This window comes from Terasakiella sp. SH-1 (assembly GCF_004564135.1).
Taxonomy (GTDB): domain Bacteria; phylum Pseudomonadota; class Alphaproteobacteria; order Rhodospirillales; family Terasakiellaceae; genus Terasakiella.
In genome coordinates, this window is record NZ_CP038255.1 from 2,364,187 (window position 1) to 2,479,529 (window position 115,343).

108 protein-coding genes, 1 tRNA gene, 2 pseudogenes and 1 riboswitch (2 of these 112 only partly in view) are annotated in these 115,343 nt (G+C 47.3%); of the genes and pseudogenes, 45 read left to right on the forward strand and 66 right to left on the reverse strand.

Annotated features, from left to right (window positions below; genetic code table 11):
* The 5 genes and pseudogenes from E4K71_RS10915 to rpmE all read right to left on the reverse strand — a co-directional run.
* Positions 1-63 carry the 5' portion of a hypothetical protein gene (locus E4K71_RS10915; RefSeq protein ID WP_135079482.1) on the reverse strand. The gene continues 207 nt to the left of window position 1, outside the view, so the window shows 63 of its 270 coding nt (coding positions 1-63); its start codon is at positions 61-63; its stop codon lies off the left edge, out of view.
* Positions 64-427: 364 nt separating this feature from the next.
* Positions 428-535: pseudogene (locus E4K71_RS18460) on the reverse strand (IS1595 family transposase); the annotation flags it as partial.
* A gap of 146 nt (positions 536-681) precedes the next feature.
* Positions 682-1,143 (reverse strand): Hsp20 family protein, encoded by a 462-nt coding sequence (locus E4K71_RS10925; protein WP_135079484.1) that lies wholly within the window; start codon positions 1,141-1,143, stop codon positions 682-684.
* A 181-nt stretch (positions 1,144-1,324) separates the two neighbouring features.
* Positions 1,325-2,581 carry a DUF2336 domain-containing protein gene (locus E4K71_RS10930; RefSeq protein WP_135079486.1) on the reverse strand — a complete coding sequence of 419 codons (1,257 nt, stop codon included), beginning with the start codon at positions 2,579-2,581 and terminating at the stop codon, positions 1,325-1,327.
* A 191-nt stretch (positions 2,582-2,772) separates the two neighbouring features.
* A complete protein-coding gene (rpmE, locus tag E4K71_RS10935; protein WP_135079488.1) occupies positions 2,773-2,994 on the reverse strand; it encodes a 50S ribosomal protein L31 in 222 nt (73 codons plus the stop codon).
* Positions 2,995-3,176: 182 nt separating this feature from the next.
* Here rpmE and cyaY point away from each other — a divergent pair, with 182 nt between their 5' ends.
* Together cyaY and E4K71_RS10945 are read left to right on the forward strand one after the other, a co-directional pair.
* Positions 3,177-3,485: an iron donor protein CyaY gene (gene cyaY / locus E4K71_RS10940; protein ID WP_135079490.1), complete on the forward strand. Its 309-nt coding sequence runs from the start codon at positions 3,177-3,179 to the stop codon at positions 3,483-3,485.
* Complete coding sequence (locus tag E4K71_RS10945) at positions 3,482-4,483, forward strand: asparaginase (RefSeq protein ID WP_206201899.1); 1,002 nt, start codon at positions 3,482-3,484, stop codon at positions 4,481-4,483. Before cyaY ends, E4K71_RS10945 begins: the two co-directional genes overlap by 4 nt.
* 1 nt (position 4,484) lies before the next feature.
* On the opposite strand, the gene E4K71_RS10950 is transcribed toward E4K71_RS10945, so the two are convergent.
* From E4K71_RS10950 to E4K71_RS10990, 9 genes are all read right to left on the reverse strand, one after another.
* On the reverse strand, positions 4,485-5,681 hold the full coding sequence (locus E4K71_RS10950; protein ID WP_135079494.1) for an MFS transporter: 1,197 nt from the start codon (positions 5,679-5,681) through the stop codon (positions 4,485-4,487).
* A 104-nt stretch (positions 5,682-5,785) separates the two neighbouring features.
* The gene (locus tag E4K71_RS10955) at positions 5,786-6,958 is read right to left on the reverse strand and encodes a peptidoglycan -binding protein (RefSeq protein ID WP_135079496.1); all 1,173 of its coding nucleotides are present in this window, start codon (positions 6,956-6,958) and stop codon (positions 5,786-5,788) included.
* 1 nt (position 6,959) lies between these two features.
* Positions 6,960-8,099 (reverse strand): flagellar motor protein MotA, encoded by a 1,140-nt coding sequence (locus E4K71_RS10960; RefSeq protein WP_135079498.1) that lies wholly within the window; start codon positions 8,097-8,099, stop codon positions 6,960-6,962.
* A gap of 125 nt (positions 8,100-8,224) precedes the next feature.
* The gene (locus E4K71_RS10965) at positions 8,225-9,346 is read right to left on the reverse strand and encodes an OmpA family protein (RefSeq protein WP_135079499.1); all 1,122 of its coding nucleotides are present in this window, start codon (positions 9,344-9,346) and stop codon (positions 8,225-8,227) included.
* A 156-nt stretch (positions 9,347-9,502) separates the two neighbouring features.
* Positions 9,503-10,306: an inositol monophosphatase family protein gene (locus E4K71_RS10970; protein WP_135079501.1), complete on the reverse strand. Its 804-nt coding sequence runs from the start codon at positions 10,304-10,306 to the stop codon at positions 9,503-9,505.
* A 115-nt stretch (positions 10,307-10,421) separates the two neighbouring features.
* Positions 10,422-11,513 carry a methyl-accepting chemotaxis protein gene (locus tag E4K71_RS10975; RefSeq protein ID WP_135079503.1) on the reverse strand — a complete coding sequence of 364 codons (1,092 nt, stop codon included), beginning with the start codon at positions 11,511-11,513 and terminating at the stop codon, positions 10,422-10,424.
* Positions 11,514-11,930: 417 nt separating this feature from the next.
* Positions 11,931-12,386 carry an 8-oxo-dGTP diphosphatase MutT gene (gene mutT, locus E4K71_RS10980; protein ID WP_240796795.1) on the reverse strand — a complete coding sequence of 152 codons (456 nt, stop codon included), beginning with the start codon at positions 12,384-12,386 and terminating at the stop codon, positions 11,931-11,933.
* Positions 12,383-13,618 (reverse strand): bifunctional glutamate N-acetyltransferase/amino-acid acetyltransferase ArgJ, encoded by a 1,236-nt coding sequence (argJ, locus tag E4K71_RS10985; protein WP_135079505.1) that lies wholly within the window; start codon positions 13,616-13,618, stop codon positions 12,383-12,385. The genes mutT and argJ overlap by 4 nt, the downstream gene beginning before the upstream one ends.
* Before the next feature lie 66 nt (positions 13,619-13,684).
* Positions 13,685-14,524, reverse strand: coding sequence for a peptidylprolyl isomerase (locus E4K71_RS10990; RefSeq protein WP_167730462.1), 840 nt, complete (start codon positions 14,522-14,524; stop codon positions 13,685-13,687).
* Between the two features lie 197 nt (positions 14,525-14,721).
* Between E4K71_RS10990 and secA the strand changes: the two genes are divergently transcribed.
* Both secA and E4K71_RS11000 read left to right on the forward strand, forming a co-directional pair.
* Positions 14,722-17,430, forward strand: a complete 2,709-nt coding sequence (gene secA, locus E4K71_RS10995) for a preprotein translocase subunit SecA (RefSeq protein WP_135079509.1) — start codon at positions 14,722-14,724, stop codon at positions 17,428-17,430.
* Positions 17,423-17,779, forward strand: coding sequence for a cytochrome c (locus E4K71_RS11000; RefSeq protein ID WP_167730464.1), 357 nt, complete (start codon positions 17,423-17,425; stop codon positions 17,777-17,779). Before secA ends, E4K71_RS11000 begins: the two co-directional genes overlap by 8 nt.
* 140 nt (positions 17,780-17,919) lie before the next feature.
* Here the strand turns inward: E4K71_RS11000 and E4K71_RS11005 are convergent, their stop codons facing one another.
* Positions 17,920-18,933, reverse strand: a complete 1,014-nt coding sequence (locus E4K71_RS11005) for an amino acid ABC transporter substrate-binding protein (protein WP_167730466.1) — start codon at positions 18,931-18,933, stop codon at positions 17,920-17,922.
* Between the two features lie 132 nt (positions 18,934-19,065).
* Here E4K71_RS11005 and E4K71_RS11010 point away from each other — a divergent pair, with 132 nt between their 5' ends.
* The gene (locus E4K71_RS11010; RefSeq protein ID WP_167730469.1) at positions 19,066-19,362 is read left to right on the forward strand and encodes a DUF1330 domain-containing protein; all 297 of its coding nucleotides are present in this window, start codon (positions 19,066-19,068) and stop codon (positions 19,360-19,362) included.
* Between the two features lie 38 nt (positions 19,363-19,400).
* On the opposite strand, the gene E4K71_RS11015 is transcribed toward E4K71_RS11010, so the two are convergent.
* Positions 19,401-19,475, reverse strand: a tRNA-Thr gene (locus E4K71_RS11015).
* A gap of 115 nt (positions 19,476-19,590) precedes the next feature.
* On the opposite strand from E4K71_RS11015, the gene E4K71_RS18260 reads away from it, so the two are divergent.
* From E4K71_RS18260 to E4K71_RS11040, 6 genes are all read left to right on the forward strand, one after another.
* Positions 19,591-19,734, forward strand: a complete 144-nt coding sequence (locus E4K71_RS18260; protein ID WP_167730471.1) for a hypothetical protein — start codon at positions 19,591-19,593, stop codon at positions 19,732-19,734.
* Positions 19,735-19,826: 92 nt separating this feature from the next.
* Entirely contained in the window at positions 19,827-21,122 is a 1,296-nt protein-coding gene (murA, locus tag E4K71_RS11020; RefSeq protein ID WP_135079517.1) for a UDP-N-acetylglucosamine 1-carboxyvinyltransferase, read from the forward strand.
* A gap of 17 nt (positions 21,123-21,139) precedes the next feature.
* A complete protein-coding gene (gene hisG / locus E4K71_RS11025; RefSeq protein WP_135079519.1) occupies positions 21,140-21,808 on the forward strand; it encodes an ATP phosphoribosyltransferase in 669 nt (222 codons plus the stop codon).
* A complete protein-coding gene (gene hisD / locus E4K71_RS11030) occupies positions 21,792-23,090 on the forward strand; it encodes a histidinol dehydrogenase (protein WP_135079521.1) in 1,299 nt (432 codons plus the stop codon). Before hisG ends, hisD begins: the two co-directional genes overlap by 17 nt.
* Positions 23,091-23,258: 168 nt before the next feature.
* On the forward strand, positions 23,259-23,738 hold the full coding sequence (locus tag E4K71_RS11035) for a UPF0262 family protein (RefSeq protein ID WP_135079523.1): 480 nt from the start codon (positions 23,259-23,261) through the stop codon (positions 23,736-23,738).
* Between the two features lie 4 nt (positions 23,739-23,742).
* Positions 23,743-24,192: a low molecular weight phosphatase family protein gene (locus tag E4K71_RS11040; RefSeq protein WP_135082049.1), complete on the forward strand. Its 450-nt coding sequence runs from the start codon at positions 23,743-23,745 to the stop codon at positions 24,190-24,192.
* A 102-nt stretch (positions 24,193-24,294) separates the two neighbouring features.
* On the opposite strand, the gene E4K71_RS11045 is transcribed toward E4K71_RS11040, so the two are convergent.
* Complete coding sequence (locus tag E4K71_RS11045; protein WP_135079525.1) at positions 24,295-24,501, reverse strand: hypothetical protein; 207 nt, start codon at positions 24,499-24,501, stop codon at positions 24,295-24,297.
* 216 nt (positions 24,502-24,717) lie between these two features.
* Here E4K71_RS11045 and infA point away from each other — a divergent pair, with 216 nt between their 5' ends.
* The 4 genes from infA to yacG are packed head-to-tail and all read left to right on the forward strand — an operon-like array spanning position 24,718 to position 27,045.
* Positions 24,718-24,936, forward strand: a complete 219-nt coding sequence (gene infA / locus E4K71_RS11050) for a translation initiation factor IF-1 (protein ID WP_135079527.1) — start codon at positions 24,718-24,720, stop codon at positions 24,934-24,936.
* A 24-nt stretch (positions 24,937-24,960) separates the two neighbouring features.
* Positions 24,961-25,530, forward strand: a complete 570-nt coding sequence (locus E4K71_RS11055) for a nucleoside triphosphate pyrophosphatase (protein ID WP_135079529.1) — start codon at positions 24,961-24,963, stop codon at positions 25,528-25,530.
* Positions 25,531-25,535: 5 nt separating this feature from the next.
* Positions 25,536-26,882: a ribonuclease E/G gene (locus E4K71_RS11060; protein ID WP_135079531.1), complete on the forward strand. Its 1,347-nt coding sequence runs from the start codon at positions 25,536-25,538 to the stop codon at positions 26,880-26,882.
* A gap of 1 nt (position 26,883) precedes the next feature.
* Positions 26,884-27,045, forward strand: a complete 162-nt coding sequence (gene yacG, locus E4K71_RS11065; RefSeq protein WP_135079533.1) for a DNA gyrase inhibitor YacG — start codon at positions 26,884-26,886, stop codon at positions 27,043-27,045.
* 39 nt (positions 27,046-27,084) lie between these two features.
* Here the strand turns inward: yacG and E4K71_RS11070 are convergent.
* The 26 genes and pseudogenes from E4K71_RS11070 to E4K71_RS11190 form a co-directional block, all read right to left on the reverse strand.
* Positions 27,085-28,209: pseudogene (locus E4K71_RS11070) on the reverse strand (IS3 family transposase).
* Positions 28,210-28,328: 119 nt separating this feature from the next.
* A complete protein-coding gene (locus E4K71_RS11075; RefSeq protein ID WP_135079535.1) occupies positions 28,329-28,508 on the reverse strand; it encodes a hypothetical protein in 180 nt (59 codons plus the stop codon).
* 43 nt (positions 28,509-28,551) lie between these two features.
* Positions 28,552-28,689 carry a hypothetical protein gene (locus tag E4K71_RS18265; protein WP_167730475.1) on the reverse strand — a complete coding sequence of 46 codons (138 nt, stop codon included), beginning with the start codon at positions 28,687-28,689 and terminating at the stop codon, positions 28,552-28,554.
* Complete coding sequence (locus tag E4K71_RS11080) at positions 28,676-29,467, reverse strand: acyl-homoserine-lactone synthase (protein WP_135079537.1); 792 nt, start codon at positions 29,465-29,467, stop codon at positions 28,676-28,678. The genes E4K71_RS18265 and E4K71_RS11080 overlap by 14 nt, the downstream gene beginning before the upstream one ends.
* An 80-nt stretch (positions 29,468-29,547) precedes the next feature.
* Positions 29,548-30,261, reverse strand: a complete 714-nt coding sequence (locus E4K71_RS11085) for a LuxR family transcriptional regulator (RefSeq protein WP_135079539.1) — start codon at positions 30,259-30,261, stop codon at positions 29,548-29,550.
* Between the two features lie 133 nt (positions 30,262-30,394).
* A complete protein-coding gene (locus E4K71_RS11090) occupies positions 30,395-33,502 on the reverse strand; it encodes a phospholipase D-like domain-containing protein (protein ID WP_135079542.1) in 3,108 nt (1,035 codons plus the stop codon).
* Positions 33,502-34,089, reverse strand: a complete 588-nt coding sequence (locus tag E4K71_RS11095) for a streptomycin biosynthesis enzyme StrG (RefSeq protein WP_206201900.1) — start codon at positions 34,087-34,089, stop codon at positions 33,502-33,504. The genes E4K71_RS11090 and E4K71_RS11095 overlap by 1 nt, the downstream gene beginning before the upstream one ends.
* A gap of 175 nt (positions 34,090-34,264) precedes the next feature.
* The gene (locus E4K71_RS11100) at positions 34,265-36,493 is read right to left on the reverse strand and encodes an SAM-dependent methyltransferase (protein WP_135079546.1); all 2,229 of its coding nucleotides are present in this window, start codon (positions 36,491-36,493) and stop codon (positions 34,265-34,267) included.
* 19 nt (positions 36,494-36,512) lie between these two features.
* Positions 36,513-38,339: a hypothetical protein gene (locus E4K71_RS11105; protein WP_135079548.1), complete on the reverse strand. Its 1,827-nt coding sequence runs from the start codon at positions 38,337-38,339 to the stop codon at positions 36,513-36,515.
* Positions 38,340-38,388: 49 nt separating this feature from the next.
* A complete protein-coding gene (locus tag E4K71_RS11110; protein WP_135079550.1) occupies positions 38,389-40,146 on the reverse strand; it encodes a hypothetical protein in 1,758 nt (585 codons plus the stop codon).
* Positions 40,147-40,639: 493 nt separating this feature from the next.
* On the reverse strand, positions 40,640-41,062 hold the full coding sequence (locus tag E4K71_RS11115) for a CBS domain-containing protein (protein ID WP_135079552.1): 423 nt from the start codon (positions 41,060-41,062) through the stop codon (positions 40,640-40,642).
* A gap of 90 nt (positions 41,063-41,152) precedes the next feature.
* Positions 41,153-42,496: a polysaccharide biosynthesis C-terminal domain-containing protein gene (locus E4K71_RS11120; RefSeq protein ID WP_135079554.1), complete on the reverse strand. Its 1,344-nt coding sequence runs from the start codon at positions 42,494-42,496 to the stop codon at positions 41,153-41,155.
* 107 nt (positions 42,497-42,603) lie between these two features.
* The gene (gene nqrF / locus E4K71_RS11125) at positions 42,604-43,821 is read right to left on the reverse strand and encodes an NADH:ubiquinone reductase (Na(+)-transporting) subunit F (protein WP_135079556.1); all 1,218 of its coding nucleotides are present in this window, start codon (positions 43,819-43,821) and stop codon (positions 42,604-42,606) included.
* A gap of 27 nt (positions 43,822-43,848) precedes the next feature.
* Positions 43,849-44,457 (reverse strand): NADH:ubiquinone reductase (Na(+)-transporting) subunit E, encoded by a 609-nt coding sequence (nqrE, locus tag E4K71_RS11130; protein WP_135079558.1) that lies wholly within the window; start codon positions 44,455-44,457, stop codon positions 43,849-43,851.
* Positions 44,458-44,460: 3 nt separating this feature from the next.
* Positions 44,461-45,108, reverse strand: a complete 648-nt coding sequence (locus tag E4K71_RS11135; RefSeq protein WP_135079560.1) for an NADH:ubiquinone reductase (Na(+)-transporting) subunit D — start codon at positions 45,106-45,108, stop codon at positions 44,461-44,463.
* Positions 45,109-45,118: 10 nt separating this feature from the next.
* Entirely contained in the window at positions 45,119-45,892 is a 774-nt protein-coding gene (locus E4K71_RS11140; protein WP_135079562.1) for a Na(+)-translocating NADH-quinone reductase subunit C, read from the reverse strand.
* Entirely contained in the window at positions 45,885-47,093 is a 1,209-nt protein-coding gene (locus E4K71_RS11145; RefSeq protein ID WP_135079564.1) for an NADH:ubiquinone reductase (Na(+)-transporting) subunit B, read from the reverse strand. Before E4K71_RS11145 ends, E4K71_RS11140 begins: the two co-directional genes overlap by 8 nt.
* A 3-nt stretch (positions 47,094-47,096) precedes the next feature.
* Positions 47,097-48,440 carry a Na(+)-translocating NADH-quinone reductase subunit A gene (locus E4K71_RS11150; protein ID WP_135079566.1) on the reverse strand — a complete coding sequence of 448 codons (1,344 nt, stop codon included), beginning with the start codon at positions 48,438-48,440 and terminating at the stop codon, positions 47,097-47,099.
* 383 nt (positions 48,441-48,823) lie between these two features.
* Positions 48,824-49,030 (reverse strand): (Na+)-NQR maturation NqrM, encoded by a 207-nt coding sequence (gene nqrM, locus E4K71_RS11155; RefSeq protein WP_206201901.1) that lies wholly within the window; start codon positions 49,028-49,030, stop codon positions 48,824-48,826.
* A gap of 47 nt (positions 49,031-49,077) precedes the next feature.
* Complete coding sequence (locus tag E4K71_RS11160) at positions 49,078-50,100, reverse strand: FAD:protein FMN transferase (RefSeq protein WP_135079569.1); 1,023 nt, start codon at positions 50,098-50,100, stop codon at positions 49,078-49,080.
* Between the two features lie 132 nt (positions 50,101-50,232).
* Complete coding sequence (locus tag E4K71_RS11165; protein WP_135079571.1) at positions 50,233-51,495, reverse strand: TonB-dependent receptor; 1,263 nt, start codon at positions 51,493-51,495, stop codon at positions 50,233-50,235.
* Positions 51,496-51,691: 196 nt separating this feature from the next.
* Positions 51,692-52,090: a hemerythrin family protein gene (locus E4K71_RS11170; protein WP_135079573.1), complete on the reverse strand. Its 399-nt coding sequence runs from the start codon at positions 52,088-52,090 to the stop codon at positions 51,692-51,694.
* 37 nt (positions 52,091-52,127) lie between these two features.
* Positions 52,128-53,351, reverse strand: coding sequence for an EAL domain-containing protein (locus E4K71_RS11175; RefSeq protein WP_135079575.1), 1,224 nt, complete (start codon positions 53,349-53,351; stop codon positions 52,128-52,130).
* A gap of 3 nt (positions 53,352-53,354) precedes the next feature.
* A complete protein-coding gene (locus E4K71_RS11180) occupies positions 53,355-54,581 on the reverse strand; it encodes a hypothetical protein (RefSeq protein WP_135079577.1) in 1,227 nt (408 codons plus the stop codon).
* A gap of 16 nt (positions 54,582-54,597) precedes the next feature.
* The gene (locus tag E4K71_RS11185; protein ID WP_135079579.1) at positions 54,598-54,963 is read right to left on the reverse strand and encodes a response regulator; all 366 of its coding nucleotides are present in this window, start codon (positions 54,961-54,963) and stop codon (positions 54,598-54,600) included.
* Positions 54,964-55,052: 89 nt separating this feature from the next.
* Positions 55,053-58,103 (reverse strand): PAS domain S-box protein, encoded by a 3,051-nt coding sequence (locus E4K71_RS11190; RefSeq protein ID WP_135079581.1) that lies wholly within the window; start codon positions 58,101-58,103, stop codon positions 55,053-55,055.
* 195 nt (positions 58,104-58,298) lie between these two features.
* Here E4K71_RS11190 and E4K71_RS11195 point away from each other — a divergent pair, with 195 nt between their 5' ends.
* The 3 genes from E4K71_RS11195 (at position 58,299) to E4K71_RS11205 (ending at position 65,255) form a co-directional block, all read left to right on the forward strand.
* Complete coding sequence (locus E4K71_RS11195) at positions 58,299-61,133, forward strand: PAS-domain containing protein (RefSeq protein WP_135079583.1); 2,835 nt, start codon at positions 58,299-58,301, stop codon at positions 61,131-61,133.
* Between the two features lie 157 nt (positions 61,134-61,290).
* A complete protein-coding gene (locus tag E4K71_RS11200) occupies positions 61,291-62,730 on the forward strand; it encodes a glyceraldehyde-3-phosphate dehydrogenase (RefSeq protein ID WP_135079585.1) in 1,440 nt (479 codons plus the stop codon).
* Positions 62,731-63,002: 272 nt separating this feature from the next.
* Positions 63,003-65,255: an ATP-binding protein gene (locus E4K71_RS11205; protein WP_135079587.1), complete on the forward strand. Its 2,253-nt coding sequence runs from the start codon at positions 63,003-63,005 to the stop codon at positions 65,253-65,255.
* A gap of 6 nt (positions 65,256-65,261) precedes the next feature.
* On the opposite strand, the gene E4K71_RS11210 is transcribed toward E4K71_RS11205, so the two are convergent.
* Entirely contained in the window at positions 65,262-68,006 is a 2,745-nt protein-coding gene (locus tag E4K71_RS11210) for a GGDEF domain-containing phosphodiesterase (RefSeq protein ID WP_135079589.1), read from the reverse strand.
* 91 nt (positions 68,007-68,097) lie between these two features.
* On the reverse strand, positions 68,098-69,003 hold the full coding sequence (locus E4K71_RS11215; protein ID WP_135079591.1) for a hypothetical protein: 906 nt from the start codon (positions 69,001-69,003) through the stop codon (positions 68,098-68,100).
* Between the two features lie 198 nt (positions 69,004-69,201).
* Between E4K71_RS11215 and asd the strand changes: the two genes are divergently transcribed.
* Together asd and E4K71_RS11225 are read left to right on the forward strand one after the other, a co-directional pair.
* Positions 69,202-70,113, forward strand: coding sequence for an archaetidylserine decarboxylase (gene asd, locus E4K71_RS11220; protein ID WP_135079593.1), 912 nt, complete (start codon positions 69,202-69,204; stop codon positions 70,111-70,113).
* A gap of 182 nt (positions 70,114-70,295) precedes the next feature.
* The gene (locus tag E4K71_RS11225; RefSeq protein WP_135079595.1) at positions 70,296-70,487 is read left to right on the forward strand and encodes a hypothetical protein; all 192 of its coding nucleotides are present in this window, start codon (positions 70,296-70,298) and stop codon (positions 70,485-70,487) included.
* 12 nt (positions 70,488-70,499) lie between these two features.
* Here the strand turns inward: E4K71_RS11225 and E4K71_RS11230 are convergent, their stop codons facing one another.
* The 3 genes from E4K71_RS11230 to E4K71_RS11240 all read right to left on the reverse strand — a co-directional run bounded on the left by E4K71_RS11230 (position 70,500) and on the right by E4K71_RS11240 (position 72,957).
* Positions 70,500-71,507: a response regulator gene (locus E4K71_RS11230; protein ID WP_135079597.1), complete on the reverse strand. Its 1,008-nt coding sequence runs from the start codon at positions 71,505-71,507 to the stop codon at positions 70,500-70,502.
* A complete protein-coding gene (locus tag E4K71_RS11235) occupies positions 71,504-71,920 on the reverse strand; it encodes a bacteriohemerythrin (RefSeq protein ID WP_135079599.1) in 417 nt (138 codons plus the stop codon). Before E4K71_RS11235 ends, E4K71_RS11230 begins: the two co-directional genes overlap by 4 nt.
* 263 nt (positions 71,921-72,183) lie before the next feature.
* Positions 72,184-72,957 (reverse strand): hypothetical protein, encoded by a 774-nt coding sequence (locus E4K71_RS11240; RefSeq protein WP_135079601.1) that lies wholly within the window; start codon positions 72,955-72,957, stop codon positions 72,184-72,186.
* Positions 72,958-73,211: 254 nt separating this feature from the next.
* Between E4K71_RS11240 and E4K71_RS11245 the strand changes: the two genes are divergently transcribed.
* Positions 73,212-73,622 (forward strand): hypothetical protein, encoded by a 411-nt coding sequence (locus E4K71_RS11245; RefSeq protein ID WP_135079603.1) that lies wholly within the window; start codon positions 73,212-73,214, stop codon positions 73,620-73,622.
* Between the two features lie 21 nt (positions 73,623-73,643).
* Here E4K71_RS11245 and E4K71_RS11250 read toward each other — a convergent pair whose 3' ends face one another.
* The 3 genes from E4K71_RS11250 to E4K71_RS11260 are packed head-to-tail and all read right to left on the reverse strand — an operon-like array spanning position 73,644 to position 76,752.
* A complete protein-coding gene (locus tag E4K71_RS11250) occupies positions 73,644-74,018 on the reverse strand; it encodes a response regulator (protein ID WP_135079605.1) in 375 nt (124 codons plus the stop codon).
* On the reverse strand, positions 74,015-74,575 hold the full coding sequence (locus E4K71_RS11255) for a chemotaxis protein CheX (protein ID WP_135079607.1): 561 nt from the start codon (positions 74,573-74,575) through the stop codon (positions 74,015-74,017). The genes E4K71_RS11250 and E4K71_RS11255 overlap by 4 nt, the downstream gene beginning before the upstream one ends.
* Positions 74,572-76,752 carry an ATP-binding protein gene (locus E4K71_RS11260; RefSeq protein ID WP_135079609.1) on the reverse strand — a complete coding sequence of 727 codons (2,181 nt, stop codon included), beginning with the start codon at positions 76,750-76,752 and terminating at the stop codon, positions 74,572-74,574. The genes E4K71_RS11255 and E4K71_RS11260 overlap by 4 nt, the downstream gene beginning before the upstream one ends.
* A 323-nt stretch (positions 76,753-77,075) precedes the next feature.
* On the opposite strand from E4K71_RS11260, the gene E4K71_RS11265 reads away from it, so the two are divergent.
* The 4 genes from E4K71_RS11265 (at position 77,076) to E4K71_RS11280 (ending at position 80,199) form a co-directional block, all read left to right on the forward strand.
* Positions 77,076-77,633 carry a chemotaxis protein CheX gene (locus E4K71_RS11265; protein ID WP_135079611.1) on the forward strand — a complete coding sequence of 186 codons (558 nt, stop codon included), beginning with the start codon at positions 77,076-77,078 and terminating at the stop codon, positions 77,631-77,633.
* Positions 77,633-78,007 (forward strand): response regulator, encoded by a 375-nt coding sequence (locus tag E4K71_RS11270; protein ID WP_135079613.1) that lies wholly within the window; start codon positions 77,633-77,635, stop codon positions 78,005-78,007. Before E4K71_RS11265 ends, E4K71_RS11270 begins: the two co-directional genes overlap by 1 nt.
* 69 nt (positions 78,008-78,076) lie before the next feature.
* Positions 78,077-79,726 (forward strand): EAL domain-containing protein, encoded by a 1,650-nt coding sequence (locus tag E4K71_RS11275; RefSeq protein WP_135079615.1) that lies wholly within the window; start codon positions 78,077-78,079, stop codon positions 79,724-79,726.
* A 32-nt stretch (positions 79,727-79,758) separates the two neighbouring features.
* Entirely contained in the window at positions 79,759-80,199 is a 441-nt protein-coding gene (locus E4K71_RS11280) for a cyclic nucleotide-binding domain-containing protein (RefSeq protein WP_135079617.1), read from the forward strand.
* On the opposite strand, the gene E4K71_RS11285 is transcribed toward E4K71_RS11280, so the two are convergent.
* Entirely contained in the window at positions 80,200-80,715 is a 516-nt protein-coding gene (locus E4K71_RS11285; protein WP_135079619.1) for a hypothetical protein, read from the reverse strand.
* 250 nt (positions 80,716-80,965) lie between these two features.
* Between E4K71_RS11285 and E4K71_RS11290 the strand changes: the two genes are divergently transcribed.
* Complete coding sequence (locus tag E4K71_RS11290) at positions 80,966-82,285, forward strand: rhodanese-like domain-containing protein (protein WP_206201902.1); 1,320 nt, start codon at positions 80,966-80,968, stop codon at positions 82,283-82,285.
* A gap of 6 nt (positions 82,286-82,291) precedes the next feature.
* Here E4K71_RS11290 and E4K71_RS11295 read toward each other — a convergent pair whose 3' ends face one another.
* The 4 genes from E4K71_RS11295 to E4K71_RS11310 form a co-directional block, all read right to left on the reverse strand.
* A complete protein-coding gene (locus E4K71_RS11295) occupies positions 82,292-83,935 on the reverse strand; it encodes a hypothetical protein (protein WP_135079621.1) in 1,644 nt (547 codons plus the stop codon).
* Between the two features lie 92 nt (positions 83,936-84,027).
* Positions 84,028-85,209 carry a diguanylate cyclase gene (locus E4K71_RS11300; RefSeq protein ID WP_167730477.1) on the reverse strand — a complete coding sequence of 394 codons (1,182 nt, stop codon included), beginning with the start codon at positions 85,207-85,209 and terminating at the stop codon, positions 84,028-84,030.
* A 101-nt stretch (positions 85,210-85,310) separates the two neighbouring features.
* Positions 85,311-87,257, reverse strand: a complete 1,947-nt coding sequence (locus tag E4K71_RS11305) for an alkaline phosphatase family protein (protein ID WP_135079625.1) — start codon at positions 87,255-87,257, stop codon at positions 85,311-85,313.
* A gap of 6 nt (positions 87,258-87,263) precedes the next feature.
* Positions 87,264-88,250, reverse strand: a complete 987-nt coding sequence (locus E4K71_RS11310; protein ID WP_135079627.1) for a response regulator — start codon at positions 88,248-88,250, stop codon at positions 87,264-87,266.
* 218 nt (positions 88,251-88,468) lie between these two features.
* On the opposite strand from E4K71_RS11310, the gene E4K71_RS11315 reads away from it, so the two are divergent.
* Complete coding sequence (locus E4K71_RS11315; protein WP_167730479.1) at positions 88,469-89,968, forward strand: ATP-binding protein; 1,500 nt, start codon at positions 88,469-88,471, stop codon at positions 89,966-89,968.
* Positions 89,969-89,999: 31 nt separating this feature from the next.
* On the opposite strand, the gene E4K71_RS11320 is transcribed toward E4K71_RS11315, so the two are convergent.
* A complete protein-coding gene (locus E4K71_RS11320; RefSeq protein WP_240796796.1) occupies positions 90,000-90,956 on the reverse strand; it encodes a sensor domain-containing diguanylate cyclase in 957 nt (318 codons plus the stop codon).
* A gap of 113 nt (positions 90,957-91,069) precedes the next feature.
* On the opposite strand from E4K71_RS11320, the gene E4K71_RS11325 reads away from it, so the two are divergent.
* Genes E4K71_RS11325 through E4K71_RS11335 form a run of 3 tightly spaced genes read left to right on the forward strand, consistent with a single transcriptional unit; the run spans position 91,070 to position 93,155 of the window.
* Positions 91,070-91,432 (forward strand): DUF2249 domain-containing protein, encoded by a 363-nt coding sequence (locus E4K71_RS11325; RefSeq protein ID WP_135079633.1) that lies wholly within the window; start codon positions 91,070-91,072, stop codon positions 91,430-91,432.
* On the forward strand, positions 91,426-92,685 hold the full coding sequence (locus E4K71_RS11330) for a hypothetical protein (protein ID WP_135079635.1): 1,260 nt from the start codon (positions 91,426-91,428) through the stop codon (positions 92,683-92,685). Before E4K71_RS11325 ends, E4K71_RS11330 begins: the two co-directional genes overlap by 7 nt.
* Positions 92,682-93,155 carry a hemerythrin domain-containing protein gene (locus tag E4K71_RS11335; RefSeq protein WP_167730481.1) on the forward strand — a complete coding sequence of 158 codons (474 nt, stop codon included), beginning with the start codon at positions 92,682-92,684 and terminating at the stop codon, positions 93,153-93,155. Before E4K71_RS11330 ends, E4K71_RS11335 begins: the two co-directional genes overlap by 4 nt.
* Positions 93,156-93,200: 45 nt before the next feature.
* Here E4K71_RS11335 and E4K71_RS11340 read toward each other — a convergent pair whose 3' ends face one another.
* The 3 genes from E4K71_RS11340 to E4K71_RS11350 form a co-directional block, all read right to left on the reverse strand.
* Positions 93,201-94,130, reverse strand: coding sequence for an exopolyphosphatase (locus E4K71_RS11340; protein WP_135079639.1), 930 nt, complete (start codon positions 94,128-94,130; stop codon positions 93,201-93,203).
* 101 nt (positions 94,131-94,231) lie between these two features.
* Positions 94,232-95,929, reverse strand: a complete 1,698-nt coding sequence (locus tag E4K71_RS11345) for a hypothetical protein (RefSeq protein ID WP_135079641.1) — start codon at positions 95,927-95,929, stop codon at positions 94,232-94,234.
* A 119-nt stretch (positions 95,930-96,048) separates the two neighbouring features.
* On the reverse strand, positions 96,049-96,663 hold the full coding sequence (locus E4K71_RS11350) for a hypothetical protein (protein ID WP_135079643.1): 615 nt from the start codon (positions 96,661-96,663) through the stop codon (positions 96,049-96,051).
* A gap of 105 nt (positions 96,664-96,768) precedes the next feature.
* A riboswitch (cobalamin riboswitch) is annotated at positions 96,769-96,979 on the forward strand.
* 99 nt (positions 96,980-97,078) lie between these two features.
* On the opposite strand from E4K71_RS11350, the gene E4K71_RS11355 reads away from it, so the two are divergent.
* From E4K71_RS11355 to E4K71_RS11390, 8 genes are all read left to right on the forward strand, one after another.
* Entirely contained in the window at positions 97,079-97,873 is a 795-nt protein-coding gene (locus E4K71_RS11355) for a DUF4198 domain-containing protein (RefSeq protein WP_135079645.1), read from the forward strand.
* A 2-nt stretch (positions 97,874-97,875) separates the two neighbouring features.
* The gene (cbiM, locus tag E4K71_RS11360) at positions 97,876-98,505 is read left to right on the forward strand and encodes a cobalt transporter CbiM (RefSeq protein ID WP_135079647.1); all 630 of its coding nucleotides are present in this window, start codon (positions 97,876-97,878) and stop codon (positions 98,503-98,505) included.
* Positions 98,498-99,061 carry a cobalt ABC transporter permease gene (locus E4K71_RS11365; protein ID WP_135079649.1) on the forward strand — a complete coding sequence of 188 codons (564 nt, stop codon included), beginning with the start codon at positions 98,498-98,500 and terminating at the stop codon, positions 99,059-99,061. Before cbiM ends, E4K71_RS11365 begins: the two co-directional genes overlap by 8 nt.
* Positions 99,058-99,807, forward strand: coding sequence for a cobalt ECF transporter T component CbiQ (cbiQ, locus tag E4K71_RS11370; protein ID WP_135079651.1), 750 nt, complete (start codon positions 99,058-99,060; stop codon positions 99,805-99,807). Before E4K71_RS11365 ends, cbiQ begins: the two co-directional genes overlap by 4 nt.
* Positions 99,800-100,477 (forward strand): ABC transporter ATP-binding protein, encoded by a 678-nt coding sequence (locus E4K71_RS11375; RefSeq protein ID WP_135079653.1) that lies wholly within the window; start codon positions 99,800-99,802, stop codon positions 100,475-100,477. Before cbiQ ends, E4K71_RS11375 begins: the two co-directional genes overlap by 8 nt.
* 144 nt (positions 100,478-100,621) lie before the next feature.
* The gene (locus tag E4K71_RS11380; RefSeq protein WP_135079655.1) at positions 100,622-102,301 is read left to right on the forward strand and encodes a hypothetical protein; all 1,680 of its coding nucleotides are present in this window, start codon (positions 100,622-100,624) and stop codon (positions 102,299-102,301) included.
* 12 nt (positions 102,302-102,313) lie between these two features.
* A complete protein-coding gene (locus E4K71_RS11385; protein ID WP_135079657.1) occupies positions 102,314-103,060 on the forward strand; it encodes a molybdopterin-binding protein in 747 nt (248 codons plus the stop codon).
* On the forward strand, positions 103,057-103,347 hold the full coding sequence (locus E4K71_RS11390) for a hypothetical protein (protein WP_135079659.1): 291 nt from the start codon (positions 103,057-103,059) through the stop codon (positions 103,345-103,347). Before E4K71_RS11385 ends, E4K71_RS11390 begins: the two co-directional genes overlap by 4 nt.
* On the opposite strand, the gene bluB is transcribed toward E4K71_RS11390, so the two are convergent.
* Together bluB and E4K71_RS11400 are read right to left on the reverse strand one after the other, a co-directional pair.
* A complete protein-coding gene (gene bluB / locus E4K71_RS11395; protein WP_135079661.1) occupies positions 103,344-103,988 on the reverse strand; it encodes a 5,6-dimethylbenzimidazole synthase in 645 nt (214 codons plus the stop codon). The genes E4K71_RS11390 and bluB overlap by 4 nt on opposite strands.
* 60 nt (positions 103,989-104,048) lie before the next feature.
* Complete coding sequence (locus tag E4K71_RS11400; RefSeq protein ID WP_135079663.1) at positions 104,049-106,505, reverse strand: EAL domain-containing protein; 2,457 nt, start codon at positions 106,503-106,505, stop codon at positions 104,049-104,051.
* A 162-nt stretch (positions 106,506-106,667) separates the two neighbouring features.
* On the opposite strand from E4K71_RS11400, the gene E4K71_RS18270 reads away from it, so the two are divergent.
* Positions 106,668-106,844 carry a hypothetical protein gene (locus E4K71_RS18270; protein ID WP_167730483.1) on the forward strand — a complete coding sequence of 59 codons (177 nt, stop codon included), beginning with the start codon at positions 106,668-106,670 and terminating at the stop codon, positions 106,842-106,844.
* Between the two features lie 3 nt (positions 106,845-106,847).
* Here E4K71_RS18270 and E4K71_RS11405 read toward each other — a convergent pair whose 3' ends face one another.
* The gene (locus E4K71_RS11405; RefSeq protein ID WP_135079665.1) at positions 106,848-107,318 is read right to left on the reverse strand and encodes a MarR family transcriptional regulator; all 471 of its coding nucleotides are present in this window, start codon (positions 107,316-107,318) and stop codon (positions 106,848-106,850) included.
* Between the two features lie 162 nt (positions 107,319-107,480).
* Here E4K71_RS11405 and E4K71_RS11410 point away from each other — a divergent pair, with 162 nt between their 5' ends.
* Both E4K71_RS11410 and maiA read left to right on the forward strand, forming a co-directional pair.
* On the forward strand, positions 107,481-108,491 hold the full coding sequence (locus E4K71_RS11410) for a fumarylacetoacetate hydrolase family protein (RefSeq protein ID WP_135079667.1): 1,011 nt from the start codon (positions 107,481-107,483) through the stop codon (positions 108,489-108,491).
* Entirely contained in the window at positions 108,491-109,126 is a 636-nt protein-coding gene (gene maiA / locus E4K71_RS11415; RefSeq protein WP_135079669.1) for a maleylacetoacetate isomerase, read from the forward strand. Before E4K71_RS11410 ends, maiA begins: the two co-directional genes overlap by 1 nt.
* A gap of 73 nt (positions 109,127-109,199) precedes the next feature.
* Here the strand turns inward: maiA and E4K71_RS11420 are convergent, their stop codons facing one another.
* The 3 genes from E4K71_RS11420 to E4K71_RS11430 all read right to left on the reverse strand — a co-directional run bounded on the left by E4K71_RS11420 (position 109,200) and on the right by E4K71_RS11430 (position 112,096).
* Positions 109,200-109,811 (reverse strand): phenylacetic acid degradation protein PaaY, encoded by a 612-nt coding sequence (locus E4K71_RS11420; RefSeq protein WP_240796797.1) that lies wholly within the window; start codon positions 109,809-109,811, stop codon positions 109,200-109,202.
* A gap of 76 nt (positions 109,812-109,887) precedes the next feature.
* A complete protein-coding gene (paaN, locus tag E4K71_RS11425; protein ID WP_135079671.1) occupies positions 109,888-111,546 on the reverse strand; it encodes a phenylacetic acid degradation protein PaaN in 1,659 nt (552 codons plus the stop codon).
* Positions 111,547-111,646: 100 nt separating this feature from the next.
* Positions 111,647-112,096, reverse strand: coding sequence for a flavodoxin domain-containing protein (locus E4K71_RS11430; protein WP_135079673.1), 450 nt, complete (start codon positions 112,094-112,096; stop codon positions 111,647-111,649).
* A gap of 233 nt (positions 112,097-112,329) precedes the next feature.
* On the opposite strand from E4K71_RS11430, the gene E4K71_RS11435 reads away from it, so the two are divergent.
* From E4K71_RS11435 to E4K71_RS11450, 4 genes are all read left to right on the forward strand, one after another.
* Positions 112,330-113,097 carry a Phenylacetic acid catabolic protein gene (locus E4K71_RS11435; RefSeq protein WP_135079675.1) on the forward strand — a complete coding sequence of 256 codons (768 nt, stop codon included), beginning with the start codon at positions 112,330-112,332 and terminating at the stop codon, positions 113,095-113,097.
* A gap of 67 nt (positions 113,098-113,164) precedes the next feature.
* The gene (locus E4K71_RS11440; protein ID WP_206201903.1) at positions 113,165-113,968 is read left to right on the forward strand and encodes an enoyl-CoA hydratase-related protein; all 804 of its coding nucleotides are present in this window, start codon (positions 113,165-113,167) and stop codon (positions 113,966-113,968) included.
* A gap of 4 nt (positions 113,969-113,972) precedes the next feature.
* The gene (paaG, locus tag E4K71_RS11445; protein ID WP_135079677.1) at positions 113,973-114,764 is read left to right on the forward strand and encodes a 2-(1,2-epoxy-1,2-dihydrophenyl)acetyl-CoA isomerase PaaG; all 792 of its coding nucleotides are present in this window, start codon (positions 113,973-113,975) and stop codon (positions 114,762-114,764) included.
* 1 nt (position 114,765) lies between these two features.
* Positions 114,766-115,343: the beginning of a 3-hydroxyacyl-CoA dehydrogenase gene (locus E4K71_RS11450; protein WP_135079679.1), read on the forward strand. Its footprint extends 964 nt past the window's final position; only the first 578 of its 1,542 coding nucleotides appear in the window; it begins with the start codon at positions 114,766-114,768; its stop codon lies off the right edge, out of view.

The following is a 115,343-nucleotide window of genomic DNA, read 5'->3' on the forward strand; positions in this document are numbered from 1 at the left end:
AACTTGATCGTTTTCACCATTCCACTCAATGAAAGTGGGAAATGGGTCGTCTTCATTTTCCATAACCATACTTTTTTAGCTTTCGTAGTTTGCGTAAAAGACGCAAGCGCCATTCTGGATCGGTCAAGTTATCGGAGAGAAAAGGTGTGCTACAGCGCCATCTCTCCATTTCCTCTGTTGGTCGTGTGATGATCCTAGCAATTTCATCATCACTGAGCGAAAGAATGCTTTTCCAAGCAGCAACGTATAGAGGTTGCGGTTCAATAGAATTTTCCCATTCACTTACTTTTTGCCGAGCACGCTCCAGTACATCAGACCCCTGCCTAATTTGTCATTCGATACGAAAACCAATCTGATGTATCTGATATCGTCTCAAAAATGGTTGAGCCGGGAACGGTTCTCTATGCAGATGAAAACACCGCCTATGATGCACGCCAACAATCTCAGCAGTCGCTCGGGCAGTGCTGCCGGCGACAAAATGCTCAATAAGCTTGCTTTGCTGACGTGATGTCAGGCGACTTTTTCGAGTGTACATCGTAGCCATTATAGAACCTCTTTCAGTTCTTAGCTACTTCAGCCCCTTAAAAATTTAGTTAGTTGATTGTTTTCACATCATTTTTAAATCGCTGTGCTGAAAACGTTTGACCATGTGAATCCAGCGGATATTAATTGATACGGCGTTTAGGCCGCATCTTGGGCTTCCAGTGTTTTCGCATGTGAAGTTGAAATTTCAATTTTTCGCGGTTTCAGGCTTTGGGGTAATTCACGCACCAAATCCACATTCAACAAGCCATTTTCAAGACTGGCCCCAACGACCTTAACATGATCTGCCAGTTCAAAGCGGCGTTCAAAGGCACGTCGGGCAATCCCACGATGGAGATATTCTTTCAGTTCCCCTTCCTGCTTCTGGGCGGATGCCTCAATCAACAAGCTGTTCTCATTGGCTGTAATTTCAATATCTTCTTCACGAAAGCCTGCAACAGCCAATGAAATACGATAGGAATCTTCACCAGAGACTTCAATATCATAAGGCGGATAGGCATTCGCTGCATTATCCAGACGCGATGCTGTTTCCAGTGCACGCTGCATACGGTCAAAACCAACAGAAGAACGCAATAAGGGGGATAAATCAAAAGTACGCATGTCCATATTCTCCATTGAGCAACATGGTTAAAATAAAAACCTTCTCTTCATGAGCAAGGCCGGTTCATTGCGTAAGTCAATAAGGGTTGTAAGACCCGCTTGGCGGCATCCATTTCTCATTGCTTACAAATGAGAATTAGGCAGGTCCATATTTCAGCGCAAGGGGGCCTTTTGATCTTTTTTAATAACCGTCGCTAAACAGTTCCAGATGCCAGTTCATTTCATCTTCTGTCAGGGAAAACTCCCCATCCGGTGTGGCCTTTCGAATATTCTTAATCGGTATTTTAGCCAATTTAAATTGCAAGCTTTCCGCCAGTGTTGCCTCCAGTCCGGCTTTCCACACCAATGACATGATCCCCTTTGCACTTTGGGCGGTGACAATTTTTTTCACGGAATGGCGGCTGACTTCTGCCATAACGGCTAAGGCCGAAGACACATAATCCCACTGCCCTTCATCCATCCAGTCCATGACTTTATCTTCATTTAATTGACCAGATACGTGAAGCTTCATCACTTCATCAAAGGGATCAACTTTTTGTTCCTCAGCCTCTAAACCCAGCTGTTCCTCATCATCAATACGTTTTTTGACTTCCCCTTTGATCATGTCAATCACGTCTTCGGGTAAATCTTTACGTTTTTCCAATACAGCCAACAGGTTATCAGCCAAATAATAGGCCATCCGCTTTGCCGCATTGGCACTTAATTGCGGACGATGGACCAAAGGAGCATGCCAGGCAGCCACATCCTTTGCCCGATCAGCCAACAGGTCCAGCGCATCTTCACGGATTTGGGCACTGTCATTACCCAGCAGGTCCCCGATGGCCGTTACCTCATTTGTTGCAATCACCGCATCAGAGATCGCTTCGGATACAAAATTACGCTTGGAAATCGCACTTAACGCCCCATCGGCATAGGAAGACGAAATAATTTCCAGAAGGTCTTCATCACTTAAAACCGGGGAAAACTGCAAAACCGGACCGGCCACAACCAGTTCAATATCTTTTGCCAGTTGCTTGATCAGTCCCTTTGGTGCATCAGCAACATCTTTTAAAGTTTCCGAGAGAATCTGGCGGACCAATGTGGCCTGATCACGTGAAAGCACCATCAGGGCATCATAGGTTAAAGACTTAATCTTATCACGTTCAGCATCGGAAATATCCGGTGCCAGCTTGGCAATCTTTTCCGTCAGGCCAACACGAACCTTTTCTTCACAATCGCGTGCCAACAACAAATCAGCCTGACGCGGAGTCGTCGGGTTCACAGCGATACAACGACGAACCTCAATTTCCTTATCTTCCGCCAAAAAATAAAGAATTTCCGGGCGCAGGTCCCGGCGTTCAGCCAATTGACAGCGCACACGTACATCCGGATGGGCAGCTAACTGCTGCATTTCCTCATAAGATAGGTTTTCCTTATGGACGAGCTTACGATCAATCACGGTTATTTCTCGGTTTGTTATCTCTATTTAAGCACCTTACCTTATGATTTTGCGCAAGTTTCTCCCAATCTTCAACAAAAAACAAAAAGCGATGGACCAATTGATCCATCGCTTTTTTAATTTTGCGTACACTGACGACAGTGTCGCGGCGTTCCCGACAAAAGAGGGTCGCAGGATAAGTTGCGCGCGCCTTATTTGATGCCGAAGCCAGAGAAACGCTTGTTGAATTTCGCCAGCTGGCCCCCGGAGTCGAGCAGACGGTGTACACCAGTCCAGGCCGGGTGAGATTTCGGGTCGATGTCCAGTTTCATAACGTCACCTTCTTTGCCCCAAGTAGAGCGAGTTTCGAAAGTAGAACCGTCAGTCATTTGAACTGTAATTGTGTGGTAATCAGGATGAATATCTTTTTGCATTTTTCGTCTCAATTTTGTTGCCATGCCAAGCAGGGCAAGGTTGTCGGGAAAACGAGGCGCCTATATAACCACAATGTTAAAACTGTGCAAGGCATTCTTTGCATTTTTATGCAAATCAGCTTGTGACAGACAGGCATGGTTGCTATATCGTGCCTAAATCGTAAGCTTTATGGGGATTTACCATGTCACTGGACGAAAGCCAATACCATAAACTGGCAGATGAACTGCTGGAAATGCTCTTTGACGGGCTGGATGAAGCCATTGGCGATGAAGCCGATGTCGACCTGCAAGACGGGATTCTCAATATCGAATTTGATGCCGGTGGTGTCTATATCATCAACAAAAACGCTCCCAATAAAGAAATCTGGCTGGCGTCCCCTAAAAGCGGGGCAAGCCATTATGCCTATAAAGAAGGCGCATGGATGGGCACACGTGCCGACGTCAACCTGCTTGAATTGCTTAATGACGAGCTGAAAGTCTCTTTATCATGAACCCGGTTCTGGTCGAAGTCACCCGTGGTGATACGGTTGAAAGCCGCCATAGCGGCGCATTTTGTGTCTCAAACGGTGCAGGTGATATCCTGCTGTCCCAAGGTGACATTGACCAGCCTGTTTTCCCTCGCTCCAGCATCAAGGCCATTCAGGCCCTTGCCATGATGGAAAGCGGGGCTGCTGACGCCTTTGGCTTTAGCGATGAAGAACTTGCCCTCGCCTGTGCCTCCCACGGTGGTGAGGTTGCCCATACCGGGGTGGCACAGTCCATGCTCAACAAAATGGGGCTTACAAAAGAGCTTTTGCAATGCGGGTCACACTGGCCGATGAATGAAGAGGCTGGGCGGGCCTTGGCGATGGAAGGGGAAACACCCAATCCCTTGCACAATAACTGTTCGGGCAAACATTCCGGCTTTCTGGCCTACCTGAAACATATGAAAGTCACCCCCAGGGGTTACACGCAGATAGACCACCCTTTGCAACAAGCTATCAAGAAAGCTCTGGAAGAGGTTTGTGAAACGGACCTGAGCAATGCCCCTGTCGGCATTGATGGTTGTGATATCCCCACATGGGCCATCCCCCTTAAAAACCTTGCTCTTGGTTTTGCAAAATATAGTGATCCGGTAACATATTTCACGCCAGAACGTGCCAAAGCCGTCACACGTCTCAATAAAGCCATCTTCACCTACCCTTATATGGTCGCAGGTAAAGACCGTTATGACACCAGCCTTATGGAAGCCTTCCCCAGTCAGGTTTTTGCCAAAGTCGGAGCAGAAGGTGTCTTTACAGCTTTTATCCCCAAACGTGATATCGGGATTGCCGTCAAATGTGATGACGGGGCCTTTCGTGGGGCAGAACATATCCTGACAGCTGTGTTGGAAGACCTGAAAATTTTCAGTAAAGATGACTTTGACAAAGCTGGTATCGCCCATCTTTATGCAACACCGCTGCTCAACCGCAATGGTAAGGTCGTTGGCGAAGTCCGCCGCGCTTTTTAATTTACTCTGTGGCTTCCACAGCCTTTGGGGCACGGCTTGATCCCAGCTTGGCAAAAGCAATCACTGTGATCACCAGCATAATCCCCATACCCGCAAAGTAAGGCATATCGCGCCCCATTTGGGCAAACAGAACACCCGCTGAAATAGGGCCGAGCACACGAGCCAAAGTGACCGCAGATCGCGTTGCCCCCATCACCGCGCCCCGTTCGGTTTCTGCAGCCTCCAATGAGATCAGACTATTGAGAGACGGCGTTGATAAGGCAAAACCAATCGCCAAAATCATGGTGGCCCCGGCCAACATCACCGTTGTTTCACAAAATGGGATCAAGCCTAAACCAAGCCCAAGACACAACGTCCCAAAGACCACCAGCTTGCCTTCACCAAATTTCTTGGACAAGCGCCCAATCAAGCCCCCTTGGATAACAGCACTGATCACCCCAAGAAAGGCAAAAAGATAGCCATTTTGTTCCGGCCCCCAATTAAATTCGCGTCGTGTCCACATGGCAAAGGTGGTTTCCATTCCGGCAAAAACAAAAATACAACCAAAAGACAGCATGACCAGCAAACCCAAGCGCGGGCGCGTCAGGGTTTCAAAGAAAGATTTCCAATGATTGCGTGGGCCTAAAGCCGCAATTTTTTCACGAATTTCATCAGAAAGGGATTCTTTCAACTTTACCAAAGCAATCACAAAAGCAATAGCTGACAAAACAGCTGCACACAAAGCCGGAAGCTGGAAGTTTGCATTAGCTGGATCACTACCGGCCAAGATCCCACCAATGGCAGGCCCCATAATAAAGCCAAGCCCAAAGGCTGCACCAATCACCCCCATGCCCTTTGCCCGGTTTTCAGGGGTGGTAATATCGGTAATATAGGCAAAGGCTGTGGCGATATTCCCCGCCATAAAGCCATTAAAGGCACGCGCAATAAACAACATCATCAGGCTTTCAGCAAAACCAAGCCAGACGTAGCTCACGATGGAGCCCAACAAAGACAACAGCAATACAGGACGGCGACCATAGCGATCACTTAAGCGCCCAAGAATAGGGGCTGAAATCAACTGCGTGATGGAATAGGTCGCCAGCAACAAAGTCACCACATCAGGGCTTGCCTGAAAATGTTCACCAAAAAACGGCAATAGAGGAATGACAATGCCAAAACCAACAAGGTCGATAAACACGACAAGAAATAAAACAAACATGTTGGGGCGTCCCTCTTATTAGAAACTTCTTTTATCCGAATGGGGCCTTATGCATAACAAATTTGGCTGAATAAGGGCAATGCTAATTTAGAAAGCTTATAAAGTTAACGTTGCGTCAGCTTCAACTCAATCCGGCGGTTACGACGTCGGGCAATTTCATCGGCGCGATCATCTAGTGGCTGAAATTCCCCAAAGCCTGTTGCCGCTAACCGATTTGCCGGTATCCCCTGCTTAATCAGTTCTTTCACCACAGAAATGGCACGTTGCGTAGACAGCTCCCAGTTAGAGGGGAACTTGCTGGTTGCAATCGGAATATTATCCGTATGTCCATCCACACGTAAAATCCAGTCGATCTTGCCCGGAATGCGGGACGCAATATCTTTTAAAGTCCTTGCCAATTGCTGAAGCTGGAACTGTCCGGCAGGTTCCAGCGTGGCTTCACCTGAATTAAACAGCACTTCGGACTGGAACACAAAACGATCGCCCACAATGCGAATGCCTGACTGATTACCCAAAAGCTGGCGCAGCTCCCCAAAAAACTCTGAACGATATTTTGATAATTCCTGCACCTTGGTCGCAAGGGCTGCATTCAACCGTTTCCCCAAGGAACGGATTTGTGCTTTCTGATTTTTATTCAAGGTTTCTGAGGCTTGCAGGGCTTCCTGAATGGCAGCTAACTGTTCGCGCAGGCTTGCCAATTGCTTGTTCATCAAAGCTTGCTGGGCTTGTGCGCTGTCAGCCAGTTTGCGTTCTTCAACAATCTCACCATCTTTTCTCTCAAGCTTGGCGGCCTGTTCCTTGACCTGTTTGGTCAATTCATCGCGCAAAGCTTCAAGGGCCGCTGCATCTTGTTGCAACTTGGCAATTTCCGCCAATTTCAATTCGATGGTTTCTTTATCGGCCTCAATAATCTGGAAAGCATCTTCCAGCTGGGTTGTTATGCGAGCATTATCTTCTTGCAGGGATTTGACCTTCACAGTGAATTCATCACGCATCTTCACCGATGCCTGTAATTCAGATGACAGGCTGGCCATATTGGCACGCAGGTCTTTATTGGCCTTACGTTCCAGATTCAACAGCTCGCTCAGCTCTCCCATATCAGTGCTAAGCTTTTCCAGTGTATTTTCACGCCCAGACAGGGTCTCACTGAGGAAAATCTGGGCAAGGACAAAGATCATCAGCAAAAAGATAATGACCATCAACAAGGTTGCCAAAGCATCAACAAAGCCCGGCCAGATATTATCCTGTTGAATTCGTCTGCGTCGCCCCAGCGCCATATTATGTATCCTTGGCTGCGATGGTACGAGCCAACAGGCGGATTTCCTGGCGCACCTGAGAAATCATTTCTTCACGTCCGGCTGACATATCTTCCACCAGCCGCTGGGTATAAATATCAATATTGCGCAGATGGCTCTTACTGGTATCATCCAGACCACCGCCTGTACCACTGGTCCCATTGACCATTTTGTCCAACAAGGCTTTTTGCGCCAATTGACCTTCCGCCAGCTTCGCCATCAGGGCCTGTTCAGTGCGCATGGTATCACTGAGCGTGCCAAGCTTGGAAGTCAGTTCCATGAACTGGGCATTGGCTGCGGCCTTGTTTTCTTCCCCCTTGGTCATGGTGCGTTGCAATTTTTCCAGGCTATCAGCCGTTTGTTCCAACAATGCCTGCACATAGGCAGGAACAGACTGATCACCGCCCGCATCAGAAAGTGCCCCGCTGGATAAGCGCGTCTGACTTGCCAGCCAGTCTTCAAGGTCTGTGTAAAAACGATTTTGCGACTGCCCCATTTGCAGATCAAGGAAGCCAAGCACCAGCGATCCTGCCAAACCAAATAGGGAAGAACTAAAGGCCGTGCCCATCCCTTCAATCGGAGCTTCCAACCCGCGTTTCAAATCATTAAAGACAGCGCCCAAATCCCCGCCTGTGCCAATGGTCAAATTACTGATGACATCACCAACAGACCCAACCGTACTTAACAAACCCCAAAATGTCCCCAGCAGGCCAAGGAAAATCAACAGGCCGATATTATAACGTGACAGGTCGCGCTGTTCTTCCAAACGGGTGGCAATCCCATCAAGCAAAGAACGCGTCGAAAGGGCTGATAAGGTAAACTGACCGCCCTCACGTTCCCCCAGCATGGTTGCCATCGGGGCCAGCAAATGAGGCTGGGCACTTGAACTCGCCGTCGGACGGTCTGATTTAAATTCTTCGATCCAGCGCACTTCAGGATTGAGCATCAAGACCTGACGAAAGCTGTTCATGATGCCAATCAGCAAAACACCCAGAATCAAGCCATTCAATGCCGGATTGGCAAAAAAGGCTTCTTGCAGCTGCCCATAAAGCAGAAAGGCCGCTGCGCCCACTGCAACGAGAAAGAATATCATCCGAATAAGATATCGTTGGGGGCGGGTCATCTGTCGGCTCCTGACCTGTTATATAGCTACATCAATTGATTAAGCTAGAATTCTTTGACTTTACACAAATACATCATCGTAATTTTTAATCAAAATTACTTGAAGTTTGCTATATTTGATTAGGCTTAACGTGGCGCAATTTGAACATCCACACGATCAAACGGTTCTTGTGTGGTCTTGTTACCCAACGCACGTACATCAATGCGTGTACTGCGCACACCTTTGTTAATCAGATAAGAACGTACTGCCAAAGCACGAGACAGGGACAAGCGACGCGCCTTGCTCGCAGACAGGTCTTCCCCACCCGCATACGCCAGAAGCTGAACACGGTTATCCGGATTGTTATTCAATGTGCTTGCCAGTTCATTCAGGTTTTTCTGCGCACTGGCTGGCATTTTGCTTTGCCCACCATCAAAGGCAATACGAATGGAAGCTTCTGACTTTGAAGGCAGGGCAGCCGTTGCTGTTGGCTTGCTCTTTTTCTCAGTCGTTGCCATCTTCGACGCAACTTTTTTCGGTTCAATCGCCGTTACCGGTGGCGGTGGAGGTGCTGCAGCCATCACAGCCTCAGGTGCTGGAACCGACGATGCCGGAGCCGGGGCAACAGCAGCAGGCTGCGGGGCCGGAGCTGGGGCTTCAACCTTTTTTACCATTTCCTTAGGCGCAACAGGAGCTTCCTTCACCACCTCAACCGTTTTTACAGGAGCTGGGGCTGGCGCAGGAGCCGGAGCGGGCATTTCTGTGGCAACAGGTTCAGGCTGCACCTGGGGCGCAGGCTTGACCATAGGCTTTGGTTCAGCCTTGGCAACTTCAACTTTTTTCACAACAGGCTTGGGCGCAGGTGCCGGTTTTGTCAGCACAATGGACTGACTTTTCTGGCTGGGCAGCATTGGTTTTTGAACAGGTTTCTGAGCCGTTGGCTGGCGCAAAACAATGCGAGATTGCGGCTGACCTGTCGGGGCTACAGTCTGACGCGCCAATTGCCCCTGAGCGGGACGTATCCCTTGAGGAATACCATGCAACATAGAACGCGGCATGGCTGCTGGTGGCATTTTCGCCTGAGAAAACGGTGTAGAAACAACAGGACGTGTCTGATTGAAACCGTTGTCATTTAGCACACTAAGATCGACCACAACATTATTGTCATATGTCATCGTCATTTGTGCCTGTGCAGATGCGGTGCAAATCAGGCCCACAGCCAGTGATGTGCTTAGAAGAACTTTACGAAAAGCAAACATCTTTCCCATTAAACAATTCCCCCTAAAAACAGGGGTGCTCCCATTACCTGTAGATTCAATTAGCAAACAAGATAACCAAGCTTTGCCTTTCAAACAACCATGAAGACAAAAAAAAGACCCTCAATCACAATGATCAGGGTCTTTTCTCTTCAATTTGAAAAGGACTTAGGCGCGTTTGCGCGCATCGCGGAACACTTTTAACAACAGGTTATGTTGGAATTCATTCCCGCAAACAACGTCACCGGATTGCAGCATCTTCTGACGGGCATCAAATTCAGAAACAAAACCACCCGCTTCTTTCACCAACAAAATACCCGCTGCAATATCCCATGCAGCCAAGCCTGTTTCCCAAAAACCGTCATAACGCCCCGCTGCAACGAAAGCCAAATCCAGAGAAGCCGCCCCAAAACGGCGCACACCGGCTGACACCTTCATGATGGCTTCCAACTCGTTTAGGAAACGGCCATGATCGCCGCGACCACGAAACGGAATACCTGTAGCATAGACGGCATCTTCCATATTGCGTCGTCCCGCCACACGCAGGCGACGACCATTCAAAAAGGCACCCTGGCCTTTTTCTGCCCAGAAGTTCTCATCTGTGATCGGGTTATAAACCATGCCGGCTATAATTTCGCCGCGCTCTTCCAACGCAATGGAAATGGCGAAATGCGGAATACCGTGAAGGAAGTTTGTTGTGCCATCCAGCGGGTCGATGATCCAGCGTTTGGTTTCATCTTCGCCTTTGATCTCCCCGCCCTCTTCCAGCAGGAAACCAATTTCCGGACGTGCCTTGGTCAGTTCCTTGATCAGAATTTTTTCTGTACGGGTGTCAGCGGTACTAACAAAATCAGCCGGACCTTTTTTAGAAACCTGGAGGTTTTCCAATTCACCGAAATCGCGAACCAGACCGCGACCAGCAGCTTCAACAGCTTTCGCCATCACATTGATATTGGCAGAACGAACAGCCATGACATCACCGTATATATAAGTTCAAGGAGCAGGTTAATCCCAAGCCAAGCATCTTGCGGCTCAAGGAAGGGCGCAGATGTACTCTTTTACGTTTCTCAATGCAAGAAGTTAATTCTCAAAACAGTTCGACCTCTTCTTCATTGCCCTGTTCGCTTTGGGTTTCAGCAGCATTGACGTCCGCCACATAGTCCTCGTAACGCCCCTGATAAGCAGCTTCGACAAAACCTTTGCGACGGGGGCCAATATTCAGGCTATCGGCAATTTTCCCGACCATTTCGACACCTTCCTGCCCATTCACCATACCTTTCAGGGCATGATGACATTCTTGCTGATATTCATTGATCAAACGCACCATCACATCCATTGCCGCTAAAACCCCGGTCATGGATTGGGTTGCACGGTCCTGAAACTGCATATCTGTAATGACCTGGTTGATATTTTCCGCAAATTGGTGGGTTTCCTGCGCCGACACATTCAACAAACGTTCCGTACTTCTGTTCTTTTCAAGCAGTCCATGGGAAATCTGCTCCAAGCGATCTTTAACCATCAGGTTTTCCGACATATCCATAGTGGTCAGTGCCTCCATGGAAGACTGGCTTTTCGTCACACTGTCAAAAATCTGGTTCATCTTGGCATTGATGTTGGTCGAAATCTTGTCGATAGATTGGGAAAGCAGGCGAACCTCATTTGCCACTACATTAAAACCTTTGCCTGCCGCCCCGGCCCGTTGGGCCTCAATTTTGGCATTGATCGCTAAAAAATTTGTCTGCTTGGTCACGCCTTGAATTTCACTCATCAACGCATGGACTTCATCCACATAAGTACCCAAATCCTGTAGCGTATAGGACATCTGTATCCCATGTTGGGACAATTGAAGGATCTTTTCCACAACAATGGAAAGATTCTGTTCCAACGTGGCAAACGCATCTGCAATGGAAATTTCTTCGTCATCAATGGTAATTTTAGAAGAGGCATGGGCAAATTCATCCATGCGACGCGATTGGTTTTCTGCCAGACTTGCCATTTCAAGAAACTTAGCCGTCATGCCCTGAATGCTGGATTCAGAAAGTTCAGAAAGCTGTTGCAGCTCCTGCACCATCGCCAGAAGCGCCTTTTTTTGCGTCTCCCCCAAACCGTACCAATGGGTGAGCAGCTCCTGCGCATCTGCATCATGGGTAATATCAAGTGTATCGTTTTTTGTCAGCATTACTCAATTCGCGGCAAAGTTACATGTGTTTCTTAGAGCCTGCCCCGAAAGTATTTGTTTCTTTTCATAGCCTTATGTTTGTTCGTCAGTAGAAAAGATTTGTGCGGTGATGCTGGAGGCATCATAAGCAAATCTTGACGCCCTGATGGGCGAACATAAGGCTACCCTTCGGGTCAACGTCTCAAGGGCAACTGTCGTGTCAACACGTTTAACCGATGCCCCGCATCGCTTTGCACATGTTTCCTAACTTTTGCCCTTGAGTAAGTTGATGAAAAGCAACAAATACTTTCGGGTCAGGCTCTTATTATTTAAGAGCACTTTACCACGAAACAAATACACCTCGAAAGGGCAGTTTTAAATTTTCATAAAATTTTATTGATTATCCATCAACCCTGACGTCTCATTCCAGACAAGGCATTACGACAAGAAATCACGCAACATTGCGATCAAGGGGACATCTGCCCCCGGCATAGGCAATTCACTCATCTTATGCGGATAGACCCATTTCAGCTTTTGACCTTCCTTGCCATGGGGCTCTCCTTTCCATACGCGGCAAAGATACAGTGGCATAAACAGGTGAAAGTCATCATAGGAATGTGAGGCAAAGGTAAAAGGGGCCAAGCAGCTTTCCGTAATATCAATGCCGAGTTCTTCATGAAGTTCTCGCACCAGGGTGGCTTCCGGGGTTTCGCCTTCTTCCACCTTGCCACCGGGGAATTCCCATAAGCCCGCCATAGATTTACCTTCCGGGCGTTGTGCCATCAACACACGCCCATCCATATCGACCATGGCAACAGCAGACACATAAACAGTTTTAAGGCCAGATTTCGTTACCTGCTGGCCGTAGCATCCCATTTCATCCCCATCCATCATGAGCGATAATCCGCATTAATCGTGATATAGCCATGGGTCAAATCACAGGTCCAAACCGTGGCCTGACCGGAAGCAATCCCGACATTGACCCGCACATCAATATTATCACCCTTCATATGGGCGGCAACCGGGCCTTCGTCATACCCTTCAACGGCCTCGCCCTCACCGGCAATCAACACCCCACCGATGGAAATTTCCAACTTGTCGCGATCTGCCTTTTCACCAGCCTTGCCCACGGCCATAACAATACGGCCCCAGTTGGCATCTTCCCCGGCAATGGCCGTTTTCACCAATGGGGAATTGGCAATTGCCATAGCAATGCGCTTGGCTGCTCCATCGGTTTCAGCCCCGTCCACTGTAATGGAAACAAACTTGCTTGCCCCTTCCCCATCGCGCACGATCTGCTGGGCGAGATCAATCATGACCTCCTCAAACGCTTGCTTGAATTCCTTTAATAGAGGATCGTTCAGGCTGGTGATTTCCCCATGCCCCGCCTTGCCTGTTGCGGCCAATAAAACCGTATCACTGGTTGAAGTATCACTATCCACCGTAATGGCGTTAAAGGATTTATCGGTCGTTTCTTTTAACAGCCCTTGCAGCACATCCGGGGCAATAGCTGCATCGGTAAAGACAAAAGACAACATCGTCGCCATATCCGGCGCAATCATGCCAGAACCTTTCGCCACACCTGAAATCGTCACGTCGACATCGCCAATCTTGACGCTTTTGGACGCCCCTTTCGGGTAGGTATCGGTCGTCATGATGGCTTTGGCCACATCTTCAAAAGAAGCTTGGCCCAATTCCGCCTTCATCTCCTCAAGAGCACCGGTAATTTTCGCATCCGGTAGTTCTTCGCCAATCACCCCGGTGGAAGCGGTGAAAATTTCGTGTTCACCACAGTCAAAAGATTTGGCTGCTGCGGCAACAATCCGTTCAACCGAGGCCGATCCCTTTTTCCCGGTAAAGGCATTGGCATTGCCGGAATTCACAATAATCAGACGCCCCTTACCCTTCCCTTCTTGTAAGGCAACCCGACAGGCATCCACAGGGGCAGAACAAGTCAGCGACTTGGTAAAAACACCTGCGATATTGCTACCATCATCAAGGGTGGCGACCATCAAATCTGTGCGGCCTTCATATTTCACACCAACGCCGCGCGTTGCAAAATGCACCCCCTCAACCGGGGCAACATCGGGGAATTTTTCAGGAGCCAATGGGGAAATGTCTGTCATTGTTCTACACCATAAAAAAAACGTCATCCGCACATCAAATGCACAGATGACGCCTTACACTACACTTTATTTGTCTTGTTTAATTTCTTTACCGTCTGCATCAAACAGCTTGATTTCCGCTTTTTTGCGCAAGCTATCCACATAAGTCTTCACAGCTTCATTGGCAATTTTACCCTTGATCTGCTCTTCAGACTCTTCCAGGCTCGGTGCTTTGGACTGACGTGTCTCTTCAACCTTGATCACGTGGAAGCCAAACTGGGTTTTCACCGCTTCTTTGGTGAATTCCCCTTTTTTCAGAGAAAAGGCTGCTGCTTCAAATTCCGGCACCATCATGCCTTTGCCAAAGAACCCAAGATCACCACCATTGGGGCCAGACGGGCCTGTGGATTTCGTCTTTGCCAGCTCAACAAAGTCTGCACCGCCTTTAAGCTCTTTGATCACCGCATCGGCTTCTTCTTTTTTCTCAACCAAAATGTGACGGGCATGGACTTCCATTTGCGGGGTGAAGTCTTTGACCATTTTATCATATTCCGCCTTAACAGCCTTATCCGTCATCTTGGCTTCGGCAAATTTGGTCAGATGTTCACGCTGGAGTACATGTTCTTCGATGCTCATCATGCGCTTTTTGAAATCTTCTGTTTTATGCACGCCGTTCATACGCGCAGCAGCAGCCACCAGTTTACGATCAGCAATGGAATTGATCAGCATGCTTTGGATCATTTCAAGCGGCATGGCCTGAGCCTGACCACCCATAGCTTTTTGCGCTTCGATCAGCTCTGAATAAAAGATGTTCGCCCCGTTCACAGTGGCAACCACACGGTCTTTTTGATGGTCATCAGCCAAAGCCGGAAGTGAAAGTGCCAGTGCGCCAGCCAATGCCAAACCACGGAATGTTGTTTTCAACATAGAAATGATCCCTAAAACAGGTGTTATGAAAAATCGTTTAAAAGCATAATGCACATCTATTTTCAGACGTCCAGATTTTATCAGTAACCCGATTGTAACAGGTATGTGTAATTGACAGACGGGCCGAACCATTCTATCTCTGTCCGGTTCGTAATTTTTATACGATCCACAACTATCTTTTTACTCAGGGGATTTCCATGTTTGGCGCTATTGCCCGTAAGCTTTTCGGCACTGCTAACGAACGCTATATTAAAGGTCTGCAAAAATACGTTGATGGCATCAACGCACTTGAAAGCGAACTTGAACCTTTAAGCGATGACGATCTGCGTGCGCGCACAGACTGGCTGCGCACACGTGTAGCTGATGGTGAAACCCTTGATGACGTTCTGGTCGATGCCTTCGCCACTGTACGCGAAGCCGCCAAGCGCGCCATTGGCCTGCGCCATTATGATGTGCAGCTGCTTGGTGGTATTGTGCTTCATCGCGGCCAGATCGCTGAAATGGCAACGGGTGAAGGTAAAACACTGGTTGCCACACTGGCCGCTTACCTCAACGCCCTTGAAGGCAAAGGTGTGCATGTGGTCACCGTCAACGACTATCTCGCCAAACGTGACAGCGACTGGATGGGCAAGGTTTATAACTTCCTGGGCATGAGCACATCCTGCATCCTCAATTCCATGGATGATGTGCAGCGCCAGGAAGCCTACGCCTGTGACATTACCTATGCCACCAACAACGAACTGGGCTTTGACTATCTGCGTGATAATATGAAATTCACGCTGGAAACCATGGTTCAGCGCCCGTTCAACTTCGCCATCGTCGATGAAGTCGACTCCATTTTGATTGACGAAGCGCGGACACCGCTGATTATTTCCGGCCCCTCTGATGACAGTTCCGAACTGTATGGTGCGGTGGACAGCATTATCCCGCATCTGAGTGAAGATGATTATGAAAAGGACGAAAAGGTTAAATCCGTCGCCTTGTCTGAAAAAGGTGTGGAAACAGCCGAAGAACTGCTGCGCCAAGCCGGCCTGCTGGAAAGCGGTGGCCTCTATGATCTGGGTAATGTGTCCTTGCTGCACCATGTAAACTCTGCCCTTCGTGCGCACCACATCTTCACCAACGGGGTGGATTATCTGGTGAAAGATGGCAAAGTCATGATCGTTGATGAATTCACTGGCCGTGTTATGGATGGGCGTCGTTATTCCGATGGTCTGCACCAGGCACTGGAAGCCAAAGAAAACGTAACAGTTCAACAGGAAAATCAGACACTGGCGTCTGTGACCTTCCAGAATTATTTCCGCCTTTATCCGAAACTGTCCGGCATGACCGGTACAGCCATGACCGAGGCAGGCGAATTTGCCGAGATTTACAAGCTGGAAGTGGTCGACATGCCGACCAACCGCGTGATCTCGCGGAAAGATTTCGATGATGAAGTCTATCGCACACGTGGCGAAAAGATTAACGCCATCGTCCAACAAATTGAAGATTGTGTGAAACGCAAACAACCAATCCTTGTCGGTACGGTTTCGATTGAACAATCCGAAGAACTGGCCCGTGCGCTGAAAAAGAAAAAAATCAAGCACGAAGTCCTCAACGCCAAACAGCATGAGCGCGAAGCCTATATTGTTGCTCAGGCTGGTGTACCGGGTGCGGTCACGATCGCTACCAACATGGCAGGCCGTGGGACGGATATTCAGCTGGGTGGTAACTTGGACATGCGGGTCAGCACGGAACTGGGTGAAAACCCGACTGATGATCAAATCGAAAAAATCCGTGAAGAAATCGCAACTGACAAGCAAGTCGCACTGGATGCGGGTGGTCTTTATGTTCTGGGTACAGAACGTCACGAAAGCCGCCGTATTGATAACCAGCTGCGTGGCCGTTCTGGTCGTCAGGGTGATGTGGGTGCGTCTAAATTCTACCTGTCACTTGAAGATGACCTGATGCGCATCTTTGGCTCAGAACGTATGGACAGCATGTTGACCAAGCTGGGTCTTGAAGAAGGCGAAGCCATCGTTCACCCTTGGATCAATAAAGCCCTGGAAAAAGCCCAGCAGAAAGTGGAAGCGCGTAACTTTGATATGCGTAAGCAGCTGCTGAAATTTGACGATGTGATGAATGACCAGCGTAAGGTGATCTTTGAACAGCGCCGTGAAATGATGTCCACAGATGATGTGTCTGAGACCATTTCCGACATGCGCTATGAAGTGATCGACACCATCGTTGATAAATGTATCCCGGAAAAAGCGTACGCAGAACAATGGGATACCGATAGTTTACATGAAGAAGTCTTACGCGTCTTTAACCTTGACCTGCCATTACAGGATTGGGCGAAAGAAGAAGGCGTGGCCGATGAAGAAATTCGCAAACGCATCATTGACGAAGTTGACCGTAAAATGGCCGCCAAGGTTGCCAATTATGGGGAAGAAGTCTGGCGTTCTGTTGAAAAATCCGTTCTGCTGCAACTGCTCGACACCATCTGGAAAGAACACCTGCTGGCACTGGACCATCTGCGCCAAGGCATTGGCCTGCGTGCCTATGCCCAGCGTGATCCGCTGAACGAATATAAAGCTGAAGCGTTCAACCTGTTTGAAGAAATGATCTCCATCCTGCGTGATCGTGTCATTACTCTTCTGGCCCATGTGGAACTGCAAGTCGGTTCTGCCGAAGAAGAGTTGGAAGCTTACAACCAGCATGATGATCAGGTCATGTCTGAAAGCCGTACAGACCCAGCAATGGCAGGTCAACAAGATGACACGCCGGAATATGGTTCTGCCACACCGCGCAGCAACAAGCCGGCTGATCACATTGATCCCAACGATCCCAGCACATGGGGCAAAGTCTCACGTAATGCCCCCTGCCCGTGTGGCTCTGGCAAAAAATTCAAACATTGCCATGGCTAAGAAAACCGCTCTTTTCTGTCTTTTAAGCGCTTTACTCTGTAGCCCCCTGCAAAGTAAAGCGCATGAGCATGAAGAAACGGGTGAGGCCCTCTATCTCAAATATTGCGCACCCTGTCATGGAACGGATGGGTCAGGAAATGGAAAAGAGGGTATCCGGCTTTCACCGCCACCTGCGGACTTACGCCTTGCCATGGGCGAACAGATTATTTCAGATGAATATCTGATGTGGACCATCCGTGAAGGTGGGCAAAACATCCACACCGACATGCCCTCTTTCGAAGAAAGCAGCGCACTTACCCAGCGCGAAGCTTACAAGATTATTCGTTATCTTTGGGATGCGTTTAAGTAATTCAAGTCGTTCCCACAAAAGTGGGAACCTCCATCCATCATTCAAGAGATCCCCGCATTCGCGAGGATGGCCGTTCTCCGACTCAGGGTCAGGAGCTATTAATTTACTGAGTTTGGCGGCGCTAAAAATAGGTCCTGGCCCTAACGGATTGGCATGGCATACATCATGCCGCCATCTTTCCACAAGGCATTAAGGCCGCGTTCCATTTTCAAACTGCTGCCCTGACCAAGATTGCGTTCAAAGAACTCTCCATAATTCCCCAATGTCTTGATGGTATCAAGTAACCAGCTTTCACGCAGGCGCAACGGCTTGCCAATGCCTTCATCCACCCCCAGCATAAAACGTACAACCTGGCTATTTTTCTTTTGCATATCTTCCACGTTGGCTTTTGTAATGCCACGCTCTTCAGCCTCAATCAGGCCATAAACCAGCCATTTGACGATATCATACCATTCACCGTCATCATCACGTACCACAGGCCCCAACGGCTCTTTGGACAAGGATGTCTTGAGAAATACATAATCTTTAGGGTTGGGAGCACTGGTTGCCACAATCGCGGTTAAAGCCGACTGGTCGGCGGCATAGAGATCACACTGGCCTGAAAAGAAAAAGTTGTTTAATCCTTCGCGAGAATTAAACATTTTAATGGTGATATCCTTGCCACTGACTTCGCCATATTCACGTACCGTTTCCAATGTTGTCGTGCCCGCCGCAACACACAGCGAGCCCTGTTTCACCTCATCAAGAGAGGAAACACCAATAGATTTATGGGCGAGAATTCCCAGTTGATCATAAAATGTCACACCGGGGTAATCAATGCCATAAGAGCTATCACGAGTGAAAGTCCAGGTGGTGGAACGCAACAAAATATCAATCTGCCTGCGTTGCAAGGCTGTAAAACGTGTTTGGGCATTAAGGGGAATAAACTGCGCCTTGCTTGGATCATTGAAAATCGTGACAGCCAAGGCACGGCAAAAATCCACTTCAAACCCTTGCCAGGTTCCCAATTCATTTAAAAAAGCAAAACCAAAATGCTGTTCATCCACCCCACAAGTCACATGGCCGCGTTCCAGCACATCATCCAGCGTCGCCGCTTCTGCTTTTAAAACTGAAAAAGACAGAAAAACAAATAATCCCGCAACCAAGAACCGCATCAAGCTCACCCTTTTTGCATTGAAAACACCCAACCATATCTTGTTTTCAAGCTTTAGGCAAAACTCTATATTATTTGCGGTATGACTAGGCCCTCCCGAGGGCCTTCTCAATCTATACAGGGAGTTCCAGCAATGCCTGCTGCAAAAGTATATTCTATCGTCGATGTTGAAATTCTTGATCCGGCTCTTTTTCAAAAATACGTCGATGGACATCAAAAAACACTTGAACCATTTGGTGGACGTTTTCTGGTTGCTGGTGGTAATTTTGATGTCATTGAAGGCGACTGGACCCCAAAAACAGTTGTCATTCATGAATGGCCAAACCGTGAGGCTTTTCAAAAATGGTATAATTCTGACGACTATACCCCCTGGAAACAAATCCGCCACCAGGCCGCAAAGGCAAATGTCATAGTGGTTGATGGCCTGTAAAAACAAAGCCCCAAGGGATAACCTCAGGGCTTTGATAATGGTGCTGATGAGTAGGATTGAACTACCGACCTCTCCCTTACCAAGGGAGTGCTCTACCACTGAGCTACATCAGCATACATGCGTTTGTGGGCTCGGCTTATCGCATAGGCCATAAAAACGTTCAAGTGCTTTTTTACAAAAATCGTACTTTTACTTGACCGTTTTCAGCCAATCAGGCACCTATAGGTCATGAGTGACAAGAAACCACATATCACCTCAGAAAAGCAGGATGAAAAAAAGGCCAAGGAAGCCCGTTTGGCCGAAGCCCTGAGGGCAAATTTACGCCGTCGCAAAGCCCAGACCAAAGCCCGTAAAACAGACGATAAGGCTTAGGCGATTTCTTTGCTTGAGACTCTGCCAGCTTTGCTTTAAAAGGCTGCTTGAAATTTCATCTCTCAGATTGCTGAACATAAGGAATACCATTAATGGACAGAATCCACATTCGCGGCGGACAGAGCCTGCGAGGGTCCATTCACATTGGCGGCGCGAAAAACGCAGCCCTGCCCCTGATGGCCGCCAGCCTGCTGTCTGAAGAAACACTGACCCTTTCCAACCTGCCCCATCTGGTGGATATCACCACCATGACTCACCTGTTGGCAGAACTGGGTGTGGAAGTCGGCATGAACGGCCATAACCCCAATGGCGGGCATATTGGTCGTGTCTTTGAACTCACCGCCCATGATGTGGGACGCACGGTTGCCCCTTATGATGTGGTGCGCCGCATGCGTGCTTCTGTCCTCGTGCTTGGTCCATTGCTCGCGCGCTATGGCAAAGGTAAAGTCTCCCTGCCCGGTGGTTGCGCTATTGGTACACGCCCGGTGGATATTCACCTGTCTGCACTGGAACAAATGGGTGCACAGATTGAACTGAAAGAAGGTTACATTGTGGCCGAGGCCCCCAAAGGCTTGCAGAGTGCCCATATCACCTTCCCTATGGTGTCCGTTGGTGCCACAGAAAACCTGTTGATGGCGGCAACACTGGCCAAGGGTGAAACCGTACTATCCAATTCCGCGCGCGAACCTGAAATTACCGATCTTGCCAATTGCTTGGTCGCCATGGGCGCACAGATTGAAGGCATCGGCAGCGATACATTGCGCATTCAAGGGGTGGAAAAACTCCATGGTGCGGAATATTCCGTTCTGCCAGATCGCATTGAAACCGGTTCTTACGCTGTCGCAGCCGCAGTGACCCAGGGTGATTTAACCCTGCTTGGCACCCGTATGGAGCTGATTGAGTCCGTTGCCGAAGTCATGGCGAAATGCGGTGTAAACTTTGAAGAAGTTGAAAACGGCATTCGTGTCTGGACAGACGGTCCGATCAAGGGTGTGGATGTGATGACCGAACCATTCCCCGCCTTCCCAACAGATATGCAAGCACAATTCATGGTGATGATGGCCGTGTCCAACGGGGCCTCCATGATCACAGAATCGATTTTTGAAAACCGTTTCATGCATGTGCCTGAACTGAACCGTATGGGCGCAGATATTAACGTCCATGGTCGTTCTGCCATCGTGCGCGGCGTTGAAAGGCTGTCTGGTGCGCCTGTTATGGCGACAGATTTACGTGCCTCCATGTCATTGGTCTTGGCAGGGCTTGCAGCCGAAGGTGAAACCATAGTAAACCGCGTCTATCATTTGGACCGCGGTTATGAAGCCTTGGAACAAAAATTATCAGCCTGTGGGGCGATCATTGAGCGCGAAAAAGGCGCCCCTGCAGAATAAAACCGGAGCACAAGAACGTGTCTGAGCAAGAAAAACTGGTCATTGCCCTTCCAAAAGGGCGCATCCTTGACGAAGTGATGCCATTGGTGAAAGCCTGCGGGATTGAACCCGAAGCTGCTTTTTTCGATTCCAAATCCCGTGCGTTGAAATTTGCCACCAACCATGACCATATCGAAATTGTCCGTGTACGCAGTTTTGATGTTGCCACCTTCGTTGCTTTTGGTGCCGCCCAGATCGGTGTGTGTGGTGGTGATGTACTGCTGGAATTTGATTATCCTGAAATTTATGCCCCGCTGGATCTGGATATCGGTTATTGCCGCATTTGTGTGGCCGAACCGAAAGACTTATCCAAAGACGATGACCCAAGCCGTTGGTCCCACGTACGTGTGGCAACAAAATACCCCAACATCACCAGCAAATATTTTGCCCAACGTGGTGTTCAGGCTGAATGTATCAAACTGAACGGTGCCATGGAACTGGCCCCAAACATGGGCCTGTGTTCGCGCATTGTTGATCTGGTTTCTACAGGATCGACACTGAAAGCCAATGGGCTGGTTGAGGTTGAACAGATTTGCGAGATCACATCGCGTTTGGCGGTGAACCGTACTGCGTTGAAAACACGCCCAGAAGAAATCAAAGACCTGATTGAAAAATTCCGCGAGGCCGTCAATGACGTTTCGTCTTGAAACCACACAAGCTGATTTTGAAGACCAGTTTAGCGCCCTTCTCTCTGCCAAACGCGAAGAATCCCCGGATGTAAATAAGGTTGTTGAAGACATCCTTGCCGATGTGCGTGCCCGTGGCGATGAAGCTGTTGTTGAATATACCAACAAATTCGACCGTATGGACATTGCCATTGATGGGCTTGCCATTACAGCCGAAGAAATGGACCGCGAAATCGCCAAGGTTTCAGATGACGCCATGGCAGCCCTTAAGGTCGCTTCTGATCGCATCAAGGCATTTCACGCCAAACAATTACCAGAAGACCTCGATTATACCGATGATGCAGGTGTGCGTTTGGGCTATCGCTGGAAAGCGGTTCAGGCTGCGGGCCTCTATGTTCCTGGCGGCACAGCAGCCTATCCGTCATCTGTCTTGATGAATGCCATTCCGGCCAAGGTGGCTGGCGTTGATCGTCTGGTCATGGTCGTGCCGACACCGGATGGGGTGATTAACCCCTTGGTGATGGCAGCGGCCCGTCTGTCCGGTGTAGATGAAATTTACCGTATCGGTGGCGCACAAGCTGTTGGCGCCTTGGCGTACGGGACAGAAACCATCAAACCCGTTGATATTATCGTCGGCCCAGGCAATGCCTTTGTCGCAGCCGCCAAACGTCAGGTGTTCGGCACAGTCGGCATTGATATGATTGCTGGCCCCAGTGAAATTCTGGTCATTGCCGATAATAAAAACGATCCGGCCTGGATGGCGGCAGACCTACTATCCCAAGCAGAACATGATACCGCCGCCCAATCCATCCTCATCACCGATGATGCCAATTATGCCCGCGCGGTTGAAGATGCCATTGAAACCCATCTGGAAACCCTGCCGCGTGCAGATATTGCGTCTGAAAGCTGGGAAGAACACGGCGCACTCGTCGTGGTGCAAAACTGGGATGAAGCCATCACCTTATGTGACCGCATTGCACCGGAACACCTGGAACTTGCGATTGATAACCCGGATGAGTTGGAACGTAAAATCCGCAACGCGGGCGCTGTCTTCATGGGGCGTTATACACCGGAAGCCATTGGCGACTATGTGGCAGGTCCAAACCATGTACTGCCCACAGCACGCAGCGCACGCTTTTCTTCCGGCCTTGGTGTGCTCAATTTCATGAAGCGCAACAGCTTGATCCAGTGTGATGCCCCCAGTCTGAATAATATCGGCCCGGCAGCTGTGACCTTGGCAAGAGAAGAAGGACTGGATGCCCACGGCCTGTCTGTCGCCATCCGTTTGAATGTGGAGCGCTAAACTCTTCTCGTCATCCCCGTGAAAACGGGGATCCAGAGTGCTTGAAACACGCCAGATTCCCAATCAAGTTGGGAATGACGCTGAGCTGTACGATTTCAGCCTTCCCCATTTTCTTTCTTTATGCTTTTATGCAGCCTATGACCTTGCACATCAAAAGGACAACAGCCCGTGCATCATTTGCAGAAAATTGCCAATATTCATATTGAAGAATTGGACGGCATCCGCCTGAAGCCCGAAGTCGAACATGAACGCAAAGTTGCGATTTTCGACCTGTTGGAAGAAAACTATTTCGCCCCTGTCGGCGATCAAACCGGGCCTTATGATGTGCATCTTTCCATTGAAGATGGCAAACGCCTTGTTCTGGATGTGGCGATGGAAGGGGAAACGGATTTTTTCACCCAGATCAAAGTTCCCCTGATGCCTGTGCGCAAGATTGTCAAAGACTATTTCATGGTTTGTGACAGCTACTTTAAAGCCATTAAGACCGCCTCCCCTGCCCAAATCGAAGCCATTGATATGGGGCGACGTGGCTTACACAATGAAGGGTCTGTGATCTTGCGCGAAAGACTGGAAGAAAAAGTGCGCATCGACCACGATACAGCACGACGCCTCTTTACGCTTGTCTGCGTTCTCCACATTCGCCAGTGAGGCTGTGGTGAGCGAACTTCCTTCCGCCATTTTATTTTGCTGTACAATGAATGCCATTCGCTCGCCCATGGCCGAAGGTATCATGCGCCTCATTCATGGGCGACGGATTTATGTGAATTCCTGCGGTGTACGTTTGGGTCAGGAGACGGATGGATTCGCCATTGAAGTCATGGATGAAATTGGCATTGACCTCATCCAGCACACCCCCAAAACCTTCGATCAACTCGAAGACAGTTTTTATGACCAGATCATCAGCCTGTCCCCAGAAGCCCATCACCATGCCTTGGAAATGGCTGCTTATATGGATTGTGAAGTCACCCTGTGGAATACTTTTGACCCCAGCCTGACATCAGGAAGCCGGGACCAACGTCTGGATGCCTATCGCATGGTACGTGATCAATTGATGATGAAAATCAAACAGACCTTCCCGCGTCATCGCATTGGCGATGTATAATCCAGACAAAAAAACACGCCAACTTCGAGGGTATATAGAGGGCACTGAGATGAAGCTGGCGTGCTAAGGGGGTATATGGAGAATTCTTTATAAGATCGTAGTTTAGAAGAACTTTTTCGTGCGTTTCGCAGGCATGGCAAATTCACCTTTGCCTTTTTTCGCCGGACGATCAAGCATTGTCGCCGCCCACATGGCAACTGGAATTACACTGGCAACCGGTGCAACAGCTGCGGCCAAGACACAACCACCACCCATTGCAAGAGTACCCATATTTACGACTGAAGGCTTTGGCTTGTGAGGACGTGACATGATTTAGCTCCTTTGAATAACTCGTTACAGATATTAATAATCATTCTCATTTGCATGTCAACAGCTTTTTTATGGTTTTTCTCAAAACATAAAATCATCCTGTTTTAAGCTCCCTTCCTTTCCTCCTGCTAAAAATACAAAAAATGCTTGACCTGAAAGGGATTCACGAGCATTTTCCCCACCAAACAAGCTTGACTTAAGATAAAGGATATATCCGTGGCCAAAGAGGACATGATTGAATTTCAGGGCGTCGTAACTGAACTTCTCCCTAACGCAATGTTTCGTGTAAAACTGGAAAATGATCACGAGATTCTCGCACATACATCCGGCAAGATGCGCAAAAACCGTATCCGCGTACTGGCTGGTGATAAGGTCACTGTAGAGATGACACCCTACGACCTGACCAAAGGTCGTATCACGTTCCGTTTCAAATAAGCCTGAAAAGAGAGTTCCTTTCCAATGGCTCTCGTTCTGGCATCAGCCTCTCCACGTCGTGTGGATTTGTTGGATCAAATCGGCATTACGCCCGATGTGGTTGCGCCTGCCCATATTGATGAAATGCCCTTAAAAAATGAACTTCCGCGTCAGTTGGCTGCCAGATTGGCCAAAGGGAAAGCCTTGGCTATTGCCCAAGAACATCCCGGCGATCTTATTTTAGGGGCCGATACAGTTGTGGGTGTGGGACGACGCTGCCTGCCCAAAGCAGCTGATCGTGATGAAGCCCGACGTTATCTTGAACTCCTGTCTGGACGTAAACATCATGTCTATGGCGGGCTCTGCATTGTCGCCAAAGACGGTACCCCTCATAATCGGCTCATAGATACCACCGTTAAGTTCAAACGCCTTTCCTCCCAAGAGATTGATGACTATATCCAATCCCGAGAATGGGAAGGCAAGGCTGGTGCCTATGCCATTCAAGGATTAGGTGGTGCCTTTGTTGAAAAGATCATAGGCTCTTATTCCAATGTGGTTGGTTTATCCCTGTGTGAGACCAAAAACCTCCTGCTTGGGTTAGGATATGCAAGGTAAGCGATATGAGACGCTTGCTTATTGACCATATCCCCGGCGAAACCCGCATTGCCCTGCTTGAAAATGACCGCCTTGTGCGCCTTGAAATTGACCGTGCCACCATGCCCGGTCACAGTCCCTGCCATGAAGGCAATATCTATTGGGGCCGTGTCGTTAATATTGTTCCCTCCTTGCAAGCTGCTTTTGTCGATATTGGTACAGGCATAAACGGGTTTCTGCCCGTTAACGGAACCTTTGGGGAAGAGATCAACAAGGCTGTCCATGAAGGTCAAGCCCTGCTCGTTCAGGTTCGCAAAGCCCCGCAAGGCGACAAAGGCCCCCTTCTAACCTGCAAGCTGGACCTCAATAGCCCTGACTGTGTTCTAACCATTGGTCGCCCCGGTGTGAATGTCTCACGTAAAATCGCAGACCAAAAAAAACGCACCCAATTTAAAAGCTATTTCACCGACATGATAGCCCCCCCGTTAGGACTCATCATTCGTACAAGTGCCCAGTCTTTCTCCCTTGAAAAGCTGGAACAACAGATCCACCCTCTTTTGGAAAAATGGTCCTCTATCAACACCGTGCCTGAGAAAATTCCTGCTCTTGCAGAAACCTCTGAGCATTTTATCGAAAACCTGTGGCATGAGTTTGAAACTTATGACTTTGACGAAATATTGGTCGAAGGCTTGGAAGCCTATCAAATTCTTCACCGCCTTAGCCCAAAGGCCACTCTCTATAGCGCCCCTCTCCCCCTTTTTCAACAGGAAGGGGTTAACGAAGAAATTGAACAAGCTAACCAAAAAGTGCTGCCCCTCCCCAGTGGTGGAACTCTTGTGATTGAACCCACGACTGCCTTGATTGCAATTGATATCAATATGGGCAATCGCACAGATGGCCGGGATGCCCAAACCAATAGACTTACGACTAACCTAGAAGCTCTGGAGATTTTATCCAGAGAGATCACCTTGCGAAACCTGTCCGGTCAAATTGTCATTGATTTCATTAACCTGAAACAAAAAACGGCCAGAGACAAACTGCTTGCTGCCTGTAAAACACACCTTGAAGATGATCGAACAACAGTGCATGGCTTTACTCGCTTGGGTCTAATGGAAATATCGCGCCAACGCCAGGGCTACCGCCTTGACGAACTCCTCAACACTCCGGAAAATGCTTTTTACGATTTAATCAAAGCCCTATCTAGAACACCACAACTCAAAGCTCTCCTGCTCAGCCCCAACCTTTATCAGCATTGGCATATGACCAAATATGCTCCCACTTTAAACTGGCTGTTTGACCGCCTTGGTTATGTGATCAAACCAACAGAAAGTAACAGCCTGCCTGCTTTCACTTATCAAATTCAAGAAAACTGACATGAACACCCAATGCCCAACCTGTAACAAACCAACAACCAAACAATACCGCCCCTTTTGCTCAAAACGATGCGCCGACCTTGATTTGGGACAATGGCTCAACGAAGGCTATAAGATTGAATCAGAAGAAGAAAGTAACCTGGACGAATATGAACCCGGCTAAGTGGATCCGTTCCCTAAAACTGGAGAGTACCTTCTCCGTTTAAGCGGCCTTCAACTCATATTGCATTGGACTGATATTGCCCAAGTATGAAGGACGACGTTTCGGATTATAAAAACGATTGATATATCCGAACAAGGCTTTTTCCGCCTGTTCTCTTGTTTGCATTTTCCTTCTCCAGATCAATTCGGCTTTCAGGGATTTGAAAAAGGTTTCCACGACGGCGTTGTCATAGCAATTACCCTTGCCAAACATGGAAGCCTTGAAGCCGTGTTTTCCGAGCAGTTTCTGATAATCATGTGAGCAATATTGGCTGCCACGATCTGAATGGAATATCACGCCTTCCGGTGGTTGCCGCAGAGCAATGGCCTGTTGCAAAGCATCAATCACCAATTTGCGTTTCAGTCGCTTGCTTGTTGCCCAGCCAATGACACGGCGGGAAGAAAGATCAATCACAATTGCCAGATACAACCAACCTTCCGCTGTTTTGATATAACTGATGTGGCGTTCCGCCAGCTTCGCAAACACCCGCCCATTTCTGGTTTGGCCCCGTGGTCGTAAAATCACCATCCAACAGGTTAGGTGCCACATTGAAGTTATGGTCGCTGTCTGTTGTCTTCTTGAAGATATGTGTGCGTATCACTCTGATATTGTTATCTTTCATCAAACGAGTGACCCGTTTTTCACTGACCCTAAAGCCCAGGTCACGCAATTCACCTGTCATGCGTTCACGTCCATAAGATTGACAATTTTCTTTATGAATGGTGCGAATATTGGTCAGCAAAACCAGATCATCTCGCTGGCGTTGAGACATGGGGCGTTTACGCCAATCATAATAACCACTGGGGCTGACGTTGAAAGCTTTGCACAACAGATGAAGGGGGGGAGATCGGCCTTCTTCGCATCAATGAACTTGAACCTCATCGCTTTTGGCTCGCAAAGACCCCAGCAAAAGCCGGGACGATGAGGCCGTTGCCTTTTTTAATATCTCGCGTTCCTCCTTGAGAATGCGGTTCTCTTTACGAAGACGGGCAAGTTCCTTGTACAGATCATCATGCGGACCTGACATCAAGTCATCATGTTTATGCTGCCCCCCCACTTGTTCAAGGTGGATAGGCCAATGCCAAGATTGGCAGCAACTTGTTTGCGTGACAGTCCGCTTGTCAGTGCAAGTTGGACAGCTTCATGTCTAAATTCATCAGATTTTTTTAAGACTCATTTATTCCTCCTGTAAATCTCAGTTTAACAGAAGGTGCTCTCCAGTTTTAGGGAACGGGTCCAAAAAGTCAGCGGCGCTTTTCACTCAATCTAATAACATTTTCTGTTTCAGCAGCTTCTAAACGTTCTGTCATATCTATTGTCTTTTGGGCAACTTCAATAAAATCCGCTACCCGCTTTGTGAGAGACGCATTATCAATTGCCCTAAGCTTTTCAATAATGCGTTTCTCGTCTGCCGTTAATTTCATAAATGCCCCCTACAACTAGAAGGCATGATAATCAAAAATACAATTACTGTTGAGTCTTTTCTTTATCTTTCACGGCCTCAAGTAAAGCAAACAGTATCTCCCCAGCTTCAATGAGAATACCTTCAGCATCAGGATACTTTCTGAGTTCAGCAACGACCTCTTCAATTCTAGGCGCGTCCATGTTCCAGTACCTCCTTAGTGATTGCTTTTTCGATAGAACCAATCTGATTCGCAATATCAGACATGCCAACACTTTTTGCTTGTCCCCGTAGGTATTCCAAAGATGCATAAATACCGCGAATTTGTTCATCTACAGAACTTTCGGTCATAACGTTATGCGCTCCCACAGGACGAGTCCACAACACAGGTTCGTGAATATTGTTTTTCTTACGTATCGAATGTAAATATTCAGTACTGATTGGTAAACGCACGGCAACAGCCCGTGAGTTTCCAATTTTATGTTCGTCCCCAATTCTTTCAGAATCCCATCCTGCATGTTTGAAAAGGCGCTCAATAAAAACGTCTGTTACAGTGATTAATTCCGTTTTTCCATGCGCCAGTCCATATTCGATACCCCCAAGAAACAATTCGACACAGCCGCGCGACAAAAGGCGTGTTACTTTCTCATCTCCCTCAGTCTCAACCGCAAATCGGCTTGATTCGAAATATATTGAGGATTCGGGGCAAATAGCACCATCTAAAAGCTGAGGAAAAGTGTCACGAAGCATGTTCGGCCCAGTCATCGGCAAAAAACGAACCGAGCCTCTTAACATACCGTCTGGACTGTAATAAAGCATATAAGTTGGGTTAAAAGCATCATATTGGTCACGCTCTCGACCATTATCAATCGTGACATCCCAACCCAAACGGCCATTAAAAACTCTCGCTCTTTGCCGGAACATTTGATCTAATCGTTCCATAAAAACATGATGATCTGATGGTTCAATGAGAATAAGCATTTTCGCCCCCGTTTAATAAAACTAAAAGGCAATGTGCTGGATTTTACGTATTACACATATCGGGGTTTACCCTGATATACTTATGGTGAGATCAATCCCATTGTCAGCCCACGTACAACCGCTTGCGTACGTGAGTAAACGCCAAACTTATTAAAAACATTCGTAAAATGGCTTTCGACTGTCTTTGTTGATATTCTCATTATGTCAGAAATTTCACTATTGGACTTACCGTCTTTCGCCCATTTTAAACATTCCAACTCTCTGGCAGTCAAAGGACCACTGCTATTTTCAGGTAAGGTTAAGTCTGCAAAATAAGCATCAAAATGAAGTGCTAACAAATGAAGATCAGCTGCATTGTGGGTTAAGGCTTGTTTAAATGCTCGATCAGCTTCATCACTGGCTACAGAAATAAAGGAGGACTTAAAACCAACCGATCTATTAGGAATAGTCAAACCATTACCAAGGCCACACTCCTTGGCTTCCCCCATCATTTGTTGCTGGCGTGCCGTCATACCTGTACTGTCATTACAACTCCACGCAAAGGGTAATTTGGCTGTCGTACCATGTTCAAATACAGGGTCGATCTCCCCATAGGACTCATTAAGGTATCTTTCTTCCCAAATGGAACCATAATTATGGCGATGGGCAACCCAATCCCCCTCAGGTACGCCAAAATTGAAATAGGCAAATGTAGAAAAACCTAAAGAGTTAATTTGTACCGAAAACAAATCCGCCAAAATATCTGGTGTTTTAGCCTCTGATAATTCACCAATAAAACTTTGCAACCGATTCATGTGTCTAATGAGTAATCACTACCTAGACCATATTAGAAAGACTATTAGGCATAGAGTCTAGTCATTTTTATAATCTAACGAAGATTGACCCCACAAGATACAAGGGAGCTTAGGGCTCCCTTGCTTTTATTGCCTACTCTTCTTCAAATTCAAAAGGTTCCCCTTTTGCCCGATCTTCTTCGAAGCTTTTAATTGTTTTGCCCACTTCAACAGAAACCTGACGTTTTTCCTGAATCAGTTTCGTGGTCTCGCTTGAGAAAAGCTCCTCTTCAGAATCGGATAATTCATTCAGGCTTTCCTGAATATTATAAGTATTCTTCATCTGGGTCTGGACAACACTTGCCATCTCATTTGCCGGCGGATCAAAAAGGTCTGTTTGCGCCTTACCAATTTTATTGGCAGATTCAGACAAGCTTTGACGTCCTGCCCTGCTCATTTGCTGTTCATAAGGCACCATCTCTTCAACCGTTTCAAGCTGGGCAGTGGTTCGTCTTTGCAATTGAGCACGAGAAAGCTCGGCCAATTCAATTTCGCGATCAGGTGAAGTCACCGTTGTTGGGTTTTCTTCCCCATAACGCCCAACAGCATCATCGTCTTTTTTGAGACGGCCATATTCAGCCCGCTGTCTTTGCTGGGCAACCTTTTTCCAGATAAAGCAGCCAAGAGCCAAAAGAAGCGCCCCAAGAGCAATAGCCCCAAAAACCCAAACCACTGTGGGCCAACCTTTGGTATCCGGGTTCGGATTTGGCCCCGGAGGGGTCTGTGGCGAGCGGCCATAAATACTATAGACCCCTTTGAAATCACCACTGCTATCTTGCGGATAGGTAATCGTCCCAAAAAATTCCATGCCAGTGAAACCTTCATTCAACGTCGCACGGGAAACCTGACCGAAGAATAAGTTGGCAGACGTCTCGTTTTCCCCCATTTCCCACGTCAGGCTGTTATTATTATAGACTGGATTAACGATAACTGTGTCACCCAGCTTAACCGTTCCGTCACTGGTTACTGTAAGGCTATCGGTAATTTGTGGGAAAGGCTGCTCTTCAGTCTCAGTAAACGGCTGTTGGGTTAACAAGCGAGCTGAATTTTCCGGCAGTGTATAAGACTTCCCACCATCATCTGTAACCCATGTTTTGTAGGTCCCTTGCCAATATTCCAGAACCTTTAAACGCATTTGATTGAAGGCACTCAAAATCTCCAATGCATTACAGTGATAGCCATTATCTTTCAGGAACTTGTTAATATTGGCGTTGGCTTCTTCCACAGTATCTGTTTTCTGATCCACCACTTTAGAGAAACCTGCCATAAGAACGGTTGAATCCATCACATTCGCAACAAAACGCAAGGCTTCCGGTGTGGCCTCTGTCGGCGGTGGATTTTCACTAAAGAATGGGTTCTTCAACGCCTCCAGCACAAAGGTTGCCTGTGTCTGAAAACCGCTATTGGAAATATGTTCGTTCATTCTGGCTTGAACAATATTTTTCTGCGCGGGGTCTTGCGTTTCGTCCCATTGCTTTTTCAGTTCCCCCCAAATTACCCTGGATAAGGTATTGGATTGCAGGTCTGCGATAAAAAGCATCGCCTCTAATTGTTCGCTGGTTTCTAAGTCTTCATCCATCGCATTTGTGCACGTTGTTGAGGAAAAATTCCATAATGGTGTCCAGTAGTTTTGTAAGTAGCTGGTAACGACCTGTTCATCCTGAACCATATAGCCAAATTCATTCAAATTGGCCGGATAAAGATTTTGCGACCCAATATAGAACAATGCATCATCCACCATAAACGTCTTGGCATGGTTCGGGATCGGAGCATCACCCGGATATGTTTTTTGGGCAGAATAACGGAAAGATGCCACACGGAACTTACTCTTAATCAGGTCTGTGGCTGCAGCGTCCGTCATCCAAAGCGTCTCAGTCAGGACGATTTTCATTTTCGCATTCACAGTATCAGGATTATCACCATAATAAGGCGCGACAGTTGCACTCAATCCACCAGCAACCGCATTGGGGTTGGACAGCACAATTTTCATCTCTACGCCCCGCTGCAAGGCTTCCCCCATCTTCTTGAAGAGGTTTTCATTCCAAATCAAAGAACAATAGCGTAGTCCGGGAATGTCATTTGGAATTAAACGGAAAGCCTGTAAAGACATACGGATGGACTTTTTCGCCAATGAAACAGCCTTCAAAATGGCTTCGTCGCTGGGCTCTGTAAAAGAGAATAAAAAGCTGGAAAGCGTCGGCAGCGCATAATAACGTCTTGTATCCGCCCCTCGCCCGATCGCAAGAACCGAACTTCCCGTTTTTGATGGTTGGGGAGGAAAACGTTTCTTACAATCTTCATAAAGAGAAGCTGGTGGATAGGCCCAATATTTGCTGACGCATTTCTTCTGCTTTTCATCGTAGGTATAAGAGGCATGCAATTTGACTTCTTGCTCAGGTGCCAAAGGGGCAAAGGAATTGCTACGTGCCAATTCAAAGGCCCAGAGACTATTGGCATATTCATGTGCATCAAGAGCAGCTTCTCCTTCCAGCATCATGGAAACATCAAAAACCGGATTTTTCCCCAGATATTGCTCCCCCCAGACATTATGCCCACCGGTTAAAGCTTTTTTCCCATCTGCTGCCACAATCTTTGAATGGTTCCATGATGAAAAACTGGAACTCATCACAGTGACATAAATGGTCATCTTTTTACTCGGGTCCAATTGCTTGGTAATCTCCGATAAAAAGGGCTCAGCCGTTAAAGGTGGAATATTGGGCAAGGGATTGGAATAAAGAATACGAATAACCGGTCGCTGGTCTTCCGGTAAATTGCTCAAATATGTAATCGCATTTTGAAATGCTGTTAAAAACTTTCCGGTCGGGACCGTCAATGTCGTGAAATCAAGAAGAACCCGTGCTGATGTCATCACATCATAGATGGCATCATAGATACGATAGGAATGCCCCACCAATAAATTGGCAGGTTCTGCCCCCGGTTCCGTCACCGTTGCTGAAACAGCTTTACACTGTTGTGTCGGCCCTTCTGCCGTCGTGCAGGCTTGCAGATGGAAATCTGTACTATCGCCCGCAACCGCCTGCTTAAACTGGTCATAAGGCAGCCCCCACACATTTGTCGGTGTGGCATAAAGCCAGTCTGGGGCAAAGCTATTGTTATCTGAATACCCCCAATGGGCTGTGTCTTTAGGGAATTTTTCGTTTAAAAACTGCTTTATCTGGTCAATATATGTTGGATCGCTCATCAGTGATAACCTTCTGCTACGTTTTTATCGGTGGGAATTAAAGTTTGTATGGGTCTGTCTGCTAATACGTCACACCAGGGACTGGGGGTATGTTCCAGGTCCAGAGGTTTAAAGCGAAAATCACAACTGACCCGCGTTGTTGGGGTATCATTAAAACGGGTGCCATGACGCAAACGCCCCCCGTCCCAAATCAGGGCCTGACCATATTTCAGGTTAATCGCCTCATAGTCGCCCTTGCCATATCCCGTTTCAACAAACAGGCTGCAACCGTCATAAACATCGGTGAAAGGCAGATAACAATTGATCTGCTCTTCACGCTTGGTCACATCGGCATCTTCATGAAAAGCGCTGACACAACCGGTTTGGGCAAGATGAACCCGCATTTTGGGATGAGCCGAATAGCTGATCTGATTATTATAATGCGGTGCAATGTGATCCTTGATCCACTTATGATAGACCTTGTAAAACAAGGCATCATCAGGCAGACGCTGCATCAGTTTGCGCAAGCGCATATTATCATTATAGCTCAGCGCCTCACGCCCGGTTTGGCGCAACCATGACAAATGCAGAATATTCAGTTTGCGCACCCTGAACACTTCCCTTGAGAGTGTATATGCAAAAGGATAATCCCTTACATTGTAATCAATCACAATAAAGCGCCTGTTCATCCTTCCCCTCCCCTTTTAGTTATAGGTTTTACGCAAATACATGATCGCAAGCCTAAGAGCCTGTCTCAAAACAGCTCAAGACTTGCGACACATGCTACACAATGGAAGAAATCAGGTTCGCAACCGTCAAGTTGGTCAAGTCCGCTTTTTCCCATTTGTTCCACAGCATCAATCCACCTTTCGACAAATTATCTTGCGAAATTTTCATCAAGGAAGATTGCGCCCATTCAGGTAAAGCCGGTCCACCATACTCACCTGCGAGAAAAGACGTACGGGAACCATAACATTTCAGCTGCGTCTCTTCTTCTTCTTTGGCACGACATTGCCCATAAAGTTCAACCGAGCCAATGATCGGGTCCAAAATGAAAGAGATTTCTCCACTGTAAAAATCACGCGTACCGCCCGACCATTTCAAGACATTGCCCGTAATCTTAAACCAATCCACATCCTGACCATCAATCTGCATGTGTTCAGGACTGATGGAGGCTGCTGTCAATGTATTAGCAAAACGCCCATTGGAACGCAGAACATACTCCCCACTGATTTGGTCAAGCTGTGTTGAACCGATAAAATCAAGTAAGCGCGGCAGGACATCCTTGCGCTGCGGATTAACCTGACTGGCATAAAACGGCGGGATATCACCCTGTTCTTCATCTTCTGTCCAGATTTTACCGACCAAACGGCGTGTTCCATCACCTTGCAAATCAAGACGTAAGTAACCGTTGAAATCCACATCCCTTTGGGTGTTCCAAACGATTGAACCGTTTTTCAGTGAAAACTTTCTGATCGGCGTATCATTGATATAAAGAATGCTTTTCTGGCGGTGTTTGCGATTACCGATCAATGTGATGATAATCTGTTGATCTTCATCAACCATATAAAGCCCCGTCCAGGGATAAAGGCTGTTGCGATAAATGAAATCAACCGAACTGTGGAACTGTGACCAGTCTGGTTGATAATTCTTATCACTGACCCAACCATTAAAGGCTGCACGGGCTGTGGGGACGGGTTTGGATTTGATCAACTGAATAATATCAGCACAATCTTTTTTCGAATTGAGCAAATCATCAATCAAGCGTTCATTTTCACTTGACCGTTTAAAGGCCCCTTTGGCCGCAATTTGAATGGCACCGGAATCCCGACTGGTCAACAAGGCCCTTTCACGTTCTGACAAATTATCAAAACGACTATCTTCCAAGGCTTCAACAGGGGCATAACGGTATTCGTCCTGTAAATCCATATCAAAGCGCAGCTCAATCAAAAAATTACTGGCGGCTGTTTCTTCCTGCCATTTATAGGATTTAGGAATGGCAAATTTCTTAAACGCATCAAAGGCTTTCATCTCACGCGGGCCATATTCCCCGATCTCGCGCAATGGCGATTTCGGCGTAATCAGTTCCTGACCTTTTTTAACGACACCCAACTGTAAAGCCATATCCCTGTTGGTTGCCACCACATCACGCGGCGCAATATAAAAGGTCGAAATTCCTGTTATTTTTTCCTGCACTTCTGGGTTATGCAGCTCATGTAAGGGGTACACCTCAATCATCGGATCAATGGTTGGATAACGCGATCCGATATAATGGGTAATTTCATAATCCGGCCCATAAATATCAATCAGCCAATTCACAAAAATAGAAAAGCCATTATTCAAATAGCCTTGCCGGCGATAGCCCAGTTCCCCAATCAAGCCCACTTGCCACAAGATCACATGCAGGGTCGGATCAATATGGCGCTGGCGGATCAAACAATCCGTTGCCTCATGAGTTTGCATACCGGGGTGACACGGGTCGACCCCCAAATCCGCACATAAGGTGTCCAATGCGCAAACACCTGCCTTCATAATGGCGCGGTGTCCTTCACGTCGGGCCAGTAAAATGGCACGATGGGTGGATAAAACAAAAACACCGGGATGACCATAAAACACAACCACAACCTTGAGCCCTTGGCGAACCCAATAAAGCTGCGCCTCTGTCATTTGCATATAGGTTGTGTAGCGAATTTTATTTTCGCCATAAAGTACATACAAATCCAGTGCATCCGGCCTTGCCCGCTTTAACCAAACCACTGTTGCCGGGTCCGCCACACAATAGAGGACCTTATCTGCACTTCTAATCAGTTCCTCATCTCCCATGGAAAACCCAAGGGTTTCAATGCCGGATCCGATAATCGTCAGGCTCCCCTTGGGTTGAGCGGAGGTTTCCCCCCGCTCTGCCAAGGACTGAACATCGTCTTTTAAAGAGGCAATACCGTTTGCCAGTTCTTCCCATGCTTTTTGATGGTCTTCATAGCTTGGGTATTGCTCGTTTGTCGTTGTTGTCATTGTCACGAACCTTCACCTCTTACAGAATCTTGACAATGAATTTCTGAGCAACACCGGCCCCGACTTTCACAGGCAATTCTTTACCATTGTAGGTATAATTCGCCAATGTGGTGTAGGCTTTCGGCCAGTCTTTCTGATCACTATATTGGCACATGGCATCCACGGCCTTTTGTTCATCATCCTGACTCCAACGCCAATTGGACAAGGCATCGTCTTCTTGCTGGTTTTTCAGGGATAGAATGCCACTGACCACCATGTTCTGTTCATCCGGGGTTGCCCCTTCTGCCACATAGAACGAGAATGTCGTCCAGCGTTCTTCAATCGAATTGGCCGGATTTTCCATATAGTTCATCAACAGCCCGACAGGAGAGGCAGAAGACGGCTGTTCCCCTGCATAACTGACGGCGGCCTTCTTATACCAGACCTCCAGCAGTTTCTGGGCTGCGATCATACCGCCCATAACGGCTGCATTTTTCAAAACAAATTTAAAGATCGCGCCCTTATTCTTCCAAAGCGCACTGCCCAGTCGGCTGGCAAGTCCTTTAACCGCATTGGCATCCACATCAATATCCGTGTCTATATCCGTATCCACATCAGTGACGTTATCAACCACATTGTCGGTGTCCGTGTCGGTATCAATATCAATGTCGATATCCACATCCACAACGACCAGTGCATCAATATCCACATCAATATCAACGTCCACATCAACATCAACATCCACGTCAATATCGACGTCCACATCGACATCAACATCCACGTCCACATCGACATCAACATTGACCAGATCACCGTTTTCCGCACCCGCCTCATTAAAGACCTTGGACAGGGAGTCTGCCAGTTTATTAGCCCCTTGTTTGACCGCATTGATAATGGCCTTGCCCCCTGTCTGCAGGGCTTTAAACAAGGTCGGGACAACTTTTGCCAAATCAATGACCGTATTGACGATCATCACAAGGTTCAGGGCCGTAAAGGCCACATTAGACAGGTTATAAGCTGCCATCCACCAGGCGATTTTCGGTACTTCATAAGGCTGGGCAATTAAATCATCGCCATCTTTTTTACCTTGTAAAAACGGCTCATAAGTCCCGGCATCCCCATCATGCAACACCATATCCTGAATGATCAGTTGCAGGCTAATGCCTTTGCTTTCTGTTGCCCCCTTGCTGCATAAGGCGCGCTTGCTGTAAGTCAGGTCAACCGCGTCCCCGCCATCAGTCGGTGTATATGTCGCAGTTCCATCACTGCTCAGTTCAATTTTACCATTGAGTTCACGCGGCAGCACCAATGGGATGATGGGCTTGGGTGGTTCTGGAGCATAGACATAAAATGTCTTGCCCTCGCTCCCTGCCCAGGCCCGAATATCATTATCGGCCCAATAGGTCACGGCACTGAAAAGACCGTAGTCAAACTTCATCCCGTTTTCTTTAAACCATTTATTCAAATCGTCCTGTTGCTTGGTCAGGTCCGTCTGGGTCAAAACGATATCATTGAATTGCAGGCTTTGTGGGCTATAGGGACTTCCAAGATAATCCTGATAAAACTCAAATGCTGATTGTGCAATGCCCGGATCATCTTTGGTAATGGTGATATCCGTATCAGACAGTAACTGCGTCACGGTTTCTGCGACAGGCATCCCGGTTTTAGGATTAACGAAAGAAAGCTTTTCCAGCGGTTCACTCGGCGTATATGTGGATTTTTTATCCGCAGCAACCGATCCCACCTTAGAATAAGCCGGATACATTGTGCTGGGATCATCGGCCGTCGCCCCACTTGGGACTGTGAACGTATAGATATCAAGATCTATGTCGAGCTGGTTATCGACATTAACAACATGAGAAGACATGAAACATTCCTTTAGGAAAAGTAAAAATCAAAGGCGATAAGAAACCGTGTTACAGCTCCGGTTCAATCGGCTCATCTTTCGGGTCGAATTCTTCTTTGACCCTTTCCTGCTCTTCATTTGCCGTTTTGATTTCCTCACTCACCCGTTCCACATTTTCAGTATTTTCGGCGATATTAGCTTTTGTTGCCTCACTGATCTTCTCTCCCATACTCTCGGAAAATTCAGTCATTTTACCCGAGAAGTCCTTCATTTGCGTATCCAGGTCTTTCATCGTTTTATTCAAGTCTCTGGTTGTTGCACTATCGAGAGTATCTTGCATTTTGTTCAGCTCGTTGCCCATTTCTTCCAGCTGCCCTTTTTGCTCCATAGTCATCGCTTCTTCATACTGCGCCAGATCTTCCAGCGATTTCGCCATACTATCAAGGGACCCCTCGAATTTATCGGCATTGGCGATATCGGTCATTTCGCCTCTTTTCTCCACCAACTGCTGAAGCGCATCTTTTGGATTACGTGGGCCTGGGTTCTCACCATTACTGATCCGTTCGGCAATACGGTTGCTTTGAGCGTCCAATTTATCGCTCAATTCTTTTTGCATCTTGTCAAACAGCTCTTTGGTCGTTGGCTCTTTTTTGCCAAAGATTTTTTTACCGATCCCCCACAAGAGAGAGCCAAAGAAATGCAACATCATCAGGGCACCACCCCACATCATGATGCATTGGAAAATTTGCGCTGCCCCCTTAGGGTGGAAAACCAAATTCCAGAAATCAGAATTATCGGGATCATCTTTCTTCTGCGGCTGGTTAAAGCCTGTACAAATCAAGCCGTTCACTGTCCCCGTCAACAACGGAATAATATCCGTATCGTTCGGGTTTTGCGTCAGTGTAGACTTAACCTGAAACGTTCCCTTAATCGCCAATCCCGGGTTATCCGGATCATCCTTATATACAAACAGACTATCCGTATACAGTAACTCTTTCGCCTTGGACGTATCCACTGCCAATGTTGACGTATCAGACGGGTCTGTGGAAGGGGTAAACACACATTTATAACCGCCATTGGGCTGGGTTAAATCAATTGTTTCCGGCTTGGTTAGGCTAATTGTTCCCAAAAAGCTCGTCGACTTTCCATCACTGCTGTAAAGATAAAACGTGCTGCTGCCATAACCTGCCCAAGCAAAAGGGAAGTCTTGATAATAGCTTTGCATGGAGACAAAATCACCAAGCGTCACATCCTGATAGCTTTGCGTGCTTTTAAAGAATTTATTGACGTTATCGGTAATCGAATTCCCAATATTCTTGTTGGAATCTGCAGAACCGTCTGCCTGATTACCCGCCGCTGTCGTCGCACTCGACATCGCAGCCTGAAAGTCCGTCGAGAGTTTTGATGTCGGATAAGCGCTGATCGTTTGATAGAAATTCGCCGCCTGCTTCATGGCGTCGTAATTCTTTTTGGTAATCGTTTGGGGCATAAACTTATGCAAAAGCTGCATCACACCAATATTTGCTACAGGCATATACCAGTCACTTGTTTGCCCTAAAATATTATAAACTGTGGAATATTCCTGCTGATGGGTATCTGAATCCTCATAATACTGTTCCAGCAAATAGTTTTTATTTGAATCGTTGGATAAAACGCTTCCACCATCGGTATCTTTTAAAATGACCAGATCCTGATCATAGACAACAATACCATTGGGAACTTTTGACGGGTCCTCAACAGTCGGTGTCAGGATAGAAATATCCGTCCCACTGTTGTTTGTAATGTTGATAATTTTGCTTTGGTCGTCTGTAGTTGATGTTGTGGACATTTTACCCTCACAAGCCTTACATTTACACGTTAAGATTTACTTGTAAAAAATAAAACACCACAAACAACCTATGCACAAGTTGTTTTATTATAAAAAAACCACTTTCAATTGAAACAAAACACCCTAAAAGGCGTACTCATGCCCAATTTAAACCAAATACAGCGTAAAATATAATATTTATATCGCAAAAAGAGAAACACTTAAAGATGGTGCATCTAGCTGAAAAAATACACTTTAAGGAGCATTGCAGTGCAGCGACTCTATTCAAGAGAGAGTAAGGGAGGGAGGAAAGCCGCCGCTACAGCCCTTTTCTCTAAAACTGATCCGGGATCAGATCAAAGGCAAGGACGATAAAGGTGCCTATAGACACCGCAAGATAAATAGCACATCGGGCCCGCCATCCCTCAGGCTTTGCTTTAAAAGTCCTGAGAAACAGCCGACCCGATAAAATAAAGATAATGAGCCCCGCAATTGCAGGCAAATTCATCATGGCTTAGCCAGGTTGCTCATTATTGAAACGTTCGAAGAAGTTTTCCGTCGCCTTGAGACAACGCCGGCGTGTCACAATACCAACCAGACGACCATGATCGACAACGGGATAGAGACGGTATGTTTTCTCTTTAAACAAGGCAGCCGTATCCAACAGGGTGGCATCCACATCAACGGTGTCCATCTCTGTCGTCATATATTCTTCCACCTTGCCTGGTGGGCGCTCGTTATAAGATGCATCCAAAACGACTCTCACGCAGTCTGTTTCAGATAAGACACCGACCAACTTATCGCGCTTATCAAGAACAACTGCTGCCGGAACTTCTTTGTGAACCAGAACCTGGACGGCGTGATACATGTCATCTTCAGGACGAAGCGTGACAAAATCCGTGACCATAAAGTCTTTAACGCGAACTGTGTGTAACATTTTATCCTCCTCGTAACTCTATGAATATTATGCTGTTTATTTTAAAATGGAAATGATTTTATAAGGATTTTTAGATTGATTTCAATTTTATCAGTCTTCAACCTTATGTAAAAGCCCCAGCGGACGCAAGCCTAGACGATGCCAACACTGGGTTGTCAACCAAATGGACAAGCCACACAAAGTTGCCCCCATGGACCAACAGGCCCCGGCAAAACCATATTCAGGGATCAACAGGGCAAAGAGAATGACCTCAACAACCAAGGCCACAGCAATCGACCAGACGACAATCCGGCGATGCCCGGAAAACTGCAAAAACGGAACAGAAAAGCCTGCAATAAAATTCAGATAATAGGCCCCCATCAACACCAGCAAACCGGGATAGCCCACAGCATATTCCGGCCCGAAAGCCTCCAGAATATCTTCCCCCTTGATGATGAAAACAACCAGGGGCAACAAGCCCCCCCACATCACCAGATGCATGCTGGTTCCATATAAACGCTGTAATTCTTTGCGATCCCCACGGCGCAAAGCGGGGCTGATAAAGGGAATGACACTCAGGTTCACCGCCATGAAAATAATCAGCAGAAAACGGGCATGCTTGAGCAAGACAGCATAGATGGCAACATCTTCCTCGCCAGCCAGAAACTCACACATGTAAATGCCCATCTGTTCCATTGCCAAAAATAAAACAGCGGCCACCATCAAAGAAAGTGAAGTGCTTGCCCATTCACGCGTTTCATACTGTGCCTGTGCCCGTCCTATAGGACCCACGACATGGCGACCAACAACCACCATCTGGACCAGCAAGAGCAAAAGAAAACTCATCCCAAAAACCGCAACCAGATCCCAGTCCGTCACCCTGCCCTGCAAGCTTAGATAATAGCCCCCCGCCATAATCAGCAGGGGCAGAACCACCCCTGTTGGGGCCGTCGCCATCACAATATGACGAAACCCCCGAAGGGTTTTTGAACTCAGCAATGTCAAGGATACCAATGGTAAAATGGCAAAAGCCAATAAAGAAGGATGGCTTGTCCAATCTTCTGGCCCGAGAAAGGCCCCGCCCAAAGCCAGCCCGCTCCCCATCAAGCTGGTCACAAGCACCACACTGAAACTAAAGGTCAGAAGACCTTTTACACGGTTCCAGTCTGTATCTTCCAAATATTGCGGGAGAAATTGCATCAAGGTCTGATCGGTGCCCAACAAGGCAAACATGCCGCCAAAAACGGCAATGGAAACCGCAACCGAATAATCACCCAAATCAGCCGGGTTGAGCCATTGAGACAATGCAAGGTTGAGCAAGTAATCCAGAGCAAACCCTGTACAGGCAATAACGATTGCCAACCAGCTGCCTGAAAGAACAGCCCGGTCAAAACGTTCCAATCTGCGACGAAAGGGAGAGAACAAATCGTTTGCCTTACTTTCAACTCTTTTCACTTAAGGGTTTTCCAACCAAACCCTTAACAAAAAAGACTCTAAAAACAGTCTGACCACGATTACCCGAAGATAACCGTGGCCATGACCAATACATACTGTGGTTCTGATTAACCGAAGTCGTCGAGCAAAATATTTTCGCGTTCAACGCCAAGGTCAAGCAGCATCTGAATCACAGAGGAGTTCATGATGGGTGGGCCACAGAGATAGTATTCACAATCTTCTGGTGCCGGGTGATCTTTCAGATATTCGTCATACAGAACGTTGTGAATGAAGCCTGTGTAACCTTCCCAGTTATCTTCCGGTTGCGGTTCAGACAGGGCACAGTGCCACTGGAAGTTCTCATTCTCTTCTTGCAGACCGTCGAAATCTTCAACGAAGAACATTTCTTTCACGGAACGTGCACCGTACCAGAAGGAAATCTTACGTTTGGATTTCAGACGCTTGAGCTGGTCGAAGATGTGAGAGCGCATCGGCGCCATACCGGCACCACCACCAACGAAGACCATTTCGTTGTCAGTTTCACGTGCAAAGAACTCACCATACGGACCAGAAATTGTCACTTTGTCACCCGGCTTCAGGTTCCAGATGTAAGTGGACATGATCCCTGGAGGAATGCCTTCAGAACCCGGAGGAGGCGTAGCGATACGCACGTTGAGCATGATCTGCCCTTTTTCTTCCGGATAGTTCGCCATGGAATAAGCACGCAGGCAATCTTCTTCCTGTTTGTGGCTTGTTTCCCAAAGGTTGAAGTGATCCCAATCAGCGCGATACTCTTCTTCAACGTCAAAGTCTTTGAACGAAATATCATACGGAGGACATTCGATCTGAATGTAACCACCGGCGCGGAACGGTACGTCTTCACCTTCCGGCAATTTAAAGATCGGGCATTTAATGAAGGTCGCAACGTTTTCGTTAGAGACAACTTCACATTCCCATTTCTTCACACCGAAGACTTCTTCCGGCACGTCGATTTTCATGTCTTGCTTTACAGCAACCTGACAAGAAAGACGACAGCCTTCACGTGCTTCACGCTTGTTAATATGTGATTCCTCAGTCGGCAGAAGAGAGCCGCCACCTTCATGTACGTTAACCGTACACTGGCCGCAAGACCCACCGCCACCACAAGCTGATGGAATGAACAGGCCGTTATCGGCCAATGTGGTCAGAAGTTTCCCGCCCGGGGCCACTTCAATTGTTTTTTCGTCGTTGATCAGGATCGACACGTTACCAGACGGGACGAGCAACTTTCTGAAGAACAGAATGATGACGACCAACGCCAGAACGATGGCTGTGAATACAACGACACCTGCTGTAAATTCTTGCATGGTTATAACCTCGTTTCTTCTTCAGCCTTACAGCTTCACGCCTGAGAACGCCATGAAACCCATGGACATCAGACCCGCTGTAATGAATGTGATCCCAAGGCCACGAAGACCTTCCGGAACGTCGCTGTATTTCAGTTTCTCACGAACACCGGCCATGGCTGTAATTGCCAATGCCCAACCGATACCGGAACCGATACCGTATGTGACGGATTCACCAAAACCATAATCACGTTCTACCATGAAGAGCGCACCACCGAGGATCGCACAGTTCACTGTGATCAACGGCAGGAAGACACCCAACGCGTGGTAAAGTGGTGGGAAGAATTTATCCAGAACCATTTCCAAAATCTGTACCATCGCCGCAATAACACCGATGTAACAGATCAGACCGAGGAAACGCAGGTCCAGATCAGGCATGCCCAACCAGGCCAGTGCCCCTTCGTTCAGGAAAGTGGACAGGATGAGGTTGTTGGCCGGAACCGTAATGGATTGTACCACGACAACCGCGATACCCAGACCAAGTGCTGTTTCAATTTTCTTCGATACCGCAAGGAACGTACACATCCCCAAGAAGAAGGAAAGTGCAAGGTTCTCAATGAAAATCGATTTTACAAATAAGCTAAGATAGACTTCCATGATTTAGTGCCCCGCTGGGAAGGAGATTTTGAAATCAAGCGCTTCGACTTGCTTCGGCTTATAAGAGCGAACCGCCCAAATCAGCAGACCAATTACGAAAAACGCGCTTGGCGGCAGCAGCAGCAAACCGTTAGGCACATACCAGCCACCGTCATTGACAGTCGGCAGGATTGTAATACCCATCAGTTTACCGGAACCGAACAGCTCACGAATAACCGCAACAGAAATCAGTACGATGGAATAACCCAAACCATTACCAATACCGTCAAGGAAGCTTTTCCCCGGAGGGTTAGACATCGCATAAGCTTCTGCACGGCCCATAACGATACAGTTTGTAATAATCAAACCAACGAATACGGACAGTGTTTTGCTGATGTCATAGGCATAAGCTTTCAGGATCTGGTCAACCACGATAACCAGCGATGCAATGATAACCATCTGTGCGATGATTCGAATGCTGCTGGGGATCTGGTTGCGGATACAACTGATCAGGAAGTTTGAAGACGCAACAACCGATGTCAAGGCCACACACATGATCAAAGACACTGTCAGTGATGATGTTACCGCCAATGCAGAACAGATACCCAGTACCTGCAGCATAATCGGGTTGTTATCAATTAATGGGTCCGTCAGGACGTTATCTTTCGCCATCTCTTACCCCCTATTGTTTCATGTTACGCAAGAAAGGACCAAAGCCTTTCTCACCGACCCAGAACTGAACCAGGTTATGTACACCAACAGATGTCAGTGTCGCCCCCGCAATCGAGTCAATTTGGTGATCACCGGAAGCCACACCCTTCACAACGGAAATTTTCACGTCGCCAGAGGTATCATACAGCTTCTTGTCAGCCCACAGGCCACGCCATTTCGGGTTATCAACTTCACCACCCAGACCCGGTGTTTCTGCATGTTCGTAGAACTGCAAACCGGACACTGTGTTCAGGTCAGGTTTCAAAGCCACGAAACCGTACAGAGTTGACCACAGACCATAACCGTGAACCGGCAGGATCATCTTTTTCAGCTCGTCACCTTCTTTAACCAGATAGACGCTTGCCAGGTTGGCTTGACGCTTGATGCTTGCAATATCATCAGCACCGGAAAGAGCCTTGCTTTGTGCCGGGTCTTTGGATGCTTTGCGTTGGTCATAAGCCCCCGCATCTTTGGCATCGCTATATTGACCTGTTGCCAGATCAACCAGACGCGGCTCAATTTTGCTTTGGAAAGCCGTCTCAACGTCTGCACCTTCTTCGTAAAGGCCGGCAACTTGAAGAATGATTTTCTTCTTCGCCAGGCTTTTATTCAGTTCTTGCGTCGGCTTCAACATAACGGCTGCCGCAGATACGGCGATAGAAGCGATAAGGCTCAGCGTGACCGCAACGATAATTGTGCGCAACGGTGTTTCAGCAGGAGCTGCGTTTTGTTCGTTATCAGACATTGCGACTCAGCCTCCGTTTGATATTCGCTTTAACAACAAAGTGGTCGATCAGCGGTGCAAAGATGTTACCGAACAGGATCGCCAGCATCATACCTTCCGGGAAGGCCGGGTTCACAACGCGGATCAGAACAACCATCACACCGATCAATGCACCATAGACCCAGCGGCCTTTGTTGGTCATTGCACCGGAAACAGGTTCTGTCACCATGAAGATCAAACCAAAGGCATAGCCACCGATAACCAGATGCCAGTACCAAGGCATGGCAAACATCGGGTTGGTGTCGCTACCGATTGTATTGAACAGCAAGCTTGTGCCGATCATACCGAGCAAACAACCCGCAATCAGGCGGTAGTTGGCAATCTTTGCAAAGATCAGGAATGCGCCACCCATGAAGGCAGCCAAAGCAGATGTTTCACCCAGAGAACCCGGAATAAAGCCGAGGAATGCGTCCATCCAAGTGATGCCCGCTTCCGGCAGTGCTGCAAAGCCTTTTTCGTTGGCAATGCTCAGTGCTGTCGCACCGGAATACCCATCAACCGGAACCCAAACAGAATCACCAGACTGGCTGGCCGGATAAGCAAAGTACAGGAACGCACGACCAACAAGGGCCGGGTTCAAGAAGTTCTTACCTGTACCACCGAACACTTCCTTACCGATGACAACACCGAAAGAAATACCCAGGGCAACCTGCCAAAGTGGCGTGGTTGGCGGCAAGATCAATGTGTAAAGCATGGAAGTGACGAGGAAACCTTCGTTTACTTCGTGACCACGTACCATGGCAAACAGAACTTCCCAAAGCCCCCCAACAACCAGTGTCACCACATAGATCGGGAGAAAATAGAGGAAGCCGTGGAACATGTTGGCAATAAAGCTGTTCGGGTCGAACCCGATACCAAACATGTTAAGAATAAAGCCCTGAACCGTATCCGGGTTTGCTTGTCCCACAGTTTGCAACGCCATGTTGGTTTGCAGACCTGTGTTATACATCGCAAATAAAATACAGGGGATGGCAGCAACAACCACATAACTCATCAGACGCTTAAGGTCCAAGTGATCACGTGCGTGCGGCGCTTTGTATGTCACATCTTTCGGCGAATACAGGAATGTGTCAACCATCTCGTAAAGAGCATAGTATTTTTCATATTTCCCGCCGACATCGAAATGATGGTGCATGCTGTCGAAGAAATTACGGAGTCCCAACGATCAGCCCTCCTTCTCGATCTTTGTGAGGTTCTCACGTAGCGCTTCACCATAGTTATATTTACTATGACAAACGAAGCTACACAGCGAGAGGTCTTCCTCGTCTAATTCCAATGCGCCGAGTTGTTGCGCGCTGTCAGTATCCAGAACCAACAAAGAACGCAGCAATTGGGTCGGCAAAATATCCAGCGGCACAACTTCTTCATAAAGCCCGACCGGCACCATGGCACGGTAGCTACCGTTACGGTTTGTTGTCAGGTTGAAGAGTTTGCTCGGTGTCAACGCAGACAGGTTCACACGTGCAAAGGAGTATTTATCGAATTTCGGGATCAGCCAGCCCAAAAGATCGCGCTGACGACCTTCATGCATCACAGTGACCTGTGAGTGATAGCGCCCCAGATACGCAAATGTATCTTCGGCGGTGTCACCAGAAAGCAGTGAGCCGGAAATCACACGACAATCGTCGTAGTTACATTCGTCTTTTGTCAGCTCATTCAGGTTGGCACCGATACGTGTGCGTACCAGACGAGGCTTTTTAACACCCGGACCAGCCAATGACACAACGCGATCTGGAGAACGTTCACCTGTTGTGAACAGTTTACCGATAGCAATCACATCTTGATAGCTGATGGTCCAGACTGTTTTTGTCGCGCTTACCGGATCCAGATAGTGGATATGAGTCCCTGCGTTACCAGCAGGGTGCGGACCTTCAAAGTCTTCAAAACGAACGCCTGCAATGTCAGCACCCGGAATGTTGCCACCCGGATATTTACAAACAAATGTCGGACCTTCGGTCAGTTTTGAAATCAGCGTCAGACCGTTGTAGAAGTCTTCCTTGGCATCTTCAATAATCACATTGGCGTCAGCGGCCAACGGATTACTGTCCATTGCTGTTACAAAAATGGAGCGCGGCGTATCTTGCGAATGCGGCACCTTGCTGTACGGGCGTGTGCGGAAACAAGTCCACCCACCGGAAGTCGTCAGCTGTTCGCGAATCTTTTCAACCGGAATGTCAGCGAGACTATCCGGTGCAAATTTCTCAAACTGTACGGCCTGTTCGTCTTTATCAAGCTCGATAACAACCGACTCCAGAACACGACGATGACCGCGGTTAATCGCAATCACTTTACCGCCGCCCGGAGACGCATATGTGATATCGGGACATTGCTTGTCGACGAACAATGCCTGACCTCGTTTGACGTGGTCACCCACGGCGACTTTCATAGATGGCTTAATCCAGCTAAAGTTAGGCCCGATTAGGGCAACTGTATTGACGGGATTACCATCGTAAATCTGCTGCTCCGGTGCTCCGGTAATCGGAACATCCAAGCCCTTTTTAATTCTCATCCCCAAACTCTATCCCTCTTCTAGCTTCGCAACGCATGCGAAGGGACAAACTCTCGACCGCCTAGCAAAAAACAATAGGCAACTAGGCGAAAAACGTACACCGAGTAACACAGAACAACGCCCTATGCAATTGTCATATTTACTTTTATTGGTAAGACCTTTGGCCCAGTTTTCCGCGAGGTTGAACGCCCTTTTTCGAAGGGTTTTAATCACCAATTGAGGATTACATTTATTAGCTTTTGCTTGATTAAATTGCTATCAGCGCAACTGCCACGCTTATATGAAAACACAAGCATGGTCATCCGCCTGCTGTACAAAGACGCAATGCGGGTATTTCAGCAATGGGAAATAAGGAATTATGCCTATTAAAGCATAATGGAAAGCTAGCTTAAACGCTTCCTCAGGTTCTTCTGATAGCAGCTATTGGGGTCATGAGGGCGTTTACAGACCACACAATGGTCAGAGTCGTCAATCGCATTCAATCCGCCACAACTGCCTTGAATGGGCTTGCGCTTAAACATCACGCCAATTGCCATTCCTGCAATCACAAGAATAACAACACCGAAACTTAATAAAAAGAGATCCATCATCTTTTATTCTCCTTTTCCAGCCCCCAGACAGTACACGACAATAACAGCTATTTTACCTGATTTTCATAGACATCGAAATGAGAAGAGCGTTTTTCAACAAAACCTTCTCCTTCTCTAATCAGGAAAAAGGCGGCAATCCCGTTTTCTTCTGCCAGCTTGGGTCCTGCGATCTCTCCCATGGCAAGAAGAGCCGTTGCCAAACCATCTGCTGTCATTGCAGTCTGACTTAAGACTGTCACGGAAGCGAGCCTATGTGTAACTGGTTGTCCTGTGCGCGGGTCAATAATATGGGTAAACCGCTTCCCGTCCTTTTCAAAAAAGTTCCGGTAATCCCCCGAGGTCGCCATCCCTGCCCCATGAACCGCAACAATGCGATGAACAGAGCGGCTGGTGACATCCGGTTTTTCAATCGCGATCCGCCATGGCTCGCGACGTGCGTTGGTGCCTTTTACCCGTAAATCCCCCCCAATTTCAACCATGTAATTTTCAATACCCTGACTTTCCAGATAATCCGACAGGACATCAATGCCAAAACCCTTTGCAATTGCAGAAAGATTGACCGTTACCTCCGGGTTAGACTTTTGTAAAGCTGGCGGCTCTTGACGAAGGGAGACCTTCTCATACCCCACCTGTTTCAGTGCAGCTTCCAGCGCCGACTCGTCCGGTGTTTCCCGTGTCATGGATTTGGTGGAAAACCCCCATAATTTGATCAAGGGCTCAATCGTGACATCAAATAGTCCGTCCGTCATGGCGCTAATGCGTTGAGCTTCTGCTGCAACTCGAAAAAGGTCAAGGGAAACCTCCACCCACTCCGTTGAGTTGGATGTATTGAAACGTACCAGCTCGGAGTCTTTGACCCAAAGGGACATTTTATCATTCACCCCTTTTAGCAACTCACTTAAACGCGCCTGAACCTCATCAGCGGGAAGTGTCTTGGGTAAGTCGATGACTTTAACCGTGAATGTCGTCCCCATGGTTGAACCGGAAAAAGAAGTCTCCGTTCCCAACTCCACCTCATCAGCGCAAGCACTGAGTATAAACAAAAGCGTAATGGCAAAGAAGGCACGCATGGTCTTGACCCTTTTTTGATGAATGAGCCGGGAATATATGTGAATTCCCCCACAGGGTAAAGACCTCGCCAATCCCCATAAAAAAAAGCGCCGGAAAACCGACGCCTTTTTTTCTTTATGCAAGTACAGAACTTAAAAGTCCTTCACCAGCTCAATCTGGCCATTATCATGTAGATAAGACACCAGTGGACGCATGGAGTCTGAAACCGGGAGACTGCTGATTCTCAACTGGCTTTTGTTATCCACCGGGTAAATATAGGCAATGGTTTTATCCGTAAAGGTCTGGCCCAACCCTTCCAGCACACCACCGGCCAAGCCTTCGTAGTTTTCTTCCTGGAAAATATCTTTCACCCCACGTGCACCACTGACCAGTGCCACTTCTTCAGCTGTATAGCGCGCCAGGAACTGACGTACCCGGAAATAGCGATACAGTTCGGAAATCAACACGTGATAGCCCGCTTCACACAACTGGTTCACACGTGACAGGAAGGTGTTCACATCAACGCCTTCTTCGTTGGCCAAAGAGGACATGGACATTTCAGCCAGACTGATAATTCCTTTGGAAATACCGGGGTCACGCTTTTCAAAACGGGCCTTGGCATGGGTAAAGCGATCAATATCGCGCTGTTCCACCGTTTCAAACTTACCGCGCATAGCCAAAATACGATGTTTGTACAATGCATCTGAGGGGATCACCACCTTGCCATCCGGGCTAAACAGAACCGCACGCACCAAACTGGCATGGACAAGCTCCAGCGCCATCAGGCTATTATCAATATGATCAAAGTTCGGACCGTTAAATTCGATCAGATCAATTTCAATGCGGCCCCATTTGATGTTGTCTTTCAGATGGTTAATCAGTTTTTTTGGATCATCGGCATAATTATAGGCCCCATGAATCAAGTTCACGCCCAAAATACCGATGGCTTCTTGCTGTTCCAGATTGGTATCGTCCAGCATGCGTACGTGTAAAATAATTTCATCGGGTGCAGACTGGGGTTTTGTTTGCAGCTTAATCCCTAACCAGCCATGACATTCAGAACGCTTGTTATAGCTTTGTGCCGCAACCGTATTGGCAAAGGCAAAATAGCGGGAATCTTCTGAACGGTGGTCAGCCACCCGTTCTACCGTCAGCTCGTATTCACGCTCCAGCATCCGTTCCAGACGGCTGCGTGATACATAGCGTTTATCCGGGCTCGCCCCATAAATTTCATCACTGAAGACCATATCATAAGCAGACATGGATTTGGCAATCGTTCCCGCAGCCGCACCGGCCTGGAAGAACCAGCGTGCAACTTCTTGACCTGCCCCGATTTCAACGATCGTGCCATAATGCAGCGGGTCAAGGTTGATGGACAATGCTTTTTCAATGGTGCTTACAACTGGTTCGCTCATAATTGCTGCTCCCTCTCATACAGCGAGTTACATACTACCGATACGTGATCGTTCCTTGAATCTTGGATGAGTACATGCCTCAATGACACCGTTGCCTGCTCGCATGTCCGCATAACATACAAGGACTTACACGAAAGTCCATCCTTCAATGCACAATTTGAACGCTAAATATATTATTTCACTCATCCAAATCGCTTTATTGGCCCTTTGAAGAATACACTTCCTGATCTTCAATCATCATATGGGGGAGCAAACGCTCTTCCACCCAGTTCAAAAGCAAACGTCCGGGTTCTTCCTGAAACCCCAGTTTTTCTGCATCCCAGGTCTTTTGTAATTCTTTGGCAAGCACGTTATGTTCCTCGCAATGCTGCGCCAGACCCGAGGTTTTCAAGCGTTCAAAGTATGCTTCTTCCTCGTTGAAATGCTTTTGCGTATAGTTCAACAACTCAGCAAAACAACTTTCCAGATGATCCTCGTCTCTGCGCGCCAAAACGGCATTAAATAGTTTCTCTGCGATTTTGAGCAGGTTCTTATGTTGTGCGTCAATCATACCTTCATCAATGCGATACGCATCTTGCCAGTCAAAGATAGACATCCAAGCTTCTCCTTCATATTCGTATCCCGAAAAGCCCTTATTTATGTTTTAAAAACTGCTTATATAAGTCGACTGGTTTGATAAGAAAATCATCAAGTCCCCAGCCTTCCAGTTCCTGATCAATCGGTTGACAGCCAATAAAATCAAACCCGGCACAGATTGCCCCAACACTTAAACTGACGGTTTTAAGCCCCAAAGCATGGGCGTGCAGATTTTCATATTGACTCACCTTGGCAATAAACACCTCCATATCTGATAATATTTCCGCTTCATCACGGTTGTCATGGCTTAGATCAACCCCAAACGATACAATGCCATCAACCCCGTAATCTCCAATCTTGTCAAAACCAAATGGCACCTGCAAATACAGGCCATAACAATAAGAACGCAAACGATGTAAGGCCCGTTTGATATCGTCAGAACCGGCATTTTCAGGAATGGATTTCAATTCCATCGACACCCGGTTACGCCACGCGGGAAGCAACGTGCCATAGGTTTGCAAGAACATCTCAAACCCCGCGTCTTCCATGACTGTATCAAAATGGATTGGGACAAGAATGGAAGCCATGTTGTTATGCTCAATAACCTTCACCACCTGATCAACGGCATGAAAAACGGTTTGCGCATCCAGCGCATATTCCATTTCATGCTTCTGAAAATGCTGGGAAAGGTCATTTTCATCCAGAATGGTTCCATCATCCTGATGCCAGCGGGGAATACATTCAAAACACATGACGAAATTGCGCCGCACATGCCAAATCGGCAAATAATCAAACGACGCCTTTCCTAACAATTTCGCAGACTCATCCAAATCAGGTATTTTCTGTTGCTGACCGGTTACCTCTGGAACACGTGTTTTTTCAATCACAATCGCATTTTGCGCCGTGCCCACCACGACAGAACAAGAAACCGTCACACGAGCCCAAGGACCTGAAAGATGTGGCCCCAGGGCTTTCATCAGCTTTTGCGCCAACTCCAAAGACGTTTGCTCATACGCCTGGTCCGCAATCAGTAAAAAGGATGTTTCATCAAAAGAAACAATTAGATCACCAGTTCTGAGGACCTGCTTTGCTTCCCCTTTCACAATTCCTGTCAATCTGGGAGCCGCCTCGCCGCCTCCCCCCAGTCCCTCAAAGCGCAAAAGGACCACACCATTGGGATTGTTGTGAACGGCCTCTTTGAGCATTGTCTCCAACAATGCCCAATAGTCTTGCCCGAGAAGCTGATCCTGCGCACCACGATATGTTACAGTTTCTGTCATCCGCTATTCCTTTGAAGCGGCATATTTAGAGACATAGGGCATTCTGATCGAATAATACTGGACGTCGCGCGCGCCTTCCTGAACATCTGTAATGGCATAGCCATCCACATAATCAATCCCGGCGCAGATCGCTGCCGTTGTCAGGCTGATGGAACGCACCCCGTGCATATAAGTATGAAGGCCAAATTTGGCGGCACTGGCGGCAAATTGTTCCATATCATTCATAATGTTCAGTTCTGAGCGGCGGTCATCATATAAATCCACCCCGACAGCATGCAAACCGATATGTTTAAAGCCGGAAAAATCGCGATGCATAGAATCAAAACGTGCCATCACAGCCCGCGAAAATGGTTTGAGAGCCTGAATTAAATCCTGCAAACGCGACTGGGGAATCCCATCGGGTAAATGGGTAAGTTCAATCACAATACGCCCCTGATGCGGGGCCAAATTACGTTTACATTGTTCCAGTAAAATGGAACGTCGCCCGGTTGACGCCAGAGATTCAAAATGCACAGGCACTGTCAACAAGGCCGGGTTCTTCATTTTTTCCAGTTTCAAGGCTTCACGGTGGATACGTTTCATGGTCATCAAGTCCAGTGCCTCCAGCGCAGCCGGATCGAGATGATCATCCAACACGTTGTAACTGGATAAAAAACGCCCAGGCCCCTGTGGGCGCACCGGAATACAGAAATAAGACGAAATGATTTTATTTTTCACAAACCACAAGGGCCTGAAAATAAAATCCACATCTTCTTTGACCAGAGCATGGGTCCGTACATCCTGACTGGCCCGAATGGGAGCGGCTTCCTCATCGTCTTCGACAATCAATTGAGAAGGGTCCGCCCCTTGCTGCCAGAAAAATCGGCCGTTTTCATCAGCAGAGGCCATGGTCACAGTAATGGCTTTTTTAGGATCAGGTGATCCCAGCAATCGTTGGGTGATTTCCTGTGCAATCAGATTGATTTTAATCCGTGCGCGCGCCTGATCCAACATGCCAAAAGCAATCAGATATTTCTTTTCATCCCAGCGGCAATAGACATCATCATCATGCAGGCGATGCTTGATCACATCTTCTGTGGTTGCATAAATCTGTTCTCGCAAACGATCCCAGCGTTCCCCGACATGTTCGGCAACAGGGGCCAGCTCCAGTACAAACACCCGTCCTTTGCTGGTTGCGCTTCTGTCATTGAAAAAACTTTCAAACCTTTTCTTATCGTCTTCTTCATTCATAGCCACCCCCTTTAAATTAGGTGAGGCATGCATTGACTGCGCTTATGAGATCAGCAGATGAAAACGGTTTGGACAAAACCTTGTCTGCCCCAAACTCATTTGCCAGCTGAAGAAAGTCCAAATTGCGAGTTCGCCCACCACCGGATATAGCAATAATCTTTAGATTGGGGTCTTCGCGCTTCAATTCAATGATCATCTCGACACCTTCTTTTTCCGGCATAATAATGTCGGTGATAATCAAGTCGATGTCATTGTTGTGGAATTGCTCAATTCCTTCATTTCCATTTTTGGCTTCAATAATGGAATGATCAAAACCTTCAAGAATTTCACGAACGGTGTAGCGTGCAAGTTCTTCATCATCAATTACTAAAACATGTGCCACGACTTCCTCAACACTCTTAGCTTATTGTAGTTATATTTTCGTATAGGTTAGCACATAAACCCATTGAAATGGAACTATTTCCGACAAACTCACCCTTTTTTCGGCAAGAGTATGTCAAATGTCGTTCCAAAGCCAATCCGGCTATTCGCCTTAATCCGCCCTTGATGCTTTTCGACAATACTTCTCGCCATGGCGAGCCCCATCCCGGTTCCCTCTCCCACAGCCTTGGTTGTAAAGAATGGATCAAAGATCCGATTGAGCGTGCTTTCTGACATCCCCGGCCCATTGTCCTTGAGGCGTATATGGAAATATTGATCGGCCACAATCTCAAAATCAGGATCAGATTCCAGTTCCGTTTTCCCGACAAGATCACATTGAATATCAAAGCTCCCGGTGCGACCATGCAAGGCATCGGCTGCATTTTTCGCAATATTAATCAAAACGGACTGCAGTTGACCAAAGCTGCCTTCAATCATACAGCTCTGGCAATTGTTCACCTTATCTGAACATCCTGCCTCAAAAGAAATCTGCATGGAAGACGGCATGGTCTGTTCCAATAATTCCACGGTTGTTTCCAGCAGATCGACCACTTCGATTTCATCAAAGCTGACTTCTTCTTCACGGGCAAAGATCATCAGACTTTTCACCAGTTCTTGTGCCTTTTCCCCTGCATCCTTGATTTTAACCATTCTTTTTTGCAAGGGACTTTCTTCTTCGAGCTGGTTTGCAGTCAAATCAGCCAGTGCAATCACAGGCAAAAGCATATTGTTAAAGTCATGGGCAATCCCGGCCGCCATATTACCCAAAGCTTCGGATTTTTGTGATTGCCAAAGCAAGCGTTCGACTTCCTTGCGGTCCGTAATATCCAGGCAGACCCCTTCAAAATGGGTAATCTCCCCTTTTCTGTTGCGCCGCACCCAGGTGCGATCATCAATCCAGCGCAAGGTGCCATCCGGCATTTTTATGCGATATTCCTGAACAAAGGAGGCATCATTATTGTCAATATGGCGACGGACCTCCCCACCAACCCGTTCCAGATCAGATGGCTCCACAATATCGGCAAACATAATCTCCCGGCTTTCAAACTGTTCTTTGCGATAGCCCCATTCAGACACATTGCTGGACACATATTCCACAGGCCAGCCTTCTTCATTTTTCCATAAAAAGGCAACCGCTGGACTGCGGTCCACAATGGTTTGCAATTCGGTCAAAGCATCTTTTTGCTGGTTCAATCTTTCTTTGGTCAAAACAGTTTCGGTCACATCCAAAATGGAAACCGGAATATTTTTATAATCATCTGGCTGGGTCGGAATGGGCACATAGATCATGACATAAAGAATGCTGCCATCCAGCTTACGCTGGGTCGCGGTTGAAACAAAACCAGATTCCTGACGCCAGATCGCATCAATCTCATCAATAAAGATATCAATGGCATCACCGGAAAATGTCTCTGAAATTGAACTGTAAAACTGTTGTTTTGATTTTGCCCCATACATGAGCAGGGTTTCTTCATTCACATCATTGATTTTAATTTTCTGGGCCAGCTCAAACGCCTTATCAAGATTGGCATGCAGATAGACCTTAATGTCGCGCACACCAGAAGAGCGGATTTCTTCCAGCGTTTTATAAACTTCGGTAAAATCTTCATCCCAGATTGATATTTTTGCATTATCAAACAATGATTTATACTTTGATGCACTTTCAGCCAGCGCATCATAAACGCGATGCAAGGCATGTTCGGCTTCTTTCTTGGAAGAAATATCGCGAAAAATAGCAAGTGCGCTCCAGCGATCATCTTTTTTCAGCGCAGCCAAAGACAATTCGATATCAATGATGCCCCCATCCTTACAACGCGCCTTAAGTTCCAGCACCTCGCCTTCGGTATGTAAGAAACCGCTTTCAACAAAACTGGACAACCCCTCACGGGCTTTTTCACGATCAGAATCACAGGTCAGGAAATCATGGGGGGATTTTCCTGTCACCTCTTCTCTTGAATATCCCAGGATTTTTGTTGCCGCCTTGTTCCAAACAACAATATGCCCCAGATTATCCAGTAAAATAATTCCATCGGCCGCATTATTCACAATTGCATCTGTCAGCGCCTTATTTTCAGCAAACAGACGGTTTTTCTCGAAGCTTTCGGTCACATTTCGCGCAATGCAAACCGTCCCGGTCTGAATATCGTCATCCGTTTTAATCGCTGATTGCTGGGTGTGGTAAATATTATTTTTGCCATTCACAGCAAGTTCACTGACAAAGAAATTACTTTTTCCCGTTTCGGCCAATTCCTGATCTGAAATCAAAAGTTTATCCAGAACCACCTGCGGCAAGAATTGGCAAATATTCTGCCCGACAATGGCCCGTCCCTCAGCCTGAAAAAGGTCTTCCCCAGCCCGATTAATAAAAGTGATTTTCCCCCTGAGGTCTTTAGAAACGACAATATCATCCGTGCCGTTCATCACTTGACTGAGCAATTCCTCATTGCGTTCAATCACCCGGATCAGCGGCGCACTCGTTCGTTGAAAAAAGAAAGCACCTGCAAAAATGATCACAATGGCAATCAAGGCAATGCGAAAGCCCGCCTGAACAAAGGGATCATGGATTTCAGCCCAATCGACCTTGGCGACAATCCCCATATTCAGAATTTTCACATGTTCATATGCCGCCAGAACTTCGCTCCCACGATAATCCAGCCCGGTCATAATCCCGCTTTTCCCATTTAAAGCAGCCAGCATCGGTTCTGCAATTTTATCATTGATCCGTATCACTTGTTCCGGATTCATCTGCGTTTCATGGCGATGGCGTAACAAGAAGATAATTTTGTCATCTTCCTTCTTGGCAAGGGTAAATTCCCCAGTCTCGCCAAACCCTTTAAAGTTCAAATGAGCTTCGCGCACCTGCAACAGGGTATTGGCATCGGATTGTGCCTCTGGCCTTTGCAGGCGCTGCCCTTCCATCCGATCATATTTGGCAATGGATTCAATCATGCGGGCACGAGATTGAACGATCTCAACAAGGCGCCCTTTCTCGTGCTCAACTTCTGTTTGATACCAGGTTGTGAACACCACCCCGACAGAAAAAACGACAATCACAATCATGATATTAATAAGCAAGAAGATTGTCTTACTGGTCAGTTTCATGGCCGCCTCCCCAGATTGCGCGTCACAATCGTGTTGATCCCGGACAGACCTGCGATATACGCCTGTTGAAACGGGATTTTACAAACCTATTGTATTTTTTAGATCTATAGGTACTTTATTATTGGGTAGATAAAGTTTGCCATAACCATCGAGCAAATTAAAGAGTAGGCGATACAATAGGGGGTTAAAAAATTCATGACAAAACCCGATACAGACCTGTATCCCCCCTTAATCAAGGCTGCACCAACAATTTTTGGTGTTCTCTTTGGTATCTCGATTGTCCTAATTTCCCTTATTCTTGAAATGTATGTCACGGGCTTAAGCTGGTCCTATAAGAACTTCATTCAAATCCACCAAAACAATCCTGTGCTTTTCATTATCGGCACAGCCCCTGTTATTCTGGGGGTGATGTTTTTCATCATCGGGCAACAACATTTCAAACTAAGGCAAAGTGTTGCTGAGACACAGCGCGAAAAGAAGCTTCTGCAAACCTTCATTGATACCGTCCCCGGTCATATCAATATGAAAGATGCCAGCGGGAACTATCTGTTGATGAACCAGTTCCAACGCGATTATTTCGGTTGGGAACCCCATGATATCATTGGGAAGTCAATCACTCCACACGCCGAAAATGCCAAAGAACACCATGCTGTTTTACAATCGCGCAAAACAGAAGTTTTTGAACGCGAACTCACAGATAAAAATGGCAATAAGGACTGGTGGCTGCATTCGCGCTCCCCGATTTTAGATGAGCAGGGCCATGTGGCTTATGTGGCGACCAGCGCCTTGAATATTTCTGAACGTAAGCTTTATGAACAAAAATATGCCCAAACGGCAAAAGAGCTGGAGGCGATTCTTGAAAATGCCTCGCTGGGGATTTTTGTTGTCTCAACGGCAAGCAGGGCCATTACCCGCGTCAATAAACAGTTTGAAAATATGATGGGTTATAGCCGGGAAGAACTTCTCGGCCAGAACACCCGTTTATTTTATCTTTCCGACGAGGATTGGGCAGCTTTGGGGCAACGGGCTTACCCTAAACTGGCACAAGGCCAAACTCATCGTGAAGAAGTCCGCTGGCGCGATAAAGGGGGCTCTTTACACTGGATTATGCTGACAGGAGCCATCGTTGATCCGGACAATGGCGAAGATGCCATCTGGCTGATTGATGATGTGACTGCAAGACGCGAAGCCGAAGAAGCTGTGCGGCAAAAAGAAAAAGAATTACAACGCAAAACCGACCTGCTGGAAACAACCTTTTCCAATATCAGTCAAGGCATTGCCTTTGTGGACGAAGATTACAAGGTTGCCGTGTGTAATTCTGTCTTTTTGGATATGCTGGACTTCCCAAAAGAACTTGGGCGTGAAGGTACTCCTGTTGAAGAATTATTCAGATATCGGGCCCTGAAAGGCAACTACGGCAGCGGAGATGTGGAAGAGTTTGTCAAAAAAAGGATGGAACGTACTCTTAGTGGGGACACTCATCATTTTGAATATGAACGAAGCAATGGGACAACCCTGGAAGTCGTGGGCAAAAAAATGCCCTCTGGCGGTTTTGTAAATACCTATACCGATATTACCCAACATAAAAATGCACAGCAGCAGATTTCATCCCTGTTAAATCACGCCGACCAAGGGTTCCTGTCCTTTGGCCCAGATTTAATCGTTCACCCCCAATATAGCCTTGCCTGCACAAACTTCTTTGGCACAAAGCCCGCAAACCATAAGATTACAGACTTATTGGGCAACGGTTTTGATCAGGAATTTTTTGACAGTTGCATCCATCAGGTTTTTAACAGTCCGGACGAATTCCAGAAACAAATGTTTTTGGGCCTCTTGCCTAAAGAGTTTGGGTTTAATCAACAGTATTTCAGCGCCAGCTATCGTTTCATAGATGAGCGTCATTTGATGATGGTTCTGACCAATATCAGTGAAGAACGCCGTCTGGAAGAAGAATTAACCAGCAGCCATGATGAATTGAAAATGATCGTCAATTATGTCCGGGAACGTAAAACCATTCAGGACCTGATCAACGATTTTCGCGTTTTTCTGGCCCGTCTGGAATGGTCCATAGAAGACGGCGGGCCTGACTGGCATGAAACCTATCGTCAAATTCACACCTTCAAAGGACTGTTTATGCAGTTCTCCTTCCGCCACCTGACAGACGCTATTCACAGATCAGAAGATAATCTGCAAAAACTGTCAAAAGATCATAAGCGCCAAGAGCTTGTTGATAGCGTGGATGCCAAAACTCTGTTCAAGGCACTTGATCTTGATTTGGCAATTATCGTTGATCAGCTTGGGGATGCGCATATTGATCATCATTCAGCCCCGCAACATTACCTGTACCGCATGCAAAAACTGCAAAAGGCCCATCCACAGCTGGAACAAGATGACACATTCATCTCTCTTATGGATGAGGTTAAAAAATCTCAGAAAAAAGAGATGAAGAATTTACTATCCCCCTATCTATCCGGTCTTGAATTGATCGCAGAAAAAGCAAACCGCAAAGTTGACGGGGTGGAATTTTGCGGGGATGAAATTTATGTCCATGCTGAAGAATACCGCCCGTTCCTCAAAAGCCTGATTCACGTTTTTAGAAATGCTGTCAAACATGGAATTGAAGAGACAGACAAGCGTATCGAAATCGGTAAACCCGAAGAAGGTAAAGTGACGTGCGAACTCTTAGATAAGCAAGACTTCTTTGAAATGAAAATTTCCGATGACGGCCATGGTATTGACGTAAATGCCATCACTAACAAAGCCATCTCTCTCGGCCTGATTGATCCAATAAAAGCCGAGGGGCTCAATCATCAGGAGAAGATGATGCTGATCTTTCAGGACGAATTTTCAACCACTGAAGAAGCCAATGAATTGTCAGGACGTGGCATCGGCTTAAGTGCGGTAAAGAAAGAGTTAGATGACTTAAATGGATCAGTAAAAGTGGAAACCACTCCCTTACAGGGCACAAGTTTCACCTTTTCCCTCCCTTATGAGGCAGATCAAGCCCTCAACGCAAACAGCAGTAACTAAATCTGGTAACGAAGAGACAGATTCTGGTTTCTTTTTAGGCATAGTTTTGCTATCACCCCCTCAGATTTAAGGAACCATCTGGAAAATGTTGGTCAGCGTCAACATCTCCGGGTTGGAAACTTCGCATGCACTTTTATAGTCACAGGAGATAATGAGCATGACTGATTCAAGCGTAACGCACTTTGAAAATTGGAAAGAGCAGCAAAGTGCCGCTGAACAGATGATTCCGTTGGTGGGCAAGTTGTACCGTGAAAACGGCGTAACAATCCGTGTCTTCGGTCGCCGCATTCAAAACCACAACACAATCGACATTCTCAAAGCACACCGCTACTCCAACCAGATGGTCGGTGAATATCTTGACGTGACAAAAAGCCTTGAGCTGCTGCAAGTCATGGTCGGTATGGACCTGGCACCAGCACGCGTTGACATCGGCAAGCTGTGCTACGCTTTCATGAAAAACGGTGGCGATGCACAAGCCTTCATCAATGAAGAACTGTCTTCTATCAACACAGGGAAAGGCACTGCCCTGGAAGAGCCACAAGACGTGGTTCTTTACGGTTTTGGTCGGATCGGCCGCCTGCTGGCCCGCATGATGATCGAACGTGTGGGTGCCGGTAACAAAATGCGCCTGCGTGCCATCGTTGTTCGTGGCGGTAAAGAAGGCGATTTGCAAAAACGTGCAAGCCTGCTGCGTCGCGACTCTGTTCATGGTTCCTTCAACGGCTCTATTGATGTGAACGAAGAAGAAAGCGCAATCATTGCAAATGGCGTGTACATCAAAGTAATCTACGCGAATTCTCCGGCTGACGTGGACTACACGGAATACGGCATCAAAAATGCACTGGTCGTGGACAACACAGGCATGTGGCGTGATGAAGAAGGTCTGGGCCAGCACGTTGCATGTAAAGGGGCTTCTAAAGCCCTGCTGACTGCACCGGGCAAAGGCAACATCAAGAACATCGTTTATGGTGTAAACCACGGCGATATCGAAGCCTCTGACACCATCTTGTCTGCGGCGTCCTGTACAACAAACGCCATCACACCGGTTCTGAAAGTTCTGGACGACGAATATGGTGTTGAAAACGGCCATGTTGAAACCATCCATGCCTATACCAACGACCAAAACCTGATCGACAACTACCACAAAGGTGATCGTCGTGGTCGTGCGGCTGCCATGAACATGGTTCTGACATCTACTGGTGCAGCCTCTGCTGTTGCCAAATGTCTGCCGCAAATGAAGGGCAAGCTGACAGGTAATGCGGTTCGCGTTCCAACACCGAACGTTTCCATGGCGATTTTGAACCTGAACCTGAAAAAAGAAACAAATGTTGAAGACATGAACGCGTTTTTGCGTGATGTGTCCCTGAACTCTTCTTTGCAGGATCAAATCGACTACACAGCTTCTACAGAAGCGGTTTCCACTGACCTGGTGGGCAATGTTCACGCCGGTGTGGTTGACTCTCAAGCCACAATCGTGGATGGCAACCGTCTGGTTCTCTACGTTTGGTATGATAACGAAGCTGGCTACAGCGCACAGGTTATCCGTATGATGCAAGACATCGCCGGCCTGAAAATGCCGACTGTTCCTGCGGAATAATTCATTTTACAGCCCTGATCTAAAGGGCATGATTTGAAGAATATATGGCCTCCCCTTTTTATTGGGGAGGCCATATTTTTTGCATCTTATAGGAAGGTTGCAGCCACCGAAGGCATATGACAGAATAAAATAACGTTCGTGATACAAAAAGACACCCGTTAAACCCCTTAAGTATCCGGCCCCAATTGAGAAACAGGAAATCCCCACGTATAAATTAACAAATATACACATATAGCAAGAATAACTTGTATTGATTTTAAACGGTGGCATTCATGAAGCTTACCCATAAACTGACAATCCTGTTTCTCGGCGGTTATATACTGCTGGGCATTGCCAGTTATGTGGGCAGTAAATTTGTCAGCGATAATATTGAAACCATCATCCATAACGGCACGCCAAAAATCAAAAATGGCATGGAGATGGAGATCAATCTAAACGAGGCATCTTCGGCCCTGCATTATTACATGCTAACCGCCTCAAAAAATGCACTGGCTTCCTTTAAAAAGCATGCCAAAAATTTTGAAAAAACCGTTGAACAATATAAGCGCCTCACCCTTTCTGAACGTGAAAAAGAGCTGCTGCAAATTATTCAACAAAAGTTTGTTCAATTTAATGAAGTCGCTTCTATCCTGATTAAAAAGAACGACCTTCAATCCCAACAAATGAAAGAACGTGATCGTATTCTTGGCAATGAGATTCAAATTCTCATGCAGGATGTCCTGCAAAAAGGCCAGCAGATCACCAAATACACCCTAAAAGACCATATCCTTGTGGAGATGCAGGTTAATCTGCAAGAAATCATTTCTGCGGTGCGTGCCTATTTATTGCGCCATGATGAAAAGCTGAAACAGGATGTGGCCCAAAGTGCTGAAAACTTCAGCCTGTGGAAAGCACGCATCCTCACCCTGCCCTTAACCCATGATGAACGCCGCAAAATTGGTGTGGTCAATTTCCTCTTCACAGAAATTGAAAAATTAAGCCTGCAAATCCTCACCCTTGAAGATGAGAAAACACAGCTCGTCCAAGAGTTGGGAGACATCAACGAGGAAATGGAAGAACTGTTTGATGACGAACTGCTGGTTGTTTCTTTCCAGCAGGCCCATCAGGCAGAAGAAGCCGCGCTGAAAACCATTACCAGCATGCGCGATATCAATATCCTCATTTTGATTTTTGGCGTCCTGCTGGTCAGTTTTGTATCACGCCCGATCCTGAAAGCCATTCGTGAGCTGACCCTTGCCACCGGAAAGGTCAAAGAAGGCGAGACCGTTAATATCGAAGTAACCTCCCGTGATGAATTGGGCGAACTGGCCTATGCCTTCAATCACATGTCAAAAGAGCTGCATACCCAAAAAGAAAAACTCATTGCCGCCAAAGAAGACGCCGAAACAGCCAATAATACAAAGTCTGAATTTCTCGCAGCCATGAGCCATGAAATCCGCACACCGCTAACTGGTATTATGGGCTTTTCAGATCTCTTGCTTCAGGATGATATCCCTGCCAACAGCAAGAACAAGGCCCAGCGGATTAAGACCTCAACAGAAGCCCTGTTCAGAATTTTGAATGACATTCTGGATATGTCAAAACTGGAAGCCGGTAAGTTTGAAATTGAACGGGTTGATTTCAAACTGAAAGATTTGGTTGAACATGTCAGCGGCATGTTTGAAAAAAGCCGTAAAGGCGACCAGCATGTCACTTGTGAACTCCTGTTCAGTGACGATTTCCCCGCAACAGCCCATTCCGACCCGACCCGCCTGCGTCAAATTTTGCTCAATCTGGTCGGCAATGCCTTTAAATTTACACATGATGGCAGCGTTACCATTGACTGTAAGCTTGTTGAAGGCACAATGCTTCAATTTTCAATCATTGATACTGGCATCGGTATTGATGAAGAAACATTAGCCCGCCTGTTCACTTCCTTTACCCAGGCTGATGCCTCTATCTCCAGACGCTATGACGGCACCGGGCTTGGCCTTGCGATTTCCAAAAGTCTCATCACCCTGCTTGGGGGTAAAATCACCGTTCAAAGCGATGAAGGTGTTGGCAGTACCTTTAGCTTCACCCTGCCCTATATCGAAGCGGCCGCTGACTTTGACGGATCCAGAGAACAGGCCAAAGCCAGTGATTTCAAAGCCACACGTCCGCTCAATATTTTGCTGGCCGAAGACAACCGGGTCAATCAGCATATTATCTTCAAATTTATGGAAGCCTACGGCCATAAAGTCACAATTACCCAGAATGGTCAAGAAGCCGTTGAGGCCCATCAGGCACAAAACTTCGACCTGATTTTAATGGATGTCCGCATGCCGGAAATGGATGGGCCTGAGGCCACACGCACCATCCGCAATCTGCCTACGGGTAAGGCAGATATTCCCATCATTGCGGTAACAGCTGATGCGATCAAGGAACATATTGATGGCTATTACAATGCCGGGATGAATGCCTTTGTTCCCAAACCCTTTGACTGGGTCCAAACCATCAAGACCATCAATGATGTGTTGGGTGAAGAAATTCACATTCTGAAATAAGGCTATTTAAAGATCGTGCAAAGGCGGATTTTCACACCATTTAACCAGCTCATGTAATTCCATCGGCTTGGCAAAATAATAGCCCTGCACCTCATCACACCCTTCGGCCTGTAAGAAATCAATCTGCTCTTTCTTCTCTGTTCCTTCAGCGATCACATCCAAGTTCATGGCCTTGCCCAAAGAAATAACGGTTTTGACAATAGCACGGCTTTGATCATTTTCAGAAATAAAGCGAATAAAGCTCTTATCGACTTTCAGCTGATCCAAGGGGAATTTCGCCAGATAGGCCAAAGACGAATGCCCGGTCCCAAAATCATCAACGGAAATTCTAAAGCCCAATGATTTCAGCTTATTAAGCTGCCCTAAAGCCAGGTCCAAATCTTCCATGATGGAACTTTCCGTCACTTCCAGTTCCAGACAGGCAGGATCAATCTTATGATCCTTAAGCAGCTTTTCCAGACTGGGTAACAAATAATCCGATACCAAAAAGTTCGCTGAAATATTGATCCCCATACGCACAGTCGGCAAAGTCTGTTGCAGGGTTTTCAGGTCCTGCACACAACGTTCATTCGTCCATTGGCTTAACTGGGAAATGAATTCCGAGACTTCCAGAACCGGGATAAATTCCCCCGGTGAAATAAAACTGCCATCGGGACGACGCCAACGCATCAAGGCTTCCACCCCAACGACGTCACGGCTTTTCAGGGATATTTGCGGCTGATAGACCATATAGATCTCACCATTTTCCAACGCCTGTTCCACCGAATGTAAAATCATCGTGCGGCGAGACACATTTTGCAAAATACCACTTTCAAACCGAATAAGGGTACTGCCACTCATTTTGGAACTTTCAAGCCGGCTTAATTCAAGGTAGCGATTGATATCGTCTGTCGTCCTCTTATCGGCACTGAGCGCTTGTAAGTCATCAGGATAGACCAGCGCCCCACACGAGGCACTTACCTTTAACAAGTTCTCGTCAACTTCAAAGGCATGATGAAACACCTTTTGAATTTTTGCAGTAATCTGATTTACATAATCATCTGCATGATCTTCTGTGAACAGCACAATGCCAAAACGATCCCCCCCGATTTTGGCAATCAATTCAGCCTCACTCAGTTCCCTTTTTAAGCGTTCTGCAATTGTGCAAATTAAGCGATCACCATATTCCCAACCAAACGCCCCATTAATTTCAACCAGACCGCTAACCCCAAGGTCAATAATCACCAGCTTGCCAAAATCATCAAACTGGTCAATTTCAGCCTGCATGCTTTTAATCAGTTCATTAAACTGCATTAGGTTCGGCAGTTTGGTTAAGGTATCCACATAAGCCAATTGATGAATGCGACGTTCCGCATTCTTAATCTCGGTAATATCGGTGCGTGCCGACACATATTTATGGATCGCCCCTTTTTCATTTCTAAAGGGCATAATGGTGGAATAGACCCAATAAAGTGATCCATCCTTACGACGGTTTGTCACTTCCCCATGCCAAATTTTGCCTGATGAAATTTCTTGCCACATTTTCTTCCAGAAAACGCTAGAATGCATATTGGACTTCACCAAATTATGCTTATTCCCCAAAAGCTCTTCGAGGCTGAACCCGCTTGTCTTGCAGAATTTTTCATTGGCATAGGCAATGCGACCCGCCGCATCTGTCATGGAAACCAGGGCATGTTCATCCAGTAATTTCTTAAATCCATTGACCTCTTCAATCGTTTGTTCCAGTTGCAGGTTGGTTTCTTCCAACTTGCGCTTGGCTTGATTGAGTTCGGACATATCCGTAATGGTCAGAATATATTTTTGCCGCCCTTGGGTGTTCAAGGGTTGGACCTCCACCAAAACAGGTTTTCTGGAAAAGGACTCATCCTGACTTTCAATGGTAAACTGCCCCATATTGCCAGAGAGAACATCAAGGAAAGCGGGCATATCTCCGATACTGCCAAAGATATCCAGCAACGAAAACTTTTTGTCCTGACATTGAATAGCCCCAAAAATCTCTTTGGTTTTTTCATTATATTTTTCAACCATTCCATCGCGGTTCACAACCAAGAGCCCGCAAGGCAGGCCGGAGGTAATGGAATCCAGATAAAGGGCTTTCTTTTCAATTTCGCCAAATAATCGTCTGAGATTACTCAGCAAAAACCCGGCAACAAACAGCAAGATGAAAACCCCAACCAGCCCGACAATCACCACCATCTTGCCGCCGCTAATGGCATTGGTTAATTCACTGTGGCCTTGTTCAATGCCTTTTTCAATCCCTCTGGAAATGATCTCCATTGCTTCAAAGGCCGGGGTATCATCTACCTTTACAATTCTGTCAATATCCGTCACAGCACGCCCCCCGGCAATCGCAGCCTTAACCATGACGGTCATATTTTGATAGGCCCGCAGCACTCTGGCAATATCTTGCAGGGCGTCTTTTTCAGCTTGTGTCTTTAGGTGGACTTCCAGTTCTGCAATGGCGATTTTTGCTTTTTCTGCACTTTTGCGCGCCGCATTATAATATTTTTCATCATGGCGAATAACGTAATTTTTAAAATGGTGGATCACACCGCCATAGCCCAAAGCACTCTTTAAATCCGCCAGATGGTTGGCGCGATGAAATGTATCATCTGCATATGTGGTCCAGGATCGGCTGATCCGGTTAAAATCATCATATGCCTTTGTTCCAATAACCAAAGACCCCAAAGCCAAAGCGACAATCAACAGAATTGAGATCTGATATGTTTGTTTTTCCGTCAGACTTATCATTACATACGCCAAAATAAAGACACTAAACTTCCACCGTCCTTTATCAAAGCATCAAGCACTTAAGAAAAGATAAATAAAGCTGCCAAGCCCCTTAATAAATCAACTCTTCGAGGTATCGGCGTGCGAAATTCAACTCTCGCCAAACATGGGTCGGGGTTGCATGGTTTTCACCACCAGGCAATCTGAAGGTACCCCCGCCCCCAATTTGGTGGCGTACCTCGATTAAGTCAGCCAATAAAATACCACAGGTCTTATTCACAATTCGAGGTGTAATAAATTCTTTGGACAAAAGCGGGGCTGTCACCCCCCCTTCAATCTCAATCCCATTGGCAAGAACATAACGGCGCAGACCTGTAATCAGCTTATTGGCTTCACGATAGACATGGATCGGCATTTTCGGTGTCAATAAATCCACCGGGGATTTCTCGACACTGGGGCAAACCTCGCTGGCACACAGGCTTCTGACCACCTGACTAATTGCCATCACCCGGCGCAATACATTTTTAGGCAGAACCGACGGGCTCCCAATGGAGAGCATAAAGTTTTCAATACGCTCCATCACCGCATAATGGTCTCGTGGTCCCCGTTTATTTTCCGGAATTGTGCTATGATCCACCATCAAATCATTTGCTGCTAGGATAAGTTCCAGTTTTGCATCAATGCCTTGAAGCAAAACCACAATGTCATCCTCGTTATATTTTTTGAAATGTAAGATTTGCCTTTCCTCAACCTCTTCCCCATGCATTTTTAAAAAGGCACTTAAATGACGATCCACATCAATGGCGCGATGAAAGGTGTGGCGGATTTGCATTTTATGGGAACATTCCGTGCAATAGCCATCAACAACTACCCCTTTGGTCCGCATCGCACGAATAACCGTCACAATATGATGCGTCAGCTCATTGGTCAGATAAGACAGGTCAGAATCATCTTGTGCAAAGGCAGGGACCTTGACCAAAAAACAAAGAGAAACCGTAATGGCGAAAATAAAACGCATAAAAACCTCGTAGATTCTTATCACGAATGTATATGATTTACATTTGAAGGAAAGAAAAGTTTTCTTAAATTTTCACTTTTTGACCAAATAGACAATTATAGCTACAGCATCTTTATACAGATCAATTCTCAGATTGAAATCTCCCATAAAGCTGCCTACAATCCGCATCCCCTCAAGATAAAGAAACAACAGGTAACAATGGCGAACAGCACCCCCATAACAGTCATCGACCGTGAAACAGGCAAAGCCTTTCATGAAAAAATACTCGGTGAAAAATGGATCAGATGGGCCTATCAGGATGGTAATGCCACCACTTTGGAAAGCCTACTGTTTCGTTCTTCCCTGATCAGCACACTGATGGGCTGGTGGTATGATTCCCCTTTTTCAAAGGGTAAAATTGACTCTGCCATTCACGAGCTGGAAATCAATGAATGGGAATTTGCCTCCCCGAAGGAAAGCTACGGTTCCTTCAACGAGTTTTTTGCCCGCCACCTCAAAGACGGGACACGCCCTTTTGATCCGGCCCCTGAAAATATCGTTTCTCCGGCAGATGGGCGTGTGTTGGTTTTCCCAAAATTGGATGAAGATACCTTTGCACCGGTAAAAGGCCACCCTTTCAACATCCGTAAAATGCTGCCTGTCGCATCAGAACATTTCATTAATGGCTCCCTTGCCATCATCCGCCTGTGCCCTGCGGATTATCACCGCTATCATTTCCCCTGTGCTGGCAAGATCGTACAGTCACGGGATTTTGCCGGGGCCCTTCATTCGGTAAACCCTATCGCCCTTGGCAGTGGCCCGGACGTTTTTGGGGAAAACAAGCGCAGCTATACCATGATCCAGACCCCCAATATCGGGACCTATTGTTATGTTGAGGTCGGTGCCTTTGGGGTGGGCAGCATCATTAATACTAAGACAGATGGCTCCGTTCAAAAGATGGAGGAGAAAGGCTATTTCAAATTCGGTGGCTCTACTGTTGTTCTGGTGTTTGAACAAAATAAAATCCGCTTTAGCGAAGACTTGATCGCCAATAGCGCAGCGGGGCACGAAACCCTGATCAAGGTCGGTCAGCCTCTGGCAAGCGCTATTGAAAAAACGGATAAAAAATAAGACGCCAAGGGCACCAATAAAAGAACAATAACTCTTGGACTTTCGAGTAAATGAGAGTTATTATTAATTATAAATAAAATTTTATGGAGTTATGTTTAAAAGCAAGGGTTCACTAAGGACGGGCCAATTGGAGAGAACAGAGGCAAATCTCTGAACACCCCAGACACAGGAAAGGGCCAGCAATGAGCACACCGCGAAAGAAGAAAAAAGACAAAGCAATCGAAGTGGATCTGGATGTGATCCCCTATACCCTCAGCATCCAACCCCGTGATACACACTTGTGGAAAGTTGTGAATATGATCGGCAACCTATTTAGCGAAGCCCCGAAAGATCAATCATCACGCCATCGCTCCCAAAACCGTAAACAGGGATAGGGTTCAGGCTGCTTAACTTGCCTGTTTCATATAACTTTTAGCAACAACGCGATTGCCGCAACCGAGATATTCAACCTCATCAAACGCCATTGACATGGTCAACATGATCCCACGACCATGAAGGTCGAGCATGCGTTTTGGGGATGCCTCGACAAATTCCTGCCAATCAAAACCTTCGCCCATATCCTGAATATCCACTTCAATATGGTCGGCAAAACGCTTGAAAGTACATGTGACATATTTGTCCCTGTTTTCTTCAAGCTTCATGCGCTTTTCGATTTCATCAGCCCAGCGTCCATCTAACAAAAGCTTGCCTTTTTCATCATAGGCAATGCCCAGATTGCCATGTTCAACGGCATTCACCAGTAACTCATTCAATCCCAGCAAGGCATTATCCGGTACCGTAAACAAATGGGACATTGTCAACGCGACATTTTCCGCATCCTGAATAGATTTGATTTTATAATCAATACGTTCCATCTTGCGTAACGTTTCAATGGGCCGTTCCAGTTTGGCCAGCAAATCCTTGTAACGCCTGATCACAGAAGCCAGCTGTGATTGTTTGGCCTCATCAGCCTCACCATCACAACCATCTTCAAGCCGGGTGAAAAAGTCATTGAGCGCGATATTATAGCTTTGAACAGCACGTTTACTGACATCAAGCTGCGCACGGATACTGGCCAGTAAAATATCATAATCAATCGGCTTGGACAGGAAGTCATTCACCCCCAGCTCTTTACCCAGAATTTCATCTTCACGCGATGAAAATGCTGTCAGGAAAATAAAGGGGGTCGCAGCAATTTCAGGATGATCAGTCTTAAACTTAACAAAAAACTCATGCCCACCCAATTTCGGCATGTTGATATCGGAAATAATCAAATCCGGCTTATATTGCAAAATCTTGGCAATGCCCTCTTCCCCGTCAGCGGCCTCAATCGTATCAAAGCCATTGAGTTCAAGGACATCTTTAATATCTTCACGTACATCATTCTCGTCTTCGACGATCAGAATTAAAGTCATGCCTTGTCCTTTCCCTTTTCAAGGGCGGAGCGATATTTCATATCTTCAGATAAAATATGACCGGTCCACCACTCCCGCAGGAACATGATAATTTCATCAGGAACCTTGTTTTCATGGGCCATTGCCGCCACTGACAAGTTCGAGATCTTTTCCAGGTACTGCCAGTGCTGTTGACGGTGTGCGTCAAAATCTTCATAGCTGCATTGCATCAGAACTTCTTCTTCATAGCGTAAATGCTCTTCCGAATAATGCAGAAGTTCTTCCAACACAGTTGAAACCAGCTCACTATCGACGTCAACCTGACCCTGTGCAGATAACTGGTTAATCAATTCAAAAATCTTCTTGTGCTGGTTATCCAATTCCTCTTGCCCAACACTGTATTTTTTATCTTCCCAAACAATACGTTCCATCATGGCCCTGGCGAAAAGCGCTACCCTGTTTCAAATTTATCTTAAGTTGTTCATCACGAACTAACCTACACTTTATACTTTGTGAAGCCAAACATCAATTATCACGTTCGCGTTAATTTCATTCAAGCCAAAGAAGATATCCAAATCCTTCTAGACTCTATAAATCAAGCTCTCCACACTGTAGTGGCGGCATCCTAACACAAGCCAGTTTTGGCACCAAAGTATCAAAAGTATTAGGAAGAAACTCCGCGAATGTCCCTTTGCGGTTAATGCATGATCCGGCGTGATAAACTAACCTCATAGCCTAAAAAGCGAATCACAAGGTCCTTTTCACCGTTTTTATACTGCTCCAGCATATCGAGCAAATTGACTAACCCTTCATAAAAACTGTGCTGGCAATGAGGGGGCTTTCCCCCCTCCCTTTCACTCTCGCAATGCTTGCCTATAAATTCTTTCACTTCATCAATCACACTTTGATAAAACGCATCGTCTTCCAGCAAAACGGGCTCGTAGCTGATCAAATTGATGATATCGACAATTGATTTTTTATCGCGTTCAAACGGGCTATCGGCAGGTTCAACAGAAGACTTATAGCGGATCAGCGTTTCACGGGGTAATTGCACCTGAAGTTTCAATGCCTTGCGACTGCCACTTTTGGGACAACGCAAACAATCCAACTCGTCAGGAATAATGACATCCGTCATCAGAAGTTCGACAAATCCTTCCAGTTCTTTCAGACTTAAATTGAAATTGCTGAGTTTTAAATTTTCAAGATGACGCAAAAGCTGATGCTGTTTTTGCATTTTGCTATTGCAGCTTTGAGGGTCGAATTCACTTTGTTCAAGTGTCTCGATTTTGCTTCTACAATAATGGAAGGCTGTTGATAAAATAATCTTAAGCTGTTGAACCTGTTCTTCCTGCGTCCATTCACAGCTCTTTGACATACAGTAATGATCGTACAGATCCTGCAATTCCATAAATCCCGGATAAAAATTATCCAGATAATTGCACTTGTCCCCATATGTTCCTTGGAAAAACACATCAAGCTCCTGCTAAATATTTATATTTTTCCTATTGTCCCTTGCGCCCCTGTAAACGCATATCCCCATATGGGAACAGTACTATCCCGCAGCCTCTACCCCCCATAAAAACTGCGACTGTTCCCATATGGGGATATTGCCTTAAGTATTTATACGATATTGTTAAATCATAAGCGAAGACATGGGCCGTGTCGTTATTTTAGCGCAATACGGCACGGTCCCCGGCCAATGGTTTACTCTTGAGGGAGTGTTAAGTGGAAACGCTCATTCAGCATACAGTTAAAAAAGAACTTGATGGCGATCAGTTCAGTAGAGAGCAACAATGCATCTGCAATATCATCGACCTCGTCAACTGTGATCCTTCCGTACTGGAAGACCACAATGTGTGCAATACCATTGTCAGCGAATTATGGGATTATGTGGAAAACCAATGTGATAACCCGTTGCGCACCGGATTACAGATCAAATCCGTTCATTTCACAGAAAGCTTTTGTGACGCCCTGAAAAGCCTTCTGGAAACCTTATTGGATTATCATCAGGAAGGCGAACATCGCCTGTTGATCCTGTTCTTACTTTATGAAATTGAACTGGTGCATCGTCGCTTTGAATATACAGGCACCCCCAGCAATCAAAATAGGCTGATGGATGGGGCTGTTAACGCATAGCCCCTTATCCAGTTCATATCTTTAAGAGTAATTTTCTATAACCTGAGTGAACATTTCCTCAACACTGTCTTCTTTCACAGGTTTGAGGACATATCCCTTTGCCCCGGCATCAAGGGCAGACATGATCATTTGTTCCTGCCCGTGGGATGTCACCATGACAATCAATGCCTCAGGGTTATCTTTTAAAATATGGCGCGTTGCCTCAATCCCGTCCATATCCGGCATGGTGATATCCATCGTCACAATATCAGGCTTGTGTTCCCCGTATGCTTCAATGGCCTTACTGCCCGTACGTGCCGTGCCAACAATTTCATGCCCCATCCCTTTTAAGATGGCGATCAATTTTTTTTGCGCGATAAGCGAATCATCAACGACCAAAACCTTCAGGGGATTCATTCGTTATTTTCTCCCGTTCCGATAAAATTCAGGTGATCATCAAACAGTTCTGTGGGGCCGACCAGATCAATTTCCAAACGCCCAAACCTGGATTCAAGACCAACAGTAAAAAATTTTGCATCCGCATTCCCGGCAACCGTCTTGGCCCCGAGAATCACCACTGGTGGGGATAAGGGAATAATCGTCCCCTTTTCAGCCAAATCCGCCGTGCTGTTACCCACAATTGTATTCACAACTTCGCATGCTGTTTCCTTGATATAAAGATCATGCTCGTCATCATCGACTTCCAGATCTTCAGTCATGGCTTCCATCAAATGATCAAGCAGCGGCTCATCAAAGCTGAAGGCAATAAAGAGATTAATATGCCCGCCAACAGAAACCAGCGATGTAATAGGAAGCAAATCCAGTGACTTCACATCATCAACTTTATAATCGCGCTTCTTAATTTCCACGCCAGTTTCGGAAGATAAATAATTTTCCGTATAACGGGCAATGACAGAAACAAGCGAACGTATCTGGTCTTTAATATGTATGGAATTCATATTTTCCAACTTCATGCATGCATCTCCCCCCGAGATGTACTGTCACCTGTTAAGATTTTATCCGGAATGGTAAAAGTAAAACAAGTCCCTTCACCAATTTTCGTTTCTACACTGACCCGCCCACCGAGCTTTTCCGTTTCCGCTTTCACAGCTGCCAAGCCGACACCGCGTCCGGAAATCTCTGTTATATTTTCTGTCGTCGATATATTATCGGCAAAAATATACGTGAGAATTTCATCATCACCTAAACTTTTTACCTGTTCATCCAATAAAACATTTCTCTTCACAAGCCTGCGTCGCAGCTTGCCAGCATCAATGCCCCGGCCATCATCACAGATGACCACCGTAACCTTATGATTTTTCCGGCTGATTTCACAAGTGATACGTCCCTCTGGGGTTTTGCCCAGTTCATCACGTTCATCCAGGGTTTCCAAACCATGATCAACGGCATTACGAAACACATGAACAAGGGACTTGGCAAAGCTGCGATAGCGGTTGGGGTCCACCATAACGGCTTCCCCTTCAATCTCAAATTCTGCCACTTCTTTATCCAGACGCTGGGCAACACGATAAATGCTGGTGGAATAAGGGGTAATCAAGTCCCGCAAATCTTTTTGACCAATTTCGGATAACAGGGCCAATAACTGGTTGTAATTCTGATTTTGTGACAGGAAGGGGTGTTCCCCCACCATATTGTCAACCAGCTCATTGATTTCCGGCAGAATAATGTTCATGCCCTGATCACGCATAATAACTTCACTGCCCAAGGCCCCGGTCAAAATCTCCAAGTCAGTCCTAAGCGCATCGGTAATGGCCTCCACATCCAGTTTCAGCGCCTCGCCTTGCACCTGATCATTACGTTCCTGCAGCTGCATCTGGCTTTCAATATCATGTAATGTATCGGCCAACGTTGGAAAAGCGAACTGGGCAAACAACCCTTTAAACGTATGGACCTGTCGATACAGCTCTTTATTCAATTTTTCAGGCTTGTTCATTGCCCTATATAGTTCCGGCACACCGACATAAATGAACTCATTAAAATCATCCAGTAAATCGAGAAAGGTTTCACGTTCCGTTGCCACATTAACGATCATTTCCAAGCGCTTACGGTTTGTATCCAGTTTTTCCTGAAGCTTTCTCTCATCACTGATATCAGACAGGATCAGCATGACACGGCCTGTCCCTAAAATATTATATTTAATTTCAATGATGCGCCCATGGAGGGCTCGTTCTTTGACCAGCAAATTCACCATCAAGCTGCGCTTGAACCTATCTTTCTCTCCCATCGCTCGTTTGATGGTATCGGCAAAAAATTCTGCCGTGCCATCACCACATTCTTCCTTCGAAAATAACAGCTCGGAAATCAACTTACCTGCCGGAGGCATTGCAAACATTTTTTCACAAGCCCGGCTGTAATTAGGCTCCACAATCAAATCCGCACCAAAGGACAAAAAGCCCTGATCAGAAGAATTCAACAAACGTGAAATCGCATCAGAAGATACGGCAAGACTGTCATTGGCAGAACGCAACAACCCTTGTTCATGGGCCAGCTGGTCAACCATCCGGTTATATGCCTTAACCACCCGGCCAATTTCATCATCGGAAAAAAGATCGACTTTGATCGTGGTATTGTCATTTTCACTGGCTTGAATAATCTTGAGAAAACGGGCCAAAGGTTTACCAACCAGATGTCTATTGGCAAGCAAAGCTGCCCCAATCATCACGATCAATAAGGCAATGAGCTGCAAAGCATCATGCGTGAGCTGCCGGATCAGGGCTTCATCGGTTCTCTTGTCATTAAAGGTAATCAGCAGATGACCAAGCGTATGGATCTTTTTGCCATTATCAAAAACAATATCAGTTCGAGAACTCAGTTCTGAGCGATCATCCCGAACTTCCCCGTTTCGGGCAATTTCCACCCCGTCGGCATCAACGATCTGCGCCCCGGAAATATCCTGATCAAGAACAATGGTTTCCAACGTGCGCTGAATACTCTCATAATCAAAGTTCCACAAGGGCATTGCCAGCGACACCGCCATGGATGATGTCAGCTTGCGGTTTTTCTCTTCAATTTCCTGCCGGATATTTTCAGCCGTATAATAGCCAAAAATCACTGAAACCAAAACGGTTGCAAAAATAACCGGCGGTAAAAGATAGAGCAAAAACTTCGTATGGATTGTTCTTTGCTGCATAAGCCTGCGGTATCAATCATCTCTTAAGCTGTATCACCTAAAACAACGGCAATCACAGCGATATTATTCTGTCAAAAAGTGCGCCTGTTAAGCGTAGTATATTTTGATTATACCAAAAAAGAAACGCCCTTTTAGAACCTATTAACTGAAATGAAACCCACGTGAGCAAAGCGACAAAAGAAACCAAAAATATAGAGCTATCCAACAAACAGAAGCAGAAGTTGCAAAAAACAAAAGATTTATTTTCTCAAATTCACTTTCTGGTGATATAAATACTGCGACGCCACCGATGTAAATTTGCCAATGCGCAGGAAAGCGTAGTAATGGGACAACAACAAATAGATACGCAGGAAACAAAACGTCAGATCGAAAAGATGATGTATGTCATCACGCAGCATGCCGAAGATTTTCTGGCTGAAGAAACCCAGACGGCTGTGCAAAACTGTGAATTTTCGATGGGGGGAAGCCAGCAAATTGAACTGAAGCCCCTGACCTCCTTTGTGTCCCTTGGTGGCCATATAGATACGATCATTGCTTTCAGCTTCGATGAATACCTCATTGCCCATCTGACCAAAATGTTCACCGCCGACATCGAGTTTGAAGAAGACGAATTTGAACTCTATGTTCAGGAAACAGCCGGGGAAACCGTCAACACCATTGTTGGGCAAAGCACGGCTGAACTGGCACCGCCACGACGCACCGTTTCGCTTACCCCGCCAGAAACCATTTATGGAAAAAAGAAAATCCGTGGGGATGAAAGCTCACGCTTTTTCAGTGCAACCCTGACAACTGAATTCGGCACCATGGACATTGACCTGCTGGTCCCGACAGAACTGTTTGACAACAAGCTTAATTTCATTGGCCGGGGGGCGCCTTCCTGATGACGCCAATGTCTGTTCTCGTCGTGGACGATTCCCTGATCACGCGAAAAAAAGTCTCAAGCCAGCTGGAAAATATGGGCCATAACGTTGTACGTATGGCCTCAACGGGTAAGGAAGCGATCGAAGCTTTTCGTGAATGTATCCCTGATGTTGTCACCATGGATATCACCATGCCCGATATGGATGGGATCGAAGCAACCAAACATATTATCGCCCATTACCCCTCTGCGGTCATCATTATGGTCACCTCTCACGGTCAGGAACAAATGGTTATGGAAGCCCTGAAAAGCGGGGCAAAGGCTTATGTCCTGAAGCCCATTCAGGCCGATAAGCTGCAACAGGTTTTGCAACAAGTCTATGACAGGTATTTTTGATCTCTTTGACAAAAGCCTGAGAAACGATACACTTACTGTTCCTTCTTCTTTCTGATCCGGGGTTTGCTTATGGCAGATATTGATGCCTTAAAGCAGGACAAAAACCGCTTTGTAAAACTTGCCTTCTGCCGTGCAGACCTTTTGTTTGAGGTCGATAGCGACAACATCATTCATTTTGTTGCCGGAGCGACAGAAGCCCTGTTCGGTCGGTCTCCCGATGAAATGGCAAACACCCCTTTTCTTGATCTTGTCAGCGAAAAGCAACGCACCCTGACCCAAGGCATGCTGGATGGCACATCCGAAGATGAACGGATCGAAGATGCCGAGATCACTCTGATTGGTCAAAAAGGGCTGCGCCTGCCCTGCATCATGGCCGGGTACCGCACACCTGAATTTGACAATCACGCTTTTCTCGCCATCAAGATTGTCACTACAGCAAAGGCAGAAGTCCAAAACGCAAGCCAGAGCGGTGAAATCCTCAGTCAGGAAGGTTTTTCCCAAGCCGCCGCCCAGCATTTGCAGGACCACCTTCAAAAAGGCGGGCAAGGTCAGGTCACACTGATTAAGGTCAAACGGATCAAGGACCTGTTCAAAATGATCGGGGCCAGTGACCGCCAATCCTTAACCGGTGCCATTACCGATGTGCTGAAAAACTACTCACTGGGTAAAAATACGGCCGGGCAAATCAGTGAAGATAGTTTCGGTTATGCCCATACACCGGACATAGACACCGATAAAGTGAATATGGAGATCGAAGAGGCTGCCCAGAAGTTCCTTCCCGATGGGGAAGAGCTGGCAACCAACGCCCTGACCATGGATGCCGATGGCGCAGGTATGAGTGAAGATCAGGTCGCCAAGGCTCTGGTCCATACCATGCAGCAATTTTGTTCAACCGATAAAAAAGTCAGTGCGACCCGCCTGTCAGACTCCCTAGATGAAATGATGAATGGCACGGTTGAAACGGTCAAATTCATCAAGGACGTTACCCGCACCAAAGACTTTGATCTGGTCTATATGCCCATTTGCGACATGCGCTTGGGTAAGGTTCATCATTTTGAAGTGCTGTCACGCTTCCAACAAGGTGAAAACACACCACCGACTTTTCAAATCATCACACTGGCGGAAAACCTTGAACTGATTGTCGATCTGGACTTTGCCGTTTTTGAAAAAACAATCACTCATATGCACAGCATTCTGTCCCAAGGGTCTGTTCTGCCCAGCGTCGCCATTAACCTGTCCAGCATTTCACTGAACAACCCACGTTTTGTTCAACAAGTTCACAAACGGCTAGAAAATTATCCGGGCCTGACCAAACGCTTGATGTTTGAACTGACAGAATCAGCCGAAGTCAAACATCTGGAACAAACCAACCAGATCATTCAGGATTTCCGAAACAAAGGCTTTAAATTCTGCCTTGATGATTTTGGGGCAGGTGCGGCCAGCTTTGATTATTTAAATGCTTTGGAAGTCGATATCGTCAAGTTTGACGGCCCTGTGGTGCGCCGGGCTTGTGCCAGTAAACGCGGGCATGACATGCTCAGCACCATGGCAAAAATGTGTAATACCAGCGGCATCGAAACCGTTGCCGAAATGGTTGAAGATAAAAAAATCGCCAATCAGGTTTATTATTGCGGAATAGATTATGGACAGGGATGGTATTTCGGTAAACCCCACCGTGACCCTCTTTCCTTCCAGGACTTATTTGTGGGTAAAAGCTAAACAATAAGCGCCCATTAGAAAAGAGAGATCGAATGAGTAAAATTGCTTTTGAACGCGCCTTTCAAGAACTCAGCGAAATTGAAATCAACGAACTGATGGAAAAATCGCACTATCTGGTCTTTCAGGCAGATACTGAAATCATGCGTGAAGGTGAAGACCCAAACCAGATTATGGTGATCTTAGGTGGGGAAATCCGGGTGGTCCGCTACGGCCAAAACGGCAAGGAAACCGAACTGTCCTCCCCGCTTGGTCCCGGCGATACCGTAGGGGAAATGTCCTTTATTGATCATATGGGAGCCAGTGCCACACTCATCGCCAATACAGATGTGGCGGTGAAATCCATTGACCCTAATCTTGTCGAGGAAATGACCAAGCATCACCAAGGTTTTCGCGAACGTTTTTATCATTCCCTGCTGCATACGGTAATCAGGCGCTTGCGCTTACTGGATTACAAAATATCCTTTGGCGGATAATCAAACCGTTATCAGGTTGACCTCAATCGCCAGCTGACCATCCATCACCACACTGCGGATCGGACCAACGGTAAAACTGGAAACCGCCAAATCCTGATTCATCGAAACCATTTGATCCAAAATGGATTCCACAGCTTCCAACAGTTCACACTTTTCCGCATCCATATCTGAATAGCCCAATACGACAGCCAGATTGTCATTCAGGCTCAGATCACTCTTATAGCCTGATGACGTAAGATGTTGATGCAGGATAATCGCACCACTGGCCGCACTTAGTGGTTCTTCCTGCCCGGCAAAGGCATCCTTGAAATTTTCAGCTGCTTTGAGAATTTCTTCTTCTGACGGCATATTCATCATGGCGACTTCAGCGCCAATGGGCTCGTTGCCAAACAGTTCAAACTCATCTTCAACAGGGTCATCGTCAAAGAGGTCGATATCATCTTCATCAACTTTGGCAAACCTTGCAATCAGCTCATTTGCACTATCAAACTGATGGTCATTTCTTTTTTCGAGCATAGTGCCGTTCCTTCTGGTTGATGGAGTCCGACGCGCCTTTTTTTATATTGTTAAGAAAAAGACTATCCGATTTTTTAATCTTTAGTACCTATCTAAAACGATAGTTTTTACGTATTTTCACCTAATCTCCTAGTTTATAAGGGGTTTCAGACATATATTTTTTCATTTTTCTTAGAATTATTCTATTGATCCCGCACTTCCCTAAAGTAAACTATTCTAATGTAACAGAATCACACTTTTGGACTTTAGTATGATGACCTCTCGTTTCCTTTTGACTGCCCTGTTTGCAAGCAGCTTGCTCACAACCAACCCAACCCTTGCTATGCAAGATGCTTCTGACATTTTGTCACAGGCAAAAAATGAAATAAAAAACATCTCCACTAAAGACTTACAAAAATGGATTGTTGATCATCCAGAAGGAATTCTTGTTGATGTACGCACCCCCGCAGAAGTTACAATGCTGGGCGGTAATATTGGCAGTTATCAAAATCGCATCATCCCACGGGGCTGGCTGGAATTCCAAATTCAGGATCATGCCCCCGATCCCAAGACCCCGATTGTGGTTTATTGCGGTAAAAATGAACGCAGTCCTCTCGCGGCCAAGATGTTACAGGATATGGGGTATCAAAATGTCCAAAACTACGCCGAAGGTGTCTTTGCCTGGCGCGATGCAGGATTGACGATAAAGTCACCGGATCAGGCACGCGACAGCTTTCTTTATCGCAAACCGCAACAGGTCGTGGATGGTGTTTGGTCTGCCATCGGTCAGACTGCTCCGCCTTTATATGAGAATTCCGGCCATAACAACAACCTGACTTTCATTGAAACCTCAGAAGGCGCGGTTGTGGTCAATGCCAGTGCCAATTACCTGCTGGCACGTGCCTTTCATGAAGAAATGAAAAAACTGAGCAGCCAGCCTGTTAAATATGTCATTTTCGAAAACGGTCAAACTCATGCCGCCATGGGGGCGCAATACTGGAAAGAACAAGGCGCGACCCTGATTGCCCATGTGGATGCCGCCCACGAGATTGAAGAAAACCGGGAGCGCATGATGGCTCAAACCCTCAAACGCTATCGTGACAAGGCCATGGGCTCTAAAGTACTGCTGCCCGATGAAACCTTTGAAGACGAGATGGTGCTGGAACTCGGTGGGGAACGTATTGAACTGCGCAATTTCGGCCCGGCCCACAGCCCCGGCGATATCTCCGTCTGGTTGCCGAAGAAGAGCCTTGTGATTGCCGGGGATATGGCCTTTCACCAACGCCTGCTTGCTGTCTTTGAAGAAACCGACACAGCCGCCTGGATTGAGTCCTGGCAGGAATTCGCCGCTCTTAAGGCCAAACACGTCATCCCCGGTCACGGCGACCCCACCACCATGGCAGAGATCACCAAATACACTCATGACTATCTGGTCTACTTACGCGCAGAAGTGCGTAAACTGCTGGATAATGACGGTGGTTTGGCAGATTCTTATAACATCGACCAATCCGCCTATCGCCATCTCGATACCTTCCGCGAACTGGCACGTAAAAACGCCGGGCGGGTATTTGTACAGATGGAATTTGAGTGAGTGTGTTTACTTTATAACCGAAAGGATCAGGTCCGCAATGGGCTTGATCCAGCCAAGTTCCTGCGCCACAGCAACCGCCCCCCCTGTCAACAAGGATATCACAACAGGTGATTTGACAAACTTCACTACTTTCTTGCCAAAGTCCAAAAGGGGACCGCTCAGTGCCACCCCTGTTTTTTGGGCTTTGCGGGCCAGTGGGAAAAGGGGTTCAAACAGGCCGGAGAAAATATTGCCCACAACCCGCACCAAATTCAGCTTATCCGTATCAGAAAGTTGAATACGATCTTCCGGGTCTGGCAGAATATTTGTATCAACCTCTTCAAGCAGATCATGTACCGGGGCGCGTAAATCTTCGGCAAACAGCTCAGGCTCATGTTCTGTTTCTTCAAGAACATCTTTACTGTCTTCAATCGCCTCTTGTGGAATGTCGATCCCGGCATCATCCAGATAATCCAGCCAGTCCTGAAACTGACGAATAAAAAGGTGATGGGAATCTTTCAGTGCCTTAATCTCAGCAACCGCATCTTCCAGAAAAAAGTCATTGGCACTATCAGCCAAATTTTGAAGTCGCAAGCCTTGTGTGCCCAGTGCAATCACATTCAGTTCATCAAAGCTTACCCCCAACGCCGCCTGATAGCGTTTCAGGAAATTCCCCACCGCCGGATAATTACGTCCGGGCTGTAATTCGGCAAGATCTTCAAACATATGCAGATGACTTTGCCATGCCACACGCAAACGACCTTCCTGTGCCTCCCCTTTCAGGGCAGGGGCAGGGGGCGGGCGACGATGCAGCAAGCCGTCCTCATGATATTCTGTCTGAACAGAGGCTTGGCGCTGTTCTGCAACCTCATCAACAGGTGGTTTGCCCCGATATTTCTCCTCAATCTCAGCAATCACCGCGTTGAAATGAGCAGCCCCCTTTTTCCACTTATCCTTAGGGATCAAGGCACGTTCTTTTTCCAGATGGTAGATGAGCGAACGACCATTAGGCTTAGCCCCACCTTCAAGGCGGTCCTCATACCATTGCGTCCAAACCCACCAGTCTTCATCCAATGCCAGCAAACTCTGTTTCAACGACTGCCAATTGACTTTCAGTTCTTCAGGCATATCCTCCCCCCATAAGGGGCGGTTCATCACCTGTTCAATCTGCGCACCATCTTCCAGCAAAGCAATATCACGATTAATTTCCGGCCAGACATCAACACCCGTCGCCAAGGCCCTATGCACCGTGCGAATAGCAGATACAATCGCCGTTCTCACGGCCGCCTTGGCTGCAGCGGCAGCAGCATCTGCAACAGCAGCACGCGCCCTCCCTGTTTCGCCGTAATCTTTACTTTTGGTCCGGGCTAAGGCTCTGGCAATCGTCCTGCCATCACCAGCAGCCTTTCGAGAAGATGCAGCAGCAATATCGCCCGCAGCACTAAACTCAGGTCCATCACTGGGTCTGCTACTCGCAATCCAGGGCACTGCCAATGCCCGAAAAACCGGTAATAAAAGGAGTGTGCTATTTTTTGTCGGGGCCAGTGAGACCATAAGCTCCAGTTTCGGCAAAACCCGCAACCCAATACGTGCAGCCAGACCGGCAGCGACCCAACGGCCTCGTCCGACCAACCACTCTTGCAATTCTTCCTGATTGCGCACCTGCGTCATCGACTGCCCTACTCCTTTCCCATTTGCACGAAAAGATAGCACGACGCTTTCTTCTTGTCGATAAAACCCCGTCCTTGTGCAGCTGTCCTGGCTTAAATAATCTGATTGCGCCCGGACCTTTTGGCGCGATAGAGCCGATCATCTACCGATTTAAAAAATTGTTTCAGGCTGGAATCATGGTCAGGGGCGATGTGACCAACACCGAGGCTGACGCTAATATAATCACTGACCATAGAAGGGCTATGTTCTATTTTGAGTTCACCCACGCGCCGGTGCAACTGTTGGGCAACGGCCTGCGCCCCTTCCTGATTTGTATTGGGCAAAACGCAAACGAACTCTTCTCCGCCATAACGTGCAACAAGGTCGCTTGAACGGTGCACAACCTGCTGCAAGGTTTGGGCAACGGTTTTCAGGGTTTCATCCCCTTGGGCATGACCATATTTGTCATTATAAAGTTTGAAATAATCAATATCTATCAAGATCAAGGACAGTTCCCCACCGGATTGAACCGCCTGCTCCCAACTGGTTTCGTAAAAATCATCAAAACGTCGGCGGTTGGGGATTTGGGTCAGGGCGTCCGTATTGGAGATCCCTTGCAGGATTTCATGATCCTTGCCCATGCGCTGTTTAAAGCGGTTTTCATGGATGAGAACAGACCAACTGATCAGCAAGGCAATGACCGTAGCCGCCCCACTGAGCATAATCATATTATTTTGTGCTTTTTTGATTTTACGTTGGGCGTTTTCCGCTTCACGTTTGGCTGCCTTTTCAAAGACTTCCACAAATTTTTGCAGACTGTTCAAAACCTGAATTTGGGCAATGACACCATTATAAAGGATTTGGCGGGTTTCCATGGACCAGTCTTCATTGACCACATCTTCCATGGCTTTTTCGATAATAGGGCGTGCCGTTTTAATTTCGCCTTCAAGAGTATGCAGGGCGCGTTGTTCGCCTTGTGTTAAATTAAGCTTTTGCAGGTCTTCACGCGCTTTTAGAAAACGTCCGGCCTCTCGGTGAAAAGCTTCCAGCTCAACATCCTTGTCAAAATAATCATCAAGTGTAGACGCAATGGTCAGGCGAAAAGAGCGTTCCCGAATGGCTTCGCGCATTAAAAAGGCAGCTTGAAGTTTTTCCTGATAGGCAGTATCGCGTTTCCAGGCATCTTCCATCTGGTTTAAGCGGTCATAGCCGATATAGATACTGCCTATCATACAAAGCAAAATGGATGAAATGCCAAGAACAAGAAAGGCAAATGTTGTCTTTGATCTATGCATGCGCCCCCAAAACCGATTCATAGCTTATATGAATCTATATATGGATCAGCATGATAAAGACAAGGAAGATACGTTTATGGTTTCATCAAGCCTTTGTCCGGCTACTGCCAGCGGGAATGTTTTTCCATGCGATGAAACGCAAGGGCTGTCCCATCGGTTAGGAGTTGGCGAAAACGCCAAGGCTTCCCATCCTTATCCAGTTCCACCAATCCAATGCCTGCACCATTAAGGACGCGGCGACCATCAGCATGACCTTCGGGTTTTCGGGGGATCACGCGCATGCGTCGGCGTTTGGTCAGCCAGTTTAGGGGAGATTGTGGGGCGTAAAGCCAGCGATTGACGATATCCAGAATATTGAGCAATTTCTTCGGGAATTCATTTTTTAGCCCACTGCTCGTGACTTGCCAGATATCCGGCCCCCCATTTCGATTGCGTAACTCCACGTCATAAACAAAAGAGTAATGCACATCACCGGATAAAATGACAAAATTCTGCGGTGTTTTGGAATGGAGAAAGACATTCAGGATGGAATTGGCCGTTCCCGGGTGCGCCATCCAGTTTTCCGCATCCACCATCAAGGGTTTGCCCAGCCAGGTGAAGACACGCTGGATTGTCTCAATCAATTTTACCCCGTAAATCGGGGCGGGTGAAACCAGTAATACACTGTCATTGCCGTAAAGTTTTTGTTGCAGGTCGCCCAATGCCTCCCAATCGAGCAGGCCAGAGGGTTTGACCATCGAACTTTCTGAGCGCCAGCGACGTGTGCGTGAATCAATTACAATAAGCGGCGGGGTGGTTTGCCAGTCATATTCCCAGCCTTCAAAACTGATTAACAAATGAAGGAAATCATCATGTTGTTTGTGGCCGGGATGCTCAAGGGCGTCTTGTAATTGGGTGATGATATCTGTTGAAAACTTATCCGGGGCATTGCCCCAACCCTGACAGATGAAATAGGCCGACAGGCTGTTGCCGATCATACGGGTGGAAAAAGGGTGGTTGTAAACGGCCTCTTCCCATTGGCGGTTCAGGTTCCAGTCATCGGTGACATCATGATCGTCAAAGATCATGGCAACCGGAATATGGGCAAAGAGACGGCGCACCTGTTCCAATCCGGAAACAAACTGTTTAAGGATCGCTTTTTGTTTGGCAAAGAGTGTTTTATTTTCTTCGCTCAACCCATCTGGCTGGCTCATTTGTGTCAGTGTCCAGGGAACAGGTGACCAGACCATCAGATACATGACGAGGTTTTCATGCAGGGTAATCAGGTGATTATGGGCCGTATCTGTTGTGAAAACCGGTTTGTGCACCCCTTCAAACAACATGTCCATCAAGGCACGGTTGCCTTCGACTTTAGGTAAAATTTCTTCACGGCCATAATAACAGTCAGGATGGTTATAAATATCCTGAGAGGATTGGATTGCAGGGGCCTCCAGCCCAGAAAAACCTTCTGCCGGGCAAGACAGAGCCGAAATCACGTCATGGATGGCGCGCAAGGTTGGCCCTGCCACATCATCGGCATAAATCTGATCCCCCGATAGAACAAGGGCAGAAGGCCAGCTGGGCAGGTCTTCATCTGCATGATCCTGTTTTTGCAGCAACCGTTCAATCAGCCGATCAGCTTCCACCAGTCCGTCAGGGGAATCATGATGGGGCTTGCGACAGGACCCATGCAGGATTGACCCGATATGGCCGGGAAGCTGAAAGCCGAGTGAGGATTGCCCCGGATAAAGCAGAGATGGGGTAATATCAACAATATCCTGCCAGTCGCCCTCATCTGTTTTGAGGTCCAGCTGGTAGTCAAGCCATTGATCTTGGGGAAGCGGCTTGTCCAGCTTGATATCGAGTAATGAAAAATATAGATGCGGCCCGACCTTTAGGTTGGTCAGCCGTCCATCGCCATTCGAACAGTGGTAGTGTGTGCCATTCAAGTACAGGCGCAGTTCCAGTTCCTGTGTGGACACCAGCCACAGGGCGATATGATGCACATCGGTTCGACGCAGGATCGGCCCGGCCAGTATCAGGGGAAGGGAAGTCGCTGTCTCGTTCATGTGATCCTATGGTATATCAATGACGATGCGCACCTGATTGCCTGATCCTTGATAGGTCAGATTGGGGAAGGCGAGGTTCAGGGCAATGGCCACCCCGCGTCCATGTTTGGCAAGCATCAGTTCAGGTGAAAATTCGGAATATTGTTCCCAGTTAAATCCATTGCCTTGATCCGTAATTGTGAAATACAGCTTGTCGTCTTCGCGCTCATAATCCACTTCAACATATTTGTCTTTATATTCGGCCAAGGCCAGACGGGTGGCAATTTCATTTTCCAGCTGATGGGTCTCCAGCAATTCAGTTTTCTTTTCATAACCAATGGCCAGATTACCATGTTCAATACCGTTCATAATCAGTTCGGTAAAGCCGATAATGGCGGTTTCCGGTTCCGGGCACAAATGGGACAGGGTATTGGCAACATTATTGGCCTGTTCCGGGGTCTTGATAAAGAACTGAGCGTTGTTGAGACACTGGATACTTTGAACAGGTTGCTGGGCCAGCTTGATCAAATTGTCATAACGCAAGATCAAGGCTTCGATTTCAGGATCGCTTTCTTTTTGTGTCGCACTGACAAGGAAGTTCAGCGTTTTATTTAATTTACTTTCGGCATGGGCATCCATGCGTTCACGCGCATCATAAAGCGATTGAACGGTGGCAAGCAAAACATCAAAATCAATGGGCTTGCGCAGATAGTTTGTGACCCCAAGGCGGCGCCCCTTGATTTCATCATCACGTGACACCAGAGCCGTCAGGAAAACAAAGGGAATGGCGGCAAACTCCCGATTGGCTTTTTGCAGTTTTTCAAACAGTTCATACCCATCCATTTTGGGCATGGAAATATCTGAAATAACAATGTCTGGCGTATCCTGATTAATCAGCTGAAAAGCTTCTTCACCATCACCAGCTTCCAGAACGTCATACCCGTTATCTATGAGTTCATCGACGATTTCTTCACGTAAGTCGACTTCGTCTTCTACAACCAGAATTTTAACCATTTTATTTCTTTTTCGCAGTTCCCTGTTTTTCGCAGATGACTATAGCAGAAATTATGACGTTTTTTATGAGGGAATTTATCCAAAGAACAGACAAAAATATAAAGTCGGTTAAAATTCTGTCTTTAGCCTATGTGGATCAACATCATAGTGATATGATCCCTGCTCAGGGACATGAATGAAAACAACAAGAAGATGACGCATCAGCCATGGAAACGGGCGTGTCGGACAATCAAAATCACTGCAGGAAAATCAGTGACCTTTTGGGGCTGAATAGCCGGACAACGCGTCGGGCATTGCTGTGGATTGTGGTGATTGGGCTGATCGGTTCTTTTATGCTGACGGCGTATCAATTCTTTCGGGATAAAGAATTACGCATTGATCAGCTGGATCGCGAAATGAAGGCACTGGGCCTTGTGTTTAGCGATGCCTTGTCCCACAGTCTCTGGGTTGTTGATACGGACCTTCTGGAAACCCAGCTTCAAGGGGTCGCCCAGCTTAAGCAAGTATCCGGCGTCAGCCTCAAGGCACAAGAAACTCTGGAATATCATTTTGGCTCAACCCAGCCCAAAGACGGCCAGCTCAGTTATTCATTCCCTATCCATTATCATCAGCACGACGAAACATATGAGTTGGGAACCTTGTTGATCTATCATGATTTACAGGAAGATATTGACGAAATTTTTGCCAGCCAGATGTTTAATTTCATGGGCAACTCACTGGTAATTTTATTAATCGCCATCAGCGTTTCCTTAATTTTCCAAGTCTTTGTTGTGCGCCGCTTGATGTCTATCGTGAACGAGCTGAACAATCTTTCAGCAACAGATATGAGAAGCCTGCCCCAAGGCCCAAAACTATCAGATATTTCTGATGATTGGGATGAGCTGGATGTGCTGGCAAATTCGGTGACAAGTCTGCGTCAAAAAGGATACGAGCTGTTGCAAGAGGCTGACCGTAAGGAAGAGGTCATGCGCAACCAGAATGTGGAACTGATGCAATCCTTGAAGAACGAACGCCATATGCGCAATCAGCATCGGACCTTTGTCACCATGGTCTCTCATGAGTTTCGCACACCTTTGGCGGTGATTGACAATATTGCCCAGGGCGTCATTCGCAGGCAGGCCAAGATGACGCCTGAAACGGTGGAGAAACGCATGATAAAGGTGCGCACCTCTATCAACCGTTTAACGGCCTTGATGGAAAGTGTGCTGGTGGCTGACCGGATGGAAGAAGGGGCGATCAAACTTGCCCTTGAAAAGGTGGATTTACGTGAGCTGATCAGCGCGATTATAGAAACCCAGCGTCGCTTTGTGACCCATCGCCTCAATTGCGAATATCGCGCCTTGCCCGAACGGATCGACGGAGATGCGCAAATGTTGCGTCTGGTCTTTGAAAATCTGGTGGTAAATGCCTGTAAATATTCCCCCGATGGCAAGGATATTGATATTACCGTCTGGACGGAAATGGATCATGTCTATGTTTCCATTCGCGATTACGGTATCGGCATCCCTAAAAGAGATAGAAACCGCATGTTTGAACGGTTCTTTCGGGCCAGTAATGTCACAGGTATCAGCGGTTCCGGTATCGGGTTGAATACAGCGCAAAATATTATTGAACTACACGGTGGTAAAATCACCCTTGATTCTCAAGAAGGTGTGGGCACCATCTTCACCATCTCCCTCCCCATGGAATCTTCCGGGGTCAATGGCGTGATTGCATAACTAGAATTAGCAAGGGACATTTTCGGTCCACTCACGGGGCTTCATAGATACAGACGCGATTGCGACCCATTTGTTTGGCCTGATACAATGCTTGGTCTGCCATTGCAATCAGCCCGCCTGCCTGCGTCTCCGGGTTAGGGAATAACGAAACAGCCCCTACACTCATCGTCACCCGGTCTGTTGTGCAACTCCCACGATGTTCCAGATTCAAATCGAAAACCGTTTCTTTCAAACGTTCTGCCACACGCAAGGCACCATCAGGGCCAGAAGACGGGATGATCATGGCAAATTCCTCCCCGCCATAGCGCGCAGCCAGATCATTTGCCCGCAATGCCTGTTTTTCCAGTGCCTGCGCGACCTCTTTTAAACATTCATCCCCTTTTTGATGACCATAGGTATCATTATACTGTTTAAAATGATCCACATCGCACAACAACAGGCTCAAGCTTTCTTGTTCGCGCACGGCATGTAACAGGTCGGCTTCCAGCTTCATATCAAATGAACGCCTGTTTGCCAGTCCGGTCAGGCCGTCTTTATTGGCTAAACTTTGCAATGCCTGTTCAGCCCGCTTTTGTTCTGTCATATCACGCAAGGTTTCAACAACGGCAATGACATTGCCATCATCATCAAAAATCGGTCCACAATTAATCGCCAGATATAAACGCTTTGCCGCACGAGGCATAATACACCAGTTTTCGGCACGCACCCCATCATAGGTATCACATTGAAGGGCAGATTCTGCATAGAGTTCTTGGATTTCATCGAGTTTTGACTGTAAGACCAAATCAGCAAGGCACACGCGAGGCCCATCATAAAATGCTTTCCAATGATCCTGCGTTCCCAAAACCTCGTCTGCGCTCACACCGCTTAAACGTTCACACGCCTTATTCCAGATAATCACCGTTCCCTGCGGGTCCAGAACAAAAGTTGGAACCACCAAATGTTCCATAAGACGAATGGCGAACTGATGCTCGCTCTGCTGATCCATTGAGTACTCTCCCTGAATGAAACCATGACACATTAATGCAATTATTTATTAAAATTTTATCTATTTTACGCAAGTTAAGCGATTGCTTCAACCGTACTTATTGACCAGTATCAATGTACAAAAGTCTCAAGATTGGCGATAATCCGATTATGACGAAGAAAAAGACAGATTTTATCCCTTGTGATGGCACAATCCCCAAAGATTGGGTCGCACCGGAAATTGCCAACCGCGTCCAGCACTCTGAGCAGTTCATCCATGCAAATCTTGTCGGTCTTTCGCCCCCTACACCACTGGTTGGCACCTTAAAACTCTTATCCCACCTTAAACCCGGCCAGTATTTCGAAGGCTTGTTTCCCCATTCCCCCATCCATCTTTACCCTCATTTACGTGAAGAGGGCTGGCAGTGGAAAATTATAGATAAAAGCAATGAGGGTGTTTTATTGAAAATCGAACGGTCAAAGGAAACATCATGTTAGGCGGTACCCTTCCCTTTGGCGCAGAACAACGCCTGTTACCAGAATGGATTCCCTTAACTTTTTTTGCCTTTGCCCTGATTTGCCTGCCACTGGGCTGGCTGTTGGTGATCATTCAGGCGGAACACATCAACAGCTTTAATGGGGGATTTGGCCCCGCCTTGGCCTGTCTGCACATGTTCACCATCGGTGTCATTCTCAGTGCTGCCTTTGGGGCCTCCATGCAAATGCTGCCTGTTGCAACCGGGGCTGTGATGAACAGACCCCATCTGGTTGTGGCTGTTCTTTGCCTACTGGTCATTGGAACAACCATCACACTGGGGGGATTTGCCCACTACCTTGATTCAACGGCCACCTTTGGCAGCTTTTTTTTGCTGGTGGGCATCAGTCTTTATATCTTCTTGCTGTTCTGCCTCTTGTTGAGAAGTGAAACCCTTAAAAGCGTGCGCAATCACGTGCTTGTCGCTGCCGTTGCTCTTTTTCTTGCCGCTGGGCTTGGCTTTATCACGGTTTTAAACTGGGCTGGCTATCTTCCCTTTTATATGGAAAACGCTGCTGTAATGCATATGGGGCTGGCGCTTTACGGCTTTATGGGACTGCTTGTTCTGGGCTTCAGTCGTGTGATGATCCCCATGCTCTCCCTCAGTGATCAAACCAATGACAAAATCTGCCTCATTGCCTTGATCAGTGCTTTAAGTGGGCTTCTCACCTGGTCTGTTGGCCTTTATAAGATTGCCCCCGTCCTTGCTCTCCTCGCCGCCTGCCTGCATGTATATGAGATGTATCATATTTTAAAAGGGCGCTTGCGTACCCGCCTTGGGCCTGAATGGCATGCCATCCGCTTTTCATGGGGCATGCTACCTCTCAGCCTTGTTTGTGCAACCTTGTCTCTTTGGGGGATATGGCCGGAAAAAATGGCACAATTTGCTGTGTCCCTCGCTGTCTTAGGCTGGCTGATTTCTTTTATTATCGGTATCTTACAGCGTATTGTTCCTTTCTTGCTGTCCATGCAAATCGCCCGCAAAACCGGTATGCCGGAACTTCCAGAAAAACTCGCCCATCAGCAACTCGTCAAGTTCATCGCCCCCTGCCACTTTATCGCCGTTGCCTGCGTGGCTTTGGCCCTGTTGTTTGACATCTCCCACCTGTTTCGCCTTGCCGGACTCTTCGGCCTGATTAGCGGAATATGTTTCTTATCATATTTACTTATTGCCATCCGGCGCAAAAGCGCCAGTCTGGAGAAAATGACCTCATGAGACTTTCTGAAATTCTTCATCGCGAACATCAACGTACCTTACAAGTTCTCAATGCCCTTGACGGCTGGCAAGGCAAACCCCAGCCGGATCAACTTGCCCCAATTGAAAACTTGTTGAAAGATGTGATCGACGTCACCAAAAGTGATGTTCAGGATCATTATGCCTTTGAAGAGCAGCATCTTTTCCCGGTTTTACGCAATAACGGGGCCGATTTTATGGTGAATATGCTCAGCGGTGAACATGAACTCATTCGCCCCATTGCACAGGCCCTGCAATCCCTGTCTGAGACAGCCCTTGAAACAGGCTTCACACAGGAAAGCTGGGCTGAGTTCCAAACCCTCAGCGCCGATTTCATCGGCCATGAAACATTTCACATTCAAAAAGAAGAAATGGGCCTGATCAACGCAATCAACGCCATGTTCACACCAGAAGAAGAAACCCCTCTGATCGCGCTTTATCAAAAGACATAAACGAAGTTAAGTTCCCCTGTCATCACCCAGGGGAACAGTATTTGATCAGCCGTCAGCTGTGATCTGTTCGATCAGTTCTTTTAGAACTTCGTCAACACGATCATTTTCAATACGGCAAGATCCCACCTGCTTGTGACCACCGCCACCGTACTTGAGCATCAAGCTGCCCACATTGGTTTTAGATGTGCGGTTCAAGATGGATTTACCCGTTGCCAGCAAACATTTACCCGGCTCAATTTCAGGGATAACCTGAATGGAAATGTTACAATCCGGGAAGATCGCATAAATAGTGAAACGGTTGCCAGCATAAACTGTTTCCTGACCACGTAGATCAAAGACCACCAGATTATTGTGAACCTGTGTGTTCTCATTCAGCTTATGTTCAAACATCTCTTCATGCTGATAGTAGAGATGCAGACGTTCTTCCACATCAGGAATTTTCAGGATTTCATCCACCGGATGGTGACGGCAATACACCATCATATCTTTCATGAACTGTTCATGCGTGATAGAGAAGTTACCGATATGATCCAGCCCGGTACGCGGATCCAGAACAAAGTTCAACAACACCCACGGGCTTGGCGCCAGAATATCTTCTTCTGTATATTGCGCCATATCTGCCTTATCCACGGCTTCCAACATGTCAGTGCAGATTTTCGGGAATTTTTCACCCTTGCCAAAATGGTTATACACCACACGGGCTGCGGAAGGAGCCGTTGCATCAATAATCAGATTGTCATGATCCCCCACACGTTCCACTTCACTGGCATGGTGATCCAGACAAAGGTGGGCTTTTTCCACATAAGGCAGGTTGGTTACAATATCGTTTTCCGTAACCTCAAAAACCCCATCCTGGATTTCCTTTGGCTCGGCAAAAACAATTTCATCAATCATCTCGAGTTCGAGAAGTAATGTACCTGAAACGACACCGTCAAAATCCGCTCGCGTAACGAGACGATATTTTTGGTCAGTCATGTTTCCGGCTCCTATCCTATTCGTTCTTATGCGAAAAATTCGCCCCGTAGTTGGCAACAGTTTACGGATTAAAAATTGATTTGTACACCTTAATAGACAAATTAACTTTTAAAACCTGCATCTGCCATCATCTTGTAGAAATCCCTGATCATGATTTCCTTTTTCTGCGGGTCATCTTCGCCTTCGGTAAACTTCTCAATGAAGCTTGCCCCTTTGAGGTGATCAACCACACGTTGGCGCGCCAACGACATGGCATGACCATGTTCCCACAGCACACCAGACCCACAAAATTGAACCATGCGAATTGCACGGTCACGCAAACTTGCCTTAGGATCATCCAGTTTGTCAATCAACTTTGTATCCATCAGGTACTTCTCCACCATTCTATCCAAGGTGGAGAGGATTTTTTTCTGTCCAGCCTCCTCCAATGAGGACTCTTCTACCAACACATGTAAGTCTTTCAAACAGACCAATCGTTGTTTTGCCGAAATGTCCTTGCCACTGAAATCCGTAATGGAACGTGCATTATTACAAAGCAGTGCAATGCTTTGATCAATCACATCGGGATGTGCCTCTCCCAACGGGGCATCACGCAAGGCCAGCAAATACGGCAATTGGCTGGAACCGTTGGGCAACATATCCAGCAACCATTTAATTGACATTCGCTCGCCGCTTTCCCCACCTTGTTTCAGGCTTCGGCCATAGCGCCGGGACAAGGCTTCGGCCATATCTGCCCCCCCAGTCATACCTGAGGGAAAAGCCAAACGGGCAAACAGGGCCATAAATTCGGCCTCTTCCTGCGAGGGGTCATTGCGGGCCAAGGGCTGTTTCCCAGACATTTGGCGCAAGATAAAGTCAAACAAAACGTCACGGGTTTGTTGCAGCCTGCCTTGAGGGAATACACGACCAAAAGCGGCCACCACATCAGGGCATGCCCCGGTCCCCACACCCGCTTTGCCATCCACCCAATCAAGCAAGGTTGAAATGGCGGAAGCCAAATTGCGCTGTGGCCCCAACATATCCTGAATCAGTTGAGCTGATGACATAATTTCAGCAATCAAACCATCCAGTTCATCTTCCAGCTCTCGCCCTTTGGGGGTTTCCAGCCAGTCCAGAATTTGTCCGAGTTTGCCCTCAACACTGCGATACTGAATAAGAACCTTACAAATCAGGGCCATCAAGGCCATTGGCTGATTAATCGCATCGGCCGCCTGAACCACATCGTTTAAATCCTTACTTTCAAACGCCTTAAAAACCTTTGTTTTCTGGATTTTCTGCGTGTCACCCATAATGGCCTGAAATTCGTCGAACAATTCATCACGTCTTTTGCGCGAATCGCCCCCCATGTCCTTGGCCTGTAAAGTTGCCACCCGGTCAATGGCAGGCGAACACATGTCACTGCCCATAAAACGCTTGGCCTTGTCATAGGAATAGAGAAGTTCCGAAGCAATCATGCCATCACGATCAAACAAGGCACGCAACAGTCTGCTCATTGTCAAGCGCGCTTCCAGCCCCAGATAATCCTCACGATAGGCACAGGGGGCCGCTGCGTCGATATGAGCAACGCGAACCGGCTTTACCTTTGGCGTAAGGCGTTGCTCTTTAACAATTTTTTCAACTTCATTTTGATCGGCCCGCGTCCAGACCCGAACCAGCTGCACACCCAGATATTGCGTGCCTTCATCTTCAGCATATTCTTTGAAAGACCGTTCAGCAGACCCTTGGTCCTTAAAGACCTTTTCAACGAACCAGCGGTCCTGATCACTTAAACGGATTTCAAACTTCGTGCGTTCACCCATTATTCTTACTTCTTTTCATTCCCGTGCTTGGCACAAGTGTAGACGCCAATTGCTTTGAGTTATCTTAGGATGAAAAAGAAGAACTTTCCATTGTAAATAATAAGTTTTTTTCCACATATTTAATGGGAGGTCTCGCCCGCTTTTTCCTTTAAAAGCAACAGCGCCTTAATGGCATCTTCCACCACCTGGTCACGTTCCACAATCTCATCTTGCAGTGCCTCACGCATGGCCGGGGTGTAGTCGGTCCAGTTTTCCAAATCCTGCAACAAGCCACTATAGGCATTAGCCTCATCACTGAGCCCGTCAATCAAGGCAGCGGTGGCAGAGGGCATTTTCATATCATCCTGCCCGCCCCAGAATCCTTCAATAAAACCGGCTTCAATTTCTTCAAGGCGGCGCAGCAGAGTTTCCTTGGCCTCTTCCAGATCAGCCAGCTTCCCGCGTGCACTTAACAAGGCCCCTTCGGCATCCGCCATTTTTTCCATACGCCGCCACAACCCCATAAAGGTAGAGAAAAACTTATCAGCCTCATCCTTGGTGACAAAACGTGGAAAATCATCTTCCGGCCAGAAACTTGCCACCACCATCACAGGCAGCAAGTCTTTGTTGGGAGAAGCCAAGCCCCCCAGTACACGGGTGCGCACCACATGGAACGGGGTTTGGCTTTTATATTGCTCCAGAAACCTGGCGACACCTGCATCCCCAATATATTTACCCGGCTTTTTCGAGGCCATTGGCTTTACCCCATATTCATGTGATCAAAATCTTGGGGCTGAACCTATTGGGCATCGGCTTTCAAGTCAAAGAAAATAGCACGAATATTGACTCAGTTCTCTTTCCATCATAAAAAGAGCCATGGTTCTTCCGAAGGCTAGAGTCTAGGAGATTAAAAGGGAATACGGTGCGATGTACCCATCAGGGATCAAAACCGTAACTGCCCCCGCAACTGTAAGCGCAAATGTGTTGTTTCAAACCACTGGTGATAACCGGGAAGGGAAACAAGGCGAAAAAGCGTAAGTCAGGATACCTGCCATGATAAACCGTTGATTGGACGGGGTGGTCCATGGCTTGACTTGTTTTATTTGAGAAAACAGTTCCCCTGCCCCTTGTTCGATCTGCTATTACTATTGATCGAGGGGATCACACATCATGAAGAAATTCTTTTTGGGCGTAGCCTTGGCTGTTTCAACTTTCCTTGCCACTGACGTTCACGCCCATTTCCAGCTTGTCTATTCACCACAATCCAATACGGAAAAAGCTGGTGTTAAACCGCTGAAATTGCTGTTCTGGCACCCGATGGAAAACGGACATGTCATGGATATGGGACAGCCGGAAGAATTCTATTATAGCTTCAAAGGTAAAAAAACCGATTTAACCCCCAGCTTGAAAGCAGTCTCATTTAATGGATTGCATAATAAAGCCAACGCCTATGACGGGGCCGTTAAGCTTAAACGCAATGGGGATTACAAACTGATCTTAACCCCTGCGCCTTATTATGAAGAAAGCGAAGATATTTATATCCAGCAGATCACCCAAACCCTGATCAATAAAGGCGGCGTTCCCACGGACTGGGCAGAACCTCTGGGATTAAAAACAGAAATTTTGCCACTAAACAAACCTTATGGGGCTGTTGTCGGCTCAAGTTTCTCCGCGATTGTTTTACGTGAAGGCAAGCCCCTGCCCGGTGTGGAAGTTGAAATTGAACATATGGTCGCTGAACCAGACATGGTTCAAAACAAGCCTTCAAACACCAAATCCTCCTCTATCCCCGGCGGGGCATTAAGTGTCATCAGCGACGCCAACGGCAAATTTACCTTTGCTATTCCAAAAGCAGGATATTGGGGCTTTGCAGCTCTGGGCTCCGGTCCAGATCAGGAATATCAAGGCAAGGAACTGTCCCAAGATGCGGTTTTATGGATCAAAGCCCATGAACTGGGGGAATAATCATGCATATTGTTGATGGTGCCCTTTCAAACGAGGTTGTGATCGGCGGAGCCGTTTTGGCCGTCGGCGGCATTACCATTGGTTTGAAAAAGATGGACATGGAAAAAATCCCTGCAACCGGGATTCTGGCGGCCACATTTTTTGTGGCCTCCCTGATCCATGTGCCGCTAGGGCCAAGTTCTGTTCACTTGATTATGAACGGACTGGCGGGACTGATACTGGGCTGGACTGCTTTTCCCGCCCTGTTTGTCGGGCTACTTTTACAAGCCATTTTCTTTGGCTATGGCGGGGTGACAGTTCTGGGGGTCAATACCGTAGCCATCGCCCTTCCTGCTGTTTTAATGCATTATGTCTGTAAAGCAGGGCTTCAACATGAAAGTAAAAAAGTCGCCATGATCTGGGGGGGAACAGCGGGTGCCATGTCCATTGCACTCACCGCCCTGTTTGTCACTTTTGCACTGGCCCTAACCGGGGAAGAATTTATCCCGGCTGCGAAATTGATCATTTTGGCCCATAGCCCTATTATGGCGATTGAAGGTTTCCTCTGTGCCTGTGCTGTTGCCCTGATCCATCGTGTGAAGCCTGAATTATTTGAAATTTTCAGCGAACCTAAAGAAGTTAGCCATGCCTAAATTCCTCCCCTTTCTCGCCTTCCTTTTATTGTGCAGCCCCGTTCATGCCCATAAAATCGTTGCCTCGGCCTGGACAGATGGTAACGATATCGAAGGTGAAATCGGTATGTCCAATGGCGATATGGCAAAAAGCGGGACTCTTATAAAAGTACTGGATTTAGAGGGCCATCAAATTGGGAAAACAACTGTCGGCAAGGATGGCCTGTTTCGTTTCACCCCTACCAAAGCTGTCGCCCATCGTTTTGAAGCCAATCTTGGGGCCGGACATGTTGCCTTTGTCATTGTTGGCGTGGATGAACTCCCCGACAGCTTAAAACAGCCTGAAAAAGCTTCCCCAACACAGGCATCTACACCCCCGCAATTGGTAAGTGCAGACCTTGAAAAAATCATTGCCAAAGCTGTACGAGATGAAATCCAGCCCCTGCGCAAGGAAATCGCTGCTTATAAAGAAAAGAATGACCTGCAAACCATCTTGGGTGGAATCGGCTATATTCTGGGCCTGACAGGCATTGGCTTTTATATGGCAGCACGACGCCAAAATGGTAAACAGGAATGAAAACCAGCCCATCGGCCACATCATGGTTGTTGCGCCTTGATCCACGCGCACGTGTGGTTGCAGCCTTTCTATTTGCCTGCACGGTCGTTGCCCTTGACAGTTTTTGGACATTAGGGACGGCTTTAGTTACCGCCTTGTTCCTGTTAGCCTCTGCCCGCTTGCCTGCCAAAGAAACGCTAAAAAAAGTCATGACGATGGATGGCTTCATTATTTTTATGCTGTTCATGCTGCCCTTTACCACACCGGGCGAAATCTGGTTTAACCTTGGTAGCCTGAGCGCCAGCTGGGACGGCCTGTTTAAAGCCCTGATCATTACCTTAAAGGCCAATGCCGTTGTCATGGCTTTATTGGCCCTTGTCAGCACCATTGATCCGATTGTTCTCGGCCATGCCTTAAACCGCCTGCGGATACCGGAAAACCTTGTACATCTTTTGCTGTTTTCCGTGCGTTATATTGATGTCTTGAAACAGGAATATTTCCGCCTGCGCACCGCTATGAAAGCACGTTGTTTTCAGGCTGGAAACAATCTCCATACCTATCGTTCCATCGGCTATCTTCTGGGCATGTTGCTGGTACGCAGTCTGGAAAGGTCTGAAAGAATCCTGGAAGCGATGAAATGCCGGGGCTTTCAGGGGAAGTTCTATCTGTTGGATGAATTCCATTTTCAAAAACGCGACCGCCTTTTCAGCCTGATTGCCAGCCTGTTCCTCATTGCCCTTCTCGGATTGGATATGACTTATGGATAAGCTTATCGACCTGCAAAACATCACCTTTGCCTATCCCAAACAAAAACCTGTCCTGAACGGGATTGATTTCACCTTGAAGGCAAGGGAGCGGATGGTTATCAACGGTCCCAACGGGGCTGGCAAAAGCACCTTATTTCACCTGATCGTTGGATTAAACAAACCCACAACAGGTAAAGTCATTGCCTTTGGCAAAGAACGCACACAGGAAAAAGATTTCAAAGACGTGCGCCAGCGCATTGGACTTGTCTTCCAAGACCCAGATGACCAGCTGTTTTGCCCCACTGTGGCCGAAGACATTGCCTTTGGTGTGCTGAATTTAGGCAATCCCCTTGATGAAGCGATGGCAGTTGTGGAACAGACCTTAAAAGACATGCATCTGGAACATTTACGTGATCGCGCCACCCATAATCTATCGGGTGGAGAAAAAAGACTGGTCAGCCTGGCCTGCGTTCTTGCCATGGAACCGGAAATCTTGTTACTGGATGAACCCACCAACGCCCTGGATGAAAAAACTCAAGAACGTCTGATCGAAATTCTAAACGGATTGCCTCAGGCAATGATTGTGATTTCCCATGACCCAAGCTTTCGCCACCAGATCACAAATAACCGTTTACACCTTGAAAATGGCCAACTAGTCAAGCCTGAACCAAAGTGTAAACATGCAAAATAATCGCGCCCTGTATGGATTTTGTTAACGATTGGACGCTAATATGTGAAAGTCGGATGGACTAGGTACTGAAATCATTGATTTTTTGGTAGTTTAGCCGTAATCTGACAGCAAATTTGCACCCTTTAACGAACCTGCGGTTTTAACGTGTCTGAAGAGCAACAAAAAGATTTCGAGAAAATCGAACTGACAGCAGCCATGACTGAACTTTCTTCCCTGAATCCGGAAGAAGGGAAAGGGGCGATGATGGCACAGGTTGACCGTGCTGCCCTGCGCGTACTGAAAGTCTTGCGCGAAGGTAACCCGGACAAGTTGCAAAGTGATGCGACGTTCCTCGCCCAAATCAAATTCGTTATGCAAATCATGGAACAATGTAAAGACTTCCGTGACGGCCAGTTTACCCGGTTGGTGCGCCAACATGCCGAAGATATCATGACCGGGCTTGAGGCACTGCCCAAACGTTCCAAAGAAATAAAAGAAGAAAAGAAACGTAAAGCCGAAGAAGCCAAACGTCTAGCTGAGCAGGAAGAATCCGAAGCACGTGCGCGCAAAATTGCCTCTGGCGGGGATGGCTCCCCCATTCATGAAGAAGAAATTGAAATAGATGAAGAGCCCGAATTTAATTACGAGCTGGCTGAAAAGCTCTGTATCCAAAGCGTTGTGCGCCATTTTGATTCCAAGCTGGATGTGCTGCGCAGCACGCACCTTTATGGCCGCCATTCAACCGAAGATATTGGTATTCCGGCCCATTTCCTGTATTCCATCGAATTTTCCGTCCTGATCGAAGATGCCGTTCGTGCGTTGGTCATTGACAGCCGGGAAGTTTTGACACGACGCGTCTATAACGACATCGACCCCGAAGCCGATGAAGAAGCTATCCGTGTCATCTTGCGTGATAAAAGCAAACCATTGCTGGAAGTCGTTCATTCCGGCTTTAGCGGCTGGGGAAGTTCCCAAACAGAAGCTGCAAAACGTGCAGGAGAAAGCGACAAGCCCAAAAAAGCCGCCACCAAAGAGAAAAAAGGTGGCCTGTTTGCCAAGCTACTGGGTAAAGGTAAAAAAGAAGAAGCACCCAAAAAGAAAAAGAAAGTTGAGCGCGAAACTTGGGAAGATGTGCTGGATATCTTTAAAGAAGCACAGAATAAAGGCGAAGTCTTCTTCCCCAAAACCTTTAACTTCAGCATTCTTGCCTATCTCATGAACTTGCGTGACAACTTGTTTAAAGGAGAAGGTGATCGGATTATCCAGATTGCTGAACAGGCCCAAGGTGGCTCCAGCGCCAAAGGGGCGGTCGCACGCGCACTGGAACAAAGCTTTAAACAGAACGATCAGAATTTCTTTGAAATGTTGATCCTCAACCTGCTTTATACCAAAAACTCCATTGGACTGGATGAAGTCCAATCAGCTTGTATGGGCCAAAAGCTGGATGCTGGCCGTTTGCCCCTCTCTGTACCGGAGCTGGGCCGCCGCCCGGTTGCCTATGCTGAACAGATCATCAAATTGTTAAAAGAACCAGCTGAACCGCGTGTTTTGAAAAACTGTCTGGAATTCTTCTTTGAATCTATTCTGGTGTTACACCTGATCAAATTTGACAAAGAATTCAAAAATGCTGTCACCCATTTTGAAGCAGAAAAAGAAAATCTCGCAAAACCCTTACAAGGGGTGGTTGATGGTGTTCTCGGCCTGATTGACCGGGTCCTCTTTGCCCGTCAACAAGCCCGTGAGACAGGCGAAGACACAACCATGCAAACCAAAGATACCATTAATCATACCATCGGCAAGTTTATGACAGCCTATGAAAACATGTATGAAAAAATGAAGAAATAAGGCAGCGGTTTCATGGTCGATAAAGTTACAGCGTGTATTGTGATTATCGGCAATGAAATTCTTTCTGGCCGTACCCAAGACAGCAATCTTAATTTCCTTGCCACAGAATTAAACAAACTGGGTATTCAGGTTGGTGAAGCCCGTGTCATCCCTGATATTGAAACTGTCATTATTGATACAATCAATTATGCCCGCAACACCTATGATTATGTCTTCACCACAGGCGGTATTGGCCCCACCCATGATGATATTACATCCGCCTGTGTTGCCAAGGCTCTGGGCTACGACTTTGCCCGCAACCCAGAAGCCGTTGCCATGCTGGAAAGCCATTACAAGCCAGAAGACCTGAATGAAGCCCGTTTACGGATGGCAGATACCCCCGTTGGGGCTATTCTGATTGAAAACCCCATCAGCAAGGCACCAGGGTTTCAAATTGAAAATGTCTTTGTCTTGGCAGGTGTTCCACGTATCGCCCAAGCTCTGTTTGATAACCTGAAAAACCGTTTAACAGGGGGGATAACCGTCCTGTCAAAAACCGTTTCAACCGATTTGGGCGAAGGGATCATTGCAGATCCCCTAGCCTCCCTTCAGGAAAAATTCCCCCATATTGACATGGGCAGCTACCCTTATTTCAAAGATGGCCGTTTGGGTGTTTCCATGGTCCTGCGCCATCATGATGAAACAAGCTTGCAAGAATGCGAACAAGCGCTGAAAGAAATGGTTGAAACGCTCGGCGGAAACATTATCTTTTCCTTATGAAACGAGAATTCCAGAAACTCCATTGGACGGCGCGCACGACGCTGATTTTCCTGTTCCAACATTTGGTTGCGGGCATTCTGGGCGGTATTTTCTTTGGCGTTCTGCTACTTTATTTTGATGTCAGCAATCTCTGGACCATGATTTCGTCTTCACAAGATCGCTGGCTGGTCCTGATTATGATGTTTACAGGATTGGCACTGACTTTTGGCAGCATCGGCATGGGCTGGGGTATTTTCAGTCTGGCACAGGAGCGCGACGACCCCCCCAGCAATCATACCTATTATTAACGGCGTAAAACCGTCTGATCAAAGGGCAAGCGGTCCTGCCAACCAAAGCGCACCAGCTCGGGGACATCATGTTCTTCTTCGGGATAGCCAATACAAAGATATGCAACCAAGTCCCAGCTATCCTGCTGAATATCCAGAATTTCCTTAATCATATCCGGTTCAATAATAGATACCCAGCCGATGCCGACCCCTTGGGCACGTGCCGATAACCACAGTGTCTGAATACTGGACACAACCGAATATTTCAGTGTTTCCGGCATGGTCTTTTGCCCCAGCCCTTGCCCAACCGTGGTGTGGCTATCGCAAAAAACCGCCACCTGGGCTGGCGCACGATCCAGTCCGGATAATTTCAGCGAGGCATAGGTCTCAGCCTTTTGACCATCATAATCTTTAAGTGCCTCTTGATTACAGGCTTCAAAATTATCACGGATGGCTTTGCGGCAATTCTGATCTTCCACCACAACAAAACGCCACGGCTGGCTATTGCCCACAGACGGTGCCAACGTGGCTGTTTCCAACAAATTATCTAACAACCCTGAGGGCAGCGGGTCTGTTTTAAAATGACGCACATCACGACGCCAGCGAAACAGTGCATCCAGTTGTTGCTGAAATTGGAGGTCAAAAACGGGTGGTGTCGGCATAAAAAAATCCCTGTATTTTTAGGGAGGGACTGTACTGCCTTTGGCACAAAATAAAAAGTCTCATTTGCGACAATAAGCTTCAAACTCTTCAGGCGCCAAGGGCTTGCTATAATAATAGCCCTGGATCATGTCACATTCCTGTTCCATCACAAATTTGCGTTGCTGCGGGCTTTCCACCCCTTCGGCCACCACTTTAATGCCCAGTTTATGCGCCATAACAATGATCGCTTCAACAAGGGCTGCATCCCCTTCATCACGATCCACATCCATAATAAAGGCCCGGTCAATTTTCAACACATCAAAGGAAAAACGTTTCAAGTAATTCAAAGATGAATAGCCTGTTCCAAAATCATCCAGATAAATCTGAACACCAAGATCACGGATATTTTCCAGTAATAATGCCGCCCCGTCCGGGTCTTGCATCACCAGCGTTTCCGTAATTTCCAAAGACAGCTGCTTGGGTCGAACCCCATATGCCTGCATCACCCCTTGCAGTTTTTCAACCAAGTTTTGATTGCGCAACTGATGGGGAGAAAGGTTCACCGCCACACGAATATCCTTAAGCTCCTCAACCGACTGCCAGTCATGAATTTGCTGACAGACCTGTTCCAGAACCTGCGCCCCAATCTCGTCAATCAGCCCGGTCTCTTCGGCAATAGAGATAAAATAGCCCGGCCCGACAAGCCCCCTGGCCGGGTGGTTCCAACGCGCCAATGCCTCACAGGAAATGACATCGCCGCTTTTCACATCCACAACAGGTTGATAGTGAACAACAAATTCCTTCTTATCAATTGCCTGGCGTAATTCACGTTCCAGAACCATCGCCTCATGGGCGATTTTATTCATCTCAGGCGTATAGAAACGGAAACTGTTACGCCCCGCTTCCTTCGCCTGATACATGGCCGTATCGGCATTTCGCATCAAAGCTTCCAACGCCACCCCATCATCGGGATAAACCGTAATCCCGACACTGGCGGTCAAAAAGATATCATGGTCCAGCACCGAAAACGTCTGCGACATTTCTGCCAGAATTTTATTGGCAACCTTTTCAATATCATAGGAATGTTTGATATCTGGAATAATGACGGTGAACTCATCCCCGCCAAGGCGCGAAACCGTATCTGTTTCACGCACACAGCCGAGTAATCTTTTTGACGCATCCATCAACAGGGCATCACCGACATTATGCCCCAATGTATCATTCACCGACTTAAAACGATCCAGATCGAGAAACATCAGGGCAACCTGCGTCCCATTTCTTTTGGCGCGCATCATCGCACGGCTGAGGCGATCCAAAAACAGGTTACGGTTGGGCAGACTGGTCAAGCCATCATAATTGGCCTGATGCTTGATCAGTTCTTCCGCCTTCTTTCGTTTGGTAATATCACTAAAGACTGCCACATATTGACAGATATCCCCCTGTTCATCGTGAACAGAAGAAATCGACAGCCATTCGGCATAAAGATCACCATTTTTACGACGGTTCCAAATTTCACCCTGCCAGCGCCCACGCTCACTTAATTGCAGCCACATGGTATGATAAAATTCCTGATCCTGACGCCCGGAACTTAAAAAACCGGGATCACGCCCCAGAACCTCTTCCTCGCTATATCCCGTTACTCGCGTGAAAGACGGGTTCACAGCCTGAATTCTGTTTTGTGTATCGGTCACAACAATGGCTTCTGAGGTGGTGTCAAACACCGTTTGTGCCAAACGCAATTCATTTTCATAGAGTTTGCGTTCTGAAATATCAACAACAGCCCCGACAATACCGCTTTTGCCATCCGCACCTGTATAACGCGCCTTATGTGACAACACATGATGATCCCCATCAGAACGGGGCAGGGACATTTCAACCAATTCCTCCCCGCCTTCTTTCAGCAGGGTTGCATTATGTTTTTGTAAATCCTGTGCAATCTCATCGGGATAAAAAACATCAATGGACTTGCCAAGAATATCTTCAATGGGGCGTTCCAGAAAATCCGCCATTGCCGTATTGCAGCCTAAGAACCTGAGTTCCTCATCCTTATAATAAATCGGGGTGGGAACGGTATCTATGATGGTTTGCAAGAATTTGGCTTGTTCTGCCATTGCCTTATGGTTTTCAGCAACTTTTTGTTCCAGTTGCGCCACATGCAAGGCACGCAGGACGCTTTGTTCCAGCTTCAACCAAAAATCAATCCCGCTGTTTTTTAATAAAAAGTCCTGAGCCCCAGCCTGCATGGCATCAATAATAACTTGCCTGTCATCGGCCCCGGTCAACATCACCACCGCAACAAGATTATCATTGCATCGTAACGTCTTAAGCATTTCCAGCCCAGTCATCCCCGGATCCATGACCTGATCCAGCACAATCAAATCGACAGGCTGATGTTCCAGATATTCAAAAGCTTCTTCTGCATTTTTACAGCTGGAAACCTGATACTTTTTTTTCGCCAGAAAAGCACTGACCACACGGCGAATCACTGGGTCATCATCGACGATCAGGACATGCGTATCATTGGCGTTGCTGGACATTGGAAAGGTAAAATCCCTGCGATCAGTATTTTCTTATGATTTTGTGTGTTTTATCCTAATTTAACCTATAGTGCTAAGGATTTATATATCTCTTTATAGATAACTTGCGAACAGCCCCTGTTTAACGCACACTAAAATCAAACCATAGCAAGGAGAACGCCGATGTCATTTCAACTCGTTTTACCGTGGCTGGTCATGCTTCCTATGATTTATGGCAGCACTTTAATTGGTGTTCCCATGTTTCTCGCCATTTTTCTTGCCGCAATCGGCCTGTCAGCCATGCACATCTGTGATATGAAATGCACAAAAGCCGAAGAAGAGGCAAAAGAAGGCTGTTAGACCCTAAACCAGACTTTCCGCCCGCTTGGACAGTTTACGTAAAATCCGGTCCAGTGCGGCATATTCTTCTGTGGATAAAGACGCACTGACGTCATCTTCAAAATCCAGTGCAAGCTTGCCAAGGCGGGCAAAAACCTCTTTACCGACCGGCGTCAGTTTCAACAAGTTGCGGCGACGATCAACCGTATCGCCTTCGCGTTGAATCCAGCCTTTTTTCTCCAATCGGGCCACAGCACGAGACACCTGTACTTTATCCAAATGGGAATGGGCACCAATCTCATGGCCGCTTTGGGGTTCATAGTGACCTAAATTTGCCATAACGCGCCATTCACCAATGGTCATGTCATATTCTTTGGAATAACGCTTGGAAAACCCCTGACTCATCAAATGGGCAATCACAGCCATGCGGTAAGGCAGATATTGCTCCAGAATTAAGTCCCGTTGTACTTCATCTTCTTCGTCACGAAGCAGCATATCCCATGCCTTCCTTGTAAGCGTTTTGCAATCAAAGTGTTATAACGTCCCCACACTATTTTTTGCAAGGTCTTGGCATTTTTTACTTGAATTGGTTTCAAATGAAATTATTATTAAGCGAAACTAATTCACCTTCGATCAGATGTTAAGGAAGCCAGCCCCATGAAACTTGCCACGTTAAAAGACGGATCCCGCGATGGACAACTTGTTGTCGTCTCAAAAGACCTGACCTCCTATGTTTCTGCTGCCTCCATTGCAGCCAACCTGCAAACGGCTCTTGATAATTGGGCTGAAACCTCTGTCAAACTGCAAGCGCTATCAGATGAACTGAACAACGCTCAAGCAACAAACGCACAAGAGTTTGATCAAAGCCAATGTATGCCCCCCCTGCCACGCAGCTACCAATGGGCTGACGGTTCTGCCTACGTCAACCATGTGGAACTGGTGCGCAAGGCCCGTGGGGCTGAACTACCGGACAGCTTCTGGACAGACCCGCTGATGTATCAAGGTGGCTCTGACGACTTCATTGGTCCGCGTGAGGATATTCCGCTGGCCTCTGATGAATGGGGCGTGGATTTTGAGGCGGAGATCGCCGTTATTACCGATGACGTGCCCATGTCCTCCACCCCAGAAGACTGCAAGAACCATATCAAACTGCTCATGCTGGTGAATGATTGCTCCCTGCGCGGCCTGATCCCCGGTGAACTGGCAAAAGGCTTTGGCTTCTTCCAATCCAAGCCCGCTTCCGCCTTTTCCCCGGTCTGTATCACACCAGATGAATTGGGTGATGCCTGGGATGGGGAAAAAGTCAACCTGCCGCTTCTCTCTACTCTCAATGGCGACGCCTTTGGTAAGCCCGAAGCGGGCGTTGATATGACTTTCACTTTCCCGAAACTGGTGTCCCACATCTGTAAAACCCGCAATGTGGGGGCTGGTTCCATTATCGGGTCCGGCACCGTTTCCAACAAGATGAACGGCGGACCGGGTAAGCCCGTTTCAGAAGGCGGGGTTGGCTATTCCTGTATTGCTGAAATCCGCATGATTGAAACCATTGAAAATGGCGAGCCTTCCACCCCGTTCATGAAATTTGGGGACACCATCAAAATCGAAATGAACGACAAAAACGGTCAGTCCATTTTCGGCACTATTGAACAGACTATGGTGAAAAACTGATGAAGCTTTATGACTACTGGCGTTCATCTGCGTCTTATCGTCTGCGTATTGCCCTGAATTTGAAAAATATCCCTTATGAACATATCTGTGTTCATCTGGTCAAAGGTGGCGGACAACAACATAGCGCGGATTATAAGGCGAAGAACCCGCAAGGCTTTGTCCCCGCCCTGGAATTAGAGGACGGCACCATCCTGACCCAATCCATGGCGATTTTGGAATATCTGGATGAAACCCATCCCACCCCTGCCCTGCTGCCAAGCGATGCCTTGGGCCGTGCAGAAGTGCGCTCCCTTGCCCAAGTGATTGCCAGTGACATTCACCCAGTGAACAACCTGCGCATTCTTAAATATCTGGCAGGTGAATTGGGTGTGGCCGATGAACAGAAAATGACCTGGTATCGTCACTGGATCACCAAAGGCTTTGAAGCCTTAGAAGCCCGCCTTGGCAATACAGGCTTTTGTTATGGGGACAGCCCGACACTGGCCGATATCTGCCTGATCCCGCAAGTTTACAATGCCCACCGTTTCAATGTGGACATGACGCCTTTCCCGAAAATTTCAGCCATTAACGAGAACTGCCTGAAGATTGAGGCTTTTGACAAAGCTGTACCGGAAAACCAACCGGATGCAGAATAGTTAAGTCGTCCTCGCGTATGCGGGGACCTCTCTCCTCATGGAAAAAGACCCCCGATCAAGTCGGGGATGACTTTTAACCCTTTGTCTCAAACAAAGGCTTCACATCGCCACTGGGCATACGCGCGCGGTTTTCTTCAACTTCGCGCAAAGGGATGGCTGGCTTCATGGTCTTAAGCGAACGCACGGCTAAATCCTGATATTCCTTCGTTCCTGCGCGTTTCCAGGCAAATTCTTCATCTGAAACTTCACGCATCAGCTTGGCCGGCACTCCACCGATGAGGGAACGTTTTTCAAATTTCAGGCCCGCACGTACAAAGGCAGAGGCAGCAACAATACATTGCGGGCCGATTTCCGCCCCATCCATAATCACCGCATTCATGCCCACAAGGGCATCTTCGCCGACTACACAGCCGTGCAACACAGCCCCATGGCCGATATGGCCATTTTTCTTCACAATCGTATCCGTGCCGGGGAAACCATGCATGACACAGGTATCCTGAATATTGGCCCCTTCTTCCAAAATCAAACGGCCAAAATCCCCGCGCAAACAACAGGCCGGCCCCACATAAACGCCGGGACCGACAATCACATCACCAATTAAAACCGCATCCGGATGAACAAAGGCTGTTTCATCAATGACCGGAATAATACCATCAAGTTCATAGACTTTAGGGGACATGGACATAAGCTTTTCCCTTATAAAATAAAAGCGAGCCCCTACTTTATGCAGGAGCCCGCTTTACATGAGAAGTAAATAATTGTTAACGGCGGCTTTGAACCACGCGGAAACGACCTGATACAAAGTTCCCATCTGTCAGGGCCGCATTCGCTGCCGGGTTCGCCCCTGTGGCGTGGAAATCAGAAAAGGCCGCGGACTGATTGACAAACACACCGCCTGTCAGGTTGATGGACAGATTGACACCGACTTCAAGAGCTGCGTCTTCCACAGCTTCAATCACATCATCATTCTTGGAATAAAGCCCCAAGGTAATCGCACCATTTTCAGAAATGGTCTGGCTCATTTTCGCAATACTGTCTTCTGTGCTGTCTGTTGCGATTACAAAGACAATCGGGCCGAACAATTCTTCTGAATATTTTTCCACATCAGCCCCATCAACCTTAATAATCACCGGTGTATGACACTGCACCCCTTTAAACATTGGGTGGTCAATCTGGGTCGTATCCAGCACCACATCACCAAGCTTTTTAGCCTCTTCCATACGATCCAGAATAGACTTGTTCTGAATGGAACCGAGCACTTCCACCGCACGTTCCGGCACAGAGAGGAATTTTTCAACGCCTGTAGCAATGGCTTTTGCCACATCATCAAAGCTCATTTTCTCGCCATTTACGTCAATACCATCACGCGGGATAAAGACGTTTTGCGGTGTGGTACACATCTGACCCGAATAAAGGCTGAACGTGAAGGACAGGTTGCGTGAAATCCCTTTGATGTCATCAAAATCATCAATCACAATGGCATTCACGCCCGCTTTTTCCGTATAGACTTGGGCCTGCTTGCAGTTGTCTTCCAACCAGTTCCCAAATTCGCTAGACCCCGTAAAGTCGATGATCTTCGTATCTTTATGCGTGGCAAATTCCTTGGTGATCGGTGCATCCAGCGTATCAACCGCCAAACACACCAAATTCGGATCAATACCCGCCTCACTCAACACATCGCGGATGATCTCAACCGTAATGGCCAGTGGTAAAACAGCGCGTGGGTGCGGCTTCACAATCACACCGTTGCCTGTGATCAAGGAGGCAAAAATACCCGGATAGCCATTCCATGTGGGGAAAGTCGCACAACCGACCATCAAGGAAACACCACGACCAACAGCCGTATATTTCTTTTTCATTTCCAGCGGGTCATGCTTGCCTTGCGGCTTCACCCAATCAGCTGTTTCAGGATGACGCATCAATTCGTCATAACCATAGGCAACCGCTTCAAGCCCACGATCTTGTGCATGTGCCCCACCGGCCTGAAACGCCATCATGAAAGCCTGCCCCGTGGTATGCATCACTGAAAAAGCGATCTCGAAACTTTTGGCATTCAGTCGTTCCAGAATTTCCATACAAACGCCCGCACGACCCTTGGGGCCAAGCTTGCGCCATTCTTTTGTCGCCGCCTTGGACGCGGCCATCATGGCATCTACATCAGGGGCCGGATATTGAACGTTCAGCTCCACCCCAAACGGGCCTTCTTCTGCGCCTAATGTGCCGCCGGATGTGGGCTGATCAATTTCAAAGGTTTTGCCCAAATGAGCCTGAAATGCCTTGATCCCATCGTCTTGTGCCGTTTCACCATAGACACGCGGGCTTGGCATTTCTTTATAACCGGACCAATAGCCACGAGTGCGCGCAGCTTCACAAGCTTGTTCCAGTTTCTCTTTATGTTTTTCAAAAAGCTCCAGGCTCATTTTTCTTTCCCTTGTTTTTTATTGTCGTCATCCCGCACTTGATGCGGGATCTCTGTAAATTTTAAGCAGATCCCCGATCAAGTCGGGGATGACGTTAATATCAAAGCAGCTCAAGCCACTCTTTAACCCAGTCAATTGCCTCTTCATCCGGCAGGGGCTGTGTACAGGCATCTACCTCAAGGCGTTCGCCCACACGTTTTGCCCCACAGGCTGTGAAAACCGCATCCATATCCTTGCCTGCCTGACAGAACGTATCTGAATAAGTCTGATCCCCCAGCGCAATAATGCCATAGCGAACCTCAGAAAGGTCCGGCGTATCTTCCTTCATCACATCATGAAGCGGAATGATATTGTCGGGCAATTCACCCAGTCCATGGGTGGAACAACTGATGATAATGGTGTCATGGCCGTCCAACACATCAAGACCATCGTCAAATTCTTCGATAATCTCTACCTCATGGTCCAGACGGGACAATTCGTCGTTTAGCGCCTCGGCAACCATTTGGGCGTTGCCCGATTCTGTTCCTACGAATATGGCGATGCTTGTCATGACTTACACTCGTTCTTCTTGGTTTAACCCTGTGCAATCCCTAGATAAATCAGAACTATTTCAAATCTAGAAAGGGACCTTTGCATTTCTTTTAACATTATTGTTTGAATGTTTCTAATTTTTTTGATACTAAATTTATAGAAAGTTGTCTAGTTTTGTATCACATTTTATTTTATGATATCAAAACAAGATGAAATTAACAACGCAGCCCATGCGAAAGGGGAGAGGATATAATGTCTAAAAATGAAGATGCCTTGCTTGCACGCATCCAAAACAACGAAAAGCTGACAGCAAAAGATGAACTATCGTCTGGATATAAAGGTGAATTACGCCGTCTGATGGTGACTTTTGTTGATTCTGAACTCGCAGGGGCCGCAGGTTTTGTCGATATCATCAACAAAGCACCCGGCATTCGTGAGCGTCGCGCAGCTGCCCGAATCGTTTCAGAAAAATTCGAACATGCCCATCGTATCCTCGAAATGCTGGAAGATTTCGGTGTCAATACAGACCTTTATGTTCAGTCCCACCCATGGGATGCACGCCTGTCACGTACCCTTGATCTGGGCAACCGCCGCATCAGTGGCGACAAACGCCTCAATGTCCTGCATTACCCATATGAAGGTTGGCTCGATTCGGTTGTCATGAACATGTTGATGGGTCTGGCGTCCTCTATTCAGCTGGAAGAAATTTCCCATTGCTCCTACGCCCCACTGGCCGCAGCCATGGGTGAAATCGCCGCTGTAGAGGCCGAACATGCCGAACTGGGACGCAAGGGTTTAGCCAAAGCCATTGAAAATGGCTATAGCTTGGAAGCCGCTCAAGCCAGCGTAGATTACTGGTACAGCCGCGTTGCTGCCACATTTGGTAAAAGCGATTCCCAACATTTTGACCAAGGGAAAGCCTATGGCCTGCGTCGCACGCCCAATGCGGACCTGTTGGCAAAATGGGAAAGCCGCATTGCCGAACAGCTCGCCCGTATCGGCCTGGAAGCACGCGACTAACCAAACTTATCATTTTCATACGATACTATAACTTTTGTGTATCATATTAAAATAACAGGAGCCCAAAGTGGCCGAACGCCTTCCCCCCTATCTGGATGGCTGTGAGGATGTGTTGACATCACTGGATGATGCCCACGTCCTCACCATCCGCATCAATCGCCCCAAGGCACGCAACGCCTTGCGCACCCAGCTGTTAAAAGAACTTTCTGAGGTCTTGGGCAAAGCCACCCATGATGATGCCGTGCGTGCTGTTGTGCTTACAGGCGGTGACAAAGTCTTTGCCGCCGGGGCTGACATTACGGAAATGGCTGATAAAACGCCTGTGGATGTGATGAATGATCCGCGTGCGGCTTATTGGCTCGCCATTCGTAATTTTCCCAAACCCATGATCGGAGCGGTTAATGGCTTCTGTTTGGGTGGGGGCAATGAACTCGCCATGCATTGCGATGTGTTGATTGCGGGCACATCCGCCCAATTCGGCCAGCCGGAAATCAACCTTGGTATCATCCCCGGTGCAGGGGGAACACAGCGCCTCACCCAGATGATCGGAAAATCCAAGGCGATGAAGCTCGTCTTATCCGGTCAGTTTATGTCCGCAAATGAAGCTGAACGCGCCGGACTGGTTGGCGAAGTGTGTGAACCCGAACTGACCATTGAAAAGGCCACAGCCCTTGCCAAGTTAATTGCAAGCAAGCCCCCGGTGGCCGCACGTTTGGCAAAAGAATCCGTACTTAAGGCAAGTGATGCCATGCTGCATGAAGGCATGGCGTTTGAGCGTCGTTCTTTCACCACGCTCTTTGCCACCGAAGATAAACAGGAAGGCGTCAGCGCCTTCATGGAAAAAAGAAAACCTACGTTTAAAGGACGTTAAAACCATGAGTTTCGAAACCATTCTTTTTGAAAAGAAAGACGGCTACGCCAAAATCACCCTCAACCGCCCGGATGTGCTCAACAGCTTTAATGAAGTCATGCATATGGAATTGCGCGATGCGTTGAAAAGCTGCCAAAAAGATGAAGAGGTGCGCGCCATTTTGCTAACAGCCGCAGGTCGTGGTTTCTGTGCGGGCCAAGATTTGGGGGACCGTGCCGTAACAGGGGATGAAGGCCCGCGTGACCTTTCCCAAACCATTGAGAAATTCTACAACCCGCTGGTGCGCCTGATCCAGTCTATTGAAAAGCCTGTTGTCTGTGCCGTCAATGGTGTGGCCGCAGGCGCAGGTGCCAATATCGCCCTTGCCTGTGACATTGTTTATGCTGCCCAAAGTGCCAGCTTCATTCAGGCATTTTGTAAAATCGGTCTGGTACCAGATAGTGGCGGCACATGGTCCTTGCCGAACCTAGTTGGGATGGCGCGGGCTAAAGCCCTTGCCATGCTCGGAGATAAAGTATCTGCCACACAAGCCGAAGAATGGGGCATGATCTGGAAATGTGTCGATAATGACGCCCTGATGGAAACAACCGAAGAATTGTGCGCACAACTCGCCCAAGCCCCGACATTCGGTCTTGGCCTGATCAAACGTGCCATGAATGCAGCACCAACAAATACCATGGATCAGCAGCTTGATCTGGAACGAGACCTTCAAAAAATGGCAGGTTTCAGCGATGATTACAAAGAAGGTGTGAATGCCTTCTTGGAAAAACGCAAACCGAACTTTACAGGAAAATAAAATGGCTGCCCTTTCTTCTTCAGATACAGTCGCCGTTATCGGTGCCGGAACCATGGGGGCCGGCATCGCACAGGTCGCGGCCAAGGCCGGTCACCCGGTTCTTCTTTTTGATGCCATGATGGGTGCTGCCCAGGTTGGTAAGGATAAAACCGCCAAGGGCCTGTCCAGACTTGTTGAAAAAGGCAAGATGACCCAAGACGATGTGGATGCGCTTTTGGATCGCATCAGTGTCGTGGAAAAACTGGAAGACCTTGCCCCGGCCAAACTGGTGATCGAAGCCATTGTTGAAAACATCGACATCAAACAAGACGTCTTTGGCAAACTGGAAGAGATTTGTTCTGAAGATACCATTATGGCTTCTAATACCTCGTCCATCTCATTAACGGCGATTGGTGCGAAACTGAAACGATCCAGTAACTTAGCTGGCATGCATTTCTTCAACCCGGCACCGATTATGCAACTGGTGGAGGTCATCTCCGGGCTTACAACTTCAAAAGAAGTTGCTGATTGCCTATACGAAACAAGCCTTGCCTGGGGTAAGAAACCTGTCCATGCCAAGTCCACACCGGGCTTTATCGT

Bases quoted from the DNA above. Each gene is read 5' to 3' on its own strand.
- E4K71_RS11230 (WP_135079597.1), bottom strand. From the start codon at position 71,507: ATGACTTTAATTCTGATCGTCGAAGACGAGAATGATGTACGTGAAGAT.
- E4K71_RS11365 (WP_135079649.1), top strand. From the start codon at position 98,498: ATGCCTAAATTCCTCCCCTTTCTCGCCTTCCTTTTATTGTGCAGCCCC.
- E4K71_RS11075 (WP_135079535.1), bottom strand. From the start codon at position 28,508: ATGAAATTAACGGCAGACGAGAAACGCATTATTGAAAAGCTTAGGGCA.
- E4K71_RS11265 (WP_135079611.1), top strand. From the start codon at position 77,076: ATGGGACAACAACAAATAGATACGCAGGAAACAAAACGTCAGATCGAA.
- E4K71_RS11285 (WP_135079619.1), bottom strand. From the start codon at position 80,715: ATGCTCGAAAAAAGAAATGACCATCAGTTTGATAGTGCAAATGAGCTG.
- E4K71_RS10975 (WP_135079503.1), bottom strand. From the start codon at position 11,513: ATGCTGACAAAAAACGATACACTTGATATTACCCATGATGCAGATGCG.
- cbiQ (WP_135079651.1), top strand. From the start codon at position 99,058: ATGAAAACCAGCCCATCGGCCACATCATGGTTGTTGCGCCTTGATCCA.
- E4K71_RS11420 (WP_240796797.1), bottom strand. From the start codon at position 109,811: ATGTCCATGTCCCCTAAAGTCTATGAACTTGATGGTATTATTCCGGTC.
- paaN (WP_135079671.1), bottom strand. From the start codon at position 111,546: ATGAGCCTGGAGCTTTTTGAAAAACATAAAGAGAAACTGGAACAAGCT.
- E4K71_RS18260 (WP_167730471.1), top strand. From the start codon at position 19,591: ATGAGTGACAAGAAACCACATATCACCTCAGAAAAGCAGGATGAAAAA.
- asd (WP_135079593.1), top strand. From the start codon at position 69,202: ATGGCGAACAGCACCCCCATAACAGTCATCGACCGTGAAACAGGCAAA.
- E4K71_RS11150 (WP_135079566.1), bottom strand. From the start codon at position 48,440: ATGAGAATTAAAAAGGGCTTGGATGTTCCGATTACCGGAGCACCGGAG.
- yacG (WP_135079533.1), top strand. From the start codon at position 26,884: ATGAACACCCAATGCCCAACCTGTAACAAACCAACAACCAAACAATAC.
- E4K71_RS11385 (WP_135079657.1), top strand. From the start codon at position 102,314: ATGGTCGATAAAGTTACAGCGTGTATTGTGATTATCGGCAATGAAATT.
- E4K71_RS11190 (WP_135079581.1), bottom strand. From the start codon at position 58,103: ATGAAACTGACCAGTAAGACAATCTTCTTGCTTATTAATATCATGATT.
- E4K71_RS11310 (WP_135079627.1), bottom strand. From the start codon at position 88,250: ATGGTTAAAATTCTGGTTGTAGAAGACGAAGTCGACTTACGTGAAGAA.
- bluB (WP_135079661.1), bottom strand. From the start codon at position 103,988: ATGCCGACACCACCCGTTTTTGACCTCCAATTTCAGCAACAACTGGAT.
- E4K71_RS11325 (WP_135079633.1), top strand. From the start codon at position 91,070: ATGTACAAAAGTCTCAAGATTGGCGATAATCCGATTATGACGAAGAAA.
- E4K71_RS11175 (WP_135079575.1), bottom strand. From the start codon at position 53,351: ATGACAGAAACTGTAACATATCGTGGTGCGCAGGATCAGCTTCTCGGG.
- E4K71_RS11305 (WP_135079625.1), bottom strand. From the start codon at position 87,257: ATGAACGAGACAGCGACTTCCCTTCCCCTGATACTGGCCGGGCCGATC.
- E4K71_RS11330 (WP_135079635.1), top strand. From the start codon at position 91,426: ATGTTAGGCGGTACCCTTCCCTTTGGCGCAGAACAACGCCTGTTACCA.
- E4K71_RS10950 (WP_135079494.1), bottom strand. From the start codon at position 5,681: ATGTTTGTTTTATTTCTTGTCGTGTTTATCGACCTTGTTGGTTTTGGC.
- E4K71_RS11115 (WP_135079552.1), bottom strand. From the start codon at position 41,062: ATGTTACACACAGTTCGCGTTAAAGACTTTATGGTCACGGATTTTGTC.
- E4K71_RS11090 (WP_135079542.1), bottom strand. From the start codon at position 33,502: ATGAGCGATCCAACATATATTGACCAGATAAAGCAGTTTTTAAACGAA.
- E4K71_RS10925 (WP_135079484.1), bottom strand. From the start codon at position 1,143: ATGCGTACTTTTGATTTATCCCCCTTATTGCGTTCTTCTGTTGGTTTT.
- E4K71_RS11345 (WP_135079641.1), bottom strand. From the start codon at position 95,929: ATGGGTGAACGCACGAAGTTTGAAATCCGTTTAAGTGATCAGGACCGC.
- secA (WP_135079509.1), top strand. From the start codon at position 14,722: ATGTTTGGCGCTATTGCCCGTAAGCTTTTCGGCACTGCTAACGAACGC.
- E4K71_RS10960 (WP_135079498.1), bottom strand. From the start codon at position 8,099: ATGACCCGCCCCCAACGATATCTTATTCGGATGATATTCTTTCTCGTT.
- E4K71_RS11215 (WP_135079591.1), bottom strand. From the start codon at position 69,003: ATGCGTTTTATTTTCGCCATTACGGTTTCTCTTTGTTTTTTGGTCAAG.
- argJ (WP_135079505.1), bottom strand. From the start codon at position 13,618: ATGACAGACATTTCCCCATTGGCTCCTGAAAAATTCCCCGATGTTGCC.
- E4K71_RS18265 (WP_167730475.1), bottom strand. From the start codon at position 28,689: ATGGACGCGCCTAGAATTGAAGAGGTCGTTGCTGAACTCAGAAAGTAT.
- E4K71_RS11165 (WP_135079571.1), bottom strand. From the start codon at position 51,495: ATGAGCGAACCAGTTGTAAGCACCATTGAAAAAGCATTGTCCATCAAC.
- E4K71_RS11280 (WP_135079617.1), top strand. From the start codon at position 79,759: ATGAGTAAAATTGCTTTTGAACGCGCCTTTCAAGAACTCAGCGAAATT.
- cyaY (WP_135079490.1), top strand. From the start codon at position 3,177: ATGTCACTGGACGAAAGCCAATACCATAAACTGGCAGATGAACTGCTG.
- nqrE (WP_135079558.1), bottom strand. From the start codon at position 44,457: ATGGAAGTCTATCTTAGCTTATTTGTAAAATCGATTTTCATTGAGAAC.
- E4K71_RS11225 (WP_135079595.1), top strand. From the start codon at position 70,296: ATGAGCACACCGCGAAAGAAGAAAAAAGACAAAGCAATCGAAGTGGAT.
- E4K71_RS11410 (WP_135079667.1), top strand. From the start codon at position 107,481: ATGAAACTTGCCACGTTAAAAGACGGATCCCGCGATGGACAACTTGTT.
- E4K71_RS11260 (WP_135079609.1), bottom strand. From the start codon at position 76,752: ATGCAGCAAAGAACAATCCATACGAAGTTTTTGCTCTATCTTTTACCG.
- E4K71_RS10955 (WP_135079496.1), bottom strand. From the start codon at position 6,958: ATGGCGCTGGGGCGACGCAGACGAATTCAACAGGATAATATCTGGCCG.
- E4K71_RS11195 (WP_135079583.1), top strand. From the start codon at position 58,299: ATGACAAAACCCGATACAGACCTGTATCCCCCCTTAATCAAGGCTGCA.
- E4K71_RS11295 (WP_135079621.1), bottom strand. From the start codon at position 83,935: ATGACGCAGGTGCGCAATCAGGAAGAATTGCAAGAGTGGTTGGTCGGA.
- E4K71_RS11300 (WP_167730477.1), bottom strand. From the start codon at position 85,209: ATGCATAGATCAAAGACAACATTTGCCTTTCTTGTTCTTGGCATTTCA.
- E4K71_RS11375 (WP_135079653.1), top strand. From the start codon at position 99,800: ATGGATAAGCTTATCGACCTGCAAAACATCACCTTTGCCTATCCCAAA.
- maiA (WP_135079669.1), top strand. From the start codon at position 108,491: ATGAAGCTTTATGACTACTGGCGTTCATCTGCGTCTTATCGTCTGCGT.
- E4K71_RS11320 (WP_240796796.1), bottom strand. From the start codon at position 90,956: ATGGATCAGCAGAGCGAGCATCAGTTCGCCATTCGTCTTATGGAACAT.
- E4K71_RS11055 (WP_135079529.1), top strand. From the start codon at position 24,961: ATGGCTCTCGTTCTGGCATCAGCCTCTCCACGTCGTGTGGATTTGTTG.
- E4K71_RS11005 (WP_167730466.1), bottom strand. From the start codon at position 18,933: ATGCGGTTCTTGGTTGCGGGATTATTTGTTTTTCTGTCTTTTTCAGTT.
- paaG (WP_135079677.1), top strand. From the start codon at position 113,973: ATGAGTTTCGAAACCATTCTTTTTGAAAAGAAAGACGGCTACGCCAAA.
- E4K71_RS11275 (WP_135079615.1), top strand. From the start codon at position 78,077: ATGGCAGATATTGATGCCTTAAAGCAGGACAAAAACCGCTTTGTAAAA.
- E4K71_RS11355 (WP_135079645.1), top strand. From the start codon at position 97,079: ATGAAGAAATTCTTTTTGGGCGTAGCCTTGGCTGTTTCAACTTTCCTT.
- hisD (WP_135079521.1), top strand. From the start codon at position 21,792: ATGACGTTTCGTCTTGAAACCACACAAGCTGATTTTGAAGACCAGTTT.
- E4K71_RS11290 (WP_206201902.1), top strand. From the start codon at position 80,966: ATGATGACCTCTCGTTTCCTTTTGACTGCCCTGTTTGCAAGCAGCTTG.
- E4K71_RS11350 (WP_135079643.1), bottom strand. From the start codon at position 96,663: ATGGCCTCGAAAAAGCCGGGTAAATATATTGGGGATGCAGGTGTCGCC.
- E4K71_RS11045 (WP_135079525.1), bottom strand. From the start codon at position 24,501: ATGTCACGTCCTCACAAGCCAAAGCCTTCAGTCGTAAATATGGGTACT.
- E4K71_RS11080 (WP_135079537.1), bottom strand. From the start codon at position 29,467: ATGCTTATTCTCATTGAACCATCAGATCATCATGTTTTTATGGAACGA.
- E4K71_RS11340 (WP_135079639.1), bottom strand. From the start codon at position 94,130: ATGACTGACCAAAAATATCGTCTCGTTACGCGAGCGGATTTTGACGGT.
- E4K71_RS11010 (WP_167730469.1), top strand. From the start codon at position 19,066: ATGCCTGCTGCAAAAGTATATTCTATCGTCGATGTTGAAATTCTTGAT.
- E4K71_RS11435 (WP_135079675.1), top strand. From the start codon at position 112,330: ATGTCTAAAAATGAAGATGCCTTGCTTGCACGCATCCAAAACAACGAA.
- E4K71_RS11250 (WP_135079605.1), bottom strand. From the start codon at position 74,018: ATGAATCCCCTGAAGGTTTTGGTCGTTGATGATTCGCTTATCGCGCAA.
- E4K71_RS11390 (WP_135079659.1), top strand. From the start codon at position 103,057: ATGAAACGAGAATTCCAGAAACTCCATTGGACGGCGCGCACGACGCTG.
- E4K71_RS11200 (WP_135079585.1), top strand. From the start codon at position 61,291: ATGACTGATTCAAGCGTAACGCACTTTGAAAATTGGAAAGAGCAGCAA.
- E4K71_RS11140 (WP_135079562.1), bottom strand. From the start codon at position 45,892: ATGTCTGATAACGAACAAAACGCAGCTCCTGCTGAAACACCGTTGCGC.
- E4K71_RS11110 (WP_135079550.1), bottom strand. From the start codon at position 40,146: ATGTCCACAACATCAACTACAGACGACCAAAGCAAAATTATCAACATT.
- E4K71_RS10970 (WP_135079501.1), bottom strand. From the start codon at position 10,306: ATGGCTGTTCGTTCTGCCAATATCAATGTGATGGCGAAAGCTGTTGAA.
- E4K71_RS11105 (WP_135079548.1), bottom strand. From the start codon at position 38,339: ATGTCTTCTCATGTTGTTAATGTCGATAACCAGCTCGACATAGATCTT.
- E4K71_RS11405 (WP_135079665.1), bottom strand. From the start codon at position 107,318: ATGCTGCTTCGTGACGAAGAAGATGAAGTACAACGGGACTTAATTCTG.
- E4K71_RS11135 (WP_135079560.1), bottom strand. From the start codon at position 45,108: ATGGCGAAAGATAACGTCCTGACGGACCCATTAATTGATAACAACCCG.
- E4K71_RS11335 (WP_167730481.1), top strand. From the start codon at position 92,682: ATGAGACTTTCTGAAATTCTTCATCGCGAACATCAACGTACCTTACAA.
- E4K71_RS11060 (WP_135079531.1), top strand. From the start codon at position 25,536: ATGAGACGCTTGCTTATTGACCATATCCCCGGCGAAACCCGCATTGCC.
- murA (WP_135079517.1), top strand. From the start codon at position 19,827: ATGGACAGAATCCACATTCGCGGCGGACAGAGCCTGCGAGGGTCCATT.
- nqrM (WP_206201901.1), bottom strand. From the start codon at position 49,030: ATGATGGATCTCTTTTTATTAAGTTTCGGTGTTGTTATTCTTGTGATT.
- E4K71_RS10990 (WP_167730462.1), bottom strand. From the start codon at position 14,524: ATGTTGAAAACAACATTCCGTGGTTTGGCATTGGCTGGCGCACTGGCA.
- E4K71_RS10965 (WP_135079499.1), bottom strand. From the start codon at position 9,346: ATGGGAAAGATGTTTGCTTTTCGTAAAGTTCTTCTAAGCACATCACTG.
- rpmE (WP_135079488.1), bottom strand. From the start codon at position 2,994: ATGCAAAAAGATATTCATCCTGATTACCACACAATTACAGTTCAAATG.
- cbiM (WP_135079647.1), top strand. From the start codon at position 97,876: ATGCATATTGTTGATGGTGCCCTTTCAAACGAGGTTGTGATCGGCGGA.
- E4K71_RS11100 (WP_135079546.1), bottom strand. From the start codon at position 36,493: ATGACAACAACGACAAACGAGCAATACCCAAGCTATGAAGACCATCAA.
- E4K71_RS11270 (WP_135079613.1), top strand. From the start codon at position 77,633: ATGACGCCAATGTCTGTTCTCGTCGTGGACGATTCCCTGATCACGCGA.
- nqrF (WP_135079556.1), bottom strand. From the start codon at position 43,821: ATGCAAGAATTTACAGCAGGTGTCGTTGTATTCACAGCCATCGTTCTG.
- E4K71_RS11235 (WP_135079599.1), bottom strand. From the start codon at position 71,920: ATGATGGAACGTATTGTTTGGGAAGATAAAAAATACAGTGTTGGGCAA.
- E4K71_RS11400 (WP_135079663.1), bottom strand. From the start codon at position 106,505: ATGTCCAGCAACGCCAATGATACGCATGTCCTGATCGTCGATGATGAC.
- E4K71_RS11085 (WP_135079539.1), bottom strand. From the start codon at position 30,261: ATGAATCGGTTGCAAAGTTTTATTGGTGAATTATCAGAGGCTAAAACA.
- mutT (WP_240796795.1), bottom strand. From the start codon at position 12,386: ATGATGGATGGGGATGAAATGGGATGCTACGGCCAGCAGGTAACGAAA.
- E4K71_RS18270 (WP_167730483.1), top strand. From the start codon at position 106,668: ATGTCATTTCAACTCGTTTTACCGTGGCTGGTCATGCTTCCTATGATT.
- E4K71_RS11000 (WP_167730464.1), top strand. From the start codon at position 17,423: ATGGCTAAGAAAACCGCTCTTTTCTGTCTTTTAAGCGCTTTACTCTGT.
- E4K71_RS11180 (WP_135079577.1), bottom strand. From the start codon at position 54,581: ATGAATGAAGAAGACGATAAGAAAAGGTTTGAAAGTTTTTTCAATGAC.
- E4K71_RS11255 (WP_135079607.1), bottom strand. From the start codon at position 74,575: ATGAAGTTGGAAAATATGAATTCCATACATATTAAAGACCAGATACGT.
- E4K71_RS11160 (WP_135079569.1), bottom strand. From the start codon at position 50,100: ATGCGTGCCTTCTTTGCCATTACGCTTTTGTTTATACTCAGTGCTTGC.
- E4K71_RS11170 (WP_135079573.1), bottom strand. From the start codon at position 52,090: ATGTCTATCTTTGACTGGCAAGATGCGTATCGCATTGATGAAGGTATG.
- E4K71_RS10945 (WP_206201899.1), top strand. From the start codon at position 3,482: ATGAACCCGGTTCTGGTCGAAGTCACCCGTGGTGATACGGTTGAAAGC.
- E4K71_RS11205 (WP_135079587.1), top strand. From the start codon at position 63,003: ATGAAGCTTACCCATAAACTGACAATCCTGTTTCTCGGCGGTTATATA.
- E4K71_RS11210 (WP_135079589.1), bottom strand. From the start codon at position 68,006: ATGATAAGTCTGACGGAAAAACAAACATATCAGATCTCAATTCTGTTG.
- E4K71_RS11430 (WP_135079673.1), bottom strand. From the start codon at position 112,096: ATGACAAGCATCGCCATATTCGTAGGAACAGAATCGGGCAACGCCCAA.